This window comes from Brucella sp. JSBI001 (assembly GCF_026014005.1).
Lineage (GTDB): Bacteria > Pseudomonadota > Alphaproteobacteria > Rhizobiales > Rhizobiaceae > Brucella > Brucella anthropi.
Genome location: NZ_CP110339.1, coordinates 4529111 through 4642262, shown reverse-complemented (window position 1 = coordinate 4642262; position 113152 = coordinate 4529111). Strand labels below are relative to the sequence as shown.

Sequence of the window (113152 nt, the reverse complement as noted above, 5' to 3'; positions counted from 1 at the left end):
CTCAAGAAAGGCGCGGGTCTGCGCAGCGCTGTCGAAAATGCTTCCGCAGGTATGGCCTTGCCCTGCTATGCCGACGACAGCCGGGGTATTGATGGTGTCATTGATGACGTTCTGGCGGAATGGAAGATGCAGATCACACTCGACGGGCGGCAGCTGCTGCGGGCAAGTCTGGGCGGTGATCGTCTCGCCACGCGGGGTGAACTCGAAAAGCTCTGCCTCTATGCGCGCGGCAAGGAGCGGATCGATATAGACGATGTGCGTGAAGCGGTGGGCGATGTTGCCGGTCTTTCCACCGACGAGGTGATCGATGCGGTTTTGGCTGGCGATCTTCCGCGTTTCGAAGTCTCCTTCGACCGTGTCGTGAAATCCGGCACCGCGCCGTTTCTGCTGCTCAACACGGCGATGCGCCAGTTTCAGCAGGTACAGACCTTGCGCCACATTGCCGATACCGAGCGTAAAAGCGCGTCCGTCGTTGTGGCTGCGGCTCGTCCGCCAATCTTCTTCAACCGTAAGAAACTGGTCGAGAATTCAGTAAGCCGCTGGACTAGCGAAAGCCTTGCGCGCGTTATGGAGCGCCTGCAGCGCGCCGTTCTCGAAAGCCGCCAAAATGCGGCGCTCGCTATCCCCATCATCCGCCAATGTCTGCTGGCAATCAGCGTCGAGTCACTTCGAAACGCTCGGCGTTAAAGTCTGTTCGAAGTTCTGTTGCGATTAATGTAGGCCGAGATCGGCCTCGATTGCGGGTTTGCCACATCCCAATTTCGAGCTGCTACGCTTAGCAGCTCGAAACCATGATCAAATTGAGCAATAGTTTTCATCCGCCTCATAAGCCGGATGACTTGGTGCTGCATGGTTATCGAAGCCTAGGACAGATTAAGAACAATATCATATTCCGGTCGGGTGACCTATTCCATACCGAATATTTTTTATCTGATGGCTAATGTAAAACAGCAAGAATTATGAAATTTCCTTCAAAGAAAGAGAAATAATGAAAATATATACCAAGTGGAGCCCATTTGAAACCCAAGTTTATGACCAATCGTGTGGAGATGATCAAGAAATAGATACTGATTTCAGTAAAAATGTCGGCGCTGGATTTATCATGGATGCTGAAGGAAAATCATTAACTCTGAGTACCAATTCTGACGTTTACTGGCCTGACTCCGAAAGCGATCCTGATACTTTCATCGACACAGTCACAGAGTTTGGCATTTTGTCTGGCCACTTTGCGTTAACCCAGCGCACGGGTGGCGCATTATGCCTGGGAAGTGAGCGTTCTTTCAGCTTAACTCTACAGCGTGAAGGTTCGATGGTTTTAGAACACCCTCATGTTCAAATGGAGACGAGATCGCGCGGTGATTATGGTAGTGTACGGGTTGAAATGTATGATGCTTCACAGCTGACTTTCTCAGGGCGCAATATTTTCTGGGGGAGAGTTTTCTGTCTATGACAATGCCAGACTAAATTTCTTCGAAGAACACGTAATACCTTACACTGGCCTAACGGAACTGTATGACACATCGGAATTCAATCTCTCTACGAATAGGATTTATGCAAGCAACTCACCCGAGAGTGAATGGCGGATTTCTCTTGCCGATGGTTCGCCGCAGTTAAATATTCTGGCTCAGACAAGTGGAGGAGATCCTCTTCAGACCCAGAATGAAGCGGCGCCGTATCCAGAAGCAATTCTGGATTTTGGTGCAAGCTCCAGAGGGACTATTGCTATTGATATGCCTGACGCTAACGCATTCATGTTAACTCTCTTGGATAGCAGAAAGACGTTTTCCGTTAACGGAAAACCCGTTTACGTCGGCAATAGCAGTCAATTTAATCACAGTTTTCAAAATGGTGTACAGAGAAACGGTTTTACGACCGGCGTCATGACTATCACCAAGGTGAGATAGACAATAAGCTCTGTCGTATCAAATAGCCCATCTGCTCCATGTCCGGCTTCAAGTCCGAAGCCGCCGCCAGCCTTATGCTTTCCGGCGTCGAGTCCATTCATATAATGGCTGGCAGCAAGGCATCTTTGTACCAGATGCCTATGTAGAAATGAAAAGTCGGCGACGCACAGCGGAACAACGGTTGCAATACTGCGCTGCGCGCCGTCAACACGAGGTTCCTATTCGATCAGCAGCGCATCGTCATCGAGCGTCTGGCCGCGCACCTTGCGGAACATTTCGATGAGGTCTTCCACACCCAGCGTCTTGCGCTTGTCGCCGGTCACGTCGAGCAGGATCTTGCCGCCATGCAGCATGATCGTGCGGTCGCCATAATCGAGCGCCTGCCGCATGGAATGGGTGACCATCAGCGCGGTCAGCTTATTCTCGGCAATCAGCGTCCGGGTCAGTTCCATCACGAACTCGGCCATGCCGGGATCAAGCGCTGCTGTATGCTCATCGAGCAGCAGTACTTCCGAACTGGAAAGCGTCGCCATGATCAGTGACAGGGCCTGACGCTGGCCGCCGGAGAGAAGTTCCATGCGGTCCTGCATACGGTTTTCCAGCCCCAGATTGAGGCTCGCCACACGCTCGCGAAACCATGCGCGACGCTTGGAATTGAGCGCGTGGGTGAGGCCGCGCGTCTTGCCGCGCGAAGCAGCCAGCGCGAGGTTTTCCTCGATTGACAGCGTACCGCAGCTGCCTGCCAGCGGGTCCTGGAACACGCGGGCGACAAGACCGGCCCGCTCGGCAGTGGGCTTGCGGGTCACATCCTTGCCACTGATGACCACTTTGCCAGCGGTGGGGATCACATCGCCTGCAAGAACACCCAGCATCGTGGATTTGCCTGCGCCGTTCGATCCGATGACCGTGACGAAGGAACCCTGATCCATGGTCAGGTTGATCTTGTTCAAGACCTGCTTTTCGAGCGGAGTGCCGCGACCGAACACGACATCGAGATTGGAAAGTTCGATCATGCCGATGCTCCTCCGCGACGCAGGCGCGGCAATATCAGGGCGAAGGTAACGAGAAGGGCGGTCGCAATGTTGAGATCGGATGCCTGCAGGCCAAGAACGTCACCATTCGAAAGCGCAAACTGGATGGCGATACGATAGATGATCGAGCCGAGTACACAACCAATCAGGATCACCAGAATGAAACGGCTGCGCAACAGCGTTTCACCGATGATGACCGCTGCAAGGCCGACCACGATGGTGCCGACGCCGGAGGTCACATCGGCAAAGCCGTTGGTCTGTGCGAAGAGCGAGCCACCGAGCGCCACCAGTGCGTTCGACAGCGCCATGCCGAGATAGATCTGCCTGTCGGTGCGAACGCCCTGTGCACGCGCCATTCTCGGATTGGCGCCGGTTGCGCGCATGGCAAGACCCATATCGCTTTCCAGAAAGCGCCAGACGACAAATACCGCAATGGCGACCAGCACGAAAAGGAACAGCGGACGTACATAATATTCGGGAATGCCGTGTCCGAAGAACGGCGTCAGCATGGTGTCCTGATTGATGAGCGCGATGTTCGGACGCCCCATGACGCGCAGATTGACGGAGAACAGCGCGATCATGGTCAGAATGGAGGCGAGAAGATTGAGAATCTTGAAACGCACGTTCAGCGTCGCGGTCACAAGCCCGGCAGCAGCACCCGCAACCATGGCGATGGCTGCCGCCAGCCAGGCATTCATTCCCGCCAGAATCAGTACACCGGTTACGGCAGCGCCCAGCGGAAACGAACCGTCAACCGTCAGATCGGGGAAATCGAGGACGCGGAACGCCAGATAGACGCCGATGGCTACAAATGCGAAGACGAGGCCCAATTCGACCGCACCCCAGAAGGCGATCTGACTCACAATGTCATTCCTTGTTTCTCGCCGTGACCAAAACGAAAGATCGCCGCTTCAGCGCGGCCAGCTTCAGTCACGACCGGTTTTGTTCTGAGTTCGCTTCCGGTGAAACTGTCACCTGAAACATTTCCCCGGTTTATGCCCACAGAGTGAACTTGCTCCTGCCGACCGCAAATGCACCCTCAATTTCATTTGCCGCAATGACTACGGTTGTTCTTGTCATATCGTTTTCGGGATACAACGCAAAAAACCGCAGTGCGCAAGCATTATCACTGCAAATGCACCCAAAAATACCATTCCGGGGGAGCACCGTTGCAAGAATTCACTCTGCACTGGGTGAGCCTTAAGGCTCACCCAGGCTATGTTGCAAGGGCGATTTGTCTGCTTTCCGGTGCTCGCGCACCTTTAAGTACACTCCGCTCCAGTACCCGAATATCTCCATTTTCACACATGTCGTTTTTGATTCAGGCTCCTAGTACATCGATAGACAAAGGCCCGTGTTTAGGTCCTTCTGTTTATGCCAGCTGTCCGATCAAATATGTGTGTGGCTTATCCAATTTATTGGAGTTTGAGAAATACCTTTTGGTATATATAATGAATTTTAGTAATGTAGTTTTATCGAATAAATACCGTATTCATATAATAACATATAGTATTTCTATTTTTTTATAATTAGAGAGCATAACAAAAATTGTGAAACGGTTTTCTGGAAAGATGTGCGTTAAAAATAGCTAGAGTGTCGATCTGATTCGATCAGATCGAAAATTTCTCTATTATAATTTACTATTACTGAGGAATAAATGGTCTTTAAAGATATTTTAATTTTGAATTTTATATTATTTTTTACGAAAGAATTAAAACAAAACATATTTTTATATAATAAAAATTATATTTTTCGGAAAATAATACATTCAGTTTTTGGTATTTCATTAACTTTCATGGCATTGCTATTTCCAACTGGAAATTCTTTTGCTCAAAATGAGCACTATGATTACAAGTTCCAGGTTGGGAAACCAGTTAATACTAAAGTAATACTTCCCGGCGAGCATGGAAGTGCTACTTGGTATCCTTGTAATTATAAAAAATGATTGCGATGAAATTCCGGGTTTGAAATACCGCACAGATAATTCCAAATTAGGTTATATTGAAGGAACTCCAACAAAAGCTGGAGATTACCTTTTTTCCTTCTTCCAAAATAAAGTATTTGGTAATGAATATGCATATGTTGGCGTTCATGTTGACCCAGCCGATGTGGTCATCACGACAGCGAGCCTTTCGCCGGGCCGGATCGGTGTCACCTATCCTGCAACCACGCTTGCAGCCACAGGTGGCAGCGGAGCTTACACGTGGTCTGCGAACAAGCTGCCGGCCGATCTGACGCTTGACGCAACGAGCGGTATCATCACAGGCACGCCCACCGAGGCGGGCAGTTTTGACGTGAAGGTCACCGCGACCGACAAGGAAGGCCACGAGGGCCATATGACCTATACGCTGGTTGTCGCTGAAGCATTACCGGTTGCGCAATCCCATTCAATGAGAGTGATGGCAGGTACCACGGCGTTTCTGAATCTGACGGAGGGAGCAACCGAAGGACCTTTCACCGATGCACGAATTATAACCACGCCAGAACAGTCTGCAGGTCACACCTGGATCAAACGTGAAGGAAAAGCGTATTTCCTTTATTTCGCTGCTTCCACAACGTTCTCCGGTGGCACGAAATTGACCTATTCGCTTGCAAACGCTCGTGGAGCGTCTAACCCGGCAGTTGTAACGATTGATGTGGTTGCGCGTCCGGATCCATCCAAGGACGAGGAAGTCATCGGACTTGTGCGCGCACAGGTCGATACTGCGAACCAATTGGCCAAGACGCAATTGGAAAACTTCAATCAGCGGCTGGAACAATTGCACAGTGACGCCGAATGCCGCGCGAACTCTGTTGGAATCAATTTAAGCCTTGATGGCCAGCAATTGCATCCGGATTTGAATGTTCTCGACAAACTACGGCAAGCAGACCCGAACGAAGCGTGCTCGTCGTTCCGCCGTAAATTTTCAGTGTGGACGAATGGCGCGCTGGCTTACGGTAAAAATGACGATGATAACGGCACAAACCAGAAGAATTCCGGTACCAGCATAAGCGGCGGCATCGATTATCGCTTTTCGCCGTCATTCACCGGCGGCATCAGCTTTGGATATGGGCGTGTCGTCACTGACATAGGAGAACGAGGCACACGAAACGACGGGGATATGTTCAGCACTGCGCTTTACGGCAGCTTCCGTTCGTATCGAAACATGTTTCTTGACGGGGTTCTGGGTTATGGCTGGCTGCAATTCGACAGCAATCGCTATGTTACCGCAACGGGTGAAACCGCAAGCGGCCAGCGTCTCGGCAAGCAAGTCTTCGGGTCCGTTACGTTGGGATACGAGTATCGCAATGATGCGTGGCTGCTCTCTCCTTACGCACGTCTCGACGCGGCACATACAATGCTGGGCGCGTTTGATGAAACAGGCGCGGGCATCTTTAATCTCGCATTCGACAAGCAGGCCGTGGATCTCCTCTCTACGACGGTCGGCATTCGTTCCGAATATTCAGTTCCCATGGATTGGGGGATACTGAAACTGCGCGGACGCCTGGAATATTCGCACGATTTTGCCGGCGCCAGTCAGGCAAGAATAGGTTATGCGGATATAGGCGGCTTTATGCCTTATGCAATTGAAGTCGACGCATCATACCGTGACAGCTTCAAAATCGGAGTAGGCGTTGACAATCAGATCGGCAGGCGCTGGTCCCTTGGCCTCGACTACAGTACCCAGATTGGAACGACCAACGGCGCACTGCAGCATAGTTTCACATGGAAGCTGTCGAGGCAATTCAGCCCGGGAAAACCGTGATGGTTGAATAGGCCTATCACAACATTCGGTTCGATCGCTTTCGGTCACACTTCACCGCGTGCGCGCCATAGCTCCCTGGCAAAGCGCGCACGCTGTCGGCAAGGCCACGCACCAGAGCTGTCGGGTTTAAAAGCGAGGTGCCATAGGTGAAAATGGCGGCCTTGAAATGGCTTGTCCCGAGCCGCTTGGTGGGAGCGTCGCCTTCAAGCCAGTCGAATGGTTCCTTAAGGCGCTCAGCTCTTTGACGGTTGGTTCAAGAACCTCACGCATCTCCTGATCCGAAACGGCCGCGTGAAACTTTCCATCCTGCCGCCAGTCGCAGTTGATGCCATGCTGGTCAATCTGCTGTTTGAGATGGTCTATGGCTGCGCGCGCCAGCGCACGGTAGCTGTGCGACTTGGCCAGCTCTTCCATCGACGAGCTGACATTGTGCGGCAGATCAATGGCAAAGCCTGCAGCGCGTCCCGATGTCCCTTTTCCGACTTCCTGCGCATTGATCAATGCAATCTGATCGTTGGGGCGGTTCTCGGCCAGACGTCGCGCGGCGGCTAAGCCTGCATATCCTGCACCGAGTACGATCCAGTCGGCCTTGATATCGCCTTTGAGCGCTGCATTTGGCGTGCGAACTGTAACATCCTGCTCCAGCCATTGGTGTTGCCATCAGCGGGAAGGATGCGAATGGCGGGCATTTCAAAGGCTCAACTGTTGGAAAGAGATTTCAAAGAAAAGGGCGGGAGTTCATCCCGCCCTGTTCCAGTTACAATATGGAGGCCGATCAGTCGATCTTGCTGGTCGCGCGGTCGATAACAGCCTGCGGGAATTCGACGCCCATCTTCTTGGCAGCGCCAAGATTGATGACGAGATCGGTGCCCTTGGCGATGTCGACAGCGATATCGCCTGGCTTTTCACCCTTGAGAATCTTCACCACGACGGCGCCGGTCTGCTTGCCGACATCGTAATAGTTGAAGCCGAGGGCAGCGAGTGCACCACGCTTGACCGAATCCGTGTCTGCAGTGAAGAGCGGCAGTTTGCTTTCTTCCGCAACACCGACGGCGCTTTCCAGAGCCGAAACGATGGTGTTGTCGGTCGGAACATACATGGCGTCCGCACGGCCGACGAGGGCGCGCGCTGCACCCTGAACTTCAGCCGACTTGGTGGCAGCCGATTCAACGATTTCGATGCCTTCGGCGGAAGCTGCTTCCTTCAGTGCGGCCAGAAGCGACACGGAATTGGTTTCACCGGAATTGTAGAGATAACCGAGCTTCTTGATGTTCGGCATCACTTCCTTGATGAGCTTGATGTGCTCTGCCACCGGCGACATATCGGAAAGACCGGTCACGTTGCCGCCCGGCTTTGTCATGTCCTTGACGAGCTGCGCGCCGAGCGGATCGGAAACAGCGGTGAACACGACCGGAATATCGCGGGTTGCCGAAACGACAGCCTGTGCCGAAGGTGTCGAGATCGGAACGATCACATCCGGGCCTTCGCCGACGAACTGGCGGGCGATCTGTGCTGCGGTTGCCGGGTTGCCCTGTGCGGACTGATAGACGAATTTGAGATTTTCGCCTTCCTTGTAGCCAGCTTCGGCCAGCGCATCCTTCACGCCGTCGCGCGCGGCGTCGAGGGCCGGATGTTCAACGATGGCGGTTACGGCGACGGTTACGTCTTTTGCCTGTGCCGAGGTGGCAATGGCCGTTGCGGCCAGCAAGGCCAGAAGCATAGAACGCATGAAAATCTCCCCTGTTTTGGTGCGTTGCTTATCGGCAAACACCTTTTCTCCAATAACCTCAGATTGAAGGTTTATCCGCCAGATTTGAGGCTTAATCGGGTCCGGATAGACTGTCAACGTGTGGGGTAATCTGTCAGGCAGCCTGTCCGGCAACCTGTCCGGATTGAACACGATATGCCCGCAACTAAAAGCGGCTCGAATTCTGACGGGGTTCAAATGCTGAACACTGTGTTCAGCACCCTTTCAATATGGCGGCGCGCCGCCATATTTGGCGATAACAATTATCTTTTGCCCGCAATCAGGGAACATCATCATGAAGAAAATCGGCTTTCTTTCCTTCGGTCATTGGTCGCCATCGCCGCAATCGGGAACCCGTTCCGCAAGCGATGCGCTTCTGCAATCGATTGACCTTGCTGTTGCCGCCGAGGAACTGGGCGCGGATGGCGCCTATTTCCGCGTGCATCATTTTGCGCGCCAGCTTGCCTCGCCATTTCCGCTGCTCGCCGCAGTTGGCGCCAAGACGAGCAAGATCGAGATCGGCACTGCCGTCATCGACATGCGTTATGAAAACCCGTTCTATATGGTCGAAGATGCCAGTGCTGCGGACCTGATCTCCAAGGGCCGTCTGCAGCTCGGCATTAGCCGCGGCTCGCCGGAACAGGTGATCGATGGCTGGCGTTATTTCGGTTATGCGCCGGAAGAGGGCAAGACCGATGCCGATATGGGGCGCCAGCATGGCGAGGTGTTCTTCGAAGCGCTGAAGGGGCAGGGCTTCGCCCAGCCAAATCCGCGCCCGATGTTTCCGAATCCTCCCGGTCTGCTGCGCATTGAGCCGCATTCGGAAGGTCTTCGGGATCGCATCTGGTGGGGTGCCGCCTCGGATGCGACAGCGATCTGGGCTGCAAAGCTTGGCATGAATTTGCAAAGTTCGACCCTGAAGAAGGACGAGTCAGGCGAGCCGTTGCATATCCAGCAGGCCAAGCAGATCCGCGCCTATCGTGAAGCCTGGAAGGAAGCCGGACATACGCGCACGCCGCGTGTTTCGGTAAGCCGCAGCATCTTCGCGCTGGTTGATGATCGCGACCGGGCCTATTTTGGTGGCGGAAGCAACGAGCAGGATTCCATCGGCTATATCGAGGAAGATCTGCGGGCGGTCTTTGGTCGGTCTTATGCGGCTGAACCGGATAAGCTCATCGAGCAACTTGAAAAGGATGAAGCGATTGCCGAAGCCGATACGCTGCTTCTCACGGTGCCGAACCAGCTTGGTGTCGACTACAATGCGCATGTAATCGAGTCGATCCTCAAGCATGTTGCGCCAGCACTTGGCTGGCGCTGAGTGCTTTTAAAGACAGGCGGTGCAAGCATGTCTCCTGAAAGTGGAAACCGGTTTCGGGATAAAGATATGCGCAGAAACAGGCCACCGCCTGTTTTCATTCCATGCGGTAAATCGCCAGAAGCTGTTTCATGCGGCTGATGGCGAGGTCTGGCTGGTCGAGAACATTGGCCTGATCGGCAAGGCGGAATATGTCGGCGTAATGCGAAATGCCACGCGCCGACTGCATTCCGGCTGGCATGGTGAAATGGTTCTGGTGACCGTTCAGCCAGGCCAGGAACACGACGCCAGCCTTGTAATATTGTGTCGGTGCCTCAAAGATTTTCCGTGATAGCGGCACGGTTGGCTCGATGATGGCACGGAAGCGGGCATTGTCGCCTGCGGCCAGTGCCGCGAGCGCGCTGGACGCCTGTGGTGCGACCGCATCAAAGATACCGAGCAGCGCATGACTGTGCTTGTTTCCGTCGCCTTCGATCAGCGGCGCATAGTTGAAATCATCACCTGTGAAACACAGAACACCTTCCGGCAGGCGGTCGCGCAGTGCGATTTCGTAGCGCTCCTCCAGCAGCGAGATTTTGATGCCTTCCACCTTGTCGCGATTGGCTTCAATGATGCCGATCACCGTATCAAGCGCATTGTCGAAATTTTCCGAACCCCAATAGCCTTTAAGCTGCGGGTCGAACATATCGCCCAGCCAGTGCAGCACGACTTTGTCGCGGGCTTGACCGAGAATCCGGCCATAGACCTTGGCGTAATCGTCGGGGGACCTGGCGATGCGCGCCAGTGCGCGGCTTGCCATCAGGATGAAACGCCCGCCATGTTTCTCGATGAAGTCGGCCTGTGTTTCATAGGCCTTGATGACGTCATCGAGGCTTTTCGCATCGGCGGGATCAAGATGATCAGTGCCTGCACCGCTCGCGAGATCGGCGCCCGCTACGGTCTTGCTGTCTGCCAGCGAACGGCGGATCAGTTCCTGCGCACCTGCCCAGTTCAGTCCCATGCCGCGCTGTGACGTATCCATCGCTTCCGCGATGTTGAAGCCGAGGCTCCACAGATGATGCCGGAAAGCCATGGTCGCATCCCAGTCGATCGCCGGGTCGTTCCATGGACGGGCATCTTTCAGCGGATCGGAAACCACATGCGCTGCTGCATAGGCAATGCGATTGAACTGCGGCGGGTTTGCTGGACGTGAGGTTGGTGTCCCGGTCAGCGTGTAGGAATGCAGGCTTCCCTTGCTATCCGGCAATGTCACTTGATGGTTGCTCATGCCCTTATCGTTCCTCCGCCTGAATATCTGATTGTTAGTTTAGAACGTTCCAAATGACAATCCGGTCAAAAATTAAGGCAGAAATGTGATTTGCGTGATTTTAGGTGAAAAGTACACGCTTTCGCAGAAAATGCGCCTAAAAACCGGCTTTCAATTGTGGCGAAGCAAGAGAAAATAGCGGCTTCCGCCTCCGCTCTTGACAGTATTGGAACGTTCCAATTAAATCAGCAATCGAAACCGGAGCAGGGCATGAGCAAGAACAGCGTCACCGTTATCGACATTGCGCGCGAGGCAGGCGTGTCGAAATCGACTGTCTCGCTGGTGCTGCGTGACAGTCCGCTTGTTCATGCCGAAACCCGCGCCAAGGTGCAGGAGGCAATCGAGAAACTCGGTTATGTTTATAATCGCTCGGCTGCCAATCTCCGCCAGGCGAAGTCGAAGATCATCGGCCTTGTGGTCAATGACCTGACCAACAGTTTCTTTGCCGAACTGGCCGTAGGCGTGGACCGTGTCATGCAGTCGGCGGGCTATGTGCAGTTTCTAGCCAACACGGCGGAAAGCATTGACCGTCAGCGCGAGGTGATTGCCTCGATGCGTGAACATGGCATTGCCGGGCTGATCGTTTCGCCAGCGCGTGGAACCGAGGCTAATGATCTGAAACCGCTGGCAAAAAGTGGCCTGCCGGTTGTGCAGATGGTGCGCGATGTGCCGGGATCGGGCGTTTCTTCCATCGTTTCGGATAACCGCGGCGGCGTGGCAAAGGCGGTTGAGCATCTGGTGTCGCTAGGGCATCGCGTAATCGCTTTCATGGGCGGCTATGCGGATACCGCTGTTTTTGCCGAGAGAGTTGCGGGCTATCGTGCGGGACTTGAGCAGGCAGGCATCGTGTTTGATGATGCGCTGGTCTTTACCGCAGCGCCTTCACGCGCTGGCGGTGTTGAAGCGGTGGAGCAGATGCTGCGGCAAGGTATGAAGCCGACGGCAGCGGTGTGCTTCAACGATGCGGTTGCTTTCGGTGTCTGCGATGGTTTGCGCGGTGCGCAACTGGAGCCGGGCCGTGATTTTGGCGTGGTTGGTTTTGACGATGTGATCGAAGCCAAGACTGCTGTTCCAGCGCTGACGACTGTGGCTGTCGATCCGCAAGGTTTGGGAGAACGTGCGGCGCAGCTTTTGCTGAAGCAGATCAATTCGGAACGGGTGGAGGCGGAGGCGCAGCGCTTGTCGGTGCGTCTTGCGGTGCGTGCAAGTTGTGGTGCGCCGTTCAAAAATGAGGAGAAATTCGCATGGCAAAGTGGGGCCTTATAGGCGCAAGCACCATTGCAAAAGAATGGGTGATCGGAGCTATTCGCGCACCGGTGGCGAAGTAGTGTCCGTCTACAGCACCAATGCTGCACGTGGCGAAACTTATGCCCGCGAGAACGGGATTGCCTGCTCTGTGACAAGCCTTGATGCGCTGTTATCCGATCCGGAAATCGACGCTGTTTATATCTCCACCACCAATGAATTGCATCGTGATCAGGCGATTGCTGCCGCCAAAGCAGGTAAGCATATTCTCTGCGAAAAGCCACTGGCACTGACGCTTTCTGACGCGCACCAGATGTTGAAAGCGGTTCGCGAGGCGGGCGTGGTTGCGGGTACCAATCATCACTTGCGCAATGCCGCAAGCCACGGTGCCATGCGTGATGCCATTGCCAGTGGCAGGATCGGCAAAGTGTTGGGTGCGCGGGTTTTCCATGCGGTTTATCTGCCGCCTCATTTGCAGGGGTGGCGTATTGAACGGCCCGATGCGGGCGGCGGTGTGATCCTCGATATTACCGTGCATGATGCCGATACATTGCGCTTTGTGCTGGGTGAAAACCCAGTCGAGGCCTTGGCTTTCAGCCAGCAAGGGGGCCTCAGCGGCGAAGGACTGGAAGATGGCGTGATGGGCGTTTTGCGCTTCTCCTCCGGCGTTATCGCTCAGTTCCACGATGCTTTCACCACCAAATATGCGGAAACCGGCTTCGAGATACATGGCAGCGAAGGCTCGCTTATTGCACGCAATGTCATGACGCAAAAGCCGGTCGGGACCGTCATTCTGCGTGACAAGGATGGCGAGTACGAATTGCCGCTCGACCAGAAGAATCTCTACGAAACCGCCTTACAGGCTTTCCATAATGCCATCGCAGGCAAAGGACAGCCTTCGGCAACATTGGAGGATGGCATCTGGTCGCTTGCGACCGGGCTTGCCGTGCTTGAGGCTGCAAAGACCGGTAAGGCAACCGCTGTTCATTCAGGACTTTGAACATTATGAGCAAACATATTTCATTTGCGGAAGCAGCATCACTCATTCCCGACAACGCTGTCGTTTCGGTTTCTTCATCGAGTGGCCTCGGCTGTCCGGATATGATGCTGAAAGCCATTGGCGAGCGGTTTGATGAAACCGGTCATCCCCAGAATATAACCACGCTGCATCCGATTGCGGCTGGCGATATGAGTGGCATCAAGGGTGTCGATTACATCGCCAAAAAGGGGCTTCTCAAAAAGATCATCGGCGGCTCATATCCTTCCGGACCGTCGAGCGCCGAGCCGCCGCTGATCTGGCAGATGATCACCAATAATGAGATTCCGGCCTATAATGTTCCGTCGGGCATTCTATTCGACATGCATCGCGAAGCCGCCGCCAAACGCCCCGGCGTGCTGACCAAGGTGGGGCTTGATACCTTCGTTGATCCCAAGCGTCAGGGTACGGCGATGAACGACAAGGCGCGTGAGGAGCCGGTCGTTAAACAGGTCAGTTTTGAAGGTGAGGACTGGCTCTATTTCCCCAATATCGTGCCGCTTGTCACGATTATCCGGGCAACGACCGCTGATGAACGCGGCAACCTCACCTATGAACATGAGGGTGCTTATCTTGGCGGTCTTGATCAGGCGCTGGCTGCACGCAACAATGGCGGTATCGTCATTGCGCAGGTCAAACGCATTGCCAAGGAAGGCACGCTGAAACCGCATGATGTGCGGGTGCCGGGCGTTTTGGTCGATTATATCGTGGTTGATCCCGACCAGAAGCAGACAACACAGACGCTTTATGATCCGGCAATTTCCGGCGAGATTTTCCGTCCGCTCGATACGTTCCGTTTGGCGGAATTCAATATTCAGAAGGCGATTGCGCGGCGTGTCGCACAGGAATTGCAGGCGGGAAGTACGGTCAATTTGGGCTTTGGCATTTCCGCCAATGTGCCGCGCATTCTGCTGGAAGAGGGCCTGCATGGCGCGGTGACATGGGTGATCGAGCAGGGTGCTGTCGGCGGTGTGCCGCTTCTCGATTTTGCTTTTGGCTGTGCGTCCAATGCAGACGCTTATATGCCGTCGCCCTATCAGTTCACCTATTTTCAGGGCGCGGGATTCGATGCCTCGCTGTTGTCCTTCCTTGAGATCGGACGTGACGGTTCGGTCAATGTGTCGAAGCTGTCATTCCGTCCGCATGTAACGGCGGGCGCTGGCGGCTTTGTCGATATTACCGCAAGAGCCAAAAAGATCGTCTTTTCAGGCATGTTCAATGCCGGGGCGAAATTGTCGGTCGCTGACGGTAAGCTGGTGATCGAGAAGGAAGGCAAGCTTAAAAAGCTCGTCAATGAGGTTGAGCATGTCACCTTCTCCGGTCCGCGCGGTGTCGAACAGGGACAGGACATTACCTATGTCACCGAACGTGCGGTTCTGAAGCTCACGCCAGAAGGCATTGTGCTTACCGAGATTGCGCCGGGTGTGGATTTGCAGACGCATATTCTTGATCAGGCTGAGTTTCCACTGATCGTTTCGGATCAGCTCAAGCTCATGGATGAGGCGCTGTTCCGCGACGAGCCGATCGGCCTTGAATTGCCGCAAAAGCCTGCGCGAAAGCTGGAGGCTTAAATGGCTCAACGGATAGACATCTCGATTGAGAACCACATCGCGGTCATGACCATCAAGCGGCCCGAAAAGCTCAATGCGTTTGATATCGAGCTTCTGCAGGAATTGTCTGCCGCCTGTGATCGGGTTGAAGCGGATAGCAGTGTACGAGTTGCGATCCTGACGGGCGAGGGCAAAGCCTTTTCCGCCGGTGGTGACATCAAGGCATGGGGCGGCATGGAACCGCAGGAATTCGGCCATGCCTGGGTGCGCTACGGTCATCGTGTGTTCGAGCGGCTTGCGACCTTGCGTGTGCCACTGATCGCAGCGATGAACGGCCATGCCTTGGGTGGTGGTCTGGAACTGGCCGGTGCCGCCGATATTCGCATTGTCGAACGACAGGCCAAGATCGGCCTGCCGGAAACCTCGCTCGGCATGATCCCCGGCTGGTCGGGCACACAGCGTCTTGTGCGCCGTTTTGGTGCGCAGATCGTGCGCCGCATGGTGTTGGGTGGCGAAATGTTCACCGCAGAAGAAGCGCTGTCGCATGGGCTGGTGGATCATGTGGTGGAGACGGGTGCAGCCTTGCAGGCGGCGCAGGACTATGCGGCGCGGGTGGCCAAGCGCGGACCGGCTGCGCTGGAAATTCCAAACTGATGCTGTCGGTCGCCAATGGCGAGGATAGTGGCACGGCAGTCGAGGCGCTGGGGTCCATCCTTGTCGCCAAGACCGGCGATCTGAAAGAAGGCGTGCGCTCGTTTACCGAAAAGCGCGAAGCAAATTTTGAAGGAAAATGGTGATGAGCGTAGTCGTAAAACCGCAGCCGTTGACCGGGCTGGAAGTCCGCGAATTCTCCATGCTGATCGATGGAAAATGGGTGGGCAGTGAAAGTGGCCAAACGATTGAACGTGTGGCGCCCGGCCATGGAGTGACGGTGAGCCGCTATCCGGCCGGCAACAAGGCCGATGTGGAACGCGCGGTTGCGAGCGCTCGTAAGGCTTTCGATGACGGGCGCTGGTCGTCTAAAACCGCATCGCAGCGTTCGTTGATTTTGCTAAAGGCCGCCGATCTGATTGAAGCGCGGGCCGAAGAGCTTGCCTATCTTGACGCAATTGAAGCCGGCAAACCAATTTCTCAGGTGCGCGGCGAAATTGCTGGTTCCGTGGATATCTGGCGCTATGCGGCAGCGCTCGCACGCGATCTGCATGGTGAAAGCTATAATACGCTGGGTGATGGCACCCTTGGTGTCGTGCTGCGCGAGGCAATTGGCGTTGTTTCCATCATTACGCCTTGGAATTTCCCGTTCCTGATCGTGGGTCAGAAGCTGCCATTTGCTTTGGCAGCGGGCTGCACGGCAGTCGTAAAGCCTTCGGAGCTGACGTCCGGATCGACATTGTTGCTCGGCGAAATTCTGGCTGAAGCAGGCGTGCCGGACGGTGTTGTCAACATCATCACCGGAACGGGCGCTGATGTTGGCCAGCATATGAGCATGCATCCAGATGTTGATATGGTGTCGTTCACCGGCTCAACCGGTGTGGGCAAGCTGACCATGGCCAACGCTGCACAAACGCTGAAAAAAGTATCGCTTGAGCTTGGCGGCAAGAACCCGCAAATCCTGTTTCCTGATGCGGATATGGATGCCTTTATCGATGCTGCCGTTTTTGGCGCATGGTTCAATGCAGGCGAGTGCTGCAATGCCGGTTCGCGGCTGATCGTGCATCGCTCGATTGTCGATGAGATTGTCGAGCGCGTGGCTGATCTGTCGAAGAAAGTCATCGTCGGCGATCCGCTCGATGTCAGTACGCAGGTTGGCGCGATCATCACGCCGCAGCATTTGACAAAGGTTGGCACCTATGTCGATCAGGCCAAAAAGGCGGGTGCCGCAATTGCTCATGGCGGCGATGTACTGGATCTCGGCCTTGGCCAATATATGGGGCCAACCATCATTGCAGGCGTGAAGGCCGACATGGCTGTGGCGCGTGAGGAAGTGTTCGGCCCGGTTCTGTCGGTACTTTCCTTCGATACGCTGGATGAAGCAATCTCGATTGCCAATGCGGTCGATTACGGACTTTCGGCAGGCGTGTGGAGCCGCGATTTCGATACCTGCATGAGCATTGGTCGCAAGGTGCGCGCTGGCACAGTCTGGATGAACACCTTCATGGACGGCACGCCGGAACTGCCGTTTGGCGGTTATCGTCAATCGGGTCTGGGCCGCGAGCTGGGCCGTCATGCGGTGGAGGATTACACCGAAACCAAGACGCTCAACATGCATATCGGTGCGCGCACCGGCTGGTGGATGCCACAAGGCAAGTAAGGAGTGACGGCTTTGGGAGGACAGCCGGATATCGTCATCATCGGATCTGGTATCGGCGGCGCGACAATGGCTGCCGGTCTTGCCGCGTCAGGTGCGGACATTCTTATTCTTGAGGCAGGAGAGCGCTTGCCGGACCGACCGGCAAACCGCGATGCACGGGCAATTTTCCAGCGCGGTTTCTTTCGCCCGAAAGAGTTCTGGTACGAGACGGATGGCACGCCGTTTAATCCCGGAAATTATTATAATGTTGGCGGTAATTCCAAGTTCTTTGGCGCGGTGCTGATCCGTTATCGCCGCGAGGATTTTGCCGAGATGACGCATCTGGAAGGTGTGTCTCCGGCATGGCCATTCGCCTATGAGGAGCTGGAGCCGTGGTATAGCCGTGCTGAGCAGCTTTTTCAGGTGCGGGGTGAACTGGGCGATGATCCGACCGAACCGGAACATTCAAAGTCCTATCCCTATCCGGCGATCCGTGACGAACGGCCAATGGCCGATGTGCGTGCCCGATTAAAGAAAGCGGGACTGCACCCGGCTTCCTTGCCGTTGGGTGTCGATATCGACCGTTGGCTGGCAAAGGCTAAAACGCCATGGGATGCATTTCCCAATAGCGATGACGGCAAGATGGATGCGGAATCCTGTTCGCTTGCGGCTGCCCTCAAACATCCTGATGTGCGGCTTGAAACTCAAGCGAGGGTGACGCGGCTGGAAACCGGGCCGGATGGCAAGGCGATCACCGCAGTTCATTATGTGAAGAATGGCGAAACGCTGGTTCTGCGCCCCAAGCTCGTTATTCTATCCGCTGGCGCAGTTCAGTCAGCAGCGCTTCTGCTACGCTCCGGCCTTGCCAATCGCTCGGATCAGGTGGGCCGCAATTTCATGAACCACAATTCCAGCGCGGTGATTGCTTTCGACCCGCGCTATCGCAACGATTCCATCCACCAAAAGACTTTCGGTTTCAATGATTACTATCTGTCGGATGGAGCAGGCGGACCGCCGCTTGGCAATGTGCAACTGCTTGGCCGAGTGTCGGGCGAAATCCTGAAAGCCAATATGCCCCGCGTGCCGGAATGGCTGCTGAACCGCATTGCACGTCATACGATCGATTTTTATGCGATGAGCGAAGACCTGCCATCGCCGGATAGCCGCGTGACAGTGGATAGCGACCGCATCATTCTGCATTGGGTGCGCAGCAACTGGAAAGCGCATCTGATGCTGGTCGATAAGCTCAAATCAGCACTCAGGCAGGCAGGTTTTCCAGTGGTGCTGTCGCGCGCCTTCGACCGGCGCACGCCATCGCATCAATGCGGCACTGTGCGCATCGGCAACGATCCGGCGACGGCGCCGCTTGATCCATATTGCCGCGCTTACGATCATCCCAATCTTCATGTGGTGGATGCGTCGTTCCTGCCGACATCGGCGGCGGTCAACCCGGCGCTGACCATCGCCGCACAGGCGTTGCGCGTGGCGGACAGTCTTAACCGGGAGGTGCTGGCATGAACCATCAACGACCTGTTGCACTGGTAACCGGTGGGCGGCGTGGCATCGGGCTTGGCATTGCCCGCACATTGGCCGCCAAAGGGTTCGATCTGGCGATTACTGATCGCGAGCATGACGATGCTGTCATCCATGAATTACGCGCGCTTGGCGGAAAGGTGGTTTTCTTTGAAAGCGATCTGGCTGCCGTTGGAATGCATGAGGCAACTGTCTCCGCGGTGCTGAAGGAATTTGGCGGCATCGATTGTCTGGTCAACAATGCAGGCATGGGTTCGGTCGAACGCGGGGATTTTCTGGGTCTGAAGCCGGAAAACTTCGACACGATCATGGATGTGAACCTGCGTGGCACGGTGTTTTTCACCCAGGCTGTGGTGAAGGCCATGCTTGCCGCAACCGAAGTGCGTTTCTCACGCAGTATCGTGACGATCAGTTCGGTTTCGTCAGTGATGACTTCGCCGGAGCGGCTTGATTACTGCATCAGCAAAGCCGGATTGACGGCCTTCGTGCAAGGGCTGGCGTTGCGGCTTGCCGAGGCGCGCATCGGCGTGTTCGAGGTGCGCCCCGGCATTATCCGCACCGATATGACGGCGAAAGTCTCCGAGCGTTACGACGGGCTGATCGAAGGCGGTCTGGTGCCGATGAAGCGCTGGGGCGAGGTGGGTGATGTCGGCGCCATCGTGGCCGGGCTTGCGGGCGGAAATTTCATCTTTGCCACTGGGTCGGTGATCAACGCCGATGGCGGCCTGTCTATCGCGAAGCTTTAGTTTCTCGGGAGGAGAAACAAATGAATTACGATTATATCATCGTTGGCGGCGGGCCTGCCGGTTGTGTTCTCGCCAATCGTCTGAGCGAAGATGCTTCGGTGAAAGTCTTGCTGCTGGAAGCCGGAGGAAGCGACTGGAATCCACTGTTTCACATGCCTGCAGGCTTTGCCAGGATGACCAAGGGCGTGGCGAGCTGGGGCTGGGAAACCGTTCCACAGAAGCACCTGAAAAACCGCGTGCTCCGCTACACGCAGGCGAAAGTCATCGGCGGTGGCTCCAGCATCAATGCGCAGATTTATACGCGCGGCAATGCGGCTGATTATGATCTATGGGCTGGCGAGGATGGCTGCACCGGCTGGGATTATCGCCATGTGCTGCCCTATTTCAAACGCGCCGAAGACAATCAGCGCTTCAACGATGATTTTCATTCCTATGGCGGGCCGCTTGGTGTTTCGATGCCATCCGCACCACTGCCGATCTGCGACGCCTATATCCGTGCTGGGCAGGAACTGGGCATCCCGTATAATCCGGATTTCAACGGTCGCGAACAGGCGGGCGTCGGCTTTTATCAGCTCACGCAACGCAATCGCCGCCGTTCCTCCGCATCGCTTGCCTATCTCGCGCTGATCAAAGATCGCAAGAACCTCACCGTGCGCATGAATGCGCCGGTGCGCAACATCGAGCTGGAAAAGACCCGCGTAACCGGGGTCACGCTGATGAGCGGCGAGGTCTTGCGCGCAAACCGCGAGGTGATTGTCTCTTCCGGCGCCATCGGCTCACCGAAACTCCTGCTGCAATCGGGCATCGGCCCTGCCGACCATCTGAAAAAACTCGGCGTAAACGTGAAGCATGATCTGCCGGGTGTGGGCGAAAACTTGCAGGATCATCTTGATCTCTTTGTCATTGCCGAATGCACCGGCGATCACACCTATGATGGCGTGGCAAAGCTCCATCGGACACTGGGAGCGGGGCTGCAATATATTCTGCTGCGCTCTGGCCCGGTGGCGTCGAGCCTCTTTGAAACCGGCGGTTTCTGGTATGCCGATCCGGATGCCCGTTCGCCGGATATCCAGTTCCATCTGGGGCTTGGTTCGGGGATCGAGGCAGGTGTCGAAAAGCTCAAAAATGCGGGTGTGACACTCAATTCCGCCTATCTGCATCCGCGCTCGCGTGGAACGGTGCGGCTCGCTTCCAGCGACCCGGCTGCGGCACCGCTGATCGACCCCAATTACTGGAGCGATCCGCATGATCGCAAAATGTCCCTTGAGGGTTTGAAGATCGCGCGCGAAATCATGCAGCAGGATGCGTTGAAGCCCTATGTTATGGCCGAACGCCTGCCGGGCGCGAAGGTCGTCAGTGACGATGACCTGTTCGATTATGCCTGTGCCAATGCCAAGACTGATCATCATCCGGTCGGCACCTGCAAGATGGGAACCGGTGCAATGGCGGTTGTAGATCTCGATCTGAAAGTGCGGGGGCTCGAAGGCTTGCGGGTATGCGACAGCTCGATCATGCCGCGCGTTCCGTCCTGCAACACCAATGCGCCGACCATCATGATCGGCGAAAAGGGTGCGGATATTATTCGTGGCCTTGATCCGCTGCCGCCAGTTCTGTTTTCATGGGAGAAGAACGAGCACAAGCAGCGCGCGCGGATTTAGTCCCCGTCAACGACCGGTTCAAAACGCAGATAGCCCACGACATCCGAGCCTTTTCGCCTCGGATTGTCGGAGGGGTGGTTCACGCCGTCATTCACCTCGACGACCGCAAAATCGAATGGTGATACGCCCTCCAGACAAGCCGCATTCACGCCGAACTGGCGCGGATTGGAACGGCGCTGGTGGAAGGTGTAAATTCCGCATTTCGAGCAGAAATAATGTTTCGCCACGCCGGTATTGAATTGGTAGAGCGTCAGCGCATCTTCACCTTCAAGCACTTCCAGTCCGTCCAGTTCTGCAGAAACGGCGACGGCCCCGCGCATCCGGCAATAGGAGCAGGTGCAGCGCCGCGCAGTGTTAAGGCCATCCGAAAGTTTAACACGAAAGCGCACCGTTCCGCAGTGGCACGCGCCATTGGCTTCCTTGATGTCAGGGTTCATTTTCTCTCCTCGCATTTATACGGAAGCTATTTTGTTTTTTGCCGGTTTACCATCGCTGAAAACCTATTAAATTCGTGACCGGGAATACTTCCGGGAGGGATTTGGCATGGGTGAGTTTGCAGTCGTCACGGGCGGGAGTACCGGCATCGGAAGGCATCTCGTTTGTGCTTTTGCCGATGCGGGCTACACGGTGGCCTTCAGCTACAAGCACGATGACGAAGCTGCACAATCGCTCGTCGAAGCCATCGAAGAGGCGGGCGGTCAGGCGCTGGGGCTTGGCTGCGATGTCGGGAGACGTGTCGAGGTCGAAGCCTTCTTCGATGAGGTCTGCGACTGGTTCGGTGATGCGCCCGATGTGCTGGTCAACAATGCAGGCATCCAGACCTGGGCACCCTTGCTGGAACTTTCCGAGGATGGTTGGGACGATGTCATCCGCACCAATCTGAAAGGCTGCTTCCTCAATACGCAGGCTGCCGCGAAGCGCATGGTGGAGGCCGACAAGGGCGGCGCCATCGTCAATATCGGATCAGGCTGCAACAAGCTCGCCTTTCCGAAACTGGTTTCCTACACAGCATCGAAGGGCGGCATAGAGCAGTTCACCAAGGCTTCGGCGGTGGAGCTTGGGCCGCACGGCATCCGGGTGAATTGCGTGGCCCCCGGCGCGATCCTCAATGAACGCACGGCAGAAGAACAGCCCGACTATGCCGACACCTGGGCACGCATCACGCCGCTGCGCAGGGTGGGAACAGCGGAGGACATTTCCGGCCCGGTCCTGTTCTTTGCTTCCGATGCGGCGCGTTTTGTTACCGGCCAGACGATCTGGGTCGATGGTGGTGTCTTCTCGCAGGCCAACTGGCCGTATGAGGGGTGAAATGCGGTGGTGATCCCGACAGGAATCGAACCTGTGACCTACAGATTAGGAATCTGTCGCTCTATCCTACTGAGCTACGGGACCAACCGATGAGCATTCGCCGGTGATTCCGGCATTGCGAATGCTTTCAGACACATACTGGTTTTCATAGCTGTCGCCAACCCCGCAAAAAGCGGGGCAGGCGGATTTATTCAGCTATCAGGCGGCAAGCGCCGTTTCCGCTACCGCTACAAAATAGCTGACGCCATAGGGAATGGCATCGTCATTGAAGTCATAGGCCGGATGGTGAAGGCCGGGCGTATCGCCATTGCCGAGGAAGATATAGGCGCCGGGACGCGCTTCCAGCATGTAGGAAAAATCTTCCGCCGCCATCATCGGCTCGACACTCTCATCCACTTTGCCTTCGCCCGCCACAGCGCTGGCGACGCGGGCGGCAAACTCCGTCTGTGCATCGTGGTTGAAGGTGACCGGATAATTGTTCTTGTAGCGCACGGTGATTTCCGCACCGGTGGCGGCTGCGATACCGGCGGCAGCTTCACGGATACGGCGTTCGGCAAAGGCGCGGGTTTCCTTCTTGAGCGTGCGGACAGTGCCCGACAGCGTCGCCTTTTCCGGGATTACATTATAAGCCTCGCCTGCAATGAACTTCGTCACCGAGATCACAAGTGAATCGAGCGGATCGACATTGCGCGAAACAATGCCCTGAAGGGCGATCATCAGCTGGGAACCTGCCAGAATCGGATCGATGGTGCGATGCGGCTGCGCTGCGTGGCCGCCGCGACCTGTGATGAAGAGATCGAATTCATCCGTCGCTGCCATGATCGGGCCTTTTCGCATCGCGAACTGTCCGACCGGCAGGCCCGGCATATTGTGGATGCCGTAGACTTCCGAAATGTTGAAACGGTCCATCACGCCGTCCTCGACCATGGCGAGGCCACCGGCGCCGCCTTCTTCGGCAGGCTGGAACAGAAGCGCGACCGAGCCGCGGAAATTGCGGGTCTCCGCGAGGTATTGCGCTGCGCCCAGTAGCATTGAGGTGTGTCCGTCATGGCCGCAGGAATGCGCCTTGCCGGGATTTTGCGAGACCCATTCGACACCGCTCGTTTCGGTGATGGGCAGGGCATCCATGTCGGCGCGCAGGCCAATTGCCGGCCCATCACCATGGCGACCCTTGATGATGCCGACCACGCCTGTGCGTCCGACGCCTGTTTCCACAAGATCGCAACCGAAGGATTTCAGCTTGTCTTCGACAAATTGTGCAGTTTCGTGCACGTCATAGAGAAGTTCAGGATTCTGGTGCAGTTTTCGGCGCCATGCGGCAATTTTCGCTTGCGTTTCAACGGCACGATTCAACACTGGCATTTTCTGATGGCTCCCCGGATTGGGCGTGATTTGAAGGAAACAGGATATGACGTTTCGGTGAAAGCGGGCAATCCCTGTTTGCCTTTTCATCGCCACATGGCATAGATAAAGAAAGCGTTAATCTCCCATTATAGAGCAATTCGAACCCGCAGAAGTTGCAGGCTATTTCGATTGGAACTACGGAATGATGTCGAAATCATTGAAAATCTGGTTTGCAGCTGTTGGCTTGTCCGCGACCGCACTGGCGTCCGCCGCCGCTAATCCCTCGATCGCAGTGGATGTGGCAACCGGCAAGGTCTACCAGCAGCAGGAAGCTTTTCAGCGCTGGTATCCCGCTTCCCTGACCAAGATGATGACGGCCTATGTGGCATTCCGTGCGCTTCAGTCGGGCCAGATGACGCTGGATTCGCCGGTGCGCATGACGGTGAACGCCGCCAAGGAACCGCCGAGCAAGATGGGTTACAAGCCGGGATCGGTCATGACGCTCGATACGGCGTTGAAGATCATGCTGGTTAAGTCGGCCAATGATGTTGCTGTGGCCGTTGCCGAGGCCGTGGGCGGAACGGAATCCGGTTTCGTGCAGCGCATGAATGCGGAAGCGCAGCGTATCGGTATGGTCGGCTCGCATTTCGCCAATCCGAACGGCTTGCATAATCCCAATAACTACACAACGGCACGCGATCTGGCGGTTCTGGCCGTGCAGCTGCGCCGCGAATTTCCGCAATATGCGCATTATTTTGCGACCGAGGCGATCGATCCGGGCGCGGGCAAGAAAGTTCAGGCCAATTACAACATCCTGCTTGGCCGCTATGACGGGGCGGACGGGATGAAGACCGGCTTCGTCTGTGCATCCGGCTTCAATCTTGCAAGTTCGGCCACGCGCAACGGTCGGACGGTGCTGGCGATTGTTCTCGGTGCGGACCGGCAGGAAGCGCGCGCGGTTCAGGCAGCACAGCTGATGACTGACGCTTTCAGGGCAAATGCGAGCGGTGGTGCTACATTGGCGACCTTGCGCCCCGCAGCCGGCGGAAATCTCAATCAGGCCGTCGATATGCGCAAGGCTATCTGCAGCCAGCAGGCCATGGCCGATCGCTGGGACGGTCGCGATGTCGAGGGCAAGTTGAAAATCAATTCGCCTTATATCCATGCGATGGATCGCGATCCGGTTCCGGTTCGCGTCGGTCTGGTTTCCGAACCGGGTCCGACGACCCGCCCGAGCCAGCTCGACATTTCGCAGATTCCGGTGCCAATGCCGCGTCCGCAGCGTTCCGCCGGTGCCAATACCACCGCGATCAACTGATATGCCGAATCCCATTCCCGTTTCCGTGCTGACCGGTTTTCTTGGTTCAGGCAAGACGACGCTTCTCAACCGGCTTCTGAAAGATCCGGCGCTGAGCGATACGGCGGTTATCATCAACGAGTTCGGCGAGATCAGCATTGATCATCTGCTGGTTGAGCAGGCGAGCGAGGGCGTGATCGAGCTTTCCGACGGCTGCCTGTGCTGCACGGTGCGCGGCGAGCTGGTGGATACGCTGGCCGACCTGATCGACCGGCTCCAGACCGGGCGCATCAAGGCGTTGAAGCGCGTCATCATCGAAACCACCGGGCTCGCCGATCCGGCGCCGGTGCTGCATTCGATCATGGGGCATCCGGTGCTCATGCAGGCTTTCAGGCTGGACGGTGTTCTGGCGACCGTGGATGCCGTTAACGGCATGGCGACGCTCGACAATCACGAGGAAGCCGTCAAGCAGGCGGCAATGGCCGACCGCATCGTGCTGACCAAAACCGATCTGCCGGAAGCGCAGTCAGGACTGGCAGCATTGAAGGCGCGTCTTCATGCGCTCCATCCCGGCGCAGACATTCTGGAAGCCGGTGAACAGCGCACGGGTTATGCGGCGCTTTTTGAATGCGGTCTCTATAATCCGGAAACGAAATCGGCGGACGTGCAGCGCTGGCTCAAGGCGGAAGCCTATGAGGACGGTCATCATGACCACTCCCATCATGGGCGTTCTCATGGGCCTGACCATGCTTGCGGGCCGAATTGCGATCACGACCATCATCATCACCACGAACACCATCACGATCATGGCCATGCGCATCATCATCACCACGACGATGCGATCCGGTCCTTTTCGCTTCGTCACGATGCGCCGATCCCGCTATCGACCTTCGACATGTTCCTGGATCTTCTGCGTTCAACGCATGGGGAGAAGCTTCTGCGTGTGAAAGGGATCGTGCAGATTGCCGAAGACCCGGATCGTCCGGTTGTCATTCACGGGGTGCAGAAGATTTTCCATCCGCCAGCGCGCCTGCCGCAATGGCCGCAGGATAAGCGGGAAACGCTTCTGGTGATGATCGTGAAGGATCTGCCGGAAACCTATGTGCGTGAGCTGTTCGATGCGTTTTTGGGGCGCCCTGCGCTCGATAGGCCAGACCGTGCCGCGCTGATGGAAAATCCGCTGGCTATTCCGGGTTTTTCGCCCCGGAGCTGATACTTATTTCTTGCGAATAAGGAAGCGATGCAACGTCCCTTGGTGCTCCTGCGCGACCAGGGCGTGGCCTTCCTGCGTGCAGAAATGCGGGATGTCGATGCCGGACAGCGGATCGGTCGCTTCCACCCAGAGAAGCGCTTCGCTCGGCATTTTTTCCAGACGATTGCGGGTTTTCAAAACCGGAAGGGGGCATTTAAGCCCCCTCAGGTCGTAAACAGGAATGTCATCCTGCCAGGCCATCAGTTCCCGATGATCTTCCACCATGGCTTCTTCGGCTCGGGGGCTGCGACAGCTGCCGGCTGTTCGACATTCTGCGCCACCGTGCTGGCGGTCGTCATTGGAGAGACCTGGGGTGAAACAGACTGAGCAGCCTGCGCTGCAGCCGGGTTTGGCTGTGGTGCGGGCACAGCTGCGGTCTGTGTCGTCGGCTGAGCCGGAACAGCAGCCGGTTGCGGCGTTGCAGCAATGGCTGTCGGCTGTGCGGCTGGCGTTGCCGGGCGAATGTCCGGTGCGCCCGCCTTTTCAGCGGAAGAAGCGGTGAGTGACGGCGGTTCCCGCGTTACCTTTTCACCGCGTGCACGCGCAGCGCTCCAGGCGGAGACGAGCTTGGCTTCGGCGATGCCCTGAATAGACGGTGCCGGTGCCTTCTGGCTGGCGCTGAATGCCGACTGATAGGTCTTTTCGTAAGACGCATAGGACATGGCCTCGCCGCCAGCCGAAGGCGGGCAGGCGTCCGTTGCGGACAGAGGCTGGCCGTCGGGTGTCGCGACGTTGAACACATAGCGCTTTTCGCAAACATCGACCTTTGGTGGCACCTTGGTGACCTCGAAAGAGTCGTAGCCCTGCTTCAGCATCTTCCAGAAGGAATAGTTCGGGTCGCTCTTGTATCGCGCCATGTTGGCAGCCGTCATACGGAACGGAAATGCCTGAATCTGGAAGTCGCGCTGGCCGCCCTTGAAGGCGTCGCGACCGAAGGCGTAAATCTCGGCAACCTGTTCGTCGGTCATCGAGTAACAGCCCGACGACGAGCATGCGCCATGCACCATCAGGTGCTGGCCCGTGCGGCCATTGGCGCGGTCATAGGCGTTGGGGAAACCGATGTTGAACGAGAGATAATAGCTCGAATTCGGGTTCATCTGGGCGGGGCGGACGTTGTAGAAACCTTCCGGCGCCTGACGGTCACCCTCGATATATTTCGGCCCGAGCTTGCCCGACCATTTGCAGATGTCGTAGGACGCGATCTGGTCGTACTTGCCGTTGTTCTTCTGCTTCCAGACCTCGAGTGTGCCTTCTTCCTTGAAAATGCGTACCATGATTGGCGAGGTGCGGGTCATGCCCTTCGCCTTCATCTTGGCAACGACTTTCTCGGGAAGCGGCTTCTCGGCCCGGAGGCTTAGATCGGATACGGACGAACCCTGACAGCCGGCGAGGAGCGCGGTTGCCATTACGGAGCCTAGAATTGCGGTTCTGATCTTCATGTCGCATCGAGTCTGTTAGAGCTACGCCAGAGACTTTATGAGCAAAAGCCAATTTCCTGAACGTCGAATTTTAAAACTGAAACCTTACGGTATCGTTTATAAATCCTTGCTCAGATAGCTAAAATCCAGCGCGTCGGCAATATGGCCGAATTTGCAGCATGATGCAAATCCGGGAGGCGCGAGGCCTCCCGGACGGGTCTTCTTCTTTGTTCTGAACCGCGCATCTTATTCCGAAAACCGTATTACACTTTTCGGGATGCGCTCCAATTTGCGGTGAAAATCAGATGTTGCGGCCGATTTCGAGGAATTTCTGGCGGCGTTCCTGCTTCAGCGTTTCGCCGTCGATATCCTTCATCGAGCGCAGCGATGCTGTGATGATATCGCCAGCTGCATCGATGACGGCTTCCTTGCCGCGATGCGCACCACCCATAGGTTCAGGAATGACACCGTCAATGACCTTCAGGTCAAACAGGTCCTGTGCGGTGATACGCATGCTTGAGGCGGCATCCTTGGCGCGGGTGGAATCGTGCCAGAGGATCGACGCAGCACCTTCGGGCGAGATCACCGAATAGATTGAATGCTCAAGCATATAGACGCGGTTTGCAACGGCGATGGCGATTGCGCCACCCGAACCGCCTTCACCGATGATGATCGAGATGACCGGGACGCGCAGCCGGAGGCATTCCGCCGTCGAGCGCGCAATGGCTTCAGCCTGGCCGCGTTCTTCGGCGCTGACACCCGGATAGGCGCCTGCCGTGTCGACGAAAGTGATGAGCGGCAGTTGGAAACGGTCTGCCATTTCCATGATGCGGACGGCCTTGCGATAGCCTTCCGGACGGGCCGAGCCGAAATTGTGCTTCAGGCGCGTCTTGGTGTCAGAGCCTTTTTCCTGCCCGATGATCGCAACGGCCTGACCGTTGAAGCGGCCAAAACCAGTCTGGAGAGCTTCGTCATTGGCAAACTTGCGGTCACCGGCGAGCGGAGTGAATTCGGTGAACAGCCGGTCAATATATTCCAGGCAATGCGGACGGTCCGGATGGCGGGCGATCTGCGTCTTCTGCCACGGGGTCAGCTTGCGATAGATGTCCTTCAGCGCATCGGCCGAACGCTTCTCGAGGCGACGAATCTCGTCGCTCATCTCGACGCTGCCTTGTTCCTGCGCGAGCTTCTTGAGCTCAAGAATCTGGCCTTCAAGGTCGGCGACGGGTTTTTCAAAGTCGAGATAGTTGTACATCGGGCCTGACTGTTCGTGCTTTTTCCAAAGGGATTAGCGCTATTGCGAGCCTGAAAAAGGCTGTTTTACGGCGCTTTACATATTCACTACTGGCTCATCTTGCAAATTTTCGACTTTCTCATAACCGGACAGAGGCTAATCGGCAAGCGGATGATGCTCGCTGACAAGCTTATGCAGTCTTTCCTCCAGCACATGCGTATAGATTTGCGTCGTTGAAATGTCGGCGTGGCCGAGCAATTGCTGCACGGTACGCAGATCGGCACCGTTCTGCAGCAGATGGCTGGCAAAGGCATGGCGGAGCACGTGCGGTGAAACGGCTGCCGCCGACAATCCCGCCCGCGCGGCAAGCCCTTTCAGTTCGCGTGCAAAAACCTGGCGCGCCAGGTGGCCGCTTTCCGAAAAAGCCGGAAAAAGCCACGGATTGTCATCGCTGCCAGGCAGGGAATCCCGCAAGGCGAGAAAGCGCTGCAACGCCTCACGGGCCTTGGGCGAAAGCGGGACCATGCGTTCCTTGGAGCCCTTGCCGCGAACCAGTAGGAAGCGGTGGTCGGTGCGCGCGACGCCGACCGGCAGACCGACAAGTTCGGAAACGCGCATGCCGGTGGCATAAAGTGTTTCAATGAGAGCGTGAAGACGCAGCGCCTTGAAGCGCTCGGCCGGTTCCGCTTCTTCGCTGGTTTCAAGTGCTGCGCGGTCGAGCAGTTTTGTGACGTTCTCAACGCTCATGATTTTCGGCAAAGGCTTCTGCTTTTTCGGCGCATCGACCGTACCGGTTGGATCGTCCTGCCGATAACCTTCCGAATAGAGAAAGCGGAAGAACTGGCGTAGCGCCGACAGACGCCGGGCTTGCGATGTCGCGGCAAAACCTTCCGTTGCCATGGCATCGATGGCGCTGCGAATATGGTCCGCACCCGCTTCGGCAAGATTGACGCCTCGGGCCGACAGCGCCTCTGCCACCGCCTCAAGATCGCGCCGGTAGGATTCAAGCGTGTTTTCCGCCGCGCCGCGTTCGGCACTCATCATTTCCAGAAAGTTCTCGATCGCCAGCGATGCGCGCATTGTCATTCCTGCGGTGTCTGCGGCGATTGGGGCGCCGTATCGGCGGTCTCCGCAGGGGCAAGCTCGGCTGCGGGAGCTGGCGGAGGCGCAATCGTGACCGGTTTCAGCTTCGAAGCCGGTATTTCGACGGTGATCTCGCGTGTGTCCGGCTCAACGAAATTGGCAAGTGTATACATCGCGCCATAAACGACGGCGGCGACAAGGGCGAGAAAGAGAACGAGGCGCGTTAGCGTAGGCATCCATCTTTTATGCTGTGGCATTGGGACGAAAGCAAGGAGGGGGGACGAAAGCAAGGAGGAGGAATGAAAGCAAGGAGAAGGAATGAAAGAGGAGACAAGAGCCCAATCATGCAAAAAAGCCTTGCTTGCGGCCATGCACGCCCTGAAAACCAATCAAAGCAATTGACGTCGTCCTGTTTTTCATGTGGAACCGGAACAAATGGACGAGGTCAATGAGCAGCACGACAAAACAAAACAATCTACATGAGAAAGCGGAGCTGATCCGCGATCTTCTCGGTTCGAAAGTCGTGGTACTCGTGGGGCTGATGGGTGCAGGCAAATCCACCGTCGGACGCAAGGCTGCAGCCTTGCTCGGCCTGCCGTTTCGCGATGCCGATACGGAGATCGAAGCGGTTTCCCGCATGACCATTCCTGAATTGTTTGAAGCATATGGCGAGGTCGAGTTCCGCGATCTCGAACGTCGGGTCATCATGCGCCTGCTCGAAGACGGACCGATGGTTCTGGCCACCGGCGGCGGGGCCTATATGAATGCCGAAACACGCGCGGCAATCGGTCGTGCAGGTGTTTCCGTCTGGCTCAATGCGGAAATCGATATTCTGATGGAGCGCGTATCGCGCCGCCAGAACCGCCCGCTGCTGAAAAACAGCGATCCGCGCGGCGTCATGCTGCGGCTGATGAATGAACGTTATCCTGTCTATGCACTGGCCGACCTTCAGCTGATGACGCGGGATGACAAGAAGGAAGTGATCGCTGCGGAACTGCTCGATGTTCTGGCGGATCATCTTGAAAGATTAGAGGCATAATCGGTCCGGTAGAACAAGCCGCCGATGTCTTCGCCGCATGTATTGGAGACTACGCATGAACGCGCCTTCCATCGCCCAGGATGTTACGACTGTTCCCGTGTCGCTTGGCGACCGCTCCTACGATATTCTGATCGGCAAGGGGCTGGTGGATCGTGCAGGCGAGGAGTTGGCGAAGCGTCTGAAAGGCGTGCGCGTGGCGGTGGTGACGGACGAAAATGTTGCCAAGGCTCATCTGGAGCGCCTGACAGCAAGCTTCGCCAAGGCCAGTATCGATGTGACGCCGGTGATTGTTGCGCCGGGCGAAAAGTCCAAATCCTTCGGTACGCTGGAAACCGTCACCAATGCCGTACTGGCGGCGCGGCTGGAGCGCGGCGACGCGGTCGTGGCATTTGGCGGCGGTGTGGTTGGCGATCTTTCGGGCTTCGTCGCCGGTATCGTGCGGCGTGGTATGAATTTCGTTCAGATGCCGACCTCGCTCCTGTCGCAGGTGGATTCCTCGGTCGGTGGCAAGACCGGGATCAACACGGCACACGGTAAAAATCTCGTCGGTGTCTTTTATCAGCCGCAGCTGGTTCTGGCCGATACGGAGGTTCTCGACACGCTGAGCCCGCGTGAATTCCGCGCCGGTTATGCCGAAGTTGCAAAATATGGTCTGATCGACCGTCCGGACTTTTTTGAATGGCTGGAACAGAACTGGCAGGAGGTCTTCTCCGGCGGGGCGGCACGGACGCAAGCCATCGCTGAATCCTGCCGCTGCAAGGCAGCCGTTGTTGCGCGCGACGAGCGCGAAACCGGTGACCGGGCGCTTCTCAATCTCGGCCATACTTTCGGCCACGCGCTGGAAACGGCAACGGGCTACGATTCGACCCGTCTTGTGCATGGTGAAGGTGTCGCTATCGGTATGGCGCTGGCCCATCGCTTCTCGGTCAAGATGAACCTGTGCGGCATTGAGGATGCGGAGCGCGTTGAGGCGCATCTGAAAGCCGTCGGGCTGCCATACAGGCTGTCGGATGTTCCGGGCGGGTTGCCACCGGCGGAAAAGCTGATGGATTATATTGCGCAGGACAAGAAAGTGGCGCGTGGTGCGCTCACCTTCATCCTGACGCGCGGCATCGGCCAGTCCTTTATTGCCAAGGACGTGCCACCGGCCGCCGTGCTGGAATTTTTGAAAGAACGTCTGGAAACGAAATAAGAGGATAAGGCGGATGGCTTTCGAGCTCTGGGTTATGTGCGGCATCATCCTGCTCTGCGTCATTCTCTCAGCATTCTTTTCCGGATCCGAAACGGCGCTGACGGCGGCGTCTCGAGCCCGGATGCACACGCTCGAACATAATGGCGATGAGCGCGCAGGGCTGGTCCAGCGCCTCATCAGTCGCCGCGACCGGCTGATCGGTGCGCTTCTGATCGGCAACAACCTCGCCAATATTCTGGCGTCCTCCATTGCCACCAGCATCTTTTTGAACCTGTTCGGCGATGCGGGCGTTGCTTATGCCACGCTGGCAATGACGGTCATTCTGGTCATCTTCGCGGAAGTGCTGCCGAAATCCTGGGCGATTTCCGGTCCAGACCGGTTTTCGCTTGCCGTTGCACGCGGCGTGTCGCTGGTCGTCCTGATCCTCGGCCCGATTTCCAGTGCGGTGAACCGCATTGTGCGCGCGATCCTGAAGCTTTGCGGCATCAATCTTGCCGCCGGTCGGTCCATGTTGAGCCCGCAGGAGGAATTGCGCGGTGCGGTCGAGGTGCTGCATCGCGACAAGTCGCTCATCAAGGAAGATCGTGACCAGCTGGGCGGCCTGCTCGACCTCAAGGAGCTGGAAGTCAGCGACGTCATGGTGCACCGGACCTCGATGGGCACCGTCAATGCCGATGCTCCGGCGGATGAGATCGTGCGCGATATTCTGGCCAGCCCGCATACACGTATGCCGCTCTGGCGCGACGATATCGATAATATTGTCGGCATTATCCACACCAAGGACCTGCTGCGCGCGCTTTACGACGTCGACAATGATTTCAAGCGCATCGACATCATGAAGGTTGCGCGCAAGCCGTGGTTCGTGCCCGACACGACCACGTTGCAGGACCAGCTCGACGCGTTTCTCCGCCGGAAGGCGCATATTGCCATCGTCGTCGACGAGTATGGTGACGTGCAGGGGCTGGTGACGCTTGAGGATATTCTGGAAGAAATCGTCGGCGATATTGCCGACGAACACGACATCGAAATCCAGGGTGTCCGCCTGCAGCCGGATGGTTCGGTGATTGTCGACGGATCGCTGCCGATTCGCGATATTAACCGCGCGCTTGACTGGTCTTTGCCGGATGAGGAAGCGACAACGATTGCCGGTCTGGTCATTCATGAGACCCAGACCATTCCCGAAGTGAAACAGGCTTTCACCTTTTACGGGAAGCGCTTTTCCGTCCTGAAGAAGGAAATGAATCGCCTGACACGGCTGCGCATCGTGCCACTTGATGCCGATGGAAAGCCTGCGCCCATAGTTGCCGCGCTGCCGCGCTGAAAGCTATCGCGGGAGCAGTTTCCACCTAACACTTTGTTTCTGAATATTTTAATCCCAGACTAAAGCCAGTTTTCGGCCGGAAAATCTGGCCGGGCTGGCGTTGTCTTTTCCGGTTTCTTGTGCGCGTTTCAGTATTAAATATAAGTAATAATAAAACGACATAATATTATGATATTATTCTAGTCTAATATATCTCGGATGCAACTACTAGTAATAGAAAAAAATTCATTTGAAATTATTGAGAATATACGCTTCTATAACATTGTTTTTCGCAACAATAAGGCTACTAATAATCCGGTAGCATACATTATATATGACTTATGTTTGGATACGAAAACTACGGAGAAAATCGCCTACGACCTACTTTATAATTAGAGAAATACAGTCTTGGTCTATTGGTACTTGCACTAGATACTATCCTGGAATTTCTTTTCTCCGCAAAGTTCGATCTATCTGGTCTATATTACAAAGGCGCCCGAAAGGGCGCCTTTGTAATATAGACCAGGGTTTACGCCGGATCTGATCAGGGGAAGAGACGTTCCCGTCTGGGACGGCATGTCGAGTTCGGATGCCAAGTGATGGGTAGTCGTGAAGCTGCTCAGCGCCGCGTTGCTTCGCCAGGAGCGGAAGGCTCCAGTGCAAGTGCATGGACGCCGCTATCCAGTTCTTCCTTCAAAAGTTCGTTAATGGCGCGGTGGCGCTGAATGCGACTCATTCCGGCAAAAGCTTGGGCAACGATACGGATGCGAAAGTGTGTTTCGCCGGTGCCGTCATAGACTTCATGATGGCCGCGCTCTTCGTGATGATGTCCGGCGTGGAGATGGCTTTCATTAATGACTTCAAGCCGTTCGGGAGCGAAAGCCGTGGTCAGTTTCGCTTCCATCGCGCTTTGTTTGCTATTGTGAATGGACATTTGGACCACTTCTCCCCATATAGACGCTGTGCCTCATATAACGTTGCTTCGGCAGCAAAAGGTGGGGCAAATCCGCACAGGAAAGCAACCTGCTTCAAAATTTCGCCCAGTTGAAATGGCCAAAAGCCAGACCGGACGAAATGTCAATTCTTGTTCAGCAACTCATAATCCGCATAATTCGATTCGATGACAACGAACTCAAAATTTTTCGACAGTATCCGCATCAAGCCCAAGAAGACCGCGGAAGCGAAGGCTTCGGGGCCTTGCTGCCAGTGGGACGGGTGCGACAAGCCAGGCACGCATCGCGCGCCTGTCGGACGCATGCGCGAAGGTGAATATTTCCGCTTCTGTGTTGATCACGTGCGGGAATATAACAAGAATTTCAATTACTTCTCTGGTCTTTCGGATGGCGACATCGCGAAATTCCAGAAGGATGCGATCACGGGTCATAGGCCGACATGGTCGACGACGGCGAACTCCACCGCCAAGCCGCGCACGTCGCCGGACATGGCGAAGGTACGTTCCGGTTCGGCTTCCTATCACAACCGCATCCGCGATCCCTTCAACCTTTTCAAGGAAGCCAAGGGACATGCGCCGGGCCAGAAAGCGCAGCGCAAGCCGCGTACGCTCGAGATAAAGGCGCTGGCGACACTCGGTCTTGAACCAAATTCGACTGGCGATAAGATCAAGGCGCGCTATAAAGAGCTGGTAAAACAGCACCATCCCGATGCGAATGGTGGTGATCGCGGATCGGAAGAAAGATTTCGCGATGTTATTCAGGCTTATCAATTGCTCAAGCAGGCAGGTTTTTGCTAAAGCCTGTTTGGGTCTGAAAGGCCGACTATGGGGCTGTCGCCGACAGCTCCGACGGACATTCTTCTGCCGCGCGATTGCGTGGACGCAAGCACGGATGCCCGCAACGAATTACGGAAGGGGCATACCGTCCGGCTCGCCGGAAAAACATGCCCACGGGTGAAAGTTGCCGGTCGGTAGCTTGCCGGTATTAATTCGCGGCCGGTCGCTGCCTGCCGCTCTGGAGGCATGATGAACAAGGTTGAGCGGGATATAGCCAATTTGCCGGATACAACGGTTTCGGTGCGCGAAGTGTTCGGGATCGATTCCGACATGACGGTGCCAGCCTATGCGGCAGGCGATTCCTATGTGCCGGAGCTTGATCCGGATTATCTTTTCGACCGTCAGACGACGCTCGCGATCCTTGCAGGCTTTGCCTATAACCGCCGCGTGATGGTTTCCGGTTATCACGGCACCGGTAAGTCGACCCATATTGAACAGGTCGCAGCCCGCCTCAACTGGCCTTGCGTGCGCGTCAACCTCGACAGCCATGTCAGCCGTATCGATCTCGTCGGCAAGGATGCCATCGTCGTGAAAGACGGCATGCAGGTCACCGAATTCAAGGACGGCATCCTGCCCTGGGCCTATCAGCACAATGTGGCTCTCGTTTTCGACGAATATGATGCGGGTCGTCCGGACGTGATGTTCGTGATCCAGCGCATTCTGGAAACTTCGGGCCGTCTGACCCTGCTCGACCAGAGCCGCGTTATCCATCCGCATCCGGCTTTCCGTCTGTTCGCCACCGCCAACACCGTTGGCCTCGGTGACACGACCGGCCTCTATCACGGCACCCAGCAGATCAACCAGGCGCAGATGGACCGCTGGTCCATCGTGACGACGCTGAACTATCTGCCGCACGACAATGAAGTGAACATCGTTCTCGCCAAGGCCAAGCATTACCAGAATGCCGAAGGCCGCGAGATCGTGAACAAGATGGTGCGCGTGGCCGACATGACCCGTCAGGCCTTCATCAATGGCGATCTCTCGACCGTCATGAGCCCGCGTACGGTCATCACATGGTCCGAAAATGCCGCGATCTTCAACGATGTCGGCTTTGCCTTCCGCCTGACCTTCCTCAACAAGTGCGACGAACTGGAACGCCCGATTGTGGCCGAGTTCTATCAGCGCGCTTTCGGCGTTGAGCTGCCCGAATCGGCAGCGAATATCGTTCTCGCTTGATGCGGAAGAAGCCTGCCGCCTGAGCGTGTCCGGCGGCAGCGCACTGTCTGATGCGGGGGCGATGAGCTTCGCCCTTGCTTGAAAGCGAAGTCAGGATAGGCATATGTCGGGCCAGAAGTCAGGAATAGGCGATAATTCGCGCGAGCGTAAACCGGGGCCGGTGGATTCCGAACCATTCAAGCGCGCTCTAACGGCTTGCGTCCGTGCCATTTCCGGTGAGCATGAGCTGGAAGTGGCGTTCACCAACGACCGCCCGGCGTTGAGCGCAAATCGCGCCCGTCTTCCCGATCTGCCGAAGCGCCCGACTGCGCACGATATCGCCGTCACCCGTGGCCTCGGCGATTCCATGGCGCTGCGTCAGGCACGTCACAATCCGCGCATTCACGCGGCCCTTGCCCCGGAAGGAAAGCAGGCGCGCGCGATTTACGACGCTGTCGAGCAGGCGCGTGTGGAAGCCATCGGCGCCCGCGCCATGGCAGGCATGGCGGATAATCTCACCACCATGCTTGCGGACAAATATTCGAAAGCCAATTTCTCCGCAGTTACCGCCAAGGAAGATGCGCCGCTTGAGGAAGCCGTATCGCTTCTGCTGCGTGAAAAGCTGACCGGACGGTCCGCACCTGCGGAAGCCGGACAGGTGCTCGAGCTGTGGCGGGAGTGGATCGAGCAGAAGGCCGCAGCCGACATTGCGCGGCTTGGCGACAATCTCGAAGACCAGCAGGCCTTTGCGCGCACGGTGCGTGACATGCTCGCCTCCATGGATATGGCGGAGGAGCTGTCGCAGGAAGAACCGAGCGACGAAGAAGAGCAGAACGACGAGCAGACGCCGGATTCCGACGAGAACGAGGAAGGTGGCGACGAGAGCCAGGAAGGTTCCGATTCCGCTGAAAGCGAAGAATCCGACAGTTCGAGCGATGAAGGCGAGCAGGGCGAAATGGACGCCGCCGATGCTTCTGCCGACGACATGGATGACAGCGACGATATCGACGCGGAAACGCCGGGCGATACACGCCGTCCGAACCAGCCTTTCGCCAATTTTGCCGAACATGTCGACTACAAGGTCTTCACGCGAGAGTTCGATGAAGAGGTTGAAGCGGTTGATCTTTGCGACGAGGCGGAACTAGACCGCCTTCGCAGCTTCCTCGACAAGCAGCTTGCCAATCTGCAAGGTGTGGTGGGGCGTCTGGCCAACCGCTTGCAGCGCCGCCTGATGGCGCAGCAGAATCGCTCCTGGGATTTCGATCTGGAAGAGGGCTATCTCGATTCGGCCCGTCTGGTGCGCATCGTCATTGATCCGACGCAGCCGCTTTCCTACAAGCAGGAGCGCGATACGGATTTTCGCGATACGGTCGTGACGCTGGTTCTGGACAATTCCGGCTCCATGCGTGGTCGTCCGATCACGGTCGCCGCGACCTGTGCGGACATTCTGGCCCGCACGCTGGAGCGTTGCGGTGTGAAGGTGGAGATTCTCGGTTTCACCACCAAGGCGTGGAAGGGTGGCCAGTCACGCGAAGCGTGGCTTGGACGCGGCAAGCCTGCCAATCCGGGTCGCCTCAATGATCTGCGCCATATCGTCTACAAGAGCGCCGATGCGCCCTGGCGGCGGGCACGGCGCAATCTCGGCCTGATGATGCGCGAAGGCCTGCTCAAGGAAAATATCGACGGTGAGGCGCTGATCTGGGCGCATCAGCGGCTGCTGGCGCGTCCCGAGCAACGCAAGATCCTGATGATGATCTCGGACGGCGCCCCCGTCGACGATTCGACACTTTCCGTCAATCCGGGCAACTATCTCGAACGCCATCTGCGCGCCGTGATTGAAGAGATCGAAACACGCTCTCCGGTGGAGTTGATTGCAATCGGTATCGGCCATGATGTCACGCGCTATTATCAGCGTGCTGTCACCATCGTTGATGCGGAAGAACTGGCAGGCGCGATGACGGAGCAGCTCGCCTCGCTGTTCGAGGAGCAGGGTGCTGTAGCCTCGGGCGGGCGACAGCGCCGCGCTGGCGGACGATAAAAATCAGGCATGAAAAGGGCGCTTGAAGCGCCCTTTTTCATGCCTGCTGTTTGGTTGCAGCCAGAACGATTTCGCGTATGCACACGCCCTGGGGCTGTTCATAGGCATAGAGAATGGCGCGAGCCACATCGTCGGCTGAAAGCACAGGCGCGCCCATTTCTTTCTTCCATGCTTCGTAACCGGCCTTGATACCGGCGTCGCTGGTATGGCTCAGAAGTTCCGTTTCCACGGCACCCGGCGCGATCGTCACGACACGGACATTATGTGGCGAAAGTTCTTCGCGCAGGTTTTCCGACATGCCGTGCACGGCGAACTTCGTGCCAACATAGGCGACATGATTGGCGAAGGTCTTGCGGCCAGCCACCGAGCTGATGTTGATGATTGTGCCGTGCTTGCGCGCAGCCATGCCAGCCGAGACAGCATGAATGCCGTTGAGAAGGCCTTTGACATTGACCTCCAGCATCCGGTCCCATTCATCCGGGTTCTGCTTGTTCACTTCACCCAGCAACATCACACCGGCATTATTGATGATAGCATCGGCAGGACCGAACTTGGCTTCGGCTTCCCGGACGGCTGCCACAAGCGCCTTCCGGTCAGTGACGTCGACGGATTTGCAGAGCGTGTCTGGCAGGTTGAGCTTTTCCATCGCGTCCAGGCGGCGCGCCAGAAGCAACAATGGATGACCGCGATGGGCAAACATTTTTGCAGTGGCAAGGCCAATGCCCGAGCTTGCGCCGGTAATAATGACGAGTGGAAGTTTTTCCTTATTCAAGGACATCTAATCAATCCTTACCTAAATATAAATATAGTCAAACCGAAAGAGGAAAGCCGACGCTTGAATAATTTCAGGCGTCTTTGCTTTCTATACGTAATATAGAAATCCGTTCCGATAAAGAAAGACCGCAGGAAAAACCTGCGGTCTGTCGGAGAGCGGTTCATACAGGGGATATTTATTGAGGAAAACCGGTTTTCGTTGCGTTCAACGGATCGTGAATCCTCGAGAATATCAGCCAGCGTTTGTCCGGTTTGGCGCGTAAAGCGTCGGGGCAAAGACGGCGAGGATTGCGCCATAGGGGATCAGCATCAGCGTTCCCATAATGACTTTCACGAAGAAGTCGCCGAAAGCAAGCGAGGCCCAGAGCGGCACGCCAAGGCCGAGGAAGGATGCTGGTTCGGCAAGCGACGAATCGGGCATTCCGGTCAGCTTGTCGATCCAGGCGAAGCCGGCTGCGAAGGCAATCGAGAAGAACAGGATTGTATCGAGCACCGAACCGAACATGGCGGCAGCAAAGGGAGCCTTCCACCAGGTCTTGCGACGCAGGCGGTCGAAGACTGTGATGTCCATCAGCTGTGCGAGAAGGAAAGCGGAGCCGGAGGCAATCGCGATACGCGGCGTGGCGAGCCAGACCGACATGATGACGCCAAGCACGAAACCGGCATAGACGACCTTGCGCGCGGCAGCGGGGCCGAAGCGGCGATTCGTCAGGTCATTGACCAGAAAGGCGATGGGGTAGGTGAAGGCGCCGTAGGTCAGCACTTCACCGAGGCCAAAATGCTGGAATGGATATTGGACAAGTATGTTCGACGCGGCAACCGCCACGCACATTGCCAGTATCGCAGGCATAAGCCGGGAATAAGAAGGTGTCTTGATTGACATTTTTTTATCCTGGGTGATGGAACCAGCAAAAAAGGCCGACAAAAGCCGGCCTTTTTTGTCGAAATTTTTGGCCGGAAGCTTAGGCAGCGACTGCTGCTTCAGCCTGCTTCTTTGCGATCTGACGCTTCAGCAGGCGAGCGCGCTGCGAAAGTTCCTTGTCGTCAGACTTGACGAGGAACGCATCGAGACCGCCGCGATGTTCAACCGAACGCAGAGCGTTGGCGGAAACGCGCAGGCGATAGCTCTGGCCGAGCGTTTCGGACATCAGCGTAACATTGCAGAGGTTCGGCAGAAAGCGGCGACGCGTCTTGTTGTTCGCGTGGCTGACATTGTTGCCGTACTGGACCGACTTGCCGGTCAATTCACAAGCGCGGGACATTTTGGTCTCACCTTCAATTACGTTCTTCAGGCCCCGACCCGAATGTCCGAATTCAAGCAATCAACGCAGTTTGATGCTGCTGGCGCGCGATCTCGGACAGGCGGCCTATTGGGAAAGTCGCGTTTCTATAGTGACAGCAGCCGTTGCAGTCAAGTGAGATTCCGTATCCATCGCGCAAAGACGCGGTTTTCCGGCTTTCGCACGGTCTTCACGAAAGCTTGCGATCATAACTTCGCCAGTTTTGCTTGGCTTACACAGATACTGTATCGAAGAATCCCACGCAACTTTTGGGCGTTTCAATGTGGTTGAAAACCATCAGGAGACGACCAGGCGAAAAACAGGTCGCAAGATAGGATAAAGCGAATTTGCTTTGAGTTTTTGTCTTTACGCATGTCTTTATGGAAAACGGTCTCTCTCTTCCACGACGTGCTTTAGCGAAAGGAATGCGCGCATGATCGAACCGTCGCATGAGTTGAAGCCCGTCTGGCAGCGGCTGGCGCATTATGGTGTGTTGACCTTTGCGGGCCTGATCCTTGCGGGATTAACGATTGCTAGCGGGCCGGCCAGGGCCAACGATCTTTATCGGACCGAATACGATATTTCCATTTTCGGACTTTCGATTGCGCGGTCTGCCATAGAAACCACGGTCAATGGCGCCAATTACAATCTCAATGGCCGTTTTCTGACTTCCGGTCTGGCGCGTGTGTTCGACGATACGGACGGCACCGTGCACGTTACCGGGAGCGCCGTTGGGGGCAAGGTCGTGCCGAAGAGCTTCGATCTCGCCTATAAGCATGGCCGCAAGAACAAGAGCACGACGATCCGCTTCGCCAATGGCGATGTCGTCGCGGCGGAAAACCAGCCTCCGGTGAAAAAGCGCGACCAGTGGGTGGAAACATCACCGCAGGACCTTCTCAATGTGAGCGATCCGCTGAGCGCGCTCATGATACCTGCAAAGAGCGGTCGGGCGGTCTGTGACCGGTCGCTGAGCGTTTTCGACGGTCAGACCCGCGCGGAGATCAAGCTTTCCTTCAATGGCACCGAATCGTTCACGACCGACGGCTTTACCGGCGAATCGGTCGTCTGCTCGGCAAAGTTCGTTCCGATTTCCGGATATCAGAAGGGCAAGAAGGCTATCGATTATCTGAGCAATCGCAGCCGGATCACGATTTCCTTCGCATCGCTCGGCAATTCGGGCATCTATGCGCCCGTCGTGGCGCGAATCGGCACGCAGATCGGCACGCTCAAGATCGAAGCCACCCGTTTTTCCAAGGTGAACTGACCGGCAGCCGGTCCCAGTTAATGTTTCGGGTGCACGCATTCCTCATGGTTGCCGAGGATTTCGATCACGCGGCACTGGTCGATGCGGCCATGTGCAGTGCATTCCAGCATGCGCTGCAGTTCGGTTTTAAGCGATAGCAGTTTTGCGATGCGGTGTTCGACATCGCTCAAGCGTGCGCGTGCAATGGCATCGGCCGCCGAACATGACTGGTCGGGATTATCCTGAAGATCAAGAAGCGTGCGGATCGCATCCACCTCGAAACCCAGATCGCGTGCGTGGCGAATGAAAAGCAGCCGCTGGACATCCTGCCGGTCATAGAGGCGGCGATTGCCATCAGTGCGCGGCGGTGAGGGTAGCAGGCCGATCTGCTCGTAATAACGAATCGTCGGCACTTTGACGCCGCTCGCTTTCGATGCTTCTCCGATCGATACATTCATGATCATTTTCCGCTTGCTCCTCTAGTCACTAGAGGATGTAGACCTTGCTCAACACAATTCAAGAGCAGTGCTGAAAAGAGCAGATCATGAGTGAAACATTGAACCAGATTCGCTTTCGCATCGACGGTATGGATTGCGCATCCTGCGCAGCCAAGATCGATACTGCCGTGCGGCGCGTGCGCGGTATCGAGGATGTGTCCGTCTCTGTCACGGCAGGCACGATGACCGTCAGCCATGATGGAACAGGTGATCTTGACAAGATCGCAAGCAAGGTGCGTAGCCTCGGCTATAGTGTGGAGCCGATGGCTCCCGAAAAAACCGTCAAGGAAAAAGCACTGGCGAAGCATGAGCATTCGCACGATCATTCTCACCACGACCACGACCACGACCACGACCACGACCACGACCACGACCACGACCACGACCACAGTGCGTGCGGCGGCCATCATGATCATCACGATCACGCCCATGAACACAATCATGAAGCCCACGACGAGGTTATTGCCGTAACCTCCAACAGTTTCCGCTTTCAGGTCGATGGCATGGATTGTGCATCCTGTGCGGCCAAGATCGATACTGCCGTACGGCGCCTGTCCGGCGTGACGGATGTGTCCGTTTCCGTGACCAATGGCGCAATGACCGTCAATCATGATGGAACGGCGAAGAGCGACGAAATCGCCGGCAAAGTGACGGCACTGGGCTACAAGACTGCCCTTGCCAAAACCGTTGTCCCCGGTGCCGGTTCTGCACCAAAGGCGACCGGGCTGACAAAGCCACAGCCGTGGTGGCGTTCGAAAAAGGGCCAGATGATGCTGGCCTGTGGCGGCGGGCTGGTCGCGGCCTATATTGTCGGACATCTTTATCCGTCCATCGCGCTTTGGGCCTTCACGGCTGCGATGCTGATCGGTCTCGTGCCGATTGCCAAGCGTGCCTATATGGCGGCCATCAACGGCACGCCATTCTCCATCGAGATGCTGATGACGATTGCCGCCATCGGCGCAATGTTTATCGGCGCAACCGAGGAAGCTGCAGCCGTCGTTTTTCTGTTTCTGGTCGGTGAGCTTCTGGAAGGCGTTGCTGCAGGTAAGGCGCGTGCCAGCATTCAATCCCTGACTGCGCTGGTGCCGAAGACTGCCTTCCTTGAGAGAAATGGTGCGACCACGGAAGTTGCCGCCGACAGTCTGGCGGTCGGCGATGTGATTTCCGTGCGCCCCGGCGACCGTATGCCTGCGGATGGTGAAATCCTGACGGGCGAGAGCGCTGTCGATGAAGCGCCGGTCACCGGTGAAAGCACCCCGGTCGGGAAGGCCGAAGGCGACACGGTTTTTGCTGGCACGATCAATGGTGATGGTGTGTTGCGGGTCCGGGTCACGGCTGCCGCGCAGGACAACACCATCGCCCGGGTTGTGCGGCTGGTCGAGGAAGCGCAGGAAGCCAAGGCGCCGACCGAACGTTTCATCAATCGTTTCTCGACCTATTACACGCCGGGCGTTGTGGTTGTGGCGGCGCTCGTCGCCATTCTGCCGCCGCTTGTTGCGGGTGGTGACTGGAATGAATGGGTTTACAAGGGTCTTGCGATCCTTCTGATCGGTTGCCCCTGTGCGCTGGTCATTTCCACGCCTGCTGCAATTGCAGCGGCTCTGTCGTCGGGTGCCCGGCGCGGCCTTCTCATGAAGGGCGGCGCTGTGCTGGAAACCATCGGCAAGATCACGGCGGCCTGTTTCGACAAGACCGGCACGCTGACCGAAGGCAAGCCGAAGGTGACAGATGTTCTTGCAGGCGACTTGTCCGAGGATGAAGTGCTGCGTCTTGCCGCGTCCCTGGATGCGGGCTCAAGCCATCCGCTGGCGCTGGCGATTGTCGGTGCTGCAGAACAGCGCAGCCTGAAACTGTCTGCCATCACGCAGGGCAAGGCCCATGGCGGCAAGGGTGTGTCTGGGGCGGTTGGCGAAATGGACCTGTTTCTGGGGTCGCGCCGCGCCGCCAATGATATTGCGGCCATTCCGGATGCACTGGCGAGCCGCATCGCTGCCTGCAACGACGAAGGCAAGACCGTTTCTGTCCTTGTCGCCAATGGCAAGATTGCCGGTGCAATCGCCATGCGTGATGAACCGCGCGCTGATGCCATTGCCGGTTTGCAGGAATTGAAAGCGGCCAATATTCGCACCGTCATGCTGACCGGTGACAATCGCCGCACGGCGGAAGCAATCGGACGCGATCTCGGGATCGAAGTGCGGGCTGAGCTTCTGCCGGAAGACAAGCAGCGTATTGTCGGCGAGTTGCGTAAAGAAGGTCTGATCGTCGCCAAGGTTGGTGACGGCATCAACGATGCGCCAGCCCTTGCTGCAGCCGATGTCGGCATCGCCATGGGTGGCGGCACGGATGTGGCGCTGGAAACGGCCGACGCTGCGGTTCTGCATGGCCGGGTTGGCGATGTGGCAGCGATGGTCGACCTTTCCAAGCGAACCATGCGCAATATCCATCAGAATATTGCCATAGCGCTCGGATTGAAGGCTGTCTTTCTGGTGACCACCGTGCTGGGTATTACAGGCCTCTGGCCCGCAATTCTGGCCGATACAGGTGCCACCGTTCTCGTGACGATCAATGCGTTACGGCTTCTTAGACAACCGGTGCGATAAAACAAAAGAACCGGCGAAACCGCCGGTTCGCGTCTCTTCCTTCGAGCCGTGTTACTCGCCGATCAGAACGCGGATGCGTTCACTATATTGCTTGCCGAAAGCAAGATGTTCGGGATTGATGTCCTTCAACTCATCCACCAACTGCGGCTCGCTTTCGGCATCAGCTGCTGCAAGGCTGCTCATCAGGGCGAAATAGCCGAGAATATAATCGGACGGCGTGATGTTCTGGGCCTTGAGTACTTCCACGACCTGCGGACGGGATTCGACGCTCTTCACCATCTTGTCGAAGGAAGGCGTGGCATCCTGTCCTTCCTCTTCGGTCGCTGAAAGTTCCATGCCACCCAGCTGTTCCTGCACTTTTTCCATGCGCGACAGGAAATCTTCGCTCAGCTTGAAATTGTTGATTTCGGCAGGCGTCTGCTTCGGTGCGACATCAAGCAGGTCGTCGGCAAACGCGACGCTTGTGGAAACGGGCAGGGCGACAAGAGAAAGGCCAATGGGGAAAAGGCCGAGGAAAACGGCGCAGCCTGCAATCTGGAAACGGGAAAACACCGTCATTCTTCTATCCTCGAACTGTGGAACGATTCGCGCTCTCAAATAGCAATAGCATATGTCAGAACATATCCTTGCGCTTGCGGATTTCGGCAAACACGGCTTCGTCGGGTGCATCCTGCAGGCCGAGGCGGCTGCGAATGCCTGCATCATGCCAGCGCAGGAAGGGATTGGTCGCCATTTCAAGCGCAATGCTTGATGGCAATGTCATGCGATCGGCGGCGCGAAGCCGCGCAATCTCGGCGGCACGCTCCTTGAGGGCGGAATTGGCGGGGTCGATGGTCAGCGCAAATCGGGCATTGCTTTCGGTATATTCATGACCGCAATAAACCGCCGTGTCGCCGGGAAGCGCAACCAGCTTCTGCAACGACTGGAACATGGTGAGCGGCGTTCCCTCGAAAAGCCGCCCGCAACCAAGCGCGAACAGCGTATCGCCCGTGAAGACGGCTTTCGCATCGGGAAGGTAATAGGACACTTCGCCCGCCGTATGGCCGGGCGTCGCGATGGTCTTGACGCGGAAGAGCCCGAAGGTGAATTCGTCGCCGTCCTTCACCGTGCGGTCGATGCCGGGAATCTTTGTTTCTTCGGCCTTGGGGCCGATGATGCTGACGCCGTATTTCGCCTTCAGCGCATCATTGCCCTCGACGTGATCGAGATGGTGATGCGTTGTGAAGATGAAATCGAGCGTCCAGCCGCGCCGTTTCAGCGCGGCCTCGATCGCCGCTGCATCGGGCGCATCGATGGATGCTGTCAGTGCACTTTGGGGATCGTGGATGAGGACGCCGTAATTGTCGCTGCGGCAGATGAACTGTTCGATTTCAAGCCGTGCTGCGATCCCGTTCATGGTGTCCGTCCTCCCGTTATGATGCGGTCTTGTTGTCTTCCGTCAGTGAATGCTTCTGGATAAGCGGCATTTGTAAAAGCGTGAAGACAATGGTGATGGGCATAATGCCCCACACCTTGAACGATACCCAGGCATCGGTCGTGAAATTCCGCCAGACAACCTCGTTGACCACGGCGAGGAAGATGAAGAACAGCCCCCAGCGCAGCGTCAGTTTTCGCCAGCCTTCGGCATCGAGACGGAAGGCCGAATCAAACACATAGCCGAGCAGGGACTTGCCGAAGAAGAGCCCGCCGAGCAGGATCGCACCAAACAGCGTGTTGACGATGGTGGGCTTCATCTTGATGAAGGTGTCGTTGTGCAGCCAGAGCGTCAGCGCTCCGAACACCAGCACGACGATGCCGGAGACAAGCGGCATGATGGGCAGGGTGCGCGTCATTGTCCATGAAATGGCGAGCGCGATTACGGTCGCGCCCATGAATAGTGCCGTTGCCAGAAAGATCGGTGCGCCGATGGACGCCAGCACCGGAAAACGCTCGATCAGCATTTCGCCACGCGCATTGGCAAAGAAGAACACCAGAAGCGGTCCCAGTTCCAGCGCCAGCTTGAGCAGCGGCGGGACTTCCCGGCGTTCGGCTTCGCTTTTCTGTGACGGATCGCGTTCGAAAACGGGATGCTCCATCAGGCAACTCCTGCGATGGCGCGGGCAAAATCCTTGGCCGCAAAGGGTTCCAGATCGTCGACACCTTCGCCGACACCGATGAAATAGATCGGCAGTTTATGCTTGGCCGAGATGGCGACAAGAATGCCGCCCCGTGCCGTGCCGTCAAGCTTGGTCATGACCAGACCGTTGACACCGGCAATATTCTTGAAGATTTCGACCTGATTAAGGGCATTCTGGCCGGTGGTGGCATCAAGTGTCTGCAGCACCGTATGCGGCGCTTCCGGATCATGCTTGCCCAGCACGCGCACGATTTTTGCAAGCTCGTCCATCAGTTCGGCCTTGTTCTGCAACCGCCCTGCCGTATCGATGATGAGAACGTCGCTGCCGGCTTCCTTGGCCTTTTCCCATGCATCATAGGCAAGCCCTGCCGCATCGGCGCCGAGCTTGGAGGACACGACCGGCGAACCGGTGCGTTCGCCCCAGATGTGCAACTGCTCGATGGCTGCTGCGCGGAATGTGTCGCCTGCCGCCAGCATGACCTTGAGGCCACCTGCGGTAAGCTTTGCGGCAAGCTTGCCGATGGTGGTGGTCTTGCCGGTGCCGTTGACGCCGACCACGAGGATGACATGCGGCTTGTGTGACAGGTCAAGCTCCAGCGGCTTTGCCACCGGGCCTAGAACCTTTTCGATTTCCGCGCCCATGATGGTGCGCACTTCCTCGCCCGTCACGTCCTTGCCGTAGCGACCCGAGGCAAGTGCATCGGTCACGCGCATGGCGGTTTCAAGACCGAGATCAGCCTGGATCAGCACGTCTTCGAGATCCTGCAGCGTGTCATCATCGAGCTTGCGCTTGGTGAAAATGCCGCCGATGGATTCGCTCAATGAATTCGATGAACGGAGCAGGCCGCGACGCAGACGCTCGAACCAGGACAGCTTTGGCTCAGGCGCTGCCTCAACCGGCGCTTCTTCCTTATGTTCCTCGACGGCCTTGGCGACTTTCACCTTCTTGGGCTTCACCGGCTCCGGCTGAGGTGTTGGTTCGACCGCTTCCTCTACTACAGGTGCGTCAGGAGCTTTTGCGACTTCGGGCTGTTCGAGTTCGACAGCGGGTTCCGCCTCGGGCTCGACAACAGGCTCGACAACGGGTTCAATAACAGGCTCTGGCGCAGGTGCTTCGACCGCGATTGGTTCCATCACCGGAGGCTGTTCAATCGGGATTTCGATCTCGGCAACCGGATGCTCCGGTTCAGTCTTTTCTTCCTCAACCGTTTCAGACGCAGGCGCTTCAATCGGCTCAGGCTCGCTGGCGATCACTGGCACTTCCGGTTCGGAAACGACCACTTCAACGACGGCTGTTTCGATTTCTTTGGGCGCTTCGACGGTTTCAGGAAGTTGCGTTTCTAAAGCCGTTTCCACGGCATCGGGAGCCGGTTGTTCGACTGGTTTTTCTTCGACCTCCTTCTTGCCGAAGGAGAACATTTTCTTGATGAAACCCATTGCCATGAAATCTGATGCCCTTAAGCTTTAAGCCGCTTGCGGCTCTGCCTGACGGGTGAGGAGTTTTTCACCGTCATGCCCTGTCACGATACGTTCGATGATTTCGCCCGGTGCACCGCTGTCCACCGATGCCAGTGTAAAGCCTTCGGTGCGCGCAATACCTTCCTTCTCGACGAGAAGGCGCTGCAAGGTGCCATTCAGCGCGCCGAGGTGTTTTTCATAAGCGCGGTCGCCTTCCGCGCGCAGGCGTGCCGCACGTTCCTTGACGATTTCGCGCCGCACCTGCGGCATACGGGCGGCGGGGGTGCCTTCGCGTGCGCTGTAGGGGAAGACGTGCAGGTGGGACAGTCCGCATTCCTCGACGATCTTCAGCGAATTCCGGAACATGTCTTCGGTTTCGGTGGGGAAACCGGCGATGATGTCCGCGCCGAAGACGATGTCAGGACGAAGCCCACGTACTGTTTCGCAGAAGCGGATCGAATCGTCGCGTAAGTGGCGACGCTTCATGCGCTTCAGGATCATGTCGTCGCCCGCCTGCAGCGACAGGTGCAGATGCGGCATCAGGCGCTTTTCATTGGCAATCGCATCCATCAGATCGTCATCGGCTTCGATGGAATCGATGGAGGAAAGACGCAGGCGCCGCAAATCCGGCACTTGGTTGAGAACAGTCTTCACCAGCTTGCCGAGACGCAGGCTTCCCGGAAGATCGGGACCGTAGGAGGTCATGTCCACGCCGGTCAGCACCACTTCGGCATAACCGTTGCCGACAAGGCGCTTGACTTGATCCACCACCGCGCCCATCGGAACGGAGCGGGAATTACCACGACCATAGGGAATAATGCAGAAGGTGCAGCGATGATCGCAGCCATTCTGCACCTGCACGAAAGCGCGCGCGCGACCTTCGATGGCATCGACCATATGGCTTGCGGTTTCGCGCACTTCCATAATGTCGTTGACACGCACTTTCTCGAACTGGTTGACGCCGAAATCCGGCAGCATCCGGTAGGAATTGGATTTCAGTTTTTCCTCATTGCCAAGAATGAGGTCGACTTCGTCCATGGCGGCAAAATTGTCCGCTTCGGTCTGTGCTGCGCATCCGGTGACGATGATGCGGGCTTCCGGGTTTTCACGGCGGGCCTTGCGGATCGCCTGACGCGCCTGTCGCACGGCTTCTGCCGTCACGGCGCAGGTGTTGAAGATGATCGCGCCATCCTTCAATTCGCCAAGTCCGGCGGCATCGGCTTCGCGTTTCATCACCTCTGATTCATAGGTGTTGAGACGGCATCCGAATGTTACGACTTCCACCGACATCAGGCTGCACCCCTGTCAGTTGGCTTGTCATTCTGGGCGTCGCGGCTCCATTCGCCGGACGCAGGATCGAAAGTGCCTGAAAATTCCCATTCGGCGGGGCCGGTCATCATGACATGATCGTCGTCGCGCCATTCGATCCTGAGCGGGCCACCGGGAACATTGACGGTGACTGTGCGCCCGGTGCGGCGCGTGCGCACTGCCGATACGGCGGCGGCGCAGGCGGCGGAACCACAGGCGCGGGTCAGACCTGCACCGCGCTCCCATGTGCGCAGATCGATTGTCTCGGGCGAGGTGACATGGGCTATGGAGATATTGGCGCGCTCCGGAAAGATCGGATGATGTTCCAGAAGCGGTCCGAATTTTTCCAGCTCATAGGACCAGACATCACGGTCGACCAGAAGATTGCATGCGGGTTGCCCATGGATGCAACCGACGGCGAATGCAGAACCGGCGCGTCGATGGGGCCGACCTGCAGTTCGATCATGCGCGTATCGCGAAATTCCTCGGCAAGCGGAATGTCCTGCCAATCGAAGCGCGGCTTGCCCATATCGACTGAAATCAGGCCGTCTTCGTGTTCGGTCGCGGTCAGAATTCCGGCGCGGGTCTCAAAAGTAAAGGCCTGCCGACCGGTCTCGGCCGCCAGCGCCTGAACGACGCAGCGTGTGCCGTTGCCGCAAGCCTGCGCTTCCGTGCCGTCGCAATTGATGATCGCAATATAGTTGTCGGTTCCCGCCGTGCGCGGATCGTGGATCGCCATGATCTGATCGAAGGCGGTTTCGCTGTCGCCTGCAAGACGGATCGCAGCTTCAGGCGTTATCCGGTCCGCGCGACCGCGCATGTCGGCAACGATGATCTGATTGCCGAGCCCGTTCATCTTGGCGAAGGCTGCCTTGGTGGCCATAACTATCGTGGTTCCGTTTTCCTGTGGCTTTGGTCGATAAAGCCTATGGGACAATTAGCGTCTATATGGCGGAAAAGCCCGCAAATTGCCAGTACCCGCGACAGATTGCGAAAAGTTGCGGCTCGGATGTTCGTGCAGGACAGGCGCCAATATCGGAGAAACTGTGGCCTTCCTGTCCCAGTTTCAAGATTATTAAGCGGTTTCAAGCATTCTTGAAGGGTTTGGGGGGCAAAAATGACAGGTGCCGGTGTTGCTTTTTTAACCATATAGCCATTTTATCGGTCCAATATTGTCACATTGCAGGGCTTCGGTAGGAAGTCCGGGGCATCCCCACCCCTGATGAGAAATGCGGAAATGGAGAACCAGATGGGAATTTCGAAAGCAAGTCTGCTCAGCCTCGCGGCGGCTGGCATTGTCCTGGCCGGGTGCCAGAGCTCCCGGTTCGGCAATCTCGATACGGTTTCGCCACCACCGCCACCGCCGCCCGTGAATGCGGCTCCGGCAGGCTCGGTGCAGAAGGGCAACCTTAATTCTCCTAATGCTTCGCAGTTCCCGACGGCTCCGACCACGGACCCGAATGCACAGCCCGGCACACAGGTTGCAAGCCTGCCGCCGGCATCCGCGCCTGATCTGACGCCAGGCTCCGTCGCCGGTGTCTGGAACGCATCGCTTGGCGGCCAGAGCTGCAAGATCGCGACGCCGCAGACCAAGTATGGTCAGGGCTATCGCGCTGGTCCGCTGCGTTGCCCGGGCGAACTCGGCAATCTCGCTTCCTGGGCCGTCAACGGCAAGCAACTCGTTCTCTATGATGCGAATGGCGGCACCGTCGCGTCGCTCTATTCTTCGGGACAGAGCCGCTTCGACGGACAGACTTCAGGCGGGCAGGCCGTGTCGCTTTCGCGCTAAGACATTCTTTCGCTTAAAGACAGGCGGATCATCGCGAGATGGTCCGCCGTTTTTGCAATTGAAAGGTTGAACGGAAGCAATCATGTCTTTCGACGGTAATCTGAAAGCCTTCCCCTCCGTCCGCGAACATTACGATGCGATGGTCGTGGCGGGTGATGTGGAAGCCGATCCTGCTCAACTCGAACTCACCGTCCGTTATGACCGGCTGATCGAGGAAATCTGCACCAAACGCCTGTCACGCAAGTCGAGCGCGCTCGGCTGGCTGTTTGGCAAGCGCAAGGAGGCAACGAGCGTCATCAAGGGGCTTTACGTGCACGGCGAGGTCGGGCGCGGCAAGACCATGCTGATGGACATGTTCTTTTCGCTTCTTCCGGTGGAACGCAAACGCCGTGCACATTTCAATGATTTTATGGCCGATGTGCACGAGCGCATCTATGCGCATCGTCAGGCGTTGAAGCGTGGCGAGACCAAGCATGACGATCCGATCCCGCCGGTCGCCGATGCCTTGAGCCAACAGGCGTGGGTGCTGTGTTTCGACGAATTCACCGTGACGGATATTGCCGATGCGATGATCCTGTCGCGCCTGTTCAGTGCCTTGTTCGCGCGTGGAGTGGTGTTGGTGGCGACGTCCAACGTTGCGCCGGACAATCTTTATCGCGACGGACTGAACCGGCAGCTTTTCCTGCCCTTCATCGATATTCTCAAGCAGCATGTCGATGTGATCAATCTCGATTCGCGCACCGATTACCGCCTCGAAAAGCTCGACCGCCAGCCGGTCTATCTGTCACCGCTGGGTTCTGAGACGACCAAGCGCATGGAGGCGGCTTGGGTGGCGCAAAAGGACGGTGCGCATGAAAAGCCGGATGTCATCCGCATCAAGGGACGCGACATCGAGGTCGCCCGTGCCGTGCATGGTGCGGCGCGCTTCACTTTCGATGCGCTCTGTTCGAAGCCGCTTGGTGCCTCGGACTATATCGCCATCGTGAAGCACTATCCGACCTTGTTCATCGATGATGTTCCGGTGTTGGACTATTCACGCCGCAACGAGGCCAAGCGCTTCATTCTGCTGGTCGACGTACTCTACGATCACCACGCGCGGGTGTTCATTTCGGCTGAAGCCCAACCGGAAAAGCTCTATCTCGCCAGCAAGGGCACGGAGGCCTTCGAGTTCGATCGTACCGCTTCCCGTCTTTTCGAGATGCAGAGCGCGGACTATCTGGCGGAGCCACCCGGCAAGGCCGGTTGAAGTCGACCCTTCCCGCTATCATCATCAGACTGCCCCATCATCAGACTGCCACAGACTGGACTTATAAGCCCGGTGGGCTATGTTGCTCACGCAATTCATGCGGAAGGCGGTGGCGCGTTCGTGCCGGACTTCTGATACGGCATCAGTTTTAAATCGGGGCCGGTTTTGAACAGGTGCACAACGTTGTTGGAATTGGCAGCTTGCCAGTCGCTCCTTCACCGCTTCGCCGGGGATGGTTCGCGGCGGTAGGAGAGGGTGGTTTTGCCTTGATATTGACAAATTATCTTACGTTTACGTAAGAACTATTAATTCTAACCGATTGAAAACATTAGTCGCAAAATAATGAGTTGAGTTTATCGCCAAAGAGTCCTATCTCGCAGTTCCAACGCTTGAGCGTTTCCGGCGAGGATTCCGGATGGCTTGATGCGTCTCTGGATCAAAAGTGAGGAAAGAAACAATCATGGCACGCAACAAGATTGCCCTCATCGGCTCCGGCATGATCGGCGGCACGCTCGCCCATCTGGCTGGTCTGAAGGAACTCGGCGACGTCGTCCTTTTCGACATTGCGGAAGGCATCCCGCAGGGTAAGGGACTGGATATCGCCGAATCTTCTCCGGTTGACGGTTTTGATGCGAAATACACCGGCGCCAACGACTACGCAGCAATTGAAGGCGCAGACGTTGTCATCGTGACCGCAGGCGTGCCGCGCAAGCCGGGCATGAGCCGCGACGACCTTCTGGGCATCAACCTCAAGGTGATGGAACAGGTTGGCGCAGGTATCAAGAAATACGCCCCTGAAGCTTTCGTCATCTGCATCACCAACCCGCTGGACGCCATGGTCTGGGCGCTGCAGAAGTTCTCCGGTCTTCCGGCGCACAAGGTTGTCGGCATGGCTGGCGTTCTCGACAGCGCCCGCTTCCGTTATTTCCTCTCGGAAGAGTTCAACGTTTCGGTTGAAGACGTCACGGCATTCGTGCTGGGCGGCCACGGCGACAGCATGGTTCCGCTGGCCCGTTACTCGACCGTTGCCGGTATCCCGCTGCCGGATCTCGTCAAGATGGGCTGGACCAGCCAGGACAAGCTCGACAAGATCATCCAGCGCACCCGTGACGGCGGCGCGGAAATCGTCGGCCTGCTCAAGACCGGCTCGGCTTTCTACGCTCCGGCTGCATCGGCCATCCAGATGGCTGAATCCTACCTCAAGGACAAGAAGCGCGTCCTGCCGGTTGCTGCCCAGCTTACGGGCCAGTACGGCGTCAAGGACATGTATGTCGGCGTGCCGACCGTGATCGGTGCCAATGGCGTCGAGCGCATCATTGAAATTGATCTCGACAAGAACGAAAAGGCTGAATTCGACAAGTCGGTGGCTTCGGTCGCCGGTCTTTGCGAAGCCTGCATCGGCATCGCTCCGTCGCTGAAGTAAAATTCCAGGCAAGGCCGGATTGTCGCATTTGTGCGGCTCCGGCCTTTTCCGGCTGTCAATTATCGGTCGAAGATTCGGGTCGTACCGGCTCGCTGAATCGGTCGGGAATCCGTAGAGGACAACCAGATGAATATTCACGAATACCAGGCCAAGCGCCTGCTTCACACCTACGGCGCACCGATCGCCAATGGTGTGGCTGTCTATTCCGTCGAACAGGCGGAAGAATGGGCAAAGACGCTTCCCGGACCGCTTTATGTCGTCAAGAGCCAGATCCATGCTGGTGGACGCGGCAAGGGCAAGTTCAAGGAACTGCCAGCCGATGCAAAGGGCGGCGTGCGCCTCGCCAAGTCGGTTGAGGAAGTGGTTGCCAATGCGAAGGAAATGCTCGGCAACACGCTCGTCACCAAGCAGACCGGCCCTGCCGGCAAGCAGGTCAACCGTCTTTACATCGAGGACGGCGCCGACATCGATCGCGAACTCTATCTCTCGATCCTGATCGACCGCACCGTTGGTCGTCCGGCTTTCGTCGTTTCGACCGAAGGCGGCATGGACATCGAAGCCGTTGCCGAAGAAACCCCTGAAAAGATCGTGACTGTCGCCATCGATCCGGCCAAGGGCGTAACGGACGAAGACGCCAGCAAGCTCGCCGACGCGCTGAAGCTTGAAGGTCAGGCTCGCGAAGACGGCGTCAAGCTGTTCCCGATCCTCTACAAGGCGTTCACCGAAAAGGACATGAGCCTTCTCGAGATCAACCCGCTGATCGTCATGACCGATGGCCGCGTGCGCGTTCTCGACGCCAAGGTATCGTTCGACGGCAATGCGCTGTTCCGTCATCCTGACATTCAGGAACTGCGCGATCTGTCGGAAGAAGACGAAAAAGAGATCGAAGCTTCCAAGTACGATCTCGCTTACGTGGCTCTCGACGGCAATATCGGCTGCATGGTCAACGGCGCAGGCCTTGCCATGGCAACGATGGACATCATCAAGCTCTACGGTGCAGAACCTGCCAACTTCCTCGACGTTGGTGGCGGCGCTTCCAAGGAGAAGGTGACGGCTGCGTTCAAGATCATCACCGCTGATCCGGCTGTCCAGGGCATTCTGGTCAACATCTTCGGTGGCATCATGAAGTGCGACGTCATTGCCGAAGGCGTGATCGCTGCGGTCAAGGAAGTCGGCCTCAAGGTTCCTCTGGTTGTCCGTCTCGAAGGCACCAATGTCGAACTCGGCAAGAAGATCATCAACGAGAGCGGCCTGAACGTCATTTCGGCCGACGATCTCGACGATGCGGCGCAGAAGATCGTCGCTGCAGTGAAGGGGAATTAAGGCATGTCCATTCTCGTCAACAAGGACACCAAGGTTCTCGTACAGGGCCTGACCGGCAAGACCGGCACCTTCCACACCGAACAGGCGCTTGCCTACTACGGCACGCAGATGGTCGGCGGTATCCATCCGAAGAAGGGTGGCGAAACCTGGGAAGGCCAGAAGGGCGAAAAGCTTCCGATCTTCGCAACCGTTGCCGAAGCCAAGGAACGCACAGGTGCAGACGCATCGGTGATCTACGTTCCGCCAGCAGGTGCTGCCGATGCGATCATCGAAGCCATCGAAGCTGAAATCCCGTTCATCGTCTGCATCACCGAAGGCATTCCGGTCATGGACATGGTTCGCGTCAAGGAGCGTCTGGAACGCTCGAAGTCGCGCCTGCTCGGACCGAACTGCCCGGGCATCCTGACCCCTGAAGAATGCAAGATCGGCATCATGCCGGGCAATATCTTCAAGAAGGGTTCGGTGGGTGTTGTTTCCCGCTCCGGCACGCTTACCTATGAAGCAGTGTTCCAGACCTCGAACGAAGGCCTCGGCCAGACCACTGCTGTCGGTATCGGCGGTGATCCGGTGAAGGGCACCGAGTTCATCGACGTGCTGGAAATGTTCCTGGCTGACGACGAAACCAAGTCGATCGTCATGATCGGTGAAATCGGTGGTTCGGCTGAAGAAGATGCGGCCCAGTTCCTCAAGGACGAAGCCAAGCGCGGTCGCAAGAAGCCGATGGTCGGCTTCATCGCTGGCCGTACAGCTCCTGCCGGACGCACCATGGGCCATGCTGGCGCCGTGATCTCCGGCGGCAAGGGCGGCGCGGAAGACAAGATTGCTGCCATGGAATCGGCCGGCATTCGCGTGTCGCCGTCGCCGGCGCAGCTCGGCAAGACGCTGGTCGAAGTCCTCAAGGGCTGAGATCGCGTATCGGTCTGAATATCCCGGCGGCGGCGAAAGCCGCTGCCGGGTTTAGCATAACAACGGGTCATGTGATCCGGCTTAGAGGGACGGATATCCGTTCCGACGCGTAGAGTTTAGTCATGCCGGGGTCTGTAGCGGTTCCTCCCCGGCGGCGTGAGGGATGAAGTTTCGAACTTCCGGCCCGCGCAAGATGAGCCACTGACAAGGAGACGGAGCGCTGCTCCGGATAGGCTATGGCAAGGCAAGAACAAGCCAACGACGTTTTCGCCCTTACCTCATTCCTCTATGGCGGCAATGCCGACTATATTGAGGAGCTGTACGCCAAGTATGAGGACGATCCGAATTCGGTCGATCCGCAGTGGCGCGATTTCTTCGCGAAGCTGGGCGACAATGCCGACGATGTGAAGAAAAACGCTGAAGGCGCGTCCTGGACCAGGAAAAACTGGCCGATTGCAGCCAATGGCGAACTGATTTCCGCGCTCGATGGCAACTGGGCTGAAGTTGAAAAGCACGTCACCGACAAGCTGAAAGGTAAGGCTGCAAAGGGCGAAGCGAAGGGTGCTACCGGCGCGGCTCTTACCAGCGAAGAGATTACGCAGGCTGCACGCGACAGCGTTCGCGCCATCATGATGATCCGCGCCTACCGCATGCGTGGCCATCTGCACGCCAATCTCGATCCGCTCGGTCTCTCCGAAAAGCCGAACGACTATAATGAGCTGGAGCCGGAAAACTACGGTTTCACGCCTGCCGACTACAACCGCAAGATCTTTATCGACAACGTGCTCGGCCTCGAATATGCGACCGTGCCGGAAATGCTCGACATTCTGAAGCGTACCTACTGTGGCACGATCGGCGTCGAATTCATGCATATCTCCGATCCGGCTGAAAAAGCCTGGATTCAGGAACGCATCGAAGGTCCGGATAAAAAGGTTGCTTTCACGCCGGAAGGCAAGAAGGCCATCCTGTCGAAGCTGATCGAAGCGGAAGGCTTCGAGCAGTTCATCGACGTCAAATACAAGGGCACCAAGCGTTTCGGCCTCGATGGCGGTGAATCGCTGATCCCGGCCCTTGAGCAGATCGTCAAGCGCGGCGGCGCCATGGGCGTCAAGGAAATCATCTTCGGCATGGCCCATCGTGGCCGTCTGAACGTGCTTAGCCAGGTCATGGGCAAGCCGCACCGCGCCATCTTCCACGAATTCAAGGGCGGCTCCTATGCACCGGACGACGTGGAAGGCTCGGGCGACGTGAAGTATCATCTGGGCGCTTCGTCGGACCGTGAATTCGACGGCAACAAGGTCCACCTGTCGCTGACCGCCAACCCGTCGCACCTCGAAATCGTCAACCCCGTCGTGATGGGCAAGGCCCGTGCCAAGCAGGACCTGCTGGCTGGTCGCACCCGTGACGACATGGTTCCGCTTGCAACGCGCGCCAAGGTTTTGCCGCTGCTCCTGCATGGCGATGCTGCCTTTGCCGGTCAGGGTGTTGTGGCCGAGTGCCTTGGCCTTTCGGGCCTGAAGGGGCACCGCGTCGCCGGTACGCTGCATTTCATCATCAACAACCAGATCGGTTTCACCACCAATCCGGCCTTCTCGCGTTCGTCGCCTTATCCGTCGGATGTTGCGAAGATGATCGAAGCGCCGATCTTCCACGTCAATGGCGACGATCCGGAAGCCGTGGTGTTCGCTGCCAAGGTTGCGACCGAATTCCGCATGACCTTCCACAAGCCGGTGGTCATCGACATGTTCTGCTATCGCCGCTTCGGTCACAACGAAGGCGACGAGCCGTCCTTCACCCAGCCGTTGATGTACAAGGCGATCCGTGCACACAAGACCACGGTTCAGCTCTACAGCGACAAGCTGATTGCTGAAGGCCTGATCAAGCAGGAAGAAATCGACCAGATGAAAGCGCAGTGGCGCGAAAATCTGGAAACCGAATTCGACGCCGGACAGAGCTACAAGCCAAACAAGGCCGACTGGCTGGACGGCGCTTGGGCTGGCCTGCGCACCGCGGACAATGCCGACGAACAGCGTCGCGGCAAGACTGCCGTACCGATGAAGACGCTCAAGGAAATCGGCAAGAAGCTGGTTGAAGTACCGAAGGACTTCCACGTCCATCGCACGATCCAGCGCTTCCTCGACAACCGTGCCAAGATGATGGAAACGGGCGAAGGGATCGATTGGGCGACGGCTGAATCGCTGGCATTCGGTTCGCTGGTTGCTGAAGGCAGCCCGATCCGCCTGTCCGGTCAGGACGTCGAACGCGGCACCTTCTCGCAGCGTCACACGGTTCTCTACGATCAGGAAACCCAGAACCGCTACATTCCGCTCAACAATATCCAGAAGGGTCAGGCGATCTACGAGGCCATCAACTCGATGCTCTCGGAAGAAGCAGTGCTGGGCTACGAATACGGCTATTCGCTGTCCGACCCGCGCGCTCTGGTTCTGTGGGAAGCCCAGTTCGGCGATTTCGCCAATGGTGCACAGGTCGTGTTCGACCAGTTCATCTCGTCGGGCGAACGCAAGTGGCTGCGCATGTCCGGTCTCGTCTGCCTTCTGCCGCACGGCTATGAAGGTCAGGGTCCGGAACACTCCTCGGCTCGTCTGGAACGCTGGTTGCAGATGTGTGCGGAAGACAACATGCAGGTGGCCAACGTTACGACGCCGGCTAACTACTTCCATATTCTGCGCCGCCAGATGAAGCGCGACTTCCGCAAGCCGCTCATCATGATGACGCCGAAGTCGCTGCTGCGTCACAAGCGTGCCGTTTCGACCCTCAACGAACTGTCGGGCGAATCCTCGTTCCACCGTCTGCTGTGGGACGATGCGCAGTACAACAAGGACGAAGGCATCAAGCTCCAGAAGGATGCAAAGATCCGTCGCGTCGTTCTCTGCTCGGGCAAGGTCTATTACGATCTTTACGAAGAGCGTGAAAAGCGTGGCATCGATGACGTCTACCTGCTGCGTGTCGAACAGCTTTATCCGTTTCCGGCCAAGGCACTCATCAATGAGCTGTCACGCTTCCGCCATGCGGAAATGGTCTGGTGTCAGGAAGAGCCGAAGAACATGGGCGCATGGTCGTTCATCGACCCGTATCTGGAATGGGTGCTGGCTCATATCGACGCCAAGCATCAGCGCGTGCGCTATGCAGGCCGTCCGGCGGCAGCATCGCCTGCAACGGGTCTGATGTCGAAGCATCTTGCGCAGCTCGCCGCTTTCCTTGAGGATGCGCTCGGTAACTGATCCGGGTTAGAGTTCTGGAGCAGTTTTTCGGAACTGCTCCAACCTGAATTGAACACAAAATCTAAAGTTTGAAGATCAACGGAAGAAGAAACCATGGCCACCGAAATTCGCGTTCCCACGCTTGGGGAGTCCGTTACTGAGGCAACCATCGGAAAATGGTTCAAGAAGGTCGGCGACGCCATCGCCATCGATGAACCGCTGGTGGAACTGGAAACCGACAAGGTGACAGTGGAAGTTCCGGCTGCTGCTGCTGGCGTATTGGCTGAAATCACGGCCAAGGAAGGCGACACTGTCGAGGTCAATGCGCTTCTCGGCCAGATTTCCACCGATGGCGCTGCCGTCGCTGCGGCTCCTGCTGCGAAGAAGGAAGAAGCCAAGCCTGCTGCCGCACCGGCAGCAGCACCTGTCGCTTCGGCTTCGTCGGGCCCGGCTATGCAGCCTGCCCCGGCTGCCTCCAAGCTGCTTGCTGAAAATAACCTCTCCGCCGATCAGGTGGACGGTTCCGGCAAGCGCGGTCAGGTGCTGAAGGGCGACGTGCTCGACGCTATCGCCAAGGGTGTTTCCGCTGCTCCGGCTCCGGCCGCACCGGCCGCTGCCCGTCCGGCATCGTCGGCTGGCGACGTATCGCGCGAAGAACGCGTGAAGATGACCCGTTTGCGCCAGACCATCGCCAAGCGTCTGAAGGATGCCCAGAACACCGCCGCCATGCTGACGACTTATAACGAAGTCGACATGTCTGCGGTGATGGAACTGCGCACCAAGTACAAGGACGTCTTCGAAAAGAAGCATGGCGTGAAGCTCGGCTTCATGGGCTTTTTCACCAAGGCCGTAACCCATGCGCTGAAGGAAATCCCGGCTGTTAATGCCGAGATCGACGGTACAGACATCATCTACAAGAACTTCGCCCATGTCGGCATGGCCGTCGGCACGGACAAGGGCCTTGTGGTTCCGGTCATCCGTGACGCCGACCAGCTTTCGATTGCAGGCGTTGAAAAGGAACTGGGACGTCTTGCCAAGGCAGCACGCGACGGCACGCTTTCGGTCGCTGACATGCAGGGCGGCACGTTCACCATCACCAATGGCGGTGTGTACGGTTCGCTGATGTCCTCACCGATCCTGAACGCTCCGCAGTCGGGTATCCTCGGCATGCACAAGATTCAGGAACGTCCGGTTGTCGTGGGCGGTCAGATTGTCATCCGTCCGATGATGTATCTGGCGCTTTCCTACGATCACCGCATTGTGGACGGCAAGGAAGCGGTGACATTCCTCGTGCGCGTCAAGGAAAGCCTGGAAGATCCGGAACGTCTGGTTCTCGATCTCTAAGGACGAACGATGGAGCAGGGCGTCTTCTCCGCATCCCCGTTTCTGCCGTTGGTCGGCTTGAGCGTTGTCCTGCTGGTGGTTCATATCCTCCTGCAGGGCTTTGCGGCGACGAAGGAACTTGGCTCTCGATGGAATGCCGGTCCGCGCGACGAGGGTTTGAAACCCTCCGGCAAATTTGCCGGGCGCGCGGAACGGGCCTCCGCCAATTTTCGCGAGACCTATCCGGCTTTCATCGGTCTGGCGCTGGCGCTCGTGCTGAAAGGCGATCCGTCCGGCTGGGGTATTCTCGGGGCGTGGCTCTGGTTTTTCGGTCGCATCGTCTATATCCCGCTTTATCTGGCGGGCATTCCCTATTTCCGTTCCTTCGTCTGGCTCATTAGTCTGGTGGGGCTCGGTATCATGCTTCTGGCTTTGGTTCTGTGATGACAGCCTGCGCGTGAAACACGCGCAATGAAGGAAACACGATGCATCCCTATCTGTTCGAACTTGCATCCCTGATGGCGATTTTCGTCTTTGCCATTGTTTCCCCCGGCGCCGATCTCGCCATGGTCATCCGGCAATCGCTGCTGCATGGCCGCCGCGAGGCGATCATCACGAGCTTCGGCATCGGCGCCGCCCTGATGATGCATGTGACTTACACGGTTTTGGGCCTCGGGCTCATCATTTCCAAGTCGATCTATCTGTTCAATATCGTCAAATGGTGCGGTGTGGCCTATCTGTTCTATATCGGCATCAAGGCGCTGCGGGCTGGAACCACAAAGATCGACGTGGACGCAACGCCGAAGGAACCGCGCAAGCAGCAGAGCTTTGCCAAGGCATTCGGCCTCGGCTTTGCCGCCAATGCGCTGAACCCAAAGGCCGTGTTCTTCTTTCTGTCGATTTTCTCGACGGTCGTTCATGCCCATACGCCGACTGAGGTGAAGCTCGGTTACGGTGTCGTGATGGCGACGGCGCTCATTTCCTGGTTTGTTGGCGTCAGCCTTTTCATGACGACGCCGAAGATGCGGGCGGCTTTCTCGCGCGCCTCGAAATGGATTGATCGGGCCAGTGGTGTTGTCTTCATCGCGCTGGGGCTTAAACTTGCCACCGAAAAGGCTATGTAAGAAGCAACAGGTTCAGTTTTGCTGAACCTCGATTCGCTGCCGGAAACGCTCAACCGGAACATTCAGGGAGAACCGACAGATGCACGCTGCAAACAAGCTTTTCAGGACCGCCGCCGCTTCGGTGCTTGCGCTCACCGTGTTCTCAACTGCGGTTCAGGCGGCCTGCACCCAGAATCGGGCGATTTATCGCGATCGCGACGATGCTTATACGCTAACCTTCCGCCCGGAGCAGCCGAACGACCTGAAAATGTCACCGGCGCCGACGAACGAGTTCACCATTACGGCCAATGACAAGCCCGAGTTCAAGCTGAGCGGCATGGTGATCTGGCCGGAAGAAGGCGTGGCGCGTCCTTATGCGTTGCTGACCTTCAACTGCAAGGGCGATGGTTCCAATCCGGAAGATCTCGACGATTGCAGTATCTGGCAGAGCGTCATCTATGCGCTGAAGGAAGGCGCGGAAGCCGATGTCCTGCCCAAGGCGGAAGAACCGGCGGCGCAGGCAATCCTGCTGCCTGATCTGGTGACGGCGCTTGATGGTTATGATTTTGGAGCGGCGAAACCTGAAAAGCCGCTTCAGTGGGAAGCATTCCGTTTTCAGGGATGTTCACCAGACGAGGAATAGCCGGCACCCTGTAGGCACCGGTTGCATGTGAATAATTTCGAATGAGAGAACGGGCCCGGATGAACGGGGCGTTCGAAAAAAGTTCAGGACAGACTGAAGAAGGATAGTTCAATGTCATACGATGTGGTTGTCATCGGTACGGGCCCTGGCGGTTATGTCGCCGCGATCAAGGCTGCACAGCTTGGTCTTTCCGTTGCTGTTGTGGAGAAGCGCAAGACCTTCGGTGGCACCTGCCTGAATATCGGCTGCATTCCCTCCAAGGCACTTCTGCATGCGTCGGAAGTTTTTGCTGAAGCCGGTCACTCCTTCGACACGCTCGGCGTGGAAGTGACGCCGAAGCTCAATCTGGGAAAGATGCTGGCGCACAAGGACACGACCGTAAAGGCCAATGTCACGGGCGTTGAATTCCTGTTCAAGAAGAACAAGATCACGGCCTTCATCGGCACTGGCAAGATCGTTGGCAAGGGCAAGGTTTCTGTGACCGCCGAAGACGGCAAGGTCGAGGAAATCGAAGCAAAGAACATCATCATTGCTACCGGTTCCGATGTTGCGGGCATTCCGGGCGTCAAGGTCGATATTGATGAGAAAGTCATCGTTTCCTCGACTGGCGCGCTTTCCTTCGACAAGGTTCCGGGCAGCCTGATCGTTGTCGGCGGCGGCGTGATCGGTCTGGAACTTGGTTCCGTCTGGGCGCGTCTTGGTGCGAAGGTCACGGTCGTCGAATATCTCGACAAGGTGCTCGGGCCCATGGATGGCGAAGTGTCGAAGCAGTTCCAGCGCCTGCTCGAAAAGCAGGGCATTGCCTTCAAGCTCGGCGCGAAGGTGACGGGCGTAGAGAAAGCCGGCAAATCAGGTTCCGGGGGAGCGAAAGTGACCTTCGAACCGGTGAAGGGCGGTAATGCAGAGACACTTGAAGCAGATGCGGTTCTGATCGCGACCGGCCGTCGTCCTTACACGGACGGTCTTGGCCTTCAGGAAGCGGGCGTGAATATCGATGATCGTGGCCGTGTTGCAATCGACGACCATTGGCGCACCAATGTCGAAGGCATCTATGCCATCGGCGACGTGGTGCAGGGTCCGATGCTGGCGCACAAGGCCGAAGACGAAGGCATTGCGGTTGCCGAAATCATTGCCGGTCAGGCCGGTCACGTGAATTTCGATGTCATTCCGAGTGTGGTTTATACGCAGCCGGAAGTCGCTTCGGTCGGCAAGACCGAAGAAGAACTGAAGGCCGCCGGTATCGACTACAAGGTGGGCAAGTTCCCGTTCACGGCCAATGGTCGTGCACGCGCCATGCTGCACACAGACGGCTTCGTGAAAATCCTTGCTGACAAGGCAACGGATCGCGTTCTGGGCGCTCATATCCTCGGCTATAATGCCGGTGAAATGATCCACGAACTGGCTGTTCTGATGGAGTTTGGCGGCTCGTCGGAAGATCTGGCACGCACCTGCCATGCCCACCCGACCATGTCGGAAGCTGTGCGCGAATCCGCATTGGCGACCTTTGCCAAGCCGATCCATATGTAATTGGCTGCAACCATATGATTATAAAAAGGCCCGCTGATGCGGGCCTTTTTCGTTAATGCTTAATTTTGTGCCGGTGGGGCTGGAGCCGGTGTGGCAGGCTCACTCTGTGTCGTCGGCGGCGGAGGAGGTGGAGCCGCAGTATCCGTTCCACTGCCATTCCGGTAGAAGAAGTAAGCGAGGATAATGATCGCTGCCAGAAGCACCGCACCAAGCAGATAGCCACTTCCGCCGCGCGGGGGCGGAGGTGGCGGCATTCCGGAAGGGTCTGACAGGCGCGGATCGGAAGTTGTGCGCGGGTCGCTATTTCGTGGATCAAGGGGATCAACCATAACGGGCTCCTCCAATGGTCCCTTTCGTCATCGAAGCGACGTTTGGGAAATGACGGTTGGCCGGGCATTTGCGGTCATACATGAGCCAATCTGTGCTCCGACCGCCTCAAATGTGTGTTGTCATGCGTTGCGATAACAAACCCGGTGTATATCAATGCGAGAAAGAGCGCTTAGTTCCAAGAAATCTAATATAAGAAGAGCTATGAATTAATAGCTATACAATGCAATTCGGCGAGGATTCTATTAACCCAAGCGAAACTGCACATTGATATGTATATTCAATCACGGAAGCGATCCGGTAATAGGGACTATGGTCGATCAACTGGCCATCTTGGCTTTATCACTGTAAATCATTGATGAGGTCGGGTCGTTGAGAGCGATCGTAAACCACGCCGAAATTTGAGGAATGACATAATGCCGTCGAAAGAGAACCTGAAAACCATTGAGCGCTTCGAAAAGCTCTCTTCGCTTCTGCGCGATGAACAGTTCAAGCTTCTCGACGAAGCGGCACGGGAAGAGGCGCTTCCGGGAAAATCGATACTGAGACAGATTGCCGAACTCGAGCTCAATATAACGGCCATTGAAAACAGCATCACCGATCTGAAAGCCGACTAGCGATATTCTAGCTTAGAGGTTTTATAGTGAGCTCACCCGATAGCCTTTTGCGCGTAACAGTTCAATTATTCCGTCCTTGCCCGGCAGATGCAGGCGCCGACGGCAATAAAGGCATTTCCCTTGTCGATGATCGGAACGGCACGATCCGTCATGACCTGATTACGGTCGGAAATGAGATATTTTAGAAATAGTTCATAGTCTGCTTCGGAAAGACTGTCGGGAACGATCTTTCGGAGCGACGGCATGATCATGCCAATCTCGCCCTTGAGGTAGAGCGCGGTCGTGGTCTCCATGGCATCCTCGACCTTGTCGCCATAGTCGACGGTAGCCACCAGATTGCGGAGATGGAAGTCGAGCGGCATCCGGTTCATCGCGACCAGTTGTTCTGCTGCACTTTCCAGGCCCAAAACACTGCGGCCCTCGGCCTGTGCGTCGAGAGCCAGCCTTTCATCAAGCGATTTCTCGCCATCGTTTTTGCGCTCCCTCTCGCATTTTGGAAGTGCGAGCAGGCTGGTCAGCACCCACGGCTTCATTTTTGCAACCGCGTCGAGAACGATACCGCGTTCTGCAAGCTTCTGTTCGATCTCCTCCCGCCGCTCGGGCGGAATATGCGACTTCAAGGTGCTGCCATCAGTGAAGAGCAGCAGGTCGGGCTGTTCGAGCTTGAGACGCAGGAAAGCCTTCGGGTCCAGAATATCCGTCGTTTCGATGACGACAGTGCTTGCTGACCGATAGGCCTCGTCGGCAGCTTTCGGCAATGTCAAAACACGCGGATCGGAAAGATGGATCGTGCCAAAGAGATAGGACGGTTCGACGCCGTCTTTATCGATTTTCCAGAGAAGCCCTTTGCGATTGGGTACAGCATCGGCTTCGCGCTGTATTTCCTGCCAACTTGCCGGGTCTTTTGCCTCCAACCCGTCAATGAGATTGATGCCGTGCACGGCGCAAGCAGCAGGTGCATCGTCGGCGCGGGCCGAGACAGTGCCTGCCAGACAGGCATAGAGGAGAACGAGAAGCAGCTTTTTCATGAGAGTAATATAGGGGCGGTTTTTGCCGATGCCAGCGACTTCTCAAGCGCGCGGATGCGCCTTGTCATAGACTTCCAGCAGTCGCTCGGTATCCACGCCGGTATAGACCTGTGTGGTCGAGAGGCTTGCGTGGCCAAGCAGCTCCTGGATGGTCCTGAGATCACCGCCTCGCCCCAGAAGGTGGGTGGCGAAGGAATGGCGCAGCGCATGCGGCGTCGCGCTGTCGGGCAGGCCGAGACCAGCACGCAGTTTCTGCATTTCACGCTGGATGATCGCAGCATGCAGCACGCCGCCCTTGGCGCCTCGAAAAAGCGGTTTGTCGGCGGAAAGGTCGAACGGACAAAGCGTTCGATATTGTGCAATGGCGCGATGCACGATGGGCAGAAGCGGGACGAGGCGCGCTTTGCTGCCCTTGCCCGTAATGGTGATCGAACGGGCAGTGCTGTCAGACAGCGCATCACCCATCAGGCCGAGCGCTTCCGAAATGCGCAGGCCGCAACCGTAGAGCAAGGTCAGGACGGCTGCGTTGCGCGCGGCAATCCATGGCTCCTCCGCCATTTGCCCATCGGCTGCAACCACGCGCCGGGCGTCTTCGGCGGTCAATGGTTTCGGCAGTGATTTCGGCTGGCGCGGCGCACGCATGGCGCTTGCGCCTGCCGCATTGGCCAGGCCGCGTTTTTCCAGATGGCGTAAAAGCGAGCGCACACCGGCAAGCCCGCGGCCCAGCGTGCGGGCACCGACGCCTTCATTGCGACGGCTGGCCAGAAACGAACGCAGGTCGGCGATCCGTAGATTGCCAACATCTTTCAGCGATGGCGGTTCGCCCAGATGCCCAGTCAGAAAATTGAGGAACTGCCGCGTGTCGCGCTCATAGGCTTCGAGTGTGTTTTCCGACAGGCGGCGCGCATCCTTCAGCGTCTTCAACCATTCTTCACGCGCCGCTGCGAGGTCGGCGCGGGCAGGGATCAGAAATTCGCTGTTCGTTGTCATAATCAAGCCGGTCGTTCATTCTGGATGGACGGACAGTCTGCCAGCGATAGGTTACCGGCTGGTTGTTCGTGGGACGAAAAGCACTATTCTTACGAATTGAGGTGAATTGCGCTGACGAAAGGGTTATTGAACGAAAAATAGTTCTATTCGAGCAGCAGAAACAAGGTTGGCAATGCCACGTCCAGAAAACCCGATCCAGCTTGCCGTCATTGGTGCCGCCCATGGCACGCGTGGCGAAGTGAGAGTAAAGACCTTTACCGGCGACCCGCTGGCAATTGCCGAATACGGCCTGCTCTATGACGAACAGGGCAAGAGTTACGAGGTTCTGGAAGCTCGTCCTGCAAAGACGGTTGTGGTCGTGCGCTTCAAGGGCATCAATGATCGTAATGCCGCCGAAGCGCTGAACGGGACCGAACTTTTCATTGATCGTTCGCAGCTGCCGGACGACGAACTGGACGAAGATGAGTTCTTCCAGACCGACCTGATCGGCTTGCTGGCGGTGGATGCCGAAGGCAAGACCTATGGCGTGGTGAGCGCCCTGTTCGATTTCGGTGGCGGCGACCTCATCGAGCTCAGCGAAAAGGGCAAGCGCCCGATGCTTATTCCTTTCACGGAGGCAGCCGTACCGGAAATCGATCTGGACAAGGGCACGCTGCTGGTCGAGCCCTATGCCGCTGGACTGATCGCCGACGATGAGGATGAACGCCCGCAGAACGAAAAGAAAAAGCCGAAGAAGTCATGACCGACGTTTCAAGGGTCGATGATGAGCCGGGCTTCTTTCATGCATCGGTGCTGACGCTTTATCCGGAAATGTTTCCCGGTCCCCTTGGCACTTCGCTTGCAGGTAAGGCACTCAGCGAGGCCAAATGGCAGCTTGATGCGGTGCAGATTCGCGATTTTGCGGAAGGCAAGCATCGTATGGTCGATGACACGCCATCCGGTGGTGGCGCTGGCATGGTGATGAAGCCGGATGTGATCGCCCGCGCGCTGGATTCGGTTGCCGACGGTCGCCGTCCGACGCTGCTGATGAGCCCGCGCGGAAAGCCGCTAACGCAGAAGCGCGTGCGCGAACTGGCCGACGGACCGGGCGCGATCATTCTTTGTGGCCGCTTCGAGGGTGTGGACGAGCGCGTCATCGAGGCGCGCAATCTCGAGGAAGTATCGATCGGCGATTACATCCTGTCGGGTGGAGAAACCGCGGCAATCGTTTTGCTTGATGCAATCGTGCGGCTTTTGCCGGGTGTGATGGGCAATCGCGAATCCGGAGAGACGGAAAGTTTTGAAACCGGGCTGCTCGAACATCCGCATTATACCCGTCCGCAGGTTTGGGAAGATAGGCCCATTCCCGAAATCCTGACCTCCGGCAATCATGGCGCAATCGATAAATGGCGGCATGAGCAGGCCGAACGGATCACGAAGGAACGGCGTCCCGATCTTTGGGAAGCCTATAGCGAGGGCAAACGCAAATGAACCTGATCCAGCGGCTCGAAAGTCTTTCCCTCGCGCTGCTGGCGCTGGGAGCCTATTGGGTCAGCGGTGCAAGCTGGTGGCTTTTCGCCCTGCTCATTCTGGCGCCCGATCTGTCTTTCTTCGGCTATATGAAGGGGCCGCGCACCGGCGCCGTGGTCTATAATATCGCCCATAGCTGGATCGGCATTGTGCTTCTCGCAGTTCTGGGCTGGGCGATGAACTGGCAGATCTGCATCGCTATGGCACTGATCTGGGCCGTGCATATCGGCGTCGACCGCGCGCTTGGCTTCGGTCTCAAATATGGAACCGGTTTCAAGGACACGCATCTGGGTCGTATCTGAGGCGATTTTCTTGTCCTGATATTGATTCATTGGCGGCAATGGTGTATTGCCGCGCGAGTTCGGGCTAGTACCGACATTGTAATATCTCGTTCGGGCAAAGCCCGAAACGTCCTAAACCAATAAATGGTGTACCGCTCCTGCCTGAAATTGAGGGCATAGTCGCAGGGCCAAGGATTGCTTGGCGGCAAGTGCAGAGCGCTCTGACTGTTTGAGAAGAATTCAAGAAGGAGAGAGACGATGACCGATATCATTCGTCAGCTTGAAGCCGAACAGGCAGCAAAGATCGAAGAAAAGCGCAAGCTTCCAGATTTCCAGCCGGGCGACACGGTTCGCGTTCAGGTTCGCGTTACCGAAGGTACGCGTACCCGCGTGCAGGCCTATGAAGGCGTTTGCATTGCCCGTTCCGGCGCTGGCCTCAACGAAAACTTCACCGTTCGCAAGATTTCTTACGGCGAAGGCGTAGAGCGCGTATTCCCGGTTTACTCGCCGATCGTCGAAGGCGTTGAACTCGTTCGCCGCGGCAAGGTTCGTCGCGCGAAGCTTTACTACCTGCGTGGCCTTACCGGTAAGGCTGCCCGTATTGCTGAAAAGAAAGACAACCGTACCAAGGCCGAGCGCGAAGCCGACAAGGCTGCCGCTGCCAAGGCCGAAGCCGCCAAGGCTGCTGCTGAATAAGTTTCACAGCAATCTGTTTGAAAAAGGCGGCCTCGGGTCGCCTTTTTTATTTGCCAAATGCGACGGGCTGCGTAACATATTGCATAATTCCGCCCATATCTCGCAAGATTGTTACTGCGACACCCTGTTGCGGTTTCAGTTTCTTGACGAACCGTGATGGCGGGTGCATATGACAGCCAAAGTTAAGAACTATTCAAAGGACCTCTCGCAATGAGCGCGCCGCGTACACTTTACGACAAGATCTGGGACGACCATGTAGTGGATCAGCAGGAAGACGGAACCTGCCTCCTTTATATTGATCGCCATCTTGTGCACGAAGTGACGAGTCCGCAGGCTTTTGAAGGCCTGCGCATGGCTGGCCGCAAGGTGCGTCATCCTGAAAAGACGCTGGCCGTGGTCGATCACAATGTTCCGACCTCACCGGACCGCATCAACGGTATCAAGAACGAGGAAAGCCGCATTCAGGTCGAAGCTCTGGCCAAGAATGCTGCGGATTTCAACGTTGAATATTATTCCGAGCGTGATCGCCGTCAGGGTGTCGTGCACATCGTCGGACCGGAACAGGGCTTCACCCTGCCGGGCATGACCATCGTCTGCGGCGATAGCCACACCTCCACGCATGGCGCTTTCGGTTCGCTGGCGCATGGTATTGGCACCTCCGAGGTGGAACACGTTCTGGCTACCCAGACGCTGATCCAGAAGAAAGCCAAGAACATGCTGGTGCGTGTCGAGGGCGAACTGGCTCCCGGCGTCACCGCCAAGGACATCACGCTTGCCATCATCGGCGAAATCGGCACGGCGGGCGGCACCGGTTATGTGATCGAATATGCAGGCAGCGCCATTCGCTCGCTGTCAATGGAAGGTCGCATGACCGTCTGCAACATGTCGATTGAAGGCGGCGCACGCGCTGGTCTGATCGCACCGGACGAAACGACCTTTGCCTATGTGCAGGACAAGCCGCGCGCGCCGAAGGGCGAAGCGCTGGAACAGGCGATTTCGTACTGGAAGACGCTGCATTCGGATGAGGGTGCACATTTCGACAAGATCGTCGAACTGGATGCCGCTAAGATTTCGCCGGTCGTTTCCTGGGGTTCCTCACCGGAAGACGTGGTCTTCGTCACCGACATCGTTCCGAACCCGGACGAGATCAAGGACGAAACCAAGCGTGCATCCAAGTGGCGTGCTCTGGACTATATGGGCCTGAAGCCGGGCACCAAGATGACCGACATCAAGATCGATCGCGTCTTCATCGGTTCCTGCACCAATGGTCGTATCGAAGATCTGCGCGATGCGGCACGCATGGCCGCTGGCAAGAAGGTTGCGGCTGGCGTCAATGCCATGATCGTGCCGGGCTCGGGTCTCGTGAAGGAACAGGCGGAAGCTGAAGGTCTGGACAAGATCTTCATCGAAGCCGGTTTTGACTGGCGCGAGCCGGGTTGCTCCATGTGCCTGGCCATGAACGACGACCGCCTGAAGCCGGGCGAACGTTGCGCTTCGACCTCGAACCGTAACTTCGAAGGACGTCAGGGCTTTAAGGGCCGCACGCATCTCGTGTCACCAGCCATGGCTGCCGCTGCGGCAATTGCCGGACATTTCGTCGACATTCGCGAGTGGAACTGAGGTTTCACACCTGACGAAGCGTTTTTGAAGCGCTTCTGGAAAGATCAAACCGCCGGTTCATCCCGGCGGTTTTTCTTTGGCTGTATTTTAGCAGCTTTTTCACGCTTTGATTGTAAGGAGGAATGGGGTGGCTGGCGTCTGGGAGCCTTTGACAGCCAGCACGGGGAAGAGCATCGATGAATGGAGCCGACTTTATCCTCCTGATCAACATGACCGTTTCCGGTCTGTTTGCTTTCGCATTTCTCGGCATTGCCGTTTATGCGCGGGATAATGCGGCCGCGCCTGTCTTCGCCTTCGGCTTTATTTTCGCAATGCTCTATTTCCTGACAGAGCTTGCCATGCCTTCCATTCCCAATCCCCGCCTCGGCTATATGCTCGCCTTTTCGACCTATTACCTGACATTGTCCTGTCTGGTCGTCGGTCTGGCGCGGATGTATGCCCGACCGGTGCCGTGGATTGCGCTCGGTCTGCTGACCATTGCATCTCTCGCCGCGGTCTACAGCATATATGACATTGCCCGCAGCCAGATGATCGGCATGCTGCTTTATCAGGCGCCCTATTTCCTCGTACTCCTTCTGGCAGTGTGGCTGATCCTGCGGGTGGAACGCAACGGTATCGATACCTTGATGGCGATGCTGTTTGGTATCAGTGCCGTCCACTTCCTGTTCAAGCCGGTCATCGCCGTGCTGTCGGGAGGCGCGGGTGCTGAACCGGCTGATTATATCGATACGACCTATGCAATGTTCTCGCAGTCAATCGGTGCTGCTCTTTCCGTCGCAGGCGGGCTGCTTCTGCTCTTGAGCCTGATGCGGGAGCTGATCGCCAATATGCTGATCCGCTCGGAAACGGACCAGCTATCGACGTTGCTCAATCGGCGCGGTTTTGAGTTTCGCGCCGAGGCTGCAATTGAAAAGTCGAAACGCATGCGGCAGGCTCTGTCGCTTGTTCTGTGCGACATCGACCACTTCAAGGCAATCAACGATACACATGGTCATGCGCTGGGAGATCGCGTCATCGCCGCTTTCTCCGCCGAATTGCGCAAGGCAGCCAATGCCAAGGGTGGGATTGCCGCGCGTATTGGCGGCGAGGAATTCGCGATCATTCTGCCGGGCAATACGATCCAGTCCGCATGGAGATTTGCGGACAAGACCCGGCTTGTCTGTCGCGATATCCATATTCCGGGCAGGAACGGCGGGATTGAATTCACCGTGAGCTTCGGTATCGCGGAAATGGAATTCGACGATGTGTTTTCCGATCTCTACAAGCGGGCCGACGGGGCGCTTTATGAAGCGAAGAAGGGCGGGCGCAACTGCGTCCGCAGCGCTCTGCCGATATTGGTGGACGAAAACGTGGTGGAATTCCGCTCAAAGGCCGGGCGTTGAACGAATCCTATTGATAGCCGCAGCCTGCATGGTCGAGGACCGGCGTTTCCCCGCGGTCGATCCCATACATGAAAGAGCGTCCGTGCAGCACGACTGCGCTCTCGCAATTGCTGTTGGGCTTGGCGACGATATAGGCAACCGTGCGATCCCGCGACGCGGTAATCACCTTCATGCGTTGCGGCGAAGGCAAAACTGGCTTCTGCGCCGCGCCGACCCGGATGATCTTGGCGCCATTATCCGGCATCTGGACGACAAGATTTCCCGACGCATCGACGGAGCGCATCGCTTCTTCGGCAAGCGCGGGACCGGTCAGCGCAAGGGCGCCGACGACAACCAGACCAAGTATCAGCCGTTTGCAGTTTGCCATCGTTGATCGAGCCTCATCGTGCATGATCCCAAAGAGAATGAGGACTATCTTAACTCTTTCTTTACCTTTGTCATCCGTGCTGGCTAAAATCGAACCGGTCTTCTCGTGCGCTACTGCTTCGCAGGTCGCAGGCGGAAGAGCTGGAAACGCCAAGGAACGTCCAATGACCAAAGATCATGCCGTCGATATTGCGCTCCTCCATCTGCGTGATGCCCATGAATTCGCGCCGCTGCTGGCAAGCTATGCGCAGGCGCTGAAGCGCGGCGCGCCACGCCGCCCCGATGATTTTTATGCCGAACACCTGCTTCAGGATCGCGCCGCTGAAACTCTGGGGGCCAGGGTCGACGGAAATCTGGTCGGCTTCGTGATCTTCTACGATTTGCCCGAACCCGTGACGGGTCTGCGTGCAGGGCAGGTGGACCATATTTATGTGCATCACGATCATCGCGGAAAGGGCATAGCCAAGGCGCTGATCGACGTGCTTGCCGACAAGGCGGAAGAGCGCAGCTGGTCCAAGCTGGTGCTTAATGCGCCGCGCGTGCCGGAAGACGGGCGCAAGCTCTATGAACAGATTGCTACGGCTGCGGACTGGTCGAGCTATGTGATTCGATTCGGCAGTTGATCGATTTCCCAAAAGTTGATGAAATTACACATGTTTTTGCCGATTGCGGTCTTCAATCGTTTGAATGCCGCAATCACGCGAATGTGTCGCCCAGGTGCGACCAATTGTTAGTCTTTTCGTGAAAAAGCTTCTTTGACGTGATGGTAAAAGCGCAGTAGAAAGCGCCACATAGGGCCGTACGCCACGGTCCAGCCATATTTTATTGGGTCGTACCGGCGCGGGATCGTAAAGTCCGGTTCCCTGTGCTTTGGACGACGTCGAACTGGGGTTCGGGAGAACCCGCAACCTGGCTGCTTCGCTGATCTTCGTCAGCGGGGTGTGGCCGGAGAGAAACGTCAGGGAAGCCTACAGAGCCATGACACAACCGACTGTAACGCGCCAGCGTCCTTTGTCGCCGCACCTGTCCATCTACAAGCCGGTCATTACGATGACGATGTCCATCGTCCATCGCATCACGGGCGGCGCACTTTACTTCGGCACCCTGTTGCTGGCAGCCTGGCTGATTTCGGCTGCGGTCAGCGAAGAGTGCTTCAATTTCGTCAACGCATTGTTCTCGTCCTGGATCGGTCGCCTGATCCTGTTCGGCTATACCTGGGCGCTTCTGCACCATCTGGCCGGTGGCGTTCGTCACCTGATCTGGGATACGGGCGCTGGTCTTGAAAAGCACACAGCTTCGAAGATCGCCTGGGCGACCGTCGTTTTCTCCGTCATCGCCACGATCCTCGTCTGGGTCGTTGCCTATTCGGTGCGCTAGGGAGAGCTGGTTTCATGAACGGTATGAACAATGATATGCGCACCCCGCTCGGCAAGGTTCGGGGTCTGGGATCAGCCAAGGAAGGCACCGGTCATTTCTGGTATCAGCGCTTGAGCGCCGCCGCTCTTGTGCCGCTGGTCATGTTTTTCATCGGTCTGGTCATTTCGCTCAATGGCGCAAGCTATGCGGAAGTCCGGGCTGCCCTGTCGCATCCCTTCACGGCAATCGTGATGGCGCTGTTCGTTCTGACTGGCGTTTATCACATGCGCCTGGGTATGCAGGTCATTATCGAAGATTATGTGCATGGCGAAGGCATGAAGGTCGTGCTGGTGATGTTGAACACCTTCTTTACAGCGGTGGTCGGCTTTGCCTGCATTTTTGCGATTCTCAAGCTGAGCTTCGGAGGTTGATAGCCCGATGGCTAGTGCAGTAAACAACGCGGCCGATGCTGCCGTGGCAAGCAAATATACCTATGTCGATCACAAGTTCGACGTGGTGGTGGTCGGAGCTGGCGGCGCGGGCTTACGCGCAACGCTCGGCATGGCCGAGCAAGGCCTGAAGACGGCTTGCATCACCAAGGTTTTCCCGACCCGTTCGCATACGGTCGCAGCGCAGGGTGGCATCGCCGCTTCGCTCAAGAATATGGGCCCGGACAGCTGGCAGTGGCACATGTACGATACCGTCAAGGGATCGGACTGGCTCGGCGACACCGATGCGATGGAATATCTGGCGCGTGAAGCGCCTGCCGCCGTCTACGAACTGGAACACTACGGTGTGCCTTTCTCGCGTACGGAAGAAGGCAAGATCTATCAGCGCCCGTTCGGCGGTCACATGCAGAATTTCGGCGACGGCCCTCCGGTCCAGCGCACCTGTGCTGCTGCCGACCGTACCGGCCACGCGATCCTGCATACGCTCTACGGCCAGTCGCTCAAGAACAACGCGCAGTTCTTCATCGAATATTTCGCGCTCGATCTCATCATGACCGACGGTGTCTGCACCGGCGTCGTGGCGTGGAACCTTGATGACGGCACGATCCATCGCTTCTCGGCCAAGATGGTGGTTCTGGCGACGGGCGGTTATGGCCGTGCCTATTTCTCGGCAACCTCTGCTCATACCTGCACCGGCGATGGTGGCGGCATGGTTGCACGTGCCGGCCTGCCACTGCAGGACATGGAATTCGTACAGTTCCATCCAACTGGCATCTATGGCGCTGGCTGCCTGATTACTGAAGGCGCGCGCGGTGAAGGCGGTTATCTGGTCAATTCCGAAGGCGAGCGCTTCATGGAGCGTTATGCGCCATCGGCCAAGGATCTTGCCTCGCGTGATGTTGTCTCGCGCTGCATGACCATGGAAATCCGTGCTGGCCGTGGCGTCGGCAAGGCCAAGGATCACATCTTCCTGCATCTTGACCATCTCGATCCGGCTGTTCTGCATGAACGCCTGCCGGGTATTTCGGAATCGGCCAAGATTTTCGCAGGCGTCGATGTGACCAAGGAACCGATCCCGGTTCTCCCGACGGTTCACTACAATATGGGTGGCATTCCGACCAATTACTGGGGCGAAGTGTTGAACCCGACCGAGGCTGATCCAGACCGCGTACAGCCGGGCCTGATGGCTGTCGGCGAAGCGGGCTGCGCTTCGGTGCACGGCGCAAACCGTCTCGGCTCCAACTCGCTGATCGATCTGGTCGTGTTTGGCCGTGCGGCTGCAATCCGCGCCGGGCAGGTCATCGATCGCAAGTCGAAGATTCCGGACCTCGACGTTACCGCCTGCGACAAGATCATGGAGCGCTTCGATCGTCTGCGTTTTGCCAACGGCTCCCAGCCGACCGCAGAACTGCGCGAGAAGATGCAGCGTACCATGCAGGAAGATGCCGCCGTATTCCGTACGTCGGAATCGCTCAAGCAAGGCGTCGAGCGCATGGAAAAGCTCTGGCATGAACTGCCGGACATCAAGGTTACCGACCGTTCGATGATCTGGAACTCCGATCTCGTCGAAACGCTTGAGCTGGAAAACCTGATGGCGAATGCGCTGACGACGGTTGTTTCCGCCGAAGCGCGCCAGGAAAGCCGCGGTGCCCATGCGCATGAGGATTTCCCGGATCGCAACGATGCCGTGTGGCGCAAGCACACCCTGTCCTGGCTGTCGCCGGATGGCAAGGTCAAGCTTGACTACCGTCCTGTCCACCTCGATCCGTTGACGACGGAAGAGGAAGGCGGCATCAGCCTCGCCAAGATTGCGCCGAAGAAGCGCGTTTACTAATCAAGGGAAAGAGCAATGGTTGAACTCGCACTTCCCAAGAATTCGCGCCCGCAAGAGGGCAAGACCTGGCCGCGCCCCGACGGTGCGAAGCGGGTTACCGAATTCCGTATCTATCGCTGGTCGCCGGACGACGACGCCAATCCGAGCATCGACACCTATTATGTCGATCGCGACGATTGCGGTCCGATGGTTCTGGACGGTCTGCTCTATATCAAGAACAAGATCGACCCGACCCTGACGCTGCGCCGTTCGTGCCGTGAAGGCATTTGCGGTTCCTGCGCCATGAATATCGACGGCGCAAACACGCTTGCCTGCACCAAGGGCATGGACGACATCAAGGGTGCCATCAAGGTTTACCCGCTGCCGCATATGCCGGTGGTGAAGGATCTTGTGCCGGACCTCACCAATTTCTACGCCCAGCATCGTTCCATCGAGCCATGGCTCAAGACGGTTTCGCCGGAGCCGCAGAAGGAATGGCTGCAGAGCCATGAGGACCGTCAGAAGCTCGACGGTCTCTACGAGTGCATTCTGTGCGCCTGCTGCTCGACCTCGTGCCCGAGCTACTGGTGGAACGGCGACCGATATCTCGGTCCTGCCGTGCTGCTGCAAGCTTATCGCTGGCTGATCGATAGCCGCGACGAAGCCAAGGGCGAACGCCTCGACAATCTCGAAGACCCGTTCCGGCTCTATCGCTGCCACACGATCATGAATTGTGCGCAGACCTGCCCGAAGGGCTTGAACCCTGCCAAGGCGATTGCCGAAATCAAGAAGATGATGGTCGAGCGCCGCGTGTAATCGCGGCAATCGCTTTTATCCGCAGTCCCTGTCGGCCTGTGGCCTCCACGTCTCTTGTGCCGATATCAAGAAGATGATGGTCGAACGCCGCGTCTAGTAGCGTGACTGATCTGGAATTTGAGAAGGGGGAAGGTGCAAACCTTCCCCTTTTTCTTGATCAGAGCTCTGGTTGCCATCGCAGAAGGCTTGATCTTTGTAGCTGCGCCGATATCTCATTGGAGAATAGATCCATCGGAGACAGGGCAATCATGCTCGATCATATTGGTTTCAACATTTCCAGCATGTCCAAGTCGCGAGCATTCTATGATGCGGCACTCGCCCCCCTTGGCATAAGCCGCGCCATGGAGTTCGGCGACTGGGTAGGGTATGGCCGCAATGGCAAGCCGGAATTCTGGATCGGCAAGCAGAAGGGCGCGAAGCTCGATGGCGTGCTTCATGTGGCTTTTTCGGCTGGAACCCGCTCCGAGGTTGACCGCTTTTATGAAGCGGCAATTGCTGCCGGGGGGGCCGACAACGGCAAACCCGGCTTGCGTGCCGATTACCATCCTGATTACTACGCTGCTTTCGTGACGGACCCGGATGGGCATAATATCGAGGCTGTTTGCCACCTGCCCGAATAGAAAAGCGGGCTTGCGCCCGCTCATCATTTCCGCGTCTTGGAATTTTTCAGACCAGCTTTGCGTCCAGCGTAACTTCAATGGCGCCCAGTGCTTTCGAGAGAGGGCAGGACTGCTTGGCCTTGTTGGCGAGCGCTTCGAAATCCTCGACCGAAATGCCGGGAATAGAGGCATTGAGCGTGAGCGCGCTGCGGCTGATCTCAAAGCCACCGCCAGCTGCGGGGCCGACAGTGACTGCCGCAGTTGCTTCCAGCTTTTCCGGTGGTGTTCCGTGTTCCGTCAGGAGTGCGGAAAGCTGCATGGCAAAGCAGCCTGCGTGAGCAGCACCCAGAAGTTCTTCCGGATTGGTGCCGGAGCGACCGCTTTCGTCCTGAAAACGAGCTTTGAAATCGTAAGGCAGGTCTTTCAGTGCACCGCTTTGCGTGTTGAGGGTGCCTTTGCCTTCCTTCAGCGTGCCTTGCCAGACGGCGGTTGCTTTTCTGTCCATGGGAAGCTCTCCTCTCGGTTGGGATTTCCGCTACCGATATAGGGCGCTTGACCACGGCTTCCAGCAATCAACCAGAACTTGGCGAGAATTCAGATAGCCTGTCCCTTCAGCAAGCGCGGCGTATCGCCTGAAAGACCGGCGGCCTGCTTGATGAAGAAGGATTTCAACGCCGGTACCCGGTCTACGAGCCCCAGACCAATATCGCGGATAGAGCGGATGGCCGGGTTGTCGTTGGAGAAAAGCTTGGTCAGGATGTCCGTCGTCACACCCATCTGCACGGTATCGAAGCGACGCCAGGACTGATAACGCTCCAGAGCGGCAAATGAACCGATGTCGAGGCCGAGGCGATCCGTTTCGACCACGACTTCGGCAATTGCGGCGGCATCCCGGAAGCCAAGATTGAGGCCCTGACCGGCAATGGGATGGATACGGTGCGCCGCATCGCCCACCAGCACCAAACGTGGCTTCACGAATTCACGTGCCAGCGTCAGGCCGAGCGGGAAGGCGCGGCGCGGGCCTTCGACATGCAGGACGCCGAGACGATGCCCGAAGCGCTGTTCCAGTTCAGCCTCGAATACGAAGTCGTCTTCGCGAATGAGGCGTTCGGCATCCGATGTGCGCTCGGTCCAGACCAGTGAGCTGCGATTACCCTTCAACGGAAGGATCGCAAATGGACCGGCTGGAAGAAAATGCTCATCAGCCCGGCCGCCATGCGGCAGTTCATGGGCGACATTGCACACGATGCCGGACTGGCCGTAATCCCAGTTGACGGTCTTGATGCCAGCAAGATCACGCAGGCGGGAGCGCGCACCATCTGCGGCGATCAGCAGGCGCGTTTCAAGCGTATCCCCATTGGAGAGGGTGACGGTTACTCCTTCAGGGAGAGTGTTGAAATTCTCAACACTGGTGGCTTCAAGGAAGACAATTCCGAGCGCTTCGGCCTTATTATGGAGGGCGGTGTTAAGGACACGGTTTTCCACCATATGGGCAAAAGGTTCGCCGGGTTCGACTTCACCTTCGAAAGTGAGAAAAACCGGGCGCACCGGATCGGAAGTGCGCGAATCGGTGATGACCATTTCCGTGATGGGCTGGGCTTCGGGAAGGATTTCCTGCCAGCAGCCGAGCTGGTCAAGCATACGTGATGCAGCCGCGGCAATCGAGGAAGCGCGCGGGTCGTTCTTCCAGGCACCAGCCGGTGCACCGTCGATCACGGTGACAGAAAGATGCGGTGCCGCCGATTTGATCGCAACTGCCGTGACGAGCCCGACATAGCCGCCGCCTGCAATCACCACATCGTTACTGCGTGCTGCTTCCTGCTTCTTCCGGGCGGCCATAGTCATTTCCTTTCGAGAATCTATCTCACGATAGCATTTCCAGCAAAAGTGCGAAGCGGTTTTGCGCCAGGCAAATGCTTAGAAACAAAGAGATAGTGCGGTTCCACGATTCTGGTTTGACTGGAACCGCTCTAGCGGTGTTTTGGCATATATCGTTGTCCAAAAAACCCGATATTTTGCCGCGGTGCATGTCGGAACGCGAACTGCCGAAGCGAGGTATCCGGGCCTCTGCCGATACAGCTTCTCCCGCACGGTTCTTGACAGGTTCCAATGCTCCGGCTCAAACAAGAACCCAAAGCATATATATGGTTGCAGGAGACAGGCTGTCCATGACCGATCAAGAAAAGTCCGCTGAGGCTCAAACTGACGCAATGCGTGAGCTTCTTTCCATCCTCGATCTGGAAACTCTTGAGGTGGATCTGTTCCGCGGCAACAGTCCACAGGTCGGCTGGCAGCGGGTTTTCGGCGGGCAGGTGATCGGGCAGGCGCTGATCGCAGCGCAGCGCACGGTTGAGCCCGAGCGACATGTCCACTCCCTGCATGCCTATTTCGTGCGGCCCGGCGATCCAGCGATCCCGATTGTCTATGAGGTGGACCGCATCCGCGACGGATCGAGCTTCAGCACACGGCGCGTTCTGGCAAAGCAGCATGGCAAGGCCATTTTTTCCCTTTCGGCTTCGTTTCAGGTGGATGAGGGTGGGCTCGATCACCAGCTTCCCATGCCGGAAGGACTACCGATGCCTGAGCAGCTTGTCGGCGATCGCGACATCAAGGAGCAATATCTCCATATGGCGCCGCCCAATGTGCGCAAATACTGGGAGCGGGAGCGACCTATCGAAATCAAGCCTGTCTCGCTGACCCATTATTTCTCGCGCGAGAAGCTTGAGCCTGTCCAGCATGTCTGGGTCAGAGCGCGCGGTATCGTGCCGGATGACCGGGCATTGCAGGCCGCCATTCTCGCCTATCTCTCCGATATGACGCTGCTCGATACGTCCCTGCATCCGCATGGCCGCACCATTTTCGACCGTGATCTGCAGGTTGCAAGCCTCGATCATGCCATGTGGTTTCATCGTCCATGCAGGCTGGATGACTGGTTGCTCTATACGCAGGACACCCCCAGCGCCTCCGGCGCGCGCGGTTTCAACCGGGGTGCGCTTTATACACGCGATGGCGTGCTGATCGCATCGGTCGCGCAGGAAGGGTTGATCCGCGTCCATGACAAAAAGAATTGATTATTTTTTAATCGCACATCAATCAGTCGATTAAAAATAAGGCATTTCGCTGCTGATTAGTAGAATGCTCGTGGTGCAAAAACCGAATCGAATGAATCACTTACGGCGTCATTCGATTCGAAATCGTAGCGGCACCACCTCTTCCATGGCCCGGAATTTCCGCATCCGGCGCACCGAATATCAGAAAATTTGCAGTTAATTTGCCAGCCAGGGCCAACTGGCACGATTTTTGTTTCTCTCTGTTTGAACCGGTCTTTCCAGCGCAGCCGCGTTTGAAGCCGCCCTTCGACGGAGAAATTCGATGCTCATAACAGGAAGAAACAAGCAAACGGCCCTTCTGGCTACCCTGCCTGCGCTCGTCGCCATGGCCGGGACGGCATTGGCACAGGACGCCGCACCGACACCAACCCTCGATACGGGCGATACGGCGTGGATGCTGACTTCAACCGCGCTTGTGTTGATGATGACTATACCGGGTCTCGCTCTGTTCTATGGCGGCATGGTGCGCAAGAAGAACGTGCTCTCCACGGTGATGCAGAGCTTCGCCATTACTTGTCTCATGTCCATTCTGTGGATGGTTGCAGGCTATTCGCTGGCCTTTACCGATGGTGGATCGCTCAACTCTTATATTGGCGGTCTTTCCAAGGCCTTTTTCTCCGGCGTCACGATGGAATCGCTGACGGGAACGATCCCCGAATATGTGTTCATCACCTTCCAGATGACTTTTGCGGTGATCACGCCCGCACTTATCGCCGGTTCGTTTGCCGAACGCATGAAGTTTTCCTCCATGCTTGTCTTCCTGACCCTCTGGCTGTTCATCGTCTATATCCCGGTCGCGCATTGGGTCTGGGGCGGCGGCTTCATGGCGTCGGATGGCGTGCTTGATTTTGCTGGCGGCACGGTCGTCCATATCAATGCCGGTGTGGCCGGTCTGGTTGCGGCTCTCATCATCGGCAAGCGCGATGGTTACGGCCACACCAATATGGCGCCGCACAATCTCGTGCTGTCGGTCATTGGTGCTGCCCTTCTGTGGGTTGGCTGGTTCGGCTTCAATGCCGGGTCCGCTGTCGGTGCCAATGCACTTGCTGGCGTCGCCATGCTCAATACGCAGGTTGCGACTGCTGGTGCAGCTCTGGCCTGGATGTTTGTGGAATGGGCGATTGCAGGCAAGCCGAGCGTGCTCGGTATCATTTCAGGCGCCGTTGCCGGCCTTGTTGCCGTTACGCCTGCCGCCGGTTTCGTCAACCCCATGGGTGCGCTCATCATCGGCATCGTGGCTGGTGCGGTCTGCTATGTGGCGGCCGTAAAGATCAAGCATGCTCTCGGTTATGACGATTCGCTCGATGCGTTCGGCGTCCATGGTGTCGGCGGCTTCGTCGGTGCGGTGCTGACCGGTCTCTTCGCCGATGCGGCGATCAACCCGGCCAGCGAAGGTGCAACCATCGGCAAGCAGTTCTTCGGTGCTGCCATCACGATTGTCTATACGGCGATCGCCACCGCGATCATTCTTTACGTGGTCAAGGCTGTCATGGGTCTGCGCCCCAGCAAACAGGCCGAGATCGAAGGCCTCGACATCGCTTTGCACGGCGAATCCGTTCAATAGAGCGGGATTGTCTCAAGAGGAAAAAGGCGCGGAAAACTGCGCCTTTTTCATTTTGTCGACAGGATTTATCTGCGGCCTGATGCATGGTTAATGAGGAATTAACCATCTCGCGACTAGGATCGGACCGATTCAATGTGCCCGGAGCATTTCCGCTCAGGGGCCAGCAAATATTTTCGGTTCGGGACAGGCTATATGCGGCAAGGATATTCGCCCTCATACCCGCTGCGTGACGAGCGGATTACGGAAGACAGGCTGAAACTGGCCAATCTCTTCCGCAGGCAGTTCTATATCCTGTTCGGATTGGGGCTTCTGGCGCTCACCGGCATGGCGGTCGGCGCATTGGCGACATGGAATGTTGCCGATCCGAGCTTCAGCCATGCGACCGACAATCCGGTAACGAATGCGCTGGGTTATCCGGGCGCAGTGTTCTCCGATATTGCCATGCAGTTTTTCGGTCTGGCGAGTGTTCCCGCTCTGCTTCCGCTCGCCGTCTGGTCGCTGCTGATGATGACACGCGGCGGCATTGGCCGCGTAGCCAAGCGCAGTTTCGCGTGGCTCGGCGCTGCACTCCTGTTTGCAGCCATCGCCAGCTGCTTCGCCGTGCCGGAAAGCTGGCCGATGCCGATTGGTCTCGGTGGCGTCTTCGGCGACATGATCCTGAAGTTCCCGGGTCTTTTCCTTGGCAGTTTCCCGCAAGGCGCGATCGCTTCAGGCATTGCGCTTATCCTCGCCGTACCGGCCTTCTGGCTCTGCCTTTTCGCCAGCGGTATCATTGGGCGCGGTGTGGGGATCGTCAATCCTGCACAGCCCTCGGGCCGCCGTGGCGCGGAGGAGGATGATTTCGCAGCAGATGACGAGGACGATGAAACATCAGCCGGTGGTGGTTTCCAGCTTATGGGCGCGCTCACCCATCTGGTACTGACCACGACCGCGAACTTCAAGCGCCTGACGGGGCTTGGCCGTCGTCGCCCGCGCGCGGAAGATTTCGACGATATGCGCGTTGTGCGCCGCAACGCCGAAACACGCAATGCGCCGCGCCGCGAACCCGGATTCGGGGCGCCAGCGGCTGCCGATGACGAACCGCCTTTCGATATGGACGATATGGATGATGATGCGCCGCTCGCCGGTCAGGAATGGCACGATGCGCCGCCGCCGCGTAGCCGAAAGGCTCGCGTGGAACAGGCCGCTCCGTCGCCGAAACCCGGTGCCCGCGCCCAGCGCGAGGCGCAGCCGTCCTTCCTCAAGGACAACGGCGTGTTTGAAATGCCATCGCTGCATTTCCTTGCCGAACCGAAGCTCGTCCAGCGCGATCCCGCGCTTTCCAAGGATGCGCTGGAACAGAACGCCCGTCTGTTGGAAGGTGTGCTGGAAGATTTCGGCGTGCGTGGTGAAATCATCAATGTGAAGCCTGGTCCGGTGGTGACACTTTACGAACTGGAGCCCGCACCGGGAATCAAGTCCTCGCGCGTCATCGGTCTTGCCGACGATATCGCCCGCTCGATGAGCGCGATTGCAGCACGCGTGGCCGTCATTCCCGGCCGTAACGCCATTGGCATCGAACTGCCGAACCCGAAGCGCGAGATGGTTTATCTGCGCGAGATGCTGGCAAGTCGCGACTTCGAACAGTCGAAGGCGAAACTCGCGCTTGCGCTCGGCAAGACCATCAATGGCGAGCCGGTGATCGCCGATATCGCGAAGATGCCGCACGTTCTCGTCGCCGGTACGACCGGTTCGGGTAAGTCGGTGGCGATCAACACCATGATCCTGTCCTTGCTTTATCGCATGACACCGCAGGAATGCCGCCTGATCATGATCGATCCGAAGATGCTGGAACTCTCGGTCTATGACGGCATTCCGCATCTGCTGACGCCTGTCGTAACCGATCCCAAGAAAGCCGTGGTCGCGCTCAAATGGACCGTGCGCGAAATGGAAGACCGTTATCGCAAGATGTCGAAGGTCGGCGTGCGCAATATTGACGGCTTTAATCAGCGCGTCGGCCTTGCGCAGAAAAAGGGTGAGCCGATTGCACGTACGGTCCAGACCGGCTTTGACCGCAATACCGGCGAGGCGATTTACGAGACGGAGGAGCTCGATCTGGAGCCGATGCCATATATCGTCGTGATTATCGACGAAATGGCCGACCTGATGATGGTTGCCGGCAAGGATATCGAAGGTGCAGTGCAGCGTCTGGCGCAGATGGCGCGTGCGGCGGGTATTCATGTCATCATGGCCACCCAGCGCCCGTCAGTGGATGTCATCACCGGAACGATCAAGGCCAACTTCCCGACCCGCATTTCATTCCAGGTGACGTCGAAGATCGATAGCCGAACCATTCTGGGCGAGCAGGGCGCCGAGCAGCTTCTCGGTCAGGGTGATATGCTCTTCATGGCTGGCGGTGGCCGCATCCAGCGCGTGCACGGGCCTTTCGTCGGTGACGACGAGGTGGAGCGCATCGTGCAGCATCTGAAGCTTCAGGGCGTGCCGGAATATCTCGATGCCATCACCGAGGATGACGAAGACGACGAAGGTGGCAGCGGTCCGGCTGGAACCGGCAATCTGGAGGATTCCGACGATCCTTACGATCAGGCCGTGGCCGTGGTGCTGCGTGACAAGAAGGCTTCGACTTCCTACATCCAGCGCCGTCTCGGTATTGGTTATAATCGGGCTGCCTCAATCATCGAACGCATGGAAGAGGAGGGCATTGTCGGTCCGGCCAACCATGCGGGCAAGCGTGAAATTTTGGTTCCCACTGGCGACGATGATTTCTGATGGCCATACTCGCGCCCAACTGGCGGTGTAGTTAAACAGAATGATGAAAAGAGAAAGTTTGTCGATGATGTTCTCCCGTTTCTCCGCCTTCGCGAAAGCTGGTCGCCTTGCCGCCGTGCTGGGAATGGGAGCGCTTGGGCTTGGCATGACGTCGCTGGTTCTCGCTCCCGTCGCCGCGATGGCGCAGGGGGCAGGCGGCGGTGCGGCGGCACAGCAGATCGCCGATCATTTTTCATCGGTACGTACAATGACCGGCGAGTTCGTACAGTTCGGCCCGAAGGGCGAACAGACGGGCGGCACTTTCTATATCGAGCGTCCGGGCAAGATTCGCTTCAACTACAATAATTCTCCAATCCGGGTGATTTCGGATGGCGAATCGGTTGTCATCAATAATCGCAAGCTCGATACCTGGGATCTCTATCCGCTTTCGAAGACGCCCTTGAAGCTTCTGCTGGCAGATCGGATTGATCTGGGTGGTGGCCGTCTTCAGAATGTGAAGCAGGAGCCGGACATGACCACGCTGGTCCTGGGCGACAAGTCGATCTTTGGCGATTCGAAAATCACCATGATGTTCGACCCTAAATCCTACGAGCTGAAGCAGTGGACCATCACCGATGCCCAGAAGCTTGATACCACTGTCATGATCTTCAACGTGCGCAGCGGCGTGCGTTTCACCGACGATATGTTCAAGATCGACTATCAGCGCATCGCAATGAAGCGCAAAGGTCAGTAATCGTCAGTTTGTGATAGGCAAGCCGTTTGCATTTGCCGGATAAATGATTAGGTTCGCAGCATCTTTTTCGTTGCTGCGAGTCCTATCTTCATGGCCTTTTCCGTTGCTACTTGGAACATCAATTCCGTTCGTCTGCGTATGCCGCTGGTCGAACAGTTTCTGCGCGATTATCAGCCGGATGTTCTGTGCCTTCAGGAAACGAAGTGCCCCGATAATCTGTTTCCGTCGAAAGGGTTCCGGGCTCTTGGCTATGAGCACATCGCGATCAGCGGTCAGAAGGGCTACCACGGCGTTGCTACGATATCGCGGCGTCCTCTGACGGGCGTGGAAAAGATCGGTTTCTGCGACATGGGCGATTGCCGCCATTTGAGCGCTGTCGTCGAGGCGGGCGGTAAGAAGCTCCGTATTCATAACTTTTACGTTCCTGCGGGCGGTGATGAGCCGGACCCGGTAATCAATCCGAAATTCGCGCATAAGCTGGCTTTTCTGGAAGAAATGCGCGCTATCGTCGCCGACCGGAAAGACGGACATTCTTCCGTTCTCGTTGGTGATCTCAACATTGCTCCGCTCGAAAACGACGTCTGGTCGCACAAGCAGTTGCTCAAGATCGTCAGCCATACGCCGATAGAAACCGAAACGCTGGAAGATTTGCGTGTGAAGGGTGGCTGGAGCGACCTGATGCGACAGCTTATTCCGGCGGACCAGAAAATCTTCACCTGGTGGAGCTATCGCGCCAAGGATTGGGCCGAATCGGATCGTGGCCGCAGGCTGGATCACGTCTGGGGTTCTGCCGATCTTGAAGGGCATATGCAGGGTCTGCAAATCCTTCGCGATGCGCGCGGTTGGGACCGCCCATCGGACCATGTGCCAGTCATTGCGACATTCGATCTGGATTGATCGGATCGTAAGGCCTATATAAGAGCCGGTTTAGAAGAGGAGAGAAGAACGATGGATCGGATTGCACTGTTTCAAATGACCAGTGTTTTCAACGTTTCCATGGTTCGCGATGTCTGCTCTTCTTACACTTCAGGATGTTTCCTGCGTTACGGCTGATGGCCGTACTCTCTTCGAATCCATTAATTTCAGCATAGCCGAGGGCCGCATCGGTCTGGTCGGGCGCAATGGTGTGGGTAAATCGACGCTGTTGCATGTGATGAATGGCGCGCTGCTTCCGACAAGCGGAAATGTGACGGTGAACGGGACCATCGGTGTTTTGCGGCAGAACGTCGGCGGCGATGGTTCCGAGACGCTGGCTGATCTTTTCGATGCGCGCACAGACTTCGACATTTTGGCCCGTGTCGAACAGGGCTTGGCCAGTGACAGCGATCTTAGTGAGGCCGACTGGCTTCTGCCGCAGCGCTTTACCGACGCGCTGCAGCGGCTTGGATTGCCTGATATGGCTTCCGAGATACTCCTGTCGACCTTGAGTGGAGGTCAGCAGACGCGCGCGGCGCTTGCAGCCCTCATATTTCGCCAGCCTGATCTCATTCTCTTGGACGAGCCGACAAATAATCTTGATCGTGCCGGTCGTTTGGCAGTTGTCGATTTGCTGACCGCCTGGCGCGGCGCAGCCGTGGTAGTCAGCCATGACCGCGAACTGTTGCAGTCCATGGATGCGATAGCAGAATTATCTCCGGACGGGCTTCGGCTCTATGGCGGCAACTGGGACTTCTATCACGCAAAAAAGACCGAAGAGCGCGCGACGGCGGTGCGCGATCTCGTAACGGCACGGCGTGAAGTCAAGCAGGTGGAGCGCAAGGCACAGGCTGCAGCCGAAAGACAGGCGCGCAGCGATGCGCGCGGTCGCAAATCACGCGCCGATGCAGGGATGAGCAAAATGCTGCTCGATGCCCGGGAGGACCGTGCGCAGCAATCGAAAGGCCGGGGCGATGCACTGGCGGAACGCCAGTCTAGCCGGGCCAACGAGCAGTTGCAGGAGGCGGAAGCAAAAGTCGAGCGAGTAAGGCCGATGCATTTCAATGTGGCTGGTGCGGTTCCGCCTTCCGGTCGCGTCATGCTCGATATGCAAAGTGTCTCGGGCGGGCCGCAAGCCGACTACCCGGTGATCCGCGACCTGTCATTGAAGATCGTGGGAGCCGAGCGTGTGGTTGTCGCAGGGCCGAATGGCGCAGGCAAGACCAGCCTGTTGCGGCTGATTACGGGGGAGCTTCAACCTTTGGCCGGAACCGTCATGCGCCCGGAGCGCATGGTGATGTTTGACCAGCAGATGAGCCTGATGGATCGCGGCCAGACCCTTTATGAAAATTATCGGCATCTCAATCCGGGGTCGAACGACAATGATGCCCGTGCAGCACTGGCGCGTTTTTCGTTTCGCGGCGAGGGGGCTTCACGGCTTGCCAGCAGTCTCAGTGGAGGCGAATTGTTGCGGGCGGCACTTGCCTGCGTTCTGGGTGGAACAGAGCTTCCCGAACTTTTGATCCTTGATGAACCGACCAATCATCTCGACCTGGATTCCATCGAGGCACTGGAAACCGCTCTCAATGCCTATGAGGGAGCATTGATCATCGTGAGCCACGATCAGGCTTTTCTCAATGCCATCGGAATGGAAAGGGTGATTGAACTCTGAAAAGGGTCAATCGCCATTCAGGCGCGGTGCGACTTTTTCGATTTCGCCGATCAGTTCCAGCAGATTGCGACTGACATGCGCATGGAGTGCCGCCGCCACTTCGGGATATTCTTCCAGAATGCGGCGGAAGATTGCGCGGCTGATGCGGATAACCTCGGTTTCCGCTTCGGCGACGGCACCGGTAAGACGCGAGGTCTGCGCGATCAACGCCATTTCGCCAATCATGGCGCCAGGGCCGACAGGGCGGATCGCAATCCGCCCTTCGTCTTGTTCATGAAACAGGGTGATATTGCCCGATACGACGATATAGGCGCAGTCGGCACTTTGCCCTTCACGGAAAAGCTCACGCCCGGCCCTGAGAACGAGACGTTCCGCACCGAAGGCAAGCAACCGCAACTGTTCGGGCGTAAAAGACTCGAACAGGCCTACCGTGCCGAGAATGCGAATATCGTCATCAAGCGCCATGGGTCGTCAATACACCTGCATCGGGCGCTGTCCATCATGGGACAAGCTTGTATCCCCCGCTTTCTGTGACCAGAAGCGCCGCATTGGACGGATCTTTTTCGATTTTCTGGCGCAGACGATAGACGTGGGTTTCCAGCGTATGCGTGGTCACACCTGAATTATAACCCCATACTTCTTCAAGAAGCACATCGCGGCCGATAACCTTGTCGCCGGCACGATAGAGATACTTGATGATCGCCGCTTCCTTTTCGGTGAGGCGAATCTTGCTGCCCTTCTCGTCGATGAGGAGTTTCTGGCCGGGCTTGAACGTATAAGGGCCGACGATGAAGGTCGCGTCCTCGCTCTGCTCGTGCTGACGCAGCTGCGCGCGCACGCGCGCCAGAAGCACCGCGAATTTGAACGGCTTGGTGACGTAATCATTGGCGCCCGATTCGAGGCCGAGAATCGTATCCGATTCCGTATCGTGGCCGGTGAGCATGATGATCGGCGCCTTGAAACCGCCCTTGCGCAGCAATTTTACGGCTTCACGTCCATCCATATCCGGCAGCCCGACATCCATGATCAGGAGGTCTACAATGCCGTTTCGTGCAGTCTGGATGCCCTTGGTGGCATTGTCTTCCTGCAAAATCTGGAATTCTTCGCACAGCTCCAGCTGTTCGACGAGGATAGAACGGAGATCTTCGTCATCGTCCACAATCAGTATCGTACGGCCTGTCATGCCTGTCCTCGTTACTCTTTGATTTAAATGGCTCTTGGTGTTTTATGACATTTAATGGAGACAAGTTGAAGCGGCGAAACGCGAAAGAGATTTTTGCTCTCGCCGACAACGGTTTGAAACATGCATGACACGGAGGCGGGGGCTTGGCCAGATACGAAATTAGCCGAGGAATTGGCATTATCGATGTGCGGGCCAAACCGGGCCACAAGACTCGCGGTTTGCTTGTTGCCGGCAATCTGGTGCTGGAATGCGCTCTTGGCAAGGGGGGAATCAGCGCTTTCAAGCGCGAAGGTGACGGAGCAACGCCTCTGGCGACCATGCGGCTGCTCTATGGATACCGCCGCGGCGACAAGGGTGTGCTGCCGTCATCGCGGTTGCCGCTCGGGCGCATCCGCCGTCTGGATGGCTGGTGCGATGCATCGTCTGACGCCAATTACAACCGCCCGGTAAGGCTGCCTTATGCGGCAAGCCACGAGGATATGTGGCGGCGTGATGATCTTTATGATGTCTGCATTGTCATGGACTGGAATATTGCGCCACGCCGTCGCGGATGCGGCAGTGCAATCTTCTTTCACCTTGCCCGACCCGGCTATACGCCCACAGAAGGCTGCATAGCATTGAGGCGCGCCGACATGGCGCGCCTCCTGCCTCATCTGACGGACCGAACCATGATCCGTGTCCTGAGATAATCGTCTCAGTGTGCGGCGGCAGCAGCGACGACCCTGACTTCATTGCCTTTGGCATCGTAGAGCTTGCCGTTCAGGAAATAATCTCCGTCATGCAGCTCCGAGATGTTGTGATGGCGGATGATGCGTTCCGTACCTTCCGCGAAAACTGACATCTGGTTGCTGTTGCCCAATTTGATTTCATTGAACATCAGGTTGAGCGCAATGGCCATCAACGCTGCCGAGCTGATGCCGGAGTGGAAGATGGTTTCGAACCAGGTTGGAAAGTTATGATAGAACTGGGGTGCGGCGATCGGGATCATACCGAAGCCGATCGAGGTTGCCACGATGATGAGATTGATATTGTTCTCGTAGTCCACTTTGGCGAGTGTGCGGATGCCGCTTGCAGCCACCGTGCCGAACAGGACGATACCCGCTCCACCCAGAACTGCCGGAGGAACGCAGGCGATCACCCGACCCATCACCGGCAGGAGGCCGAGGGTGATAAGGATCAGCCCGCCAGTTGCCACGACATAACGGCTCTTCACGCCTGTCACAGCGACAAGGCCGACATTCTGTGCGAAGGCGCTTTGCGTAAAGGAACCGACAACCGGCGACAGGATGCTTGAAAGCATATCCGCGCGCAGGCCGTTGGCGAGACGTCGCGAATCCACTTTCGTACCGAGGATTTCACCGACCGCCAGAATATCGGCAGAAGTCTCGACGAGCGTGACCATGATCACAATGAACATAGAGAGCGTTGCGGCGAGGCTGAATACCGGCATGCCGAAGTGGAAGATTTCCGGCAGCGCCACCATTGAACCTTCGCTCACCCGCGAAAAATCGGTCATGCCGAGCGCCCAGGCGATAAAGGTTCCGATGACCATCGCGAGCAGGATCGAAAGTCGCGAAATCGTGGCATTGCCCATCTTGCTGAGAATGAGCACGATGACCAGTGTGAGGCCTGCAAGCCCGATATTGGCCATGCTGCCGAATTCGGGGCTGTTGCTGTCTCCGCCCATTGCCCAGCGCGCCGCAACAGGCATCAGCGTCAGGCCGATGGTGGTGATGACGATACCGGTGACGAGCGGCGGAAAGAAACGCGTGATGCGTGAGAATATTGGCGTGATGATAAGGCCGATGACGGCTGCCGCAATGACGGCCCCCAGCACGACCTGCAAGCCGGCTTCACCGGTCTGGCTCGATGTGACGATGGCTACCATGGTGGCGACGCCCGAAAAAGAGACGCCCTGGACCAGAGGCAGCTGGCAGCCGAAAAAAGGTATGCCGACGGTTTGCAGGACGGTGGCAACGCCACCGGCAAAAAGCGATGCGGTGATCAAGAGGCCGATTTCGGTTGGGCTGAGACCAGCCGCCTGACCGATGATCAGCGGAACTGCCACGATGCCCCCATACATGGTCAGCACATGCTGAAAACCATATGCCAGATTGGCAGCGACAGATAGTTTTTCATCTTCGGGACGCGAAAGCGTATCCGCCCCGGACTGGTGCGTATTCAATGCTACTCCCTCCCAGCAGGCGCGAATATATCGCCAGCCTGCTCTCTCCGTTCTCCCTGCGCTGGATCGTCATGACGGCATGTCTTTCGACACCGAACTGACGAAGAAATGCGCGATGTCTCCTCCAAAGACATGTCGCAGGAGTATAACCGCAGCCGTCCGGATGACTGTGTCTCTTTTGCTTGAAATTGTTTTCGATACGGGAGTGCTAATGTTGAGGGAGTTTTTCAGCTGTCGGTTTTGGTGCGCGCGTCTCTCATCGCATCGCGCAGCACAGCGAAAACGTATGGCTCCAGCGATTGCGCAACGTTGAAGCGCAGGAAACGGCTGGCCGTATGTGACGGACTGAAGACGTTGCCGGGCGCAAGCACGACGCCTTTGTCCAGAGCATGCCGCGCAATCTGGCCGGAGTCCAGCCCAGCGGGCAATTCGGCCCATAGAAACATGCCGCCTTGCGGCTCGGTCCACAGCGTGAGGCCCTCTGCCTTCAGGCGGCTGGCGATGAGTGTCATCGCATCGGCCAGTTTGGCGCGCAGGCTGTCCACGTGGCGGCGATAGGCACCATCGGTCAAGAGCGCATGCACAATCTGTTGCGACAACACATTGCCCCCGAAGCTGGTGGCGAGCTTCAGGTCGGTCAGCCCGTCGATCCAGTCGCGACGTCCGGCGATATAGCCGACGCGGGCTGCGGCGGACAGCGTCTTGGAGAAACTGCCAACATGCAGGACGCGGTCGAACCCGTCCAGTTCGGCAAGAAGCGGGGTAGGCGAGGGGTGGAAGTCGCCGAAGATATTGTCTTCGACCAGCGTGACGCCATGCGCTTCGGCGAGCTTCAGCAGCCGGTGGGCCGTGGCTGGCGTCATCGAACCGCCGGTCGGGTTATGCAATCCGGCATTGGATATATAGAGTTTCGGAGCGTGTTCGCTGGCTGCTCTCGCAAAGGCTTCGAGGTCCGGGCCGGTATGGGTATAGGGCACCCCGACCAGTTTTACACGGTGTGTCAGAAGCACGGCCTGAAAGTTGAAGTAGCAGGGATCATCGACCAGAACCGTATCGCCCGGTTGCAACAGATAACGGCAGATCAGGTCGATGGCCTGCGTGCCGGAATCGGCCAGCAATATTTCTCCGCTCGAAACGTCGATGCCTTGTTCACCGAGTCGGTGAGCAAGGTGCTGGCGCAGGGGGCGGAACCCGAGCGGTTCGCCATAGGTGGCAATATCGCTCCCCTCGTCGCGAGCAACCGCGCGCATCGCCCGGCGGATCGCTTCCTGTGGAAGCCACGTGTCGGGTAGCCATCCGCACCCCGGTTTAAGTGCAGTGTCGTCTGCCTCAAGTGACTGTCGCATGACCCAGAAAGGATCGATCTGGCGTTCCTTGTGCGGTGTGTTGGTGGCCAGCGAAAATGGCTGGCGAGCGCGCTCCGAAACATAGAAACCGGCACCGCGGCGCGACTGGATTATGCCTTCCGCCACCAGCCTGTCATAGGCTTCGACGACAGTGGATTTCGAGACATTCATCGCTTCGGCGAGGCGACGGATGGAAGGTAGTCGTGCACCCGGCGCAAGGCTCATCGCCGTAATGCGTCCGCGAATAATGCCCATCACCTTTTCAACGAGCGGGGTCCTGTCGGCGGTGGCGTTTTCATCGCCACGCTCGATTTCTCCGCTTGCGTAAGCGGCTTCTACAGCTTCGAGGCTGCGCAGAAGGCCCGTCGAAATCATCTGTACTATCCCTTGTACCAGTACAGTTTGCCAGAATTGTCCCGAAACTGTCTCTGATTATTCGGGCAGTTCCACGGCATTGTCTCACGAATCCTTATACGATTTTAGAGAAAGTCGAAAAGACACTATGCGTGAGAATGTTGGGAATAAGACCGCCGGATGGGTCAACGGGTTTTTGGGCGTATTGATTTTTTCCGGCTCGCTGCCGGCAACGCGGCTGGCGGTGATCGATATCGATCCGACGTTTCTGACAATGGCGCGAGCGTCTATCGCTGGACTGCTTGGCATGGCGCTTCTGCTGGCGTTTCGGGAACCTTTTCCCCGCCGGAACGATGCCATCTCGTTGATTGTGGTGGCGCTTGGCGTGGTCGTCGGTTTCCCGCTTCTGACGGGGCTTGCCCTTCAGCACATGACATCTGCCCATGCGATTGTCTTTATCGGACTGCTGCCGCTCGCCACGGCAATCTTCGCTGTCCTGCGCGGTGGTGAGCATCCGCGCCCGATGTTCTGGCTGTTTTCAGTGGTTGGAAGCCTCATTGTCGCTTCCTATGCCTATGGGCAGGGAAGCCAGTCCACGCTTCTGGGTGACGTGCTGATGCTCGCTGCCGTTATCGTCTGCGGTCTGGGCTATGCCGAAGGCGCGCAGCTTTCGCGCAGGCTCGGCGGCTGGCAGGTTATCTGCTGGGCGCTGGTGTTCTCGCTGCCGGTCATGCTGCCGCTGAGTGTCTTGACGCGTCCGGAGACATGGGCAGGCATCGGCACGCCAGCCTGGATAAGCCTCGGCTATGTCTCGCTGTTTTCGATGCTGATCGGCTTCTTCTTCTGGTATCGCGGCCTTGCGCAGGGCGGTGCCGCCACTGTCGGCCAGTTACAGCTTCTCCAGCCTTTCTTTGGCCTTATGCTGGCTGCCGGTATTGCGGGGGAACCCGTCAGTATGGGTATGGTTGCGACGGCAGCGGTGGTCGTCGTGTGTGTGGCGGGTGCGAAGAAATTTGCTTAAATAAACGCCCAGACGGTCGTTCGCTTCACTTCAGCGTCTTCAAGGGCGCGGGTAACAGGCACGGTATAGACGGCAAGTTGTTGCAGCCGGTCTTTCGGGAGATAGGCGCGTCCCGGATCGCCGACGACGATACGGGCGCCACGTTCGGCAAGTTTTGCAAACCAGGGAATGAGCCGCTCGGCGAGCGGCTTTTCATAAAAGACATCGCCTGCCAGGATCACATCCCAACCACCGTCATTGCCGATGAGGTCATCCAGAGAGGGAGCAACCGACACTCCATTGGCCGATGCATTGATCTCGATGGCGGGAAGCGCGAAGGGATCGATGTCCGATGCCAGCACGCTTGATGCCCCTGCCTGCATGGCGGCAATGGCGACAAGGCCGGAACCGGATGCAAAATCGAGTACCGTCTTGTCTTTCACCGTTTCTGGATGATCAAGGATATAGCGTGCCACACCCTGACCACCAGCCCAGGCGAAAGCCCAGAAGGGCGGTGGCAGGCCGATTGTAGCAAGCTCTTCCTCGGTCTTGTGCCAGAGGTCGTGCGCTTCATCGGCCAGATGCAGACGAATTTCCGGCACGTGCGGCGGCGCTTGCAGGCTGGTATTGGCCAGAATGAAATCACGCGCGCTTTTATGTGCCGGATCGAGCATCAGAGCATGTCTCCCTAAAGCGGGAACCGGTTTGGGGATGCAGACATGCTCATGCCAAAGCGCTCTTTGCGTCCAGTCCGCCCATGCGGCAGACTTCGATCCATTCATCTTCCGTCACTGGCTGCACCGAAAGACGCATCGAGGTGACGAGCGCCATCTTCTCTAGCTTCGGATTGGCTTTCACATCTTTCAGCGTTACCGGCTTCGGCATGTCGCGCACAGCTCTGATATCCACGCATTCCCAGCGCGGATCGTCCGTCGTACTGTCATGATGCGCCAGCGCACAGACCTCGACGATGCCGACGACTTCCAGCCCTTCGTTGGAATGATAGAAGAAGCCTTTGTCGCCCAGTTTCATGGCACGCATGTTGTTGCGCGCCAGATAATTGCGCACACCGTCCCATTGCTCGCCTTTTTCGCCACGGGCTTTCTGCATTTCCCATGACCATTTGAACGGTTCGGATTTGAACAGCCAGTAAGCCATCAGTCATGAGCCTCAAGCGTTGGCGGGATTGTTGATCGCCCAATTCCACGGACGCACGGTTACGTTCTGAAACAGGCCTGCCAGTGCGTAAGGATCGTTGGCAGCGATCTTTTCTGCTGCGGCCTTGTCGGCAGCTTCGACAACGACCAGACTGCCGTTTGGCTTGCCGTCTTCACCGAGGAAGGGGCCTGCGAACTTCAGCCCGTCACCAAGACCCTTGAGATAGTCGAGATGTGCAGGGCGCGTATCGAGGCGCACTTGCAGATGGTCCGGCTTGTCGTTGCACAGAAGAGCAAAAAGCATTGTCAATTATCCTTTCCGTTCGAGCATGATCTTGTCCGAAAACCGGTTCCCACCTTCGGGATCACGCTCTAGTCCTCGGTTTTGAGTGGTCGGTTGAGCAGAGCCGTCACGGCTTCGTCAATGGTGATGGTGCCGTCAAGCAGTGCTCCCGTCGCATCGATGATGGGTGCGGAGATAGCATGTTTGCGGCATAGTTCGGCGGCAATCGGTGCGGTCGCTACGCCTTCGGCAAGCGGGCGATTGGTCAGATCCTCGCCGCGTCCGAGTGCCAGCCCGTAGGAGTAATTGCGTGACTGTGACGAAGAGCAGGTCAGCATCAGATCGCCGAGACCGGAAAGCCCCATGATGGTTTCGGGTCTGGCACCCATGGCCTGACCGATGCGGCGGAGTTCCGCAAACCCGCGCGTGACGAGAGCAGCCTGTGCGCTTGCGCCGAACCCGCGCCCGACGGCAGCACCGGCGGCAATAGCGAGGACATTCTTCAGGGCACCGCCGATTTCGACCCCTTTTAGATCGGTTGTCGAATAGCATCGGAAGGCTGGACCGGACAGAAGTGCTGCGAGCCGATCGGCAATTGCTGCTTCCTCGCAGGCAACCGTCACAGCGGTCGGAAGCCCTCTGGCGACGTCTGTTGCAAAACTCGGACCGGATAGCGCTGCGATCCGATGGTTCGGCAGAACTTCGGCTACGATTTCCGACATCAGCCGTCCGGTGCTGCGTTCGATCCCTTTCGCGCAGAGCACGACGGGTGCGGTTTGCGGAATAAGACTGCTCAACTGCGAAAGCCCGGCGCGCATGGCCTGCGCGGGAATGACGGCCAGAACGGCATCCGCATGTTCGGCGGCAGCAGCCACGTCCGTGCTTGCATTTATAGCGCCGGGAAGGTCGATCTCGCCCAGATAGCGCGGATTGCGGTGTGTCCGGTTGATGGCTTCGACCATCGCCTCGTCGCGGGCATAAAGCCATGTATCATGGCCGCGGCTGCATGCCATAGCCGCAAGGGCCGTGCCCCAGGCACCACCACCCAGAATAGCAATCTTGCTAGTCTTTTCGCTCATGCCTTGGCTCCACGTCGTCCGGTTCCGATCAGCGGAGCCGACTTCTCGTCAAGCGGCCAGCGCGAGCGCGGTGCAAGATCGAGCGAATCAGGAGCTTCCGTTGCGGCCCGTTCGGCACCGGCCCAGGCAATCATTGCAGCATTGTCGGTGCATAGATCGAGCGGCGGAGCGATGAAGCTGAAACCGTGCCGGGCGCAAAGAGTTTCGAGCGCGGCGCGCAAGGTCTTGTTGGCCGCGACCCCGCCCGCAACGACAAGCGCCGGTGTTTCGCAATCGGGAAATTCGTTTCTGAAACGTTCAAGTGACCGGCCCACCCGGTCGGACAGCGTGTCGGCGACTGCAGTCTGGAAAGAGGCGCAAATATCGGCCACGTCCTGCACCGACAATGGAACCAGTTCTGTTGCCGTCTGGCGCACTGCCGTCTTGAGACCGGAAAAGGAAAAATCGAGCCGTGCTTCGCCCTTCAGCGGTCGCGGCAGGGCGAATCGCTTCGGATTGCCCTGAAGCGCCATACGTTCGACTGCCGGACCGCCCGGATAAGGCAGACCCAAAAGCTTTGCCGTTTTGTCGAAGGCTTCGCCCAGCGCGTCGTCAATAGTGGTGCCGAGGCGTTCGTAGTCGCCAATACCGCGTATCAGCACCATCTGCGTATGACCGCCGGAAACGAGCAGCAACAGATAAGGAAACGGCAGGCTGTCGGTCAGACGCGCCGTCAATGCATGGCCTTCCAGATGGTTGACGGCATAAAACGGCTTCTGTGCCGCCATGGCCAGTGCCTTGGCGGTCATCAGCCCGACGATCAGTCCGCCGATCAGCCCCGGTCCTGCCGTGGCGGCCACCGCATCGACATCGGCAAGCTTCATGTCGGCATCTTCGAGCGCGCGCGCAACCAGCCGGTCCAGCGCTTCGACATGGGCGCGTGCGGCAATCTCCGGCACCACACCGCCATAGGGTTCGTGCTCGGCGATCTGGCTCAAAACCACATTGGACAGAATCCGTCCTTCACCTTGATCGTCACGTTCGACGATTGCGGCGGCTGTTTCGTCGCAACTTGTTTCTATTCCAAGAATGCGCATTTGCGGTTAGACCCTGCCTGTCTCATAATTCATTGAAAAAATCCGGTACCATGGACGACGCAATATGCAAACAGCATCCTTAAAGAATGGCACGTTGAAGATAGGCACGCGGGGCAGCAAGCTTGCTCTCGCCCAGGCTTACGAGACGCGTCGCCGCCTTATGGAGGCACATGGTCTGCCGGAAGAAGCCATTGAAATCATTCCCATGTCGACGGCGGGCGACCGTATTCAGGATCGCGCGCTTTCCGAGATCGGCGGCAAGGGGCTTTTTACCGAAGAGATCGAGCAGGCGCTGACGGATGGTCGAATCGATCTTGCGGTCCATTCGACCAAGGATATGCCGACGGTTCTGCCCGATGGTCTGCATCTTTCTGTTTTCCTTGAGCGCGAAGATCCGCGCGATGCCTTTATCGGTCGTACGGCCTCCCGCCTTATCGATCTGCCGCAGGGTGCAACTGTTGGATCGTCATCATTGCGTCGTCAGGCTTTGATCCGCCGTCTTCGTCCCGACATTCAAGTGGTGATTTTCCGCGGCAATGTCGATACTCGCCTTCGCAAACTGGAAGCCGGAGAAGTCGACGGGACGTTTCTCGCCTGTGCGGGGTTGCGGCGTCTGGGGCTAGGCGATGTCATTACAGACCTGGCCGATCCGGAAAGCTTCCCGCCTGCGCCGGGACAAGGTGCCATCGGCATCGAGACCCGTATCGGCGATACGCGTATCGACACGCTGCTGGCGCCCCTTGCGCATCGCGAGACTGGTATTGCACTTGCCTGCGAACGGGCATTTCTGGCTGCCCTTGACGGTTCCTGCCGCACGCCGATTGCCGGTCTTGCAACCGTGAACGGCGATACGGTTTCCTTTCACGGCATGATTTTGAAGCCGGACGGGTCTGAAGCGCACGAGATAAGGACGGAAGGTCCGGCATCAAATGCCGCCGTTCTTGGCAAAGAAGCCGCGGAGCATCTGCGCGCGAAGGCTGGTCCCCAATTCTTCGAGGGCTGGGAGTAGATTTGGCGGGGCCAGCACAAATCGCATCTCTTGGTCGCGTTCTGGTGATGCGGCCACAGCCGGCTGGCTCCGAGACTGCCGCCAAACTGGCGTCGAGAGGCTATGAGCCGGTTCTCCTTCCACTGAGCCGAACCGTTGCGCTTTCCTTTGCTCTGCCCGATGGCCCGTTTGCGGCTTTGACAGTGACGAGCGCCAATGCCTTTCACCATATCGACACGGAACGGCTGAAGCCGTTTCTTGGCCTGCCGCTCTTTGCTGTGGGACAGGGAACAGCGCAGGCAGCGCAGAAGGCCGGGTTCGGTCATGTGATCGACGGGGGCGGTGATGCGGTTCGTCTTGCAGCGACGATGCGGCGCGATCTTCCCGAACAATCCCGTGTTCTTTATCTCGCCGGACGGGTGCGCCAACCGGTGTTCGAGGACGAGATACAGGCCGCCAAACTCGATATGCATGTTGCCGATGTCTATGACACGGAGACAATTCCTTATTCTGCGTCAGCACTTCGGAATGTGCTTGACGGCGCGCCTTTTGTCGCGGTCATGCTCTATTCCGGCGTTGCCGCGACGAGCTTCGTCGAAGCGATGCATGAAATCGCGCCGCCTTTTGACGAGAAAACGCGGTTTTTATGCATTTCTGCCCGTGTGGCCGACCGGTTGCCGTCGCTCTGGCGGGCAAATGCGCTTGTCGCAGACCATCCGGATGAAGGCGGACTTTTCCGGCTGTTTGCCAAACTTTGACTCATTTCGGCGCAACCTTCCTTCATCTGGCGATTTTATCTGTTAGAGTTTGAGGCAACCAATCGGCATTTACGAGAGGATCCATGGCGAAACCCGGCACTCCGCGACACTCCAAATCGGCCCGTAATCCTGTGACAATCAATCTTGATCCATCGGATGTGAAGCGGGTTGACGAACCGGCGAAGGCGACGCCAGATGCGGAGCCGGTGGGAAATTTCTCAAAATCTGAAACCCCGAAGCCTGTATCACCCAAACCCGAAGCGACGACTGCCGAAAAGACCGTGAAGACGGAAACGCCGGAAAGTTCGACTTATACCAAACCACCTTTTACCTCGGGCGTGAAACCGGAAACCCAGCAGACTGCTCAAAAGAGCGGTGCGGGCGCGTCGCATCTTCTGGCCGGTATTGCTGGTGGTGTAATCGGGCTTGGCGGTTTGCTGGCGCTGCAATGGGGCAATGTTATCCCCTCTCCGGGCGCGAGAGTGACAGCGGAACAGCTTGCGCATATGGAACAGCAGATCGCCGACTTGCGGACCAATCCGACGCCGGCGCCGCTTGACGATACAAGCCGCGCGCAGCTTGCGGCTCTGGAAAAGAATGTTCAGGCAGCCGAGATCAAGGCAGAGGCGGTGGCAGGTTCCTTCGCCGATCTTCAGCAGCAATTTGCCGCCTTGCCGAAAGAGGCTGAGCAGGACGCGGCAGTCGATACCACTGCTCTGACCGAGCGGTTGGACGCGCTGGAAAGCAAGCTTTCAGCGACACAGAGCCGGGCGGATGAGGCGACAGCCGGAGTTTCGGGAAACAGCGGCACGATTTCATCGCTCGAATCGAAACTGACCTCCTTGCAGGAGAAGGTCACCCAGGCTTCACGCCAGCCCGATGCGACGGCGCTTATAGCGGCCAATGCGCTGAAAACGGCGATTGATCGTGGTGGTTCTTTCAAGGCGGAACTGGACACTTACGCTTCGGTTGCACCGGACGAGGCATCCATCGAACAGCTGCGCGCCCACGCTGACAAGGGCGTTCCGACCGTTGCCGACCTGAATGCGTGGTTCGGTGCTGTTGCGAACCGGATCGTCGCGACGGAAAACAAGCTGCCTGCCGATGCCGGAATTTGGGATCAGCTTGTCGCCAGCGCCAGAGGACTGGTAAGCGTGCGCCCGGTTGCGGGCAATGTCACCGGCACTGGTGCCGGACCGATCACGGCCCGAATGGAGGCCGCCTTGCAGGCGGGTGATCTGGAGCGTGCTCTCAGCGAATGGGAACAGTTGCCTGCTGATGCCAAGGCTACCTCGCAGGAATTCGCTGATCAGATTCGGGCGCGGCGTGACGCTGATGCACTGGTGCAGCGCCTCGTTGCCGACAGCTTGAAACCCAAGTCGTCTATGGGTGAAACCGGCGAGGCTCCGGCCTCTTCCGGTCAGTAGGAGGCGGGCCGATGCTGCGTGTCCTGTTCTATTTCGTCGTCGTTGCCGCGCTTGGTTTCGGCTTTGCCTGGCTTGCGGACCGTCCGGGTGAACTTGATGTCACTTTTGCGGGCAATCATTACAATGTACCGCTGATAACCGCTGTTGCGGGGATCGTTGCCATCGTCGCGGCCATCCTGATCCTGTGGTGGCTGGTCAAGAGCATCATCCAGTCACCTTACACGCTGCGCAGGCATTTTCGTGCGCGCAAGCGTGATCGTGGTTATCAGTCGCTTTCAACCGGATTGATTGCAGCCGGGGCCGGCGATGCGGAAGCAGCGCGCCGCATGACCAAGCAGGCCGGCAAATTGCTGAGTTCCGATCAGGAGCCGCTGATAAAGCTTCTCGAAGCGCAGACCGCTATGCTGGAAGGGCGCACGGAAGATGCCCGCAAAGGCTTCGAAGCGATGGTGGATGATCCCGAGACACGGTTGCTCGGTTTGCGCGGGCTTTACATCGAAGCCCAGCGCGTTGGCGCTCTCGATGCCGCACGCCATTATGCCGCCGAAGCCGCGAGCCAAGCGCCGCAGCTTGAATGGGCCTCGTCAGCCATGATGGGCCAGCTTTGTGCCGAGGGCGACTGGGATGCGGCGCTGAAGCTTGTCGATGCACGCAAACAGGCACTCGCCCATAGCAAGGATGTGGTGAAGAAAGAACGCGCCGCACTTTTGACCGCCAAGGCGATGGCAGTCGCCGATGTTGATCATGCGCAGGCAAAGGCGCTGGCGCTGGAGGCAAACAAGCTGACACCCGATCTGGTGCCTGCTGCCGTGGTTGCCGCGCGTGCGCTTTTTTCCGATGGCGATATGCGAAAAGGTTCGAAAATTCTGGAAGCGGCCTGGAAGCGGTTTCCGCATCCTGACATTGCCTCAACCTATGTCTATGCACGATCCGGCGATACGGCACAGGATCGATTGAAGCGTGCAAAGCATCTCGTATCGCTGCGATCCAACAATGCCGAGGGCAGTCTTGCGCTGGCGCGCGCTGCCTATGAGGCGGGTGATTATCGCCTTGCCCGTGACAGTGCCGAGCAGGTTCTGCGTGCTTCGCCGCGCGAAAGCGCCTATCTGTTGCTGGCCGATATTGAAGAAGCTGAAACGGGCGATCAGGGTAAGGTTCGTGAATGGCTGGCGCGAGCCGTCAAAGCGCCGCGTGATCCCGCTTGGACCGCCGACGGTTATGTTTCAGAACAATGGTCGCCTGTATCGCCGGTTACGGGACGCCTCAACAGCTTCGAGTGGAAGGTTCCCGTCGTGGAACTTGCTCCAGCCATTGAAGCGGAAAAACCTGAAATCAAAGGCCCGGTGGAAGCAAAGTCGGGCAATCCGCTGGTTCTTGCAGAGCCGAAAGACAAGGCTGGCGTAGTGGATGCATCAGCCGTCGTGGAGAGAAAGTCGCCTGTTCGCGATGTTGAGGAAGCTGAAGTCATCGTGCCCGCCGCCGAGCCGGTCAAGGTATCGCCAGCCCCTTCGGTAAAGAAGGTCGAGGAGGTGAAGTCGCCTGTCCCAAATGTGGTCGCGACTGATGACGATAGGGAAGACGAGCCGCGTCGCGCGCATCTGGTGGTGGACGATCCGGGTGTTGACGAAAACAAATCTTCACAAAAAGCCCAGAGTGGATTGAGGCTTTTCTGATCAGGCTTCCGAGAAATCGTTGCCGAAAAACAACGCAGCCCATCTCTTGGACGGTAAACGGTTGCGCAAGACTGTTTACCGTCTTGCGTGGCGCATTCAGCTCGTTACCTTCGATGTTGCTAACAAAGATGCCGGAATCGCCGTAACGGCTGGCAAGTCGCAAACATGGCAGCGAGGGTGAATGTTCGATCGTCTTCTGGATTTTTTAAAAGAACTCCCGGCCGGCGGTTTTCGTGACCGGAGCGAAAAATTTTCCAATGATGATCCACGACTGGCCGCCGCCGCTTTGCTTTATCACATCATGGATGCCGACGGCGAAACGCGGGAAAGCGAGCGTAAGAAGCTTTCTTCGATGCTGTCACAGAAATATGGCCTTAAAGGCGACAGTCTGAAACAACTCATCCAGGCAGCGGAAAAAGCCGATCAGGAAGCGATTGACCTTTCGGATTTCACTTCGGTTCTGAAGCGGCAGCTCGATTATCAGGCTCGCCTAGACCTGATCGGACTGATGTGGGAAATGGTCTACGCCGACGGCAAGGTGAGCGAAGTCGAGGCCGACGTAATGTGGCGCGTGGCCGAACTCGTCGGCATCCGGCAGGACGACAGGAATGCCATTCAGGATCGCATGGACAAGGCGAATCGTAGCACGTCCGCCTCCTGATCATCTCTGATTTGAGAGATCAAGTCCGTCCCTGCAGGTGACGGGCCTTGCGCAATTGCGGGAACATTGCCGCCCAGGCAACAGCAACGGCGATTGATCCCAATCCACCGATGACGACAGCGGGAACAGCGCCGATGGCCGCAGCCATCAGGCCGGCGCGAAACTCGCCCAGTTCATTCGATGCACCGACAAAGACCATGTTGACGGCATTGACACGACCGCGCACGTGATCGGGTGTCCAAAGCTGCATAAGCGTTTCACGGATATAGACGCTGATCATGTCAGCCGCACCTGCAAGTGCCAGAGCAATGACCGACAGCCATGTCAGGGTCGAGACCCCGAAGATAATATTGAACAGACCGAACAGGCCGACGAAGACGAACATCACGCGACCTGCATGGTCGCGGATCGGGTGTCCGGCCAGCCAGACGGCGGTAAGAACGGCGCCGATACCGGGAGCGGATCGCAGCAGGCCGAGACCCCACGGACCGAGATCGAGGATGTCGCGTGCGTAAATCGGCAGCAGCGCCACCGTTCCACCAAGGAGAACGGCAAAGAGGTCGAGCGAGATGGCGCCAAGGACGATCTTTTCCTTCCAGATGTAGCGGAAGCCAGCGAGCATGCTTGTCAGCGAGCGCTGCTCGGCAAGCGTGTGCTGTTTGGGCTTTGGAATGGAAAAGATCAGCACGGAGCCGATCAGCAGGAACAGCGTGGCGACGGAATAGGCTGCAACCGGCGAAATGCCATAGAGCAGACCACCTGCGACAGGTCCCACGATTGTTGCCACCTGCCATGCAGATGAATTCCACGAAACGGCGTTGGCGAAATCCTCGGTCGGCACGAGATTGACGACCAGCGATGCTGAGGAGGGTCCGAGAAATGCGCGCGCAACGCCGAAAAGTGTGAGTGAGGCAAAGACCGTCAGGGGCTCGAACAGACCGGCGAGCGTCAGACCGAGCAGCAGTGCGGTCACCACGCTTTCCAGGATAAGTGACAAGCCCATGATGAAGCGTCTGCCGAAGCGGTCGGCAGCAGCACCGGTTACCAGAACCAGCAACAGGGCCGGTAGAAATTGCACCAGTCCGACCATGCCCAGATTGAAGGCGTCGCGGGTGAGGTCATAAATCTGCCAGCCCACTGACACACTCACGATTTGCACCGCAAATGCGCTCAGGAAACGGGCGCCCCAGTATTTTTTGAAGGCAGAGTGCCGGAAAGCTGCGTAACGATCCGCAGAAGAAGCATCGGTAGAGGGGGACATTGCTCATAACATCTGGAGCATTTCCAGCAAAAGTGCGTAGCAGCTTTGCGTCGGATAATGCGTTACAACAAGAAGATAGATGTTACTTACAGCATCCTTCCCATGATCGGAACCATTTTTTGTGCGGCTCTGTTCGAGACGATTGCAAAAGAGCCCTGAAAGCAAGAAAGGCCGGAATGAACCGGCCTTTCATTGTTGTCGTTCTGGATCAATCCTTGCCGAGCAGGCCTTTCCAGATGATCGCGCCGATAGCCGCGCCGACGAGTGGCGCAACCCAGAACAGCCAGAGCTGGCTGAGTGCTGCCGTATCGGCGAAGAGAGCAACACCGGTCGAGCGGGCCGGATTTACCGACGTATTGGTGACCGGGATCGAAATCAAATGGATCAGGGTGAGACCGAGACCGATGGCAATCGGGGCAAAACCAGCTGGAGCCAGCGACGAGGTGGAGCCCAGAATGATGATAAGGAAGAAGGCCGTCAGGATAACCTCGATGAGCAGGCCCGCCATCATGCTGTAGCCGCCCGGTGAAAGTTCACCATAGCCGTTGGAAGCGAGGCCACCGGCGGAGAAGCCTTCTTTGCCCGAGGCGATAAGGAAGAGAACTGCGGCGGCGGCAATGGCGCCCAGAACCTGTGCAACCCAGTAAGGGATCAGGTCCTTGGCTGGAAGACGACCAGCCACCATGAGGCCCAAGGAGACAGCCGGGTTGAAATGGCCGCCGGAAATGCCGCCCACAGCATAAGCCATGGTCAGGACAGTCAAACCGAAGGCGAGAGCAACGCCGAGAAAGCCGATGCCCAGTTCAGGGAAGGCTGCGGCGAGGATTGCGCTGCCGCAGCCCCCGAAAACAAGCCAGAATGTTCCGAAAAATTCAGCCGACAATTTGTTCAGCATGGAAATCCCCAGGGTTGGTGTAGTGAAAAATGCCATATGCGAATCATTTAGCAAGAAGCATATAATCGTCTTTTTCTTCGGACAATCATGTTTAACTTGATTGGAGGCTTTTGTTCTCTGTGGATTTTTCCCGTCATTTCAGTAAACGAAAAAGCTATTCTTCGTATATTCGTGTTTTGCTTTTATATCTCTTCTAAATTGGGTTTTGATGGATAGTAAGAGTTGGTCGGCTGGGCTTTTTTAAAAGCTGTCGATCCCGCTCAGCTATATTGCGGAGAAGGGCGGCGGCACGTTATAAGCGCAGATGTCGAACGGGCGACGCCGGCCAATGCAAGATCGATTGGCAGGGATTTCGCGGGGCAGATTGGAGTTGTCAGCCTTGAACACTCATCGTGGGACGAAAACACAAAGGCTTGTTCTAAATGCCGTTAGGGTCGTTCCGATTGTTGCGGCGCTATCCGGCTGCACGGCAACTGCGTGGACGGAAAAGGTGAAGATCGACAGCACGCCAATGCCAACCGAATGCGCGGGCTGGCAGAAGATCGATCTCAAACAGCGCACGACGCTGGTTCTTTTACGCGAAGACCCGCGCCTTGTGGTCGATATCGATGCGCATAATCTCAAAGGGCGTAATCTCGGTTGCTGGCAGTAGCCGGAGGCGCCAGGCTCGTTTTTTGGATCGGCCTTGCTAGGCCGGGGTGGCCAATCGCACATCGACTTTCTCGATGGTGCCGCGCAGCGCCGGAAGCATCGTTTCGAAGTCGATATATGCACCCGGTTTCAGCATTGCTTCACCAGGAGCCAGACGGCGTTCGCGTTTGCTGCCGTCGCTATAGGTGATCATGACGATCAGCGGCGGCGTGGCGCGTTCTTCGGATGTGGTGTTCCGGATGCGGCCGCCGACACTCAGAATCTTGCCCTTGTCATGCATTCCGACGCTGGTTTTGAGATCAGTAAGCTGAAGTGCCGAAATGAGCGGCAAGGTTGGCTGCCCGCCGGAAAGAGGTTTGCCGGCAAGCAGTGTATATCCGCCCGCCATCCAGAAAGCGGTTGTCGCGCAAAGAGCGACGAAAACCCAATATCCGAATCCCGGCCATCCGCTGGGAAGACTTGTTTCGGACATCAGCTTGCGTGGGGCGAGCGGCTTCTGCGGAATGCCGTACGAGAGGAATTTCCGGGGTGATGACCCCGGAACGATGGTTTCGAATTCGGCGTCTTCAATCAGTCCGGCATCGGAAGCAAACCGTGTCGTGCGATGGTTTTCGCACGAAGGCGCGCGCGACATCTGCGCTGTCGATGGTTGTTTCGCCATCATGCCGTCATCTTCCTTTGCGTTTTTCGCCCCTTCGACCGGTGCCACACACTGGCTCATAATGGTTAATGCTTCATGGCCGCAGCCTCGGTCACGCATTTTTTAAGGCTCGTTCGAGCGGAATTAACGCAACATTAACCATAGAGGATAAAGGTCGATTTGATATCGATGTCATCCGTGCGTCGTTCAGCGTGCGGACAATTGAAGAGAAACAGCCCGGTGATACGTTTCGAGAATGTCGGCCTGCGATATGGAATGGGTCCTGAGATCCTGCGCGATGTCAGTTTCCATATTCCGCCGCGTTCATTCCAGTTTTTGACCGGCCCTTCCGGGGCAGGAAAGACGTCGCTCATGCGCCTTCTTTTCATGGCCCTGAAGCCGACGCGCGGTCTTATCAATATTTTCGGCAAGGATGTTGCGCGGCTCAATCATGCGGAAATTCCGCTTCTGCGCCGTCGTATCGGCATCGTGTTCCAGGATTTCCGCCTGCTCGACCATATGACCACCTATGAGAATGTGGCACTTCCACTGCGCGTGCGCGGAAAGGAAGAGGCAACCTATCGTCATGAGGTGGAGGAACTTCTCCATTGGGTCGGGCTCGGCGACCGCATGAATGTGCTGCCGCCGGTTCTTTCAGGCGGTGAGAAGCAGCGCGCAGCGATTGCGCGCGCGCTCATTGATCAGCCGGAACTTCTTCTGGCCGACGAACCGACCGGCAATGTCGACCCGCCGCTTGCGAAGCGTCTGCTGCGCCTTTTCACCGAGCTGAACCGTTCGGGCACGGCTGTGATTATCGCGACCCACGACCTTTCCCTGATGGAGCAGGTGGATGCGCGACGCATGATCCTCGAACATGGGCGGCTCGACATCTATGATTGATGCAAAGAACGCCTGGCGACGTATACTGGATGACATCCGGGCCCGTTTCGAAGACCTCAAGGACATGCTGCTCGTTCGTATCGGCAAACGCCGGAAGCGTCAGGGACCGAGTCCCATCGTTCCTGATGGCAGCGTAACGGGAACCGCACTTGTCATCGTGATCGCGATCATGACCTTTCTGGCATGCCTGACGATGGGCGGCGTGACGCTCGTTCGCGCCTCGGCCGCTGCCTGGCAGAGCCAGATAGCTCGCGAAGCCACGATCCAGATCCGGCCTGTCGACGGGCAGGATATGGAAAAGGCGTTGGCTCAGGCCAGCGAAATCGCGCGTGGTTTTGCCGGTGTGAAAGGCACCAGCATCATCGACAAGGATGCGACCGCCCGGTTGCTCGAACCATGGCTCGGCAGTGGCCTTAACATCGATGAATTGCCTGTGCCGCGTCTTGTCGTCGTTACGATCGATGAAAATGCGCCACCTGATTTCGAAACCATGCGGACTGAAATCACCCGCGCCATTCCGGCTGCGACTTTCGATGATCACCGCACCTGGTCGACCGTCTCGTCTCCATGGCGCATACGACGGTGTTCGTCGGCACAGGCGTTCTCTCGCTTGTGATCGCTGCGACCGTTCTAACTGTTATCTTTGCCACGCGCGGTGCGATGTCCGGCAATGGCCATATTATCGAGGTTCTGCATTTCATCGGCGCGGAATCGAAATTCGTGGCGCGCGAGTTTGAATGGCACTTCTTCCGCACAGCACTGAAAGGCGCGCTGTGCGGTGGCGCGGCGGCAATGCTGGTCTTCCTGATGTTTTCCTGGTGGGCGTCGAGCCATATGGCGACACCTGAAGGCGATCAGGCTGCCGCCATGTTCGGTAATTTCGCCATCGGGCGCGATGGCTATATCGGCGCTGCCGTCATCATTATTCTGGTCAGTTTCCTGACCATGCTGACCAGCCGCCTGACGGTGATCCGCCAGCTTGCAACCATGGACGGTCCGGGAGTGCGCTCCGAATGAAGACCTTTTCCGATACAGACGCTTTCAAGACAAGATTTTCGTCTGCTTCTCCGACTTCTCGCCGCAATGCTGGCTATGATGGAAGAAGAGATGGTACGCGAATCCCGCAAGCGCTATCGGGCGGGCACCGGTCGAGTGACGATGCAGTGGCACAGAGGCAGACAGCAAACGGGTTTTCTTCAGGAGATGTGGTCTGGCGCCGCAGCCGGAATGGCGCTCACCTGCAATCTCTTGCACTTGCCTCCGGCAATTTCCTATGGTCTGTCATGATGCGCATGTTCAGACGTCTCCAGCCCGTTTCCATCGTTTTGTTTGTTATTCTTCTGGCGTTTCTCGTCGGCTTCGTCGCGTTCGGTGAAAAGGTCACCAGCATGCAGCCGCCGGCTATCGATGAGCCTGCCGATGCCATCATCGTTCTCACCGGTGGCCAGTCCAGAATTCAGGCTGCGGTTGATCTTCTGAAGGACAAGCGAGGAAAGCGGCTTCTGATCAGTGGTGTTCATCCGGCGACCAATGAAAAGGCACTGCAGCGTGCGACCCATGCCGACCAGAGTCTCTTCGATTGCTGTGTCGATCTCGACCGGTCGGCACTCAACACCATTGGCAACGCGACCGAAAGCGAACGCTGGATTCGTACCAACAACTATCGTCGCGTGATCCTGGTCACCAACAACTACCATATTCCGCGCAGCACGCTGGAAATGTCCTATCGCATGAAGGATGTGGAATTCATTCCCTATCCGGTCGTGAACGGGGACCGCCGCGAACATAGCTGGGTTTCCGAAGGCGACACATTGCGCGTGCTCTTTATCGAATATGTGAAATATCTTGGCGCCGCTGTCCGTGTGGGTACGACCGAACTGTTCGGAACGCAGACCAATCAGGGTGTAACGACCGAGAATTGATCTTGCTGCCGGATTACGATTTCCTGATGGAAATGGCCGTTCTTCCTGATATATCGATGCCGTCACTTCTGCAGAAAGTCCAGAATTCGTGCGTGATCGTTTACCGGAAGTCGGGAACGAAAATGCTTTAGCCAGGGTCTCCACCGACTGATGCTTCTCTATCTGCGCTCAATCTTGTTCAATGCGGCGTTTTATATCTGCACACTGGTTCAGATGATCGTCTATACGCCTTTCTATTTTCTTCTGCCCCGCAAGAAGGCCTGGATTGTGCCGAAGCTGTGGGCACGGGTCAATCTCTGGCTCCAGAAGCATATTGTCGGCACCGACTATGTGGTTGAAGGATTGGAGAACATTCCTGAGGGCGCTTATATCTGTGCGCCAAAGCACCAGTCTGCCTGGGATACCTATGCTTTCCTGCCCTATCTTGACGATCCCGTGCTGATCCTGAAGCGGGAATTGATGCGCATTCCGCTTTTTGGCTGGTATATCGCGAAAATGCAGATGATCCCGGTCGATCGCGGTTCTCGCGTCAAGGCACTGCATTCCATCACCAAGGGCGCGGAAAAGGCTATTGCGGAAGGCCGCCAGATTCTTATCTATCCAGAAGGTACGCGTCGGGCGCCAGGTGCTCCACCGCACTATAAATATGGCATCGTCCATCTTTACGAAGCGCTCAATCTGCCGGTTTTGCCTATTGCGCACAATGCAGGCCTCTACTGGCCACGCCGCAAGTTTCTGCGTTATCCGGGAACCATTCGCGCCCGTATTCTGCCGCCAATTCCGGCAGGTCTTCCGAAGGATGAATTTCTCAAAAGATTGATTGAAACGACCGAGACGGCCTGCGACGAATTTCTGGTCGCCGCCAGCCGCGATCCCAATCCACCACCCATGCCACCGACTGCCGTTCAAAGACTGAACGAACTCGGCGCCTAACCCTCACAGCATGTTAACGGCCTGATCACGTTCAATTGCGTTGCGGGAACGACAATTCGCCGCGTTTTCTAGAACTTTCGTTTTTCTTGCGCGCAACCTTGAAACCCGTTATCAGAGCCCGACACGAAAGGACACATCATGAATATTGATGCCATCTCCATCGGCTCCAATCCTCCTGAAGACGTCAACGTCATCATTGAAGTGCCTGTCGGCGGCCAGCCGATCAAGTACGAGATGGACAAGAAGGCCGGCGCCCTCATCGTCGACCGCTTCCTCTATACGCCAATGACCTATCCGGGCAATTACGGCTTCGTGCCACATACGCTTTCGGAAGACGGTGACCCGATTGACGTTCTCGTCTGCAACACCCGTCCGCTGGTTCCCGGCTGCGTGATCAATGTTCGCCCGATCGGCGTTCTGGTCATGGAAGACAATTCCGGCAAGGACGAGAAGATCATTGCAGTACCGTCGCCGCACCTGACGCGCCGCTATGAGAAGATTCACGACTATACCGATATGCCGGAGATCACTCTGAAGCAGATCGCGCACTTCTTCGAACACTACAAGGATCTGGAACCCGGCAAGTGGGTCAAGATCGGTGACTGGGGTGACGAAGATTACGCACGCAAGTTCATCGTCGAAGCTATCGAACGCGCCAAGGGCAAGTAAGCAACAGCTTCCCGATCCGTTTAGAGCGCCGATCTGATTGGATCAGATCGGCGCTCTAACTTTTCTATCTTAAGCTTAATCTTATCGATCCTCGTTTCACTCCGGTCGGATTATGCTCTAGAACAACAGCGCCCGGCAATGTCCGGGCGCTTTTGTTTTTAGGCTTGCGAGTGATGCGCTTACAGGAAAAGCGGCAGCAGCGTCGTCCACATGAACTGGCGGATGAAGAAGATGATCAGCAGCAGGACGATCGGTGAAATATCGATGCCGCCGAGATTGGGTAAGATATTGCGGATCGGCCGCAGAACGGGTTCCGTCACCTTGTAGAGAAACTCACCGATCGAAGCCACGAAACGGTTGCCGGAATTGACGACATTGAACGCATAGAGCCACGAGAAGATGGCACTCGCTATAATGATATAGGTGTAGATATCGAGCGCCAAATCAATGGTGCGGAACAATGCGATCATGGAGGCCTCCTTGGCAATTGGCCGAGATGTAGCGGTTGCATCGGGCAAGAACAAGGGCCGAGCGATTGAACGCCGGTATTTTTGAGGCGCGCGGTGTGTGTTTCTAGGCGCTGGAACCGCCCGTTTGATGTTGGATAGTGTGGTGAATGAGATCGTTGACATGTTCCAGCCAATGATCGCGTACCCGCATGTTGCGCAGATGCTGGAGCGTATTGGCGACATAATCCACATTGGCCCCGGAATCGCCGTGAGCAGATGCGACGATCGCTGCGGCACTCTCAGGTGAAAGCGATCCGGCATATTGAATGTGGTGCCGGTCTGCGACATAGGTGACCGCATCGACATTGCGACCGTCAGCGAGGCGCAGGCGCAGATGCTTTTCGTGATAGACTTGGTTCGACATTTCACGTTCGCGCAGATAGGTCATCACTTCGCCAGTCATGTCACCAGGCACGCGAAAAGCGATGCCGAGACATGAGCCACCGGTGTCCAGGCCCAGGACCAGACCCGGTTGGTCCGGCGTTCCGCGATGGACATGCGAATAGATGCACAGGCTGCGCCTGTAGCCGTAAAGACGCGCCCGGACGGTCTCCACATGTGCAAAGCCCGGTCGCCACATCAGCGAGCCATAGCCGAAAACCCAGAAATCGTTCATTCGCCTGTCATTGAGAGCTGTGGTCATGAAGGGTGTCC

At 57.2% G+C, this 113152-nt stretch carries 105 protein-coding genes, 1 tRNA gene and 5 pseudogenes (1 of these 111 only partly in view); 67 read left to right on the top strand and 44 right to left on the bottom strand.

The genetic code is table 11. The annotated features are described in order from the left end of the window. Both holA and LJ361_RS22235 read left to right on the top strand, forming a co-directional pair. Positions 1 to 687, top strand: the 3' portion of a protein-coding gene (holA, locus tag LJ361_RS22240; RefSeq protein ID WP_010657643.1) for a DNA polymerase III subunit delta. The gene continues 357 nt to the left of window position 1, outside the view; the window shows 687 of its 1044 coding nt (coding positions 358-1044); its start codon lies off the left edge, out of view; its stop codon occupies positions 685 to 687. Between the two features lie 301 nt (positions 688 to 988). Beyond that, entirely contained in the window at positions 989 to 1450 is a 462-nt protein-coding gene (locus tag LJ361_RS22235; RefSeq protein WP_264812304.1) for a hypothetical protein, read from the top strand. A gap of 672 nt (positions 1451 to 2122) precedes the next feature. On the opposite strand, the gene LJ361_RS22230 is transcribed toward LJ361_RS22235, so the two are convergent. Then, entirely contained in the window at positions 2123 to 2917 is a 795-nt protein-coding gene (locus LJ361_RS22230) for an ABC transporter ATP-binding protein (protein WP_036579538.1), read from the bottom strand. After that, positions 2914 to 3798 (bottom strand): ABC transporter permease, encoded by an 885-nt coding sequence (locus tag LJ361_RS22225; RefSeq protein ID WP_010657640.1) that lies wholly within the window; start codon positions 3796 to 3798, stop codon positions 2914 to 2916. Before LJ361_RS22225 ends, LJ361_RS22230 begins: the two co-directional genes overlap by 4 nt. A 1041-nt stretch (positions 3799 to 4839) precedes the next feature. Here LJ361_RS22225 and LJ361_RS22220 point away from each other — a divergent pair. Further along, the gene (locus LJ361_RS22220) at positions 4840 to 6681 is read left to right on the top strand and encodes an autotransporter domain-containing protein (protein WP_264812303.1); all 1842 of its coding nucleotides are present in this window, start codon (positions 4840 to 4842) and stop codon (positions 6679 to 6681) included. A 126-nt stretch (positions 6682 to 6807) separates the two neighbouring features. Here the strand turns inward: LJ361_RS22220 and LJ361_RS22215 are convergent, their stop codons facing one another. Next, positions 6808 to 7215 (bottom strand): FAD-dependent oxidoreductase, encoded by a 408-nt coding sequence (locus LJ361_RS22215; protein ID WP_235691737.1) that lies wholly within the window; start codon positions 7213 to 7215, stop codon positions 6808 to 6810. A 241-nt stretch (positions 7216 to 7456) separates the two neighbouring features. Beyond that, the gene (locus LJ361_RS22210; RefSeq protein ID WP_010657637.1) at positions 7457 to 8410 is read right to left on the bottom strand and encodes an ABC transporter substrate-binding protein; all 954 of its coding nucleotides are present in this window, start codon (positions 8408 to 8410) and stop codon (positions 7457 to 7459) included. Positions 8411 to 8723: 313 nt separating this feature from the next. On the opposite strand from LJ361_RS22210, the gene LJ361_RS22205 reads away from it, so the two are divergent. Beyond that, positions 8724 to 9746, top strand: coding sequence for an LLM class flavin-dependent oxidoreductase (locus LJ361_RS22205; protein ID WP_010657636.1), 1023 nt, complete (start codon positions 8724 to 8726; stop codon positions 9744 to 9746). A gap of 94 nt (positions 9747 to 9840) precedes the next feature. On the opposite strand, the gene LJ361_RS22200 is transcribed toward LJ361_RS22205, so the two are convergent. Further along, on the bottom strand, positions 9841 to 11010 hold the full coding sequence (locus LJ361_RS22200) for a dihydrodipicolinate synthase family protein (protein ID WP_010657635.1): 1170 nt from the start codon (positions 11008 to 11010) through the stop codon (positions 9841 to 9843). A gap of 249 nt (positions 11011 to 11259) precedes the next feature. Between LJ361_RS22200 and LJ361_RS22195 the strand changes: the two genes are divergently transcribed. The 8 genes and pseudogenes from LJ361_RS22195 (at position 11260) to LJ361_RS22160 (ending at position 21107) form a co-directional block, all read left to right on the top strand. Further along, positions 11260 to 12315 (top strand): LacI family DNA-binding transcriptional regulator, encoded by a 1056-nt coding sequence (locus tag LJ361_RS22195; RefSeq protein ID WP_010657634.1) that lies wholly within the window; start codon positions 11260 to 11262, stop codon positions 12313 to 12315. Next, positions 12294 to 13294: pseudogene (locus tag LJ361_RS22190) on the top strand (Gfo/Idh/MocA family protein). The gene LJ361_RS22195 and the pseudogene LJ361_RS22190 overlap by 22 nt, the downstream one beginning before the upstream one ends. A gap of 5 nt (positions 13295 to 13299) precedes the next feature. Then, positions 13300 to 14901, top strand: a complete 1602-nt coding sequence (locus LJ361_RS22185) for an acyl CoA:acetate/3-ketoacid CoA transferase (protein ID WP_010657632.1) — start codon at positions 13300 to 13302, stop codon at positions 14899 to 14901. A gap of 39 nt (positions 14902 to 14940) precedes the next feature. Next, positions 14941 to 15677 (top strand): annotated as a pseudogene (locus LJ361_RS22180) (enoyl-CoA hydratase/isomerase family protein); the annotation flags it as partial. After that, positions 15671 to 17191 (top strand): aldehyde dehydrogenase family protein, encoded by a 1521-nt coding sequence (locus LJ361_RS22175; RefSeq protein ID WP_010657630.1) that lies wholly within the window; start codon positions 15671 to 15673, stop codon positions 17189 to 17191. The pseudogene LJ361_RS22180 and the gene LJ361_RS22175, both read left to right, overlap by 7 nt. Positions 17192 to 17203: 12 nt before the next feature. Continuing rightward, complete coding sequence (locus LJ361_RS22170; RefSeq protein WP_264813613.1) at positions 17204 to 18688, top strand: FAD-dependent oxidoreductase; 1485 nt, start codon at positions 17204 to 17206, stop codon at positions 18686 to 18688. After that, positions 18685 to 19449, top strand: a complete 765-nt coding sequence (locus tag LJ361_RS22165) for a 3-ketoacyl-ACP reductase (RefSeq protein WP_010657628.1) — start codon at positions 18685 to 18687, stop codon at positions 19447 to 19449. Before LJ361_RS22170 ends, LJ361_RS22165 begins: the two co-directional genes overlap by 4 nt. A 20-nt stretch (positions 19450 to 19469) precedes the next feature. After that, positions 19470 to 21107 (top strand): GMC family oxidoreductase, encoded by a 1638-nt coding sequence (locus LJ361_RS22160; protein WP_010657627.1) that lies wholly within the window; start codon positions 19470 to 19472, stop codon positions 21105 to 21107. Here LJ361_RS22160 and LJ361_RS22155 read toward each other — a convergent pair. After that, positions 21104 to 21544: a GFA family protein gene (locus LJ361_RS22155; protein ID WP_010657626.1), complete on the bottom strand. Its 441-nt coding sequence runs from the start codon at positions 21542 to 21544 to the stop codon at positions 21104 to 21106. The two genes, LJ361_RS22160 and LJ361_RS22155, sit on opposite strands and share 4 nt — an antisense overlap. A gap of 106 nt (positions 21545 to 21650) precedes the next feature. On the opposite strand from LJ361_RS22155, the gene LJ361_RS22150 reads away from it, so the two are divergent. Then, positions 21651 to 22415, top strand: a complete 765-nt coding sequence (locus LJ361_RS22150) for an SDR family NAD(P)-dependent oxidoreductase (RefSeq protein ID WP_010657625.1) — start codon at positions 21651 to 21653, stop codon at positions 22413 to 22415. 7 nt (positions 22416 to 22422) lie between these two features. Here LJ361_RS22150 and LJ361_RS22145 read toward each other — a convergent pair. Then, positions 22423 to 22499, bottom strand: a tRNA-Arg gene (locus tag LJ361_RS22145). A 114-nt stretch (positions 22500 to 22613) separates the two neighbouring features. Further along, positions 22614 to 23777 (bottom strand): M20 aminoacylase family protein, encoded by a 1164-nt coding sequence (locus LJ361_RS22140; RefSeq protein WP_010657624.1) that lies wholly within the window; start codon positions 23775 to 23777, stop codon positions 22614 to 22616. 184 nt (positions 23778 to 23961) lie between these two features. Between LJ361_RS22140 and LJ361_RS22135 the strand changes: the two genes are divergently transcribed. Further along, positions 23962 to 25077: a D-alanyl-D-alanine carboxypeptidase family protein gene (locus LJ361_RS22135; RefSeq protein WP_012091110.1), complete on the top strand. Its 1116-nt coding sequence runs from the start codon at positions 23962 to 23964 to the stop codon at positions 25075 to 25077. Between the two features lies 1 nt (position 25078). Continuing rightward, positions 25079 to 26269 (top strand): CobW family GTP-binding protein, encoded by a 1191-nt coding sequence (locus LJ361_RS22130; RefSeq protein WP_010657622.1) that lies wholly within the window; start codon positions 25079 to 25081, stop codon positions 26267 to 26269. Positions 26270 to 26272: 3 nt separating this feature from the next. On the opposite strand, the gene LJ361_RS22125 is transcribed toward LJ361_RS22130, so the two are convergent. The 5 genes from LJ361_RS22125 to LJ361_RS22105 all read right to left on the bottom strand — a co-directional run bounded on the left by LJ361_RS22125 (position 26273) and on the right by LJ361_RS22105 (position 30279). After that, positions 26273 to 26530 carry a sulfurtransferase TusA family protein gene (locus tag LJ361_RS22125; RefSeq protein WP_029375812.1) on the bottom strand — a complete coding sequence of 86 codons (258 nt, stop codon included), beginning with the start codon at positions 26528 to 26530 and terminating at the stop codon, positions 26273 to 26275. Next, positions 26509 to 27747, bottom strand: coding sequence for a L,D-transpeptidase family protein (locus LJ361_RS22120; RefSeq protein ID WP_010657620.1), 1239 nt, complete (start codon positions 27745 to 27747; stop codon positions 26509 to 26511). The genes LJ361_RS22125 and LJ361_RS22120 overlap by 22 nt, the downstream gene beginning before the upstream one ends. Before the next feature lie 280 nt (positions 27748 to 28027). Continuing rightward, positions 28028 to 28981 (bottom strand): acetyl-CoA carboxylase carboxyltransferase subunit alpha, encoded by a 954-nt coding sequence (locus LJ361_RS22115; RefSeq protein WP_010657619.1) that lies wholly within the window; start codon positions 28979 to 28981, stop codon positions 28028 to 28030. 135 nt (positions 28982 to 29116) lie between these two features. Beyond that, complete coding sequence (gene xerD / locus LJ361_RS22110; protein WP_010657618.1) at positions 29117 to 30040, bottom strand: site-specific tyrosine recombinase XerD; 924 nt, start codon at positions 30038 to 30040, stop codon at positions 29117 to 29119. A gap of 2 nt (positions 30041 to 30042) precedes the next feature. Continuing rightward, positions 30043 to 30279: a hypothetical protein gene (locus LJ361_RS22105; RefSeq protein ID WP_010657617.1), complete on the bottom strand. Its 237-nt coding sequence runs from the start codon at positions 30277 to 30279 to the stop codon at positions 30043 to 30045. A 212-nt stretch (positions 30280 to 30491) separates the two neighbouring features. On the opposite strand from LJ361_RS22105, the gene LJ361_RS22100 reads away from it, so the two are divergent. Genes LJ361_RS22100 through LJ361_RS22090 form a run of 3 tightly spaced genes read left to right on the top strand, consistent with a single transcriptional unit; the run spans position 30492 to position 33595 of the window. Beyond that, positions 30492 to 31082: a shikimate kinase gene (locus tag LJ361_RS22100; RefSeq protein WP_010657616.1), complete on the top strand. Its 591-nt coding sequence runs from the start codon at positions 30492 to 30494 to the stop codon at positions 31080 to 31082. A gap of 55 nt (positions 31083 to 31137) precedes the next feature. Further along, a complete protein-coding gene (gene aroB / locus LJ361_RS22095; RefSeq protein WP_010657615.1) occupies positions 31138 to 32274 on the top strand; it encodes a 3-dehydroquinate synthase in 1137 nt (378 codons plus the stop codon). Between the two features lie 13 nt (positions 32275 to 32287). Continuing rightward, positions 32288 to 33595 (top strand): HlyC/CorC family transporter, encoded by a 1308-nt coding sequence (locus tag LJ361_RS22090; RefSeq protein ID WP_264812299.1) that lies wholly within the window; start codon positions 32288 to 32290, stop codon positions 33593 to 33595. A 598-nt stretch (positions 33596 to 34193) separates the two neighbouring features. Here the strand turns inward: LJ361_RS22090 and LJ361_RS22085 are convergent. Beyond that, positions 34194 to 34508 (bottom strand): BolA family protein, encoded by a 315-nt coding sequence (locus tag LJ361_RS22085; RefSeq protein ID WP_010657613.1) that lies wholly within the window; start codon positions 34506 to 34508, stop codon positions 34194 to 34196. Here LJ361_RS22085 and LJ361_RS23545 point away from each other — a divergent pair. The 4 genes from LJ361_RS23545 to cobT all read left to right on the top strand — a co-directional run bounded on the left by LJ361_RS23545 (position 34501) and on the right by cobT (position 38556). Then, complete coding sequence (locus LJ361_RS23545; RefSeq protein WP_080514313.1) at positions 34501 to 34698, top strand: hypothetical protein; 198 nt, start codon at positions 34501 to 34503, stop codon at positions 34696 to 34698. The two genes, LJ361_RS22085 and LJ361_RS23545, sit on opposite strands and share 8 nt — an antisense overlap. Beyond that, positions 34695 to 35324, top strand: coding sequence for a J domain-containing protein (locus LJ361_RS22080; protein ID WP_010657612.1), 630 nt, complete (start codon positions 34695 to 34697; stop codon positions 35322 to 35324). The genes LJ361_RS23545 and LJ361_RS22080 overlap by 4 nt, the downstream gene beginning before the upstream one ends. 228 nt (positions 35325 to 35552) lie before the next feature. Then, positions 35553 to 36539 carry a cobaltochelatase subunit CobS gene (gene cobS, locus LJ361_RS22075; RefSeq protein WP_010657611.1) on the top strand — a complete coding sequence of 329 codons (987 nt, stop codon included), beginning with the start codon at positions 35553 to 35555 and terminating at the stop codon, positions 36537 to 36539. A gap of 103 nt (positions 36540 to 36642) precedes the next feature. Beyond that, positions 36643 to 38556, top strand: a complete 1914-nt coding sequence (gene cobT, locus LJ361_RS22070) for a cobaltochelatase subunit CobT (RefSeq protein WP_010657610.1) — start codon at positions 36643 to 36645, stop codon at positions 38554 to 38556. Positions 38557 to 38593: 37 nt separating this feature from the next. Here the strand turns inward: cobT and LJ361_RS22065 are convergent, their stop codons facing one another. From LJ361_RS22065 to rpmB, 3 genes are all read right to left on the bottom strand, one after another. Next, the gene (locus tag LJ361_RS22065) at positions 38594 to 39334 is read right to left on the bottom strand and encodes an SDR family oxidoreductase (protein WP_010657609.1); all 741 of its coding nucleotides are present in this window, start codon (positions 39332 to 39334) and stop codon (positions 38594 to 38596) included. A gap of 228 nt (positions 39335 to 39562) precedes the next feature. Beyond that, positions 39563 to 40213 (bottom strand): queuosine precursor transporter, encoded by a 651-nt coding sequence (locus LJ361_RS22060; RefSeq protein WP_010657608.1) that lies wholly within the window; start codon positions 40211 to 40213, stop codon positions 39563 to 39565. Between the two features lie 79 nt (positions 40214 to 40292). Further along, complete coding sequence (rpmB, locus tag LJ361_RS22055) at positions 40293 to 40592, bottom strand: 50S ribosomal protein L28 (RefSeq protein WP_010657607.1); 300 nt, start codon at positions 40590 to 40592, stop codon at positions 40293 to 40295. Between the two features lie 451 nt (positions 40593 to 41043). Between rpmB and LJ361_RS22050 the strand changes: the two genes are divergently transcribed. Continuing rightward, positions 41044 to 41874 carry a DUF3108 domain-containing protein gene (locus LJ361_RS22050; protein WP_264812296.1) on the top strand — a complete coding sequence of 277 codons (831 nt, stop codon included), beginning with the start codon at positions 41044 to 41046 and terminating at the stop codon, positions 41872 to 41874. Positions 41875 to 41891: 17 nt separating this feature from the next. Here the strand turns inward: LJ361_RS22050 and LJ361_RS22045 are convergent, their stop codons facing one another. Further along, positions 41892 to 42317 (bottom strand): MerR family transcriptional regulator, encoded by a 426-nt coding sequence (locus tag LJ361_RS22045; protein ID WP_012091121.1) that lies wholly within the window; start codon positions 42315 to 42317, stop codon positions 41892 to 41894. Positions 42318 to 42397: 80 nt separating this feature from the next. Between LJ361_RS22045 and LJ361_RS22040 the strand changes: the two genes are divergently transcribed. After that, entirely contained in the window at positions 42398 to 44950 is a 2553-nt protein-coding gene (locus tag LJ361_RS22040; protein WP_151576401.1) for a heavy metal translocating P-type ATPase, read from the top strand. 51 nt (positions 44951 to 45001) lie between these two features. Here the strand turns inward: LJ361_RS22040 and LJ361_RS22035 are convergent, their stop codons facing one another. The 6 genes and pseudogenes from LJ361_RS22035 to dapF form a co-directional block, all read right to left on the bottom strand. After that, positions 45002 to 45508 carry a hypothetical protein gene (locus LJ361_RS22035; protein ID WP_010657603.1) on the bottom strand — a complete coding sequence of 169 codons (507 nt, stop codon included), beginning with the start codon at positions 45506 to 45508 and terminating at the stop codon, positions 45002 to 45004. A gap of 55 nt (positions 45509 to 45563) precedes the next feature. Then, positions 45564 to 46346, bottom strand: a complete 783-nt coding sequence (gene gloB, locus LJ361_RS22030) for a hydroxyacylglutathione hydrolase (RefSeq protein WP_010657602.1) — start codon at positions 46344 to 46346, stop codon at positions 45564 to 45566. A 16-nt stretch (positions 46347 to 46362) separates the two neighbouring features. Next, complete coding sequence (locus tag LJ361_RS22025; RefSeq protein ID WP_010657601.1) at positions 46363 to 47025, bottom strand: septation protein A; 663 nt, start codon at positions 47023 to 47025, stop codon at positions 46363 to 46365. Beyond that, positions 47025 to 48509, bottom strand: a complete 1485-nt coding sequence (gene ftsY / locus LJ361_RS22020) for a signal recognition particle-docking protein FtsY (protein WP_010657600.1) — start codon at positions 48507 to 48509, stop codon at positions 47025 to 47027. The genes LJ361_RS22025 and ftsY overlap by 1 nt, the downstream gene beginning before the upstream one ends. 21 nt (positions 48510 to 48530) lie before the next feature. After that, on the bottom strand, positions 48531 to 49814 hold the full coding sequence (gene mtaB / locus LJ361_RS22015) for a tRNA (N(6)-L-threonylcarbamoyladenosine(37)-C(2))-methylthiotransferase MtaB (RefSeq protein ID WP_010657599.1): 1284 nt from the start codon (positions 49812 to 49814) through the stop codon (positions 48531 to 48533). Further along, positions 49814 to 50715: pseudogene (gene dapF / locus LJ361_RS22010) on the bottom strand (diaminopimelate epimerase). Before dapF ends, mtaB begins: the two are co-directional and overlap by 1 nt. A 366-nt stretch (positions 50716 to 51081) precedes the next feature. Between dapF and LJ361_RS22005 the strand changes: the two are divergent. From LJ361_RS22005 to lpdA, 11 genes are all read left to right on the top strand, one after another. Continuing rightward, entirely contained in the window at positions 51082 to 51621 is a 540-nt protein-coding gene (locus tag LJ361_RS22005) for a protease inhibitor Inh/omp19 family protein (RefSeq protein ID WP_010657597.1), read from the top strand. An 82-nt stretch (positions 51622 to 51703) separates the two neighbouring features. After that, positions 51704 to 52867 (top strand): cell division protein ZapE, encoded by a 1164-nt coding sequence (zapE, locus tag LJ361_RS22000; protein WP_010657596.1) that lies wholly within the window; start codon positions 51704 to 51706, stop codon positions 52865 to 52867. A 460-nt stretch (positions 52868 to 53327) separates the two neighbouring features. Then, complete coding sequence (gene mdh / locus LJ361_RS21995; RefSeq protein ID WP_010657595.1) at positions 53328 to 54290, top strand: malate dehydrogenase; 963 nt, start codon at positions 53328 to 53330, stop codon at positions 54288 to 54290. A 126-nt stretch (positions 54291 to 54416) separates the two neighbouring features. Continuing rightward, positions 54417 to 55613 carry an ADP-forming succinate--CoA ligase subunit beta gene (gene sucC, locus LJ361_RS21990; protein ID WP_010657594.1) on the top strand — a complete coding sequence of 399 codons (1197 nt, stop codon included), beginning with the start codon at positions 54417 to 54419 and terminating at the stop codon, positions 55611 to 55613. Between the two features lie 3 nt (positions 55614 to 55616). Beyond that, positions 55617 to 56519, top strand: a complete 903-nt coding sequence (gene sucD / locus LJ361_RS21985; protein WP_010657593.1) for a succinate--CoA ligase subunit alpha — start codon at positions 55617 to 55619, stop codon at positions 56517 to 56519. Positions 56520 to 56755: 236 nt separating this feature from the next. Next, on the top strand, positions 56756 to 59761 hold the full coding sequence (locus LJ361_RS21980; RefSeq protein WP_010657592.1) for a 2-oxoglutarate dehydrogenase E1 component: 3006 nt from the start codon (positions 56756 to 56758) through the stop codon (positions 59759 to 59761). Positions 59762 to 59854: 93 nt separating this feature from the next. Further along, the gene (gene odhB / locus LJ361_RS21975) at positions 59855 to 61084 is read left to right on the top strand and encodes a 2-oxoglutarate dehydrogenase complex dihydrolipoyllysine-residue succinyltransferase (protein WP_010657591.1); all 1230 of its coding nucleotides are present in this window, start codon (positions 59855 to 59857) and stop codon (positions 61082 to 61084) included. Positions 61085 to 61093: 9 nt separating this feature from the next. Then, positions 61094 to 61507 (top strand): MAPEG family protein, encoded by a 414-nt coding sequence (locus LJ361_RS21970; RefSeq protein ID WP_010657590.1) that lies wholly within the window; start codon positions 61094 to 61096, stop codon positions 61505 to 61507. 41 nt (positions 61508 to 61548) lie between these two features. Then, a complete protein-coding gene (locus LJ361_RS21965) occupies positions 61549 to 62187 on the top strand; it encodes a LysE family translocator (protein ID WP_010657589.1) in 639 nt (212 codons plus the stop codon). Between the two features lie 79 nt (positions 62188 to 62266). Then, a complete protein-coding gene (locus LJ361_RS21960) occupies positions 62267 to 62809 on the top strand; it encodes a hypothetical protein (protein WP_010657588.1) in 543 nt (180 codons plus the stop codon). 111 nt (positions 62810 to 62920) lie between these two features. Further along, positions 62921 to 64336, top strand: coding sequence for a dihydrolipoyl dehydrogenase (gene lpdA / locus LJ361_RS21955; protein WP_010657587.1), 1416 nt, complete (start codon positions 62921 to 62923; stop codon positions 64334 to 64336). A 59-nt stretch (positions 64337 to 64395) separates the two neighbouring features. Here the strand turns inward: lpdA and LJ361_RS21950 are convergent, their stop codons facing one another. Beyond that, entirely contained in the window at positions 64396 to 64665 is a 270-nt protein-coding gene (locus tag LJ361_RS21950) for a hypothetical protein (RefSeq protein ID WP_010657586.1), read from the bottom strand. A gap of 414 nt (positions 64666 to 65079) precedes the next feature. On the opposite strand from LJ361_RS21950, the gene LJ361_RS21945 reads away from it, so the two are divergent. Further along, a complete protein-coding gene (locus tag LJ361_RS21945; protein ID WP_010657585.1) occupies positions 65080 to 65280 on the top strand; it encodes a hypothetical protein in 201 nt (66 codons plus the stop codon). A 21-nt stretch (positions 65281 to 65301) separates the two neighbouring features. Here the strand turns inward: LJ361_RS21945 and LJ361_RS21940 are convergent. Both LJ361_RS21940 and LJ361_RS21935 read right to left on the bottom strand, forming a co-directional pair. Next, a pseudogene (locus LJ361_RS21940) lies at positions 65302 to 66308 on the bottom strand (TraB/GumN family protein). A gap of 42 nt (positions 66309 to 66350) precedes the next feature. Beyond that, positions 66351 to 67298, bottom strand: coding sequence for a tyrosine recombinase XerC (locus tag LJ361_RS21935; RefSeq protein ID WP_010657583.1), 948 nt, complete (start codon positions 67296 to 67298; stop codon positions 66351 to 66353). Between the two features lie 172 nt (positions 67299 to 67470). Between LJ361_RS21935 and rimM the strand changes: the two genes are divergently transcribed. The 6 genes from rimM to LJ361_RS21905 all read left to right on the top strand — a co-directional run bounded on the left by rimM (position 67471) and on the right by LJ361_RS21905 (position 72786). Next, positions 67471 to 68040: a ribosome maturation factor RimM gene (rimM, locus tag LJ361_RS21930; protein ID WP_010657582.1), complete on the top strand. Its 570-nt coding sequence runs from the start codon at positions 67471 to 67473 to the stop codon at positions 68038 to 68040. Then, a complete protein-coding gene (gene trmD, locus LJ361_RS21925; protein ID WP_029929674.1) occupies positions 68037 to 68768 on the top strand; it encodes a tRNA (guanosine(37)-N1)-methyltransferase TrmD in 732 nt (243 codons plus the stop codon). Before rimM ends, trmD begins: the two co-directional genes overlap by 4 nt. Next, positions 68765 to 69109 carry a DUF4260 domain-containing protein gene (locus LJ361_RS21920; protein WP_010657580.1) on the top strand — a complete coding sequence of 115 codons (345 nt, stop codon included), beginning with the start codon at positions 68765 to 68767 and terminating at the stop codon, positions 69107 to 69109. Before trmD ends, LJ361_RS21920 begins: the two co-directional genes overlap by 4 nt. Positions 69110 to 69346: 237 nt before the next feature. Then, positions 69347 to 69784 (top strand): 50S ribosomal protein L19, encoded by a 438-nt coding sequence (gene rplS, locus LJ361_RS21915; RefSeq protein ID WP_006467977.1) that lies wholly within the window; start codon positions 69347 to 69349, stop codon positions 69782 to 69784. A 210-nt stretch (positions 69785 to 69994) separates the two neighbouring features. Next, complete coding sequence (gene leuC, locus LJ361_RS21910) at positions 69995 to 71404, top strand: 3-isopropylmalate dehydratase large subunit (protein WP_010657579.1); 1410 nt, start codon at positions 69995 to 69997, stop codon at positions 71402 to 71404. Positions 71405 to 71580: 176 nt separating this feature from the next. Continuing rightward, the gene (locus LJ361_RS21905) at positions 71581 to 72786 is read left to right on the top strand and encodes a sensor domain-containing diguanylate cyclase (RefSeq protein ID WP_010657578.1); all 1206 of its coding nucleotides are present in this window, start codon (positions 71581 to 71583) and stop codon (positions 72784 to 72786) included. A gap of 7 nt (positions 72787 to 72793) precedes the next feature. Here LJ361_RS21905 and LJ361_RS21900 read toward each other — a convergent pair whose 3' ends face one another. Further along, positions 72794 to 73153 carry a hypothetical protein gene (locus LJ361_RS21900; RefSeq protein WP_010657577.1) on the bottom strand — a complete coding sequence of 120 codons (360 nt, stop codon included), beginning with the start codon at positions 73151 to 73153 and terminating at the stop codon, positions 72794 to 72796. A 163-nt stretch (positions 73154 to 73316) separates the two neighbouring features. Here LJ361_RS21900 and LJ361_RS21895 point away from each other — a divergent pair, with 163 nt between their 5' ends. From LJ361_RS21895 to LJ361_RS21870, 6 genes are all read left to right on the top strand, one after another. Then, positions 73317 to 73775: a GNAT family N-acetyltransferase gene (locus LJ361_RS21895; RefSeq protein ID WP_010657576.1), complete on the top strand. Its 459-nt coding sequence runs from the start codon at positions 73317 to 73319 to the stop codon at positions 73773 to 73775. Positions 73776 to 74130: 355 nt separating this feature from the next. After that, positions 74131 to 74529 (top strand): succinate dehydrogenase, cytochrome b556 subunit, encoded by a 399-nt coding sequence (sdhC, locus tag LJ361_RS21890; RefSeq protein WP_010657575.1) that lies wholly within the window; start codon positions 74131 to 74133, stop codon positions 74527 to 74529. 14 nt (positions 74530 to 74543) lie between these two features. Then, positions 74544 to 74939: a succinate dehydrogenase, hydrophobic membrane anchor protein gene (gene sdhD / locus LJ361_RS21885; RefSeq protein ID WP_010657574.1), complete on the top strand. Its 396-nt coding sequence runs from the start codon at positions 74544 to 74546 to the stop codon at positions 74937 to 74939. Positions 74940 to 74946: 7 nt separating this feature from the next. After that, on the top strand, positions 74947 to 76791 hold the full coding sequence (gene sdhA / locus LJ361_RS21880) for a succinate dehydrogenase flavoprotein subunit (protein WP_012091143.1): 1845 nt from the start codon (positions 74947 to 74949) through the stop codon (positions 76789 to 76791). A 15-nt stretch (positions 76792 to 76806) separates the two neighbouring features. Continuing rightward, positions 76807 to 77586 carry a succinate dehydrogenase iron-sulfur subunit gene (locus LJ361_RS21875; protein ID WP_010657572.1) on the top strand — a complete coding sequence of 260 codons (780 nt, stop codon included), beginning with the start codon at positions 76807 to 76809 and terminating at the stop codon, positions 77584 to 77586. Positions 77587 to 77834: 248 nt separating this feature from the next. After that, on the top strand, positions 77835 to 78206 hold the full coding sequence (locus tag LJ361_RS21870) for a VOC family protein (RefSeq protein WP_010657571.1): 372 nt from the start codon (positions 77835 to 77837) through the stop codon (positions 78204 to 78206). A 46-nt stretch (positions 78207 to 78252) separates the two neighbouring features. Here LJ361_RS21870 and LJ361_RS21865 read toward each other — a convergent pair whose 3' ends face one another. Together LJ361_RS21865 and LJ361_RS21860 are read right to left on the bottom strand one after the other, a co-directional pair. Then, positions 78253 to 78690: an OsmC family protein gene (locus tag LJ361_RS21865; protein WP_010657570.1), complete on the bottom strand. Its 438-nt coding sequence runs from the start codon at positions 78688 to 78690 to the stop codon at positions 78253 to 78255. An 89-nt stretch (positions 78691 to 78779) separates the two neighbouring features. Further along, complete coding sequence (locus LJ361_RS21860) at positions 78780 to 80024, bottom strand: ubiquinone biosynthesis hydroxylase (RefSeq protein WP_010657569.1); 1245 nt, start codon at positions 80022 to 80024, stop codon at positions 78780 to 78782. Positions 80025 to 80353: 329 nt separating this feature from the next. Here LJ361_RS21860 and tesB point away from each other — a divergent pair, with 329 nt between their 5' ends. The 6 genes from tesB to LJ361_RS21830 all read left to right on the top strand — a co-directional run bounded on the left by tesB (position 80354) and on the right by LJ361_RS21830 (position 88948). Further along, a complete protein-coding gene (tesB, locus tag LJ361_RS21855) occupies positions 80354 to 81256 on the top strand; it encodes an acyl-CoA thioesterase II (protein ID WP_010657568.1) in 903 nt (300 codons plus the stop codon). Between the two features lie 301 nt (positions 81257 to 81557). Continuing rightward, positions 81558 to 82859 (top strand): ammonium transporter, encoded by a 1302-nt coding sequence (locus LJ361_RS21850; protein WP_010657567.1) that lies wholly within the window; start codon positions 81558 to 81560, stop codon positions 82857 to 82859. A 192-nt stretch (positions 82860 to 83051) separates the two neighbouring features. Continuing rightward, positions 83052 to 85628: a DNA translocase FtsK gene (locus tag LJ361_RS21845; RefSeq protein ID WP_010657566.1), complete on the top strand. Its 2577-nt coding sequence runs from the start codon at positions 83052 to 83054 to the stop codon at positions 85626 to 85628. 64 nt (positions 85629 to 85692) lie between these two features. Continuing rightward, entirely contained in the window at positions 85693 to 86361 is a 669-nt protein-coding gene (locus tag LJ361_RS21840) for an outer membrane lipoprotein carrier protein LolA (RefSeq protein ID WP_029375810.1), read from the top strand. Between the two features lie 90 nt (positions 86362 to 86451). Continuing rightward, a complete protein-coding gene (locus LJ361_RS21835; RefSeq protein ID WP_010657564.1) occupies positions 86452 to 87258 on the top strand; it encodes an exodeoxyribonuclease III in 807 nt (268 codons plus the stop codon). A gap of 109 nt (positions 87259 to 87367) precedes the next feature. Beyond that, positions 87368 to 88948 carry an ABC-F family ATP-binding cassette domain-containing protein gene (locus LJ361_RS21830; RefSeq protein WP_029375809.1) on the top strand — a complete coding sequence of 527 codons (1581 nt, stop codon included), beginning with the start codon at positions 87368 to 87370 and terminating at the stop codon, positions 88946 to 88948. Between the two features lie 6 nt (positions 88949 to 88954). Here the strand turns inward: LJ361_RS21830 and LJ361_RS21825 are convergent, their stop codons facing one another. Next, on the bottom strand, positions 88955 to 89413 hold the full coding sequence (locus tag LJ361_RS21825; protein ID WP_010657562.1) for a cyclic nucleotide-binding domain-containing protein: 459 nt from the start codon (positions 89411 to 89413) through the stop codon (positions 88955 to 88957). 34 nt (positions 89414 to 89447) lie between these two features. Further along, a complete protein-coding gene (locus LJ361_RS21820) occupies positions 89448 to 90131 on the bottom strand; it encodes a response regulator transcription factor (RefSeq protein WP_006467959.1) in 684 nt (227 codons plus the stop codon). A gap of 143 nt (positions 90132 to 90274) precedes the next feature. Here LJ361_RS21820 and LJ361_RS21815 point away from each other — a divergent pair, with 143 nt between their 5' ends. Beyond that, on the top strand, positions 90275 to 90820 hold the full coding sequence (locus tag LJ361_RS21815) for a L,D-transpeptidase family protein (RefSeq protein ID WP_029375808.1): 546 nt from the start codon (positions 90275 to 90277) through the stop codon (positions 90818 to 90820). A 5-nt stretch (positions 90821 to 90825) separates the two neighbouring features. Here the strand turns inward: LJ361_RS21815 and LJ361_RS21810 are convergent, their stop codons facing one another. Both LJ361_RS21810 and LJ361_RS21805 read right to left on the bottom strand, forming a co-directional pair. After that, positions 90826 to 92316, bottom strand: coding sequence for a nucleobase:cation symporter-2 family protein (locus LJ361_RS21810; protein WP_010657560.1), 1491 nt, complete (start codon positions 92314 to 92316; stop codon positions 90826 to 90828). A 227-nt stretch (positions 92317 to 92543) separates the two neighbouring features. After that, positions 92544 to 94037, bottom strand: coding sequence for a PLP-dependent aminotransferase family protein (locus LJ361_RS21805; protein ID WP_010657559.1), 1494 nt, complete (start codon positions 94035 to 94037; stop codon positions 92544 to 92546). 127 nt (positions 94038 to 94164) lie between these two features. Between LJ361_RS21805 and LJ361_RS21800 the strand changes: the two genes are divergently transcribed. Then, positions 94165 to 95037 carry a DMT family transporter gene (locus LJ361_RS21800; RefSeq protein WP_010657558.1) on the top strand — a complete coding sequence of 291 codons (873 nt, stop codon included), beginning with the start codon at positions 94165 to 94167 and terminating at the stop codon, positions 95035 to 95037. Here LJ361_RS21800 and LJ361_RS21795 read toward each other — a convergent pair. The 5 genes from LJ361_RS21795 to tsaD all read right to left on the bottom strand — a co-directional run bounded on the left by LJ361_RS21795 (position 95034) and on the right by tsaD (position 98611). Continuing rightward, complete coding sequence (locus tag LJ361_RS21795; RefSeq protein ID WP_010657557.1) at positions 95034 to 95690, bottom strand: class I SAM-dependent methyltransferase; 657 nt, start codon at positions 95688 to 95690, stop codon at positions 95034 to 95036. The two genes, LJ361_RS21800 and LJ361_RS21795, sit on opposite strands and share 4 nt — an antisense overlap. 49 nt (positions 95691 to 95739) lie before the next feature. Further along, a complete protein-coding gene (locus LJ361_RS21790) occupies positions 95740 to 96174 on the bottom strand; it encodes an EVE domain-containing protein (RefSeq protein ID WP_010657556.1) in 435 nt (144 codons plus the stop codon). 12 nt (positions 96175 to 96186) lie between these two features. Beyond that, positions 96187 to 96477, bottom strand: a complete 291-nt coding sequence (locus LJ361_RS21785; RefSeq protein WP_010657555.1) for a YciI-like protein — start codon at positions 96475 to 96477, stop codon at positions 96187 to 96189. Between the two features lie 68 nt (positions 96478 to 96545). Beyond that, the gene (locus LJ361_RS21780) at positions 96546 to 97535 is read right to left on the bottom strand and encodes an NAD(P)H-dependent glycerol-3-phosphate dehydrogenase (RefSeq protein ID WP_010657554.1); all 990 of its coding nucleotides are present in this window, start codon (positions 97533 to 97535) and stop codon (positions 96546 to 96548) included. Continuing rightward, positions 97532 to 98611, bottom strand: coding sequence for a tRNA (adenosine(37)-N6)-threonylcarbamoyltransferase complex transferase subunit TsaD (gene tsaD / locus LJ361_RS21775; protein ID WP_010657553.1), 1080 nt, complete (start codon positions 98609 to 98611; stop codon positions 97532 to 97534). The genes LJ361_RS21780 and tsaD overlap by 4 nt, the downstream gene beginning before the upstream one ends. A gap of 64 nt (positions 98612 to 98675) precedes the next feature. Here tsaD and hemC point away from each other — a divergent pair, with 64 nt between their 5' ends. From hemC to LJ361_RS21750, 5 genes are all read left to right on the top strand, one after another. Beyond that, a complete protein-coding gene (gene hemC, locus LJ361_RS21770) occupies positions 98676 to 99620 on the top strand; it encodes a hydroxymethylbilane synthase (protein ID WP_010657552.1) in 945 nt (314 codons plus the stop codon). 47 nt (positions 99621 to 99667) lie between these two features. Next, positions 99668 to 100357 (top strand): uroporphyrinogen-III synthase, encoded by a 690-nt coding sequence (locus LJ361_RS21765; protein WP_043061810.1) that lies wholly within the window; start codon positions 99668 to 99670, stop codon positions 100355 to 100357. Positions 100358 to 100440: 83 nt separating this feature from the next. Beyond that, on the top strand, positions 100441 to 101784 hold the full coding sequence (locus LJ361_RS21760; protein ID WP_010657550.1) for a COG4223 family protein: 1344 nt from the start codon (positions 100441 to 100443) through the stop codon (positions 101782 to 101784). Positions 101785 to 101795: 11 nt separating this feature from the next. Next, complete coding sequence (locus tag LJ361_RS21755; RefSeq protein ID WP_010657549.1) at positions 101796 to 103457, top strand: heme biosynthesis protein HemY; 1662 nt, start codon at positions 101796 to 101798, stop codon at positions 103455 to 103457. Between the two features lie 181 nt (positions 103458 to 103638). Next, positions 103639 to 104118: a TerB family tellurite resistance protein gene (locus LJ361_RS21750; RefSeq protein ID WP_010657548.1), complete on the top strand. Its 480-nt coding sequence runs from the start codon at positions 103639 to 103641 to the stop codon at positions 104116 to 104118. Positions 104119 to 104137: 19 nt separating this feature from the next. Here LJ361_RS21750 and LJ361_RS21745 read toward each other — a convergent pair whose 3' ends face one another. Both LJ361_RS21745 and aqpZ read right to left on the bottom strand, forming a co-directional pair. Then, positions 104138 to 105379, bottom strand: coding sequence for an MFS transporter (locus tag LJ361_RS21745; protein ID WP_010657547.1), 1242 nt, complete (start codon positions 105377 to 105379; stop codon positions 104138 to 104140). 208 nt (positions 105380 to 105587) lie between these two features. After that, complete coding sequence (gene aqpZ, locus LJ361_RS21740; RefSeq protein WP_010657546.1) at positions 105588 to 106274, bottom strand: aquaporin Z; 687 nt, start codon at positions 106272 to 106274, stop codon at positions 105588 to 105590. Between the two features lie 379 nt (positions 106275 to 106653). On the opposite strand from aqpZ, the gene LJ361_RS21735 reads away from it, so the two are divergent. Further along, complete coding sequence (locus tag LJ361_RS21735; RefSeq protein ID WP_010657545.1) at positions 106654 to 106926, top strand: hypothetical protein; 273 nt, start codon at positions 106654 to 106656, stop codon at positions 106924 to 106926. Between the two features lie 36 nt (positions 106927 to 106962). Here the strand turns inward: LJ361_RS21735 and LJ361_RS21730 are convergent, their stop codons facing one another. Beyond that, positions 106963 to 107589 (bottom strand): hypothetical protein, encoded by a 627-nt coding sequence (locus LJ361_RS21730; RefSeq protein ID WP_050897419.1) that lies wholly within the window; start codon positions 107587 to 107589, stop codon positions 106963 to 106965. A gap of 252 nt (positions 107590 to 107841) precedes the next feature. Between LJ361_RS21730 and ftsE the strand changes: the two genes are divergently transcribed. The 5 genes and pseudogenes from ftsE to ppa all read left to right on the top strand — a co-directional run bounded on the left by ftsE (position 107842) and on the right by ppa (position 111989). Further along, on the top strand, positions 107842 to 108465 hold the full coding sequence (ftsE, locus tag LJ361_RS21725) for a cell division ATP-binding protein FtsE (protein WP_029375806.1): 624 nt from the start codon (positions 107842 to 107844) through the stop codon (positions 108463 to 108465). Then, a pseudogene (locus LJ361_RS21720) lies at positions 108440 to 109482 on the top strand (cell division protein FtsX). Before ftsE ends, LJ361_RS21720 begins: the two are co-directional and overlap by 26 nt. Then, a complete protein-coding gene (locus tag LJ361_RS21715; RefSeq protein WP_010657541.1) occupies positions 109479 to 110387 on the top strand; it encodes a YdcF family protein in 909 nt (302 codons plus the stop codon). Before LJ361_RS21720 ends, LJ361_RS21715 begins: the two are co-directional and overlap by 4 nt. Before the next feature lie 150 nt (positions 110388 to 110537). Continuing rightward, on the top strand, positions 110538 to 111320 hold the full coding sequence (locus LJ361_RS21710; RefSeq protein ID WP_010657540.1) for a lysophospholipid acyltransferase family protein: 783 nt from the start codon (positions 110538 to 110540) through the stop codon (positions 111318 to 111320). A 138-nt stretch (positions 111321 to 111458) separates the two neighbouring features. Further along, positions 111459 to 111989, top strand: coding sequence for an inorganic diphosphatase (gene ppa, locus LJ361_RS21705; protein WP_010657539.1), 531 nt, complete (start codon positions 111459 to 111461; stop codon positions 111987 to 111989). Between the two features lie 179 nt (positions 111990 to 112168). Here the strand turns inward: ppa and LJ361_RS21700 are convergent, their stop codons facing one another. After that, complete coding sequence (locus LJ361_RS21700; RefSeq protein ID WP_010657538.1) at positions 112169 to 112459, bottom strand: YggT family protein; 291 nt, start codon at positions 112457 to 112459, stop codon at positions 112169 to 112171. A gap of 103 nt (positions 112460 to 112562) precedes the next feature. Next, a complete protein-coding gene (locus LJ361_RS21695; RefSeq protein WP_029375803.1) occupies positions 112563 to 113141 on the bottom strand; it encodes a gamma-glutamylcyclotransferase in 579 nt (192 codons plus the stop codon). Positions 113142 to 113152 lie beyond the last annotated feature (11 nt).

Bases quoted from the DNA above. Each gene is read 5' to 3' on its own strand.
- LJ361_RS22235 (WP_264812304.1), top strand. From the start codon at position 989: ATGAAAATATATACCAAGTGGAGCCCATTTGAAACCCAAGTTTATGAC.
- LJ361_RS22230 (WP_036579538.1), bottom strand. From the start codon at position 2,917: ATGATCGAACTTTCCAATCTCGATGTCGTGTTCGGTCGCGGCACTCCG.
- LJ361_RS22220 (WP_264812303.1), top strand. From the start codon at position 4,840: ATGGAAGTGCTACTTGGTATCCTTGTAATTATAAAAAATGATTGCGAT.
- LJ361_RS22210 (WP_010657637.1), bottom strand. From the start codon at position 8,410: ATGCGTTCTATGCTTCTGGCCTTGCTGGCCGCAACGGCCATTGCCACC.
- LJ361_RS22205 (WP_010657636.1), top strand. From the start codon at position 8,724: ATGAAGAAAATCGGCTTTCTTTCCTTCGGTCATTGGTCGCCATCGCCG.
- LJ361_RS22200 (WP_010657635.1), bottom strand. From the start codon at position 11,010: ATGAGCAACCATCAAGTGACATTGCCGGATAGCAAGGGAAGCCTGCAT.
- LJ361_RS22195 (WP_010657634.1), top strand. From the start codon at position 11,260: ATGAGCAAGAACAGCGTCACCGTTATCGACATTGCGCGCGAGGCAGGC.
- LJ361_RS22185 (WP_010657632.1), top strand. From the start codon at position 13,300: ATGAGCAAACATATTTCATTTGCGGAAGCAGCATCACTCATTCCCGAC.
- LJ361_RS22175 (WP_010657630.1), top strand. From the start codon at position 15,671: ATGGTGATGAGCGTAGTCGTAAAACCGCAGCCGTTGACCGGGCTGGAA.
- LJ361_RS22165 (WP_010657628.1), top strand. From the start codon at position 18,685: ATGAACCATCAACGACCTGTTGCACTGGTAACCGGTGGGCGGCGTGGC.
- LJ361_RS22160 (WP_010657627.1), top strand. From the start codon at position 19,470: ATGAATTACGATTATATCATCGTTGGCGGCGGGCCTGCCGGTTGTGTT.
- LJ361_RS22155 (WP_010657626.1), bottom strand. From the start codon at position 21,544: ATGAACCCTGACATCAAGGAAGCCAATGGCGCGTGCCACTGCGGAACG.
- LJ361_RS22150 (WP_010657625.1), top strand. From the start codon at position 21,651: ATGGGTGAGTTTGCAGTCGTCACGGGCGGGAGTACCGGCATCGGAAGG.
- LJ361_RS22140 (WP_010657624.1), bottom strand. From the start codon at position 23,777: ATGCCAGTGTTGAATCGTGCCGTTGAAACGCAAGCGAAAATTGCCGCA.
- LJ361_RS22135 (WP_012091110.1), top strand. From the start codon at position 23,962: ATGATGTCGAAATCATTGAAAATCTGGTTTGCAGCTGTTGGCTTGTCC.
- LJ361_RS22130 (WP_010657622.1), top strand. From the start codon at position 25,079: ATGCCGAATCCCATTCCCGTTTCCGTGCTGACCGGTTTTCTTGGTTCA.
- LJ361_RS22120 (WP_010657620.1), bottom strand. From the start codon at position 27,747: ATGAAGATCAGAACCGCAATTCTAGGCTCCGTAATGGCAACCGCGCTC.
- LJ361_RS22115 (WP_010657619.1), bottom strand. From the start codon at position 28,981: ATGTACAACTATCTCGACTTTGAAAAACCCGTCGCCGACCTTGAAGGC.
- xerD (WP_010657618.1), bottom strand. From the start codon at position 30,040: ATGCGCGCATCGCTGGCGATCGAGAACTTTCTGGAAATGATGAGTGCC.
- LJ361_RS22105 (WP_010657617.1), bottom strand. From the start codon at position 30,279: ATGCCTACGCTAACGCGCCTCGTTCTCTTTCTCGCCCTTGTCGCCGCC.
- LJ361_RS22100 (WP_010657616.1), top strand. From the start codon at position 30,492: ATGAGCAGCACGACAAAACAAAACAATCTACATGAGAAAGCGGAGCTG.
- aroB (WP_010657615.1), top strand. From the start codon at position 31,138: ATGAACGCGCCTTCCATCGCCCAGGATGTTACGACTGTTCCCGTGTCG.
- LJ361_RS22090 (WP_264812299.1), top strand. From the start codon at position 32,288: ATGGCTTTCGAGCTCTGGGTTATGTGCGGCATCATCCTGCTCTGCGTC.
- LJ361_RS23545 (WP_080514313.1), top strand. From the start codon at position 34,501: ATGGACATTTGGACCACTTCTCCCCATATAGACGCTGTGCCTCATATA.
- LJ361_RS22085 (WP_010657613.1), bottom strand. From the start codon at position 34,508: ATGTCCATTCACAATAGCAAACAAAGCGCGATGGAAGCGAAACTGACC.
- LJ361_RS22080 (WP_010657612.1), top strand. From the start codon at position 34,695: ATGACAACGAACTCAAAATTTTTCGACAGTATCCGCATCAAGCCCAAG.
- cobS (WP_010657611.1), top strand. From the start codon at position 35,553: ATGAACAAGGTTGAGCGGGATATAGCCAATTTGCCGGATACAACGGTT.
- cobT (WP_010657610.1), top strand. From the start codon at position 36,643: ATGTCGGGCCAGAAGTCAGGAATAGGCGATAATTCGCGCGAGCGTAAA.
- LJ361_RS22065 (WP_010657609.1), bottom strand. From the start codon at position 39,334: ATGTCCTTGAATAAGGAAAAACTTCCACTCGTCATTATTACCGGCGCA.
- LJ361_RS22060 (WP_010657608.1), bottom strand. From the start codon at position 40,213: ATGTCAATCAAGACACCTTCTTATTCCCGGCTTATGCCTGCGATACTG.
- rpmB (WP_010657607.1), bottom strand. From the start codon at position 40,592: ATGTCCCGCGCTTGTGAATTGACCGGCAAGTCGGTCCAGTACGGCAAC.
- LJ361_RS22050 (WP_264812296.1), top strand. From the start codon at position 41,044: ATGATCGAACCGTCGCATGAGTTGAAGCCCGTCTGGCAGCGGCTGGCG.
- LJ361_RS22045 (WP_012091121.1), bottom strand. From the start codon at position 42,317: ATGATCATGAATGTATCGATCGGAGAAGCATCGAAAGCGAGCGGCGTC.
- LJ361_RS22040 (WP_151576401.1), top strand. From the start codon at position 42,398: ATGAGTGAAACATTGAACCAGATTCGCTTTCGCATCGACGGTATGGAT.
- LJ361_RS22035 (WP_010657603.1), bottom strand. From the start codon at position 45,508: ATGACGGTGTTTTCCCGTTTCCAGATTGCAGGCTGCGCCGTTTTCCTC.
- gloB (WP_010657602.1), bottom strand. From the start codon at position 46,346: ATGAACGGGATCGCAGCACGGCTTGAAATCGAACAGTTCATCTGCCGC.
- LJ361_RS22025 (WP_010657601.1), bottom strand. From the start codon at position 47,025: ATGGAGCATCCCGTTTTCGAACGCGATCCGTCACAGAAAAGCGAAGCC.
- ftsY (WP_010657600.1), bottom strand. From the start codon at position 48,509: ATGGCAATGGGTTTCATCAAGAAAATGTTCTCCTTCGGCAAGAAGGAG.
- mtaB (WP_010657599.1), bottom strand. From the start codon at position 49,814: ATGTCGGTGGAAGTCGTAACATTCGGATGCCGTCTCAACACCTATGAA.
- LJ361_RS22005 (WP_010657597.1), top strand. From the start codon at position 51,082: ATGGGAATTTCGAAAGCAAGTCTGCTCAGCCTCGCGGCGGCTGGCATT.
- zapE (WP_010657596.1), top strand. From the start codon at position 51,704: ATGTCTTTCGACGGTAATCTGAAAGCCTTCCCCTCCGTCCGCGAACAT.
- mdh (WP_010657595.1), top strand. From the start codon at position 53,328: ATGGCACGCAACAAGATTGCCCTCATCGGCTCCGGCATGATCGGCGGC.
- sucC (WP_010657594.1), top strand. From the start codon at position 54,417: ATGAATATTCACGAATACCAGGCCAAGCGCCTGCTTCACACCTACGGC.
- sucD (WP_010657593.1), top strand. From the start codon at position 55,617: ATGTCCATTCTCGTCAACAAGGACACCAAGGTTCTCGTACAGGGCCTG.
- LJ361_RS21980 (WP_010657592.1), top strand. From the start codon at position 56,756: ATGGCAAGGCAAGAACAAGCCAACGACGTTTTCGCCCTTACCTCATTC.
- odhB (WP_010657591.1), top strand. From the start codon at position 59,855: ATGGCCACCGAAATTCGCGTTCCCACGCTTGGGGAGTCCGTTACTGAG.
- LJ361_RS21970 (WP_010657590.1), top strand. From the start codon at position 61,094: ATGGAGCAGGGCGTCTTCTCCGCATCCCCGTTTCTGCCGTTGGTCGGC.
- LJ361_RS21965 (WP_010657589.1), top strand. From the start codon at position 61,549: ATGCATCCCTATCTGTTCGAACTTGCATCCCTGATGGCGATTTTCGTC.
- LJ361_RS21960 (WP_010657588.1), top strand. From the start codon at position 62,267: ATGCACGCTGCAAACAAGCTTTTCAGGACCGCCGCCGCTTCGGTGCTT.
- lpdA (WP_010657587.1), top strand. From the start codon at position 62,921: ATGTCATACGATGTGGTTGTCATCGGTACGGGCCCTGGCGGTTATGTC.
- LJ361_RS21950 (WP_010657586.1), bottom strand. From the start codon at position 64,665: ATGGTTGATCCCCTTGATCCACGAAATAGCGACCCGCGCACAACTTCC.
- LJ361_RS21945 (WP_010657585.1), top strand. From the start codon at position 65,080: ATGCCGTCGAAAGAGAACCTGAAAACCATTGAGCGCTTCGAAAAGCTC.
- LJ361_RS21935 (WP_010657583.1), bottom strand. From the start codon at position 67,298: ATGACAACGAACAGCGAATTTCTGATCCCTGCCCGCGCCGACCTCGCA.
- rimM (WP_010657582.1), top strand. From the start codon at position 67,471: ATGCCACGTCCAGAAAACCCGATCCAGCTTGCCGTCATTGGTGCCGCC.
- trmD (WP_029929674.1), top strand. From the start codon at position 68,037: ATGACCGACGTTTCAAGGGTCGATGATGAGCCGGGCTTCTTTCATGCA.
- LJ361_RS21920 (WP_010657580.1), top strand. From the start codon at position 68,765: ATGAACCTGATCCAGCGGCTCGAAAGTCTTTCCCTCGCGCTGCTGGCG.
- rplS (WP_006467977.1), top strand. From the start codon at position 69,347: ATGACCGATATCATTCGTCAGCTTGAAGCCGAACAGGCAGCAAAGATC.
- leuC (WP_010657579.1), top strand. From the start codon at position 69,995: ATGAGCGCGCCGCGTACACTTTACGACAAGATCTGGGACGACCATGTA.
- LJ361_RS21905 (WP_010657578.1), top strand. From the start codon at position 71,581: ATGAATGGAGCCGACTTTATCCTCCTGATCAACATGACCGTTTCCGGT.
- LJ361_RS21900 (WP_010657577.1), bottom strand. From the start codon at position 73,153: ATGGCAAACTGCAAACGGCTGATACTTGGTCTGGTTGTCGTCGGCGCC.
- LJ361_RS21895 (WP_010657576.1), top strand. From the start codon at position 73,317: ATGACCAAAGATCATGCCGTCGATATTGCGCTCCTCCATCTGCGTGAT.
- sdhC (WP_010657575.1), top strand. From the start codon at position 74,131: ATGACACAACCGACTGTAACGCGCCAGCGTCCTTTGTCGCCGCACCTG.
- sdhD (WP_010657574.1), top strand. From the start codon at position 74,544: ATGAACGGTATGAACAATGATATGCGCACCCCGCTCGGCAAGGTTCGG.
- sdhA (WP_012091143.1), top strand. From the start codon at position 74,947: ATGGCTAGTGCAGTAAACAACGCGGCCGATGCTGCCGTGGCAAGCAAA.
- LJ361_RS21875 (WP_010657572.1), top strand. From the start codon at position 76,807: ATGGTTGAACTCGCACTTCCCAAGAATTCGCGCCCGCAAGAGGGCAAG.
- LJ361_RS21870 (WP_010657571.1), top strand. From the start codon at position 77,835: ATGCTCGATCATATTGGTTTCAACATTTCCAGCATGTCCAAGTCGCGA.
- LJ361_RS21865 (WP_010657570.1), bottom strand. From the start codon at position 78,690: ATGGACAGAAAAGCAACCGCCGTCTGGCAAGGCACGCTGAAGGAAGGC.
- LJ361_RS21860 (WP_010657569.1), bottom strand. From the start codon at position 80,024: ATGGCCGCCCGGAAGAAGCAGGAAGCAGCACGCAGTAACGATGTGGTG.
- tesB (WP_010657568.1), top strand. From the start codon at position 80,354: ATGACCGATCAAGAAAAGTCCGCTGAGGCTCAAACTGACGCAATGCGT.
- LJ361_RS21850 (WP_010657567.1), top strand. From the start codon at position 81,558: ATGCTCATAACAGGAAGAAACAAGCAAACGGCCCTTCTGGCTACCCTG.
- LJ361_RS21845 (WP_010657566.1), top strand. From the start codon at position 83,052: ATGCGGCAAGGATATTCGCCCTCATACCCGCTGCGTGACGAGCGGATT.
- LJ361_RS21840 (WP_029375810.1), top strand. From the start codon at position 85,693: ATGATGTTCTCCCGTTTCTCCGCCTTCGCGAAAGCTGGTCGCCTTGCC.
- LJ361_RS21835 (WP_010657564.1), top strand. From the start codon at position 86,452: ATGGCCTTTTCCGTTGCTACTTGGAACATCAATTCCGTTCGTCTGCGT.
- LJ361_RS21830 (WP_029375809.1), top strand. From the start codon at position 87,368: ATGTCTGCTCTTCTTACACTTCAGGATGTTTCCTGCGTTACGGCTGAT.
- LJ361_RS21825 (WP_010657562.1), bottom strand. From the start codon at position 89,413: ATGGCGCTTGATGACGATATTCGCATTCTCGGCACGGTAGGCCTGTTC.
- LJ361_RS21820 (WP_006467959.1), bottom strand. From the start codon at position 90,131: ATGACAGGCCGTACGATACTGATTGTGGACGATGACGAAGATCTCCGT.
- LJ361_RS21805 (WP_010657559.1), bottom strand. From the start codon at position 94,037: ATGATTTCGACGGGCCTTCTGCGCAGCCTCGAAGCTGTAGAAGCCGCT.
- LJ361_RS21800 (WP_010657558.1), top strand. From the start codon at position 94,165: ATGCGTGAGAATGTTGGGAATAAGACCGCCGGATGGGTCAACGGGTTT.
- LJ361_RS21795 (WP_010657557.1), bottom strand. From the start codon at position 95,690: ATGCTCGATCCGGCACATAAAAGCGCGCGTGATTTCATTCTGGCCAAT.
- LJ361_RS21790 (WP_010657556.1), bottom strand. From the start codon at position 96,174: ATGGCTTACTGGCTGTTCAAATCCGAACCGTTCAAATGGTCATGGGAA.
- LJ361_RS21785 (WP_010657555.1), bottom strand. From the start codon at position 96,477: ATGCTTTTTGCTCTTCTGTGCAACGACAAGCCGGACCATCTGCAAGTG.
- LJ361_RS21780 (WP_010657554.1), bottom strand. From the start codon at position 97,535: ATGAGCGAAAAGACTAGCAAGATTGCTATTCTGGGTGGTGGTGCCTGG.
- tsaD (WP_010657553.1), bottom strand. From the start codon at position 98,611: ATGCGCATTCTTGGAATAGAAACAAGTTGCGACGAAACAGCCGCCGCA.
- hemC (WP_010657552.1), top strand. From the start codon at position 98,676: ATGCAAACAGCATCCTTAAAGAATGGCACGTTGAAGATAGGCACGCGG.
- LJ361_RS21765 (WP_043061810.1), top strand. From the start codon at position 99,668: ATGCGGCCACAGCCGGCTGGCTCCGAGACTGCCGCCAAACTGGCGTCG.
- LJ361_RS21760 (WP_010657550.1), top strand. From the start codon at position 100,441: ATGGCGAAACCCGGCACTCCGCGACACTCCAAATCGGCCCGTAATCCT.
- LJ361_RS21755 (WP_010657549.1), top strand. From the start codon at position 101,796: ATGCTGCGTGTCCTGTTCTATTTCGTCGTCGTTGCCGCGCTTGGTTTC.
- LJ361_RS21750 (WP_010657548.1), top strand. From the start codon at position 103,639: ATGTTCGATCGTCTTCTGGATTTTTTAAAAGAACTCCCGGCCGGCGGT.
- LJ361_RS21745 (WP_010657547.1), bottom strand. From the start codon at position 105,379: ATGTCCCCCTCTACCGATGCTTCTTCTGCGGATCGTTACGCAGCTTTC.
- aqpZ (WP_010657546.1), bottom strand. From the start codon at position 106,274: ATGCTGAACAAATTGTCGGCTGAATTTTTCGGAACATTCTGGCTTGTT.
- LJ361_RS21730 (WP_050897419.1), bottom strand. From the start codon at position 107,589: ATGATGGCGAAACAACCATCGACAGCGCAGATGTCGCGCGCGCCTTCG.
- ftsE (WP_029375806.1), top strand. From the start codon at position 107,842: ATGGGTCCTGAGATCCTGCGCGATGTCAGTTTCCATATTCCGCCGCGT.
- LJ361_RS21715 (WP_010657541.1), top strand. From the start codon at position 109,479: ATGAAGACCTTTTCCGATACAGACGCTTTCAAGACAAGATTTTCGTCT.
- LJ361_RS21710 (WP_010657540.1), top strand. From the start codon at position 110,538: ATGCTTCTCTATCTGCGCTCAATCTTGTTCAATGCGGCGTTTTATATC.
- ppa (WP_010657539.1), top strand. From the start codon at position 111,459: ATGAATATTGATGCCATCTCCATCGGCTCCAATCCTCCTGAAGACGTC.
- LJ361_RS21700 (WP_010657538.1), bottom strand. From the start codon at position 112,459: ATGATCGCATTGTTCCGCACCATTGATTTGGCGCTCGATATCTACACC.
- LJ361_RS21695 (WP_029375803.1), bottom strand. From the start codon at position 113,141: ATGACCACAGCTCTCAATGACAGGCGAATGAACGATTTCTGGGTTTTC.